Genomic DNA, 112,572 nt, shown 5'->3' with positions numbered 1-112,572 from the left:
CCATGCAATTTCGTCGAACTGATGCCGCGGTTGATGGAATAATCGCGCATACTCTGCTTCGTCACCCCGGACTGGATCCGGGGTCCATCGACGCCAGTAGAATGGATGCCGGATCAAGTCCGGCATGACGAGGGAACAAGAGCCGAATTCCGGATTTGTTCTTTATTTGTTCCCATCGTCGCGCTATCCTGCGCCGGTGGACCCCGCCAAGCCCCTGCCCCCGATCGCCGGCCGCGGCGCGCCGGCGAATCCGCGTCCGACGCGCACCGGCTCGCTCGACCGCGCCGCCGATGGCGACTGGCTCGACGCGGCCGAAGAGATAGACGGCGCGGCGCCGCCGCTGCGCACGACGGTGACGGTCGAGCATCCCAAAACGATCATCGCGCGCAACCAGTCGCCCGACATCGGCTTCGATCGTTCGATCAACCCATATCGCGGCTGCGAACATGGCTGCATCTATTGCTTCGCCCGGCCGACGCACGCCTTTCACGACCTGTCACCGGGGCTCGATTTCGAAAGCCGGCTGTTCGCCAAGCCCGATGCCGCGAAACTCTTGCGGCAGGAACTGGCGAAGCGCGGCTACAAACCCGCGCCGTTGGCGATCGGGACCAACACCGACGGCTATCAGCCGATCGAGCGCGAATGGCGCGTCACGCGCGGGATCGTCGAGGTGCTCGCCGAGACGCGACACCCGCTGCTCATCACGACCAAGTCCGACCGGCTGCTGCGCGACATCGACCTGCTCGCCGACATGGCGCGCGACAATCTGGTCGGCGTCGCGATCTCGGTCACGACGCTCGACCCGAAGGTCGCGCGCACGCTCGAGCCGCGCGCGCCGCATCCGCAGCGCCGCCTCGCCGCGATACGGAAGCTGATCGACGCGGGGGTGCCGACGCAGGTGAACATCTCCCCGATCATCCCCGCGATCACCGATCACGAGATAGAGGCGATCATGGCCGCCGCCGCCGGGGCCGGTGCAATCCGCGCGTCCTATATCCTGATGCGCCTGCCGTTCGAGGTCGCGCCGCTGTTCCGCGCCTGGCTCGACGCGCATTATCCCGACCGCGCCGCGAAGGTGATGCATATGGTGCAGGACATTCGCGGCGGGCGCGACAATGATCCGAACTTCTTCAGCCGCATGAAAGGCCACGGCATCTGGCCGCAGCTGATCCGCCAACGCGTCAAGCGCGCCGCGCGCGAACATGGCATGGACCGCAGCTTCCCGCCGCTGCGCTGCGACCTGTTCCGCCCGCCCGAACGCGATGGGCAGATAGAGCTGTTCTAAACACCGTCGCCCCCGCGAAGGCGGGGGCCGCTGGTATCGTGCTGAAACGATAGAGCGCGATCAACTTTGAGTGAAGCGCTTGCAATGGGCGCGTGTCCCCGCAAAGGCGGGGACCCATCTCCGGCCGGTTCAAGCTGGCACCAGCAGCAGATGGGCTCCCGCCTTCGCGGGAGCATACGCGTTTCAATGAAAGAGGATCATGCTCTAGCGGCCCCAGCTTTCGCTGGGGCGACGGGTGGTTCAAGCCTCCGCCAACGACTTCAGCCTGTAATCCTTGTAATCATCCCTGATCTGGCGCTTCAGAATCTTGCCCGTCGCGGTGTGCGGCAGTTCGTCGACGAAGACGATTTCGTCGGGCAGCCACCATTTCGCGACCTTGTCCTTCAGATAATCGAGGATGTCCGCCTCGCCGACATCGGCGCCGGGTTTCTTGACGATCAGCAGAATCGGCCGCTCGTCCCATTTGGGGTGATAGACCCCGACCGCTGCGGCTTCCTGAACCCCCGGCGCGCCGACCGCGGCATTTTCGAGTTCGATCGAGCTGATCCATTCGCCGCCGGACTTGATGACGTCCTTGGCGCGGTCGGTGATCTGCATGACGCCGTCGGGGTGGATCACCGACACGTCGCCGGTGTCGAACCAGTCGCCCTCATCGACCGCATCTTCACCGGCGCGGAAATAGCGGCGGATGATCCACGGCCCGCGGATCTGCAATCGCCCGCTCGTCCGGCCGTCGCGCGGCAGTTCGCTGCCCTCGTCATCGACGATGCGCAGCTCGACGCCGAAGGGCGGGCAGCCCTGGCGGCAGACCATGTCGACCTGTTCGTCGAAGCTCATATCGTCCCAGTTCCACGGGCGCTTGCCCATCGTCCCGATCGGGCTGGTTTCGGTCATGCCCCACGCATGGCCGACGTCGATGCCGGCCCGCATGAAGCGCTCAATCATCGCGCGCGGCGCCGCCGAGCCGCCGATGATCACGCGCCTGAGCTTGCCGTAACCGATCCCCGTCGCGTCCATATGCGCGAACATCGCGATCCACACCGTCGGGACGCCCGCACTGTGCGTCACCCCTTCATCGTGCATCAGGTCGCAGAGCACCTGCGCGTCGTTGGTCGCCGAAAAGACGAGCTTCGCCCCCACGGTCGCCGCGGCATAGGGCACGCCCCAGCTGTTCGCATGGAACATCGGCACGATCGGCAGCACGACGGCGCGGTTCGACAGGTCGAAGACGTCAGGCTGAATTTCGGTGATCGCGTGAATGACGTTCGAGCGATGCTCATAGAGCACGCCCTTCGGATTGCCGGTCGTCCCGCTGGTGTAGCAGAGACCGACCGGATCGTTCTCGTCGAGTTCGACCCATTCGAAGCGCCCGTCCTCGGCCTCGACCAGATCGCGGTAGGAGAGGTAGCCCTCGCGCGCCGGCGCGTCGAACAGCACGAAATGTTCGACGGTGGGGAGCTGGTCGCGCAGCCGCTCGACGATCGGCAGAAAGGCCGCGTCGAAGAAGAGCATCCGGTCCCCGGCATGGTTGATGATATAGACGAGCTGTTCGTCGAACAGGCGCGGGTTCACCGTGTGCAGCACCCCGCCCATCCCGGCTGTGCCGTACCAGCTGACGAGATGGTGGCCGTGGTTCATCGCGAGCGTCGCGATCCGGTCCCCCTTCTTCATCCCGAGCTTCGTGAGCGCGGCGGCGAAACGCCGCGCATCGGTGCCTACCTCACCCCAGGTCGATCGCGTCATGCTGCCATCGGCCCAGCGCGTCACGATCTCGCGCCCGGCATGTTCGCGCGCGGCGTGGTCGATCAGGCTGGTGACGAGCAGCGGCTGGCCCTGCATTCCCATATCGGCATCCTCTTTGTTGTTTGGCTTGTGGATAGGGTGGTCGGTGCCGCGGACGCAAGGGGCAAAGCTTTCTCCGTCGGGAACGAATTTCCCCCTTTGGCGAAGCATGCCGATTGAAACCCGGCTGGCAATGGCAGCTTCGGGGTGGATATCCGTCATGCCGTCTTTCGTCGTCGCGGCCGGGTTCCAAAGTTCAGGAAAGGTCAGCCCATTGCGTCCCCCGATCTGGACCGGGAGGATTGCCGAACGCATCGCGCGCGCCTCGCCGCGGCCGCACGCGCGAGCTGGACAGCAACCGCTTTTATCCACCGGATGAAAGAGCCGGGTGAAGGCTGGCACAGCCGGATAATGTAGGAAAGCGTTTTTTTCCGCGGCGAACAACCGGCTTGGGGTGGGAAGCGGACATTACAATCCTCCCCGCTCGCGGGGAGGTGGCAGCCCGCAGGGCTGACGGAGGGGGGTGGCGTCCTCGCGCAGGCGCTGCCTCAGGACGACAACCCCCTCCACCGCCTTCGGCGGTCCCCCTCCCCGCAAGCGGGGAGGATTTGTTATGCCCCCTCCCGCCCGAAGCCCGCCACCATGCCTCGGCTTTTGCAGGCGGTGCTGTTCAGCTTCGAACCCGGAAATCGCGCGGGGTATGGAGCGACAGCGACGGATCGATCAGCCCGGCGACCAGCCGCAGCCGGTCGACGACGTCGGGGCCAAGCGCGAAAGTGCGGCCGAGGTGGATGCGGATCGCTTCACCCGTGTCGGGATCGTCGGTGGTCAGGATCACCCGCCCGCGCGCATCGTCGCGCCGTTCGAGCAGCGCCGCCATTTCGGCGACCGCGCTTGCCTGTTCGACGCGGCACGTCAATTGCAGCGCGGCACTCGCCGCGATGTCGGCGAGCGACTGCGCGCCGCGCACCGTCACGCGCGGCGTCTCTTCGCCCTCGAGCAGATCGAGTTCGACCGACAGCAGCGCGCAGCCGCCCTCGGCCGCGAGCGCTTCCAATATCTTGCCCGCGCCTTCGTCGAAGCAGCTCGACTGGAACTGGCCGCTGCGGTCCGACAACGTGAGGTTGAGGAAGCGATTGCCGCGCTGCGACATGCGCGCGCGCGCGCTTTCGACCATCGCCGCCATCGTCATCGGGACGCGCGTGCCCGGCGTCATCTCGACATTTTCGCAGATGTCGCCATAGGTGCGTGCGCCGCGCGCCGCGAGGATGGCCTCATATTGCTCGACCGGGTGCGCGGAGAAATAAAAGCCGAATGCTTCCTTCTCACGGGTCATCCGATCGGCGAGCGTCCACGGTTCGGCCGCGGGAAGCTGGAGCACGGGTGCGAGGTCGACGTCGCCGCCGAACAATCCGCCCTGCCCGGTCGATCGCTCGTGCGCCGAACTGTTCGCGCAGGCGAGCAGCGCCTCGGCGCCGGCAAAGGCGCGCGGCCGGTCGGGCTCGATCGCGTCGAAGGCCCCCGCGGCGGCAAGTGCCTCGATCTGGCGGCGGTTGAGCAGTTTCGGGTCGATGCGGCTCGCGAAATCGTCGAGGCTCGCGAAATCGCCGCGCGCGCGCCGTTCGGCGACGAGTGCTTCCATCGCTTTCTCGCCGACGCCCTTGAGCGCGCCGAGCGCGTAGCGCACCGCGAGTCCTTCATCGGTCTGGCTCACCGCGAAATCGGCCTCGCTCTCGTTCACCGACGGCGGCGCGACCGCGATGTCGAGCCGCCGCATATCGTCGATGAAGATCGACAGCTTGTCGGTCTGGTGGCTGTCGAACGACATCGAGGCTGCGAAAAATTCATGCGGATGATGCGCCTTCAGCCACGCGGTCTGATAAGCGAGCAGCGCATAGGCCGCAGCATGGCTCTTGTTGAAGCCATAGCCCGCGAATTTGTCGATCAAGTCGAACAGCTCATTCGCTTTTTTCGCCTCGATTCCATTATGTTCGCCGCAACCCTTCACAAAGGTTTCGCGCTGCGCGTCCATCTCCGCCTGGATCTTCTTGCCCATCGCGCGACGGAGCAGGTCGGCGCCGCCGAGGCTGTAGCCCGCCAGGATCTGCGCCGCCTGCATCACCTGTTCCTGATAGACGAAAATGCCATAGGTTTCGGCGAGGATGCCTTCGAGCAGCGGGTGCGGATAGGCGATCGGCTCGCGCCCGTTCTTGCGCGCGCCGAACAGCGGAATATTGTCCATCGGCCCCGGGCGATAGAGCGCGACGAGCGCGATGATGTCGCCGAAATTGGTCGGCTTCACCGCCGACAGCGTGCGCCGCATCCCTTCGGATTCGAGCTGGAACACGCCGACCGTGTCGCCGCGCTGGAGCAGTTCGTATACGCCCGGGTCGTCCCACGCGAGCGTGTCGAGATCGACGTCGATCCCGCGCAGCGCGAGCAATCGCCGCGCTTCCTTGAGCACCGAAAGCGTCTTGAGGCCGAGGAAGTCGAATTTGACCAGCCCCGCGGTCTCGACGAACTTCATATCGAACTGCGTCACCGGCATGTCCGAGCGCGGGTCGCGATAGAGCGGGACGAGCTGGTCGAGCGGGCGGTCGCCGATCACCACGCCGGCCGCGTGGGTCGAACTGTGCCGCGGCAGGCCTTCCAATTGGCGCGCCATGTCGAACAGCCGGCGCACCCCGTCGTCCTGCTTATATTCGGTCATCAGCTCCGAAACGCCGTTCAGCGCGCGCTCGAGCGTCCAGGGATCGGTGGGATGATTGGGCACCAGCTTCGCGAGCCGGTCGACCTGGCCATAGCTCATCTGGAGCACGCGGCCGGTGTCCTTGAGCACCGCGCGCGCCTTCAGCTTTCCGAAGGTGATGATCTGCGCGACCGTATCGCGGCCGTATTTTTCCTGCACATAGCGGATTACCTCGCCGCGCCGCGTTTCGCAGAAGTCGATGTCGAAGTCGGGCATCGACACGCGCTCGGGGTTGAGGAAGCGCTCGAAAAGCAGGCCGAGCTTGAGCGGATCGAGGTCGGTGATCGTCAGCGCCCAGGCGACGACGCTGCCCGCGCCCGACCCGCGCCCCGGCCCCACCGGAATATCGTGCGCCTTCGCCCATTTGATGAAATCGGCGACGATCAGGAAATAGCCTGGAAAACCCATCTGGGTGATGACGTCGATCTCGAAATCGAGCCGTTCGACATAGGCCTGCCGCTCCTCGGCGGTCAGCCCCTCATAGAGCGCGAGCCGCGCCTCGAGCCCGGCGTGGGCGTCAGCCTTGAGCTGTGCTGCTTCGCCCTCGCGGTCGCCCGCGAGGCTCGGCAGGATCGGCTTGCGCTTCGGCGCCATGAAGGCGCAGCGCTGCGCGATCACCAGCGTGTTGCGGATCGCTTCGGGCAGGTCCGAAAAACCGTCTTCCATCGCCTCGGCGGGCTTCAGCCACGCCTCGGGATTCGAGGCGCGCCGGTCTTCGCTTTCGACATAGGCCGACTGCGCGATGCACAGCATCGCATCGTGCGCGGGGTGGAATTGCGGTTCGACGAAATTGGCGGGATTGGTCGCGACGAGCGGCAGCGCGCGCGCATAGGCCAGGTCGATCAGCGCCGCCTCGGCCGCCTTTTCGGTGGCGTCGCCGCGCCGCGAGAGTTCTATATAGAGCCGTCCGCCGAACAAGGCTTCGAGTTGCTCGACATAATCATCGGCCGCGGTCTTCTGCTCGTCGGCGAGCAGCCGCGCGAGCGCGCCCTCGCCGCCGCCGGTCAGGCAGATCAGCCCGTCGGTCCTGCCCGCAAGCGCCGACAGCGCGACATGCGGCTCCTGCTCGATCGGCCGGTCGAGGTGCGCTGCCGAGACGAGCGCGCAGAGATTATTATAGCCCGCCTCGTCCTGCGCATAGAGTGCGAGCCAGTCGATCAGCGGCGCGCCGTTGGCCAGCCGCTGCCCCGGCCGCGCGATGCTGAGGAAGGCGCCGACGATCGGCTGCACCCCGGCGGCCCTGCACGCCTCGCCAAAGGCCATGACGCCGTAGAGCCCGTTACGGTCGGCGACCGCGACCGCCGGAAACCCCCGCTCGCGCGCAGCCTTTGCAATGGCTTTGGGGTCGATCGCCCCTTCGAGCATCGTGTAGCTGGAAAAGACGCGAAGCGGAACGAAGGGGCAGTAGGCCATCGGGGGACGCTAGGCGGACGGGGCGATTCGGGGAAGGGGCAACTCTCGCCCCTTCTCTTCATACGACCGGTAAATATCTTAACTGGTTTTGAACGTCGAATAAGTAAGGTTCGACCCCATGTGACATGCGCGAAAAAGGGCTGGTCATGCAGTATTGCGATAACTGCGGAGACGAAATCGAATTTAGGTATATTGATGGCAGGTCGACACCGATACATCTTCATGGTGGTTGGTGCTCTAGCTCGAGTGACTCATCTGGCCCGAAATCCACCGTAGCGTTTCAGTCTCGCGAATCTTACACGGACCCAAATGCCCATTGTCCTGTTTGTGGCGCACTCGTTTTTTTCTACCAAAGCCCGCATGGGGGTCGTGTTTTCTTTGATAATTTAGGTTGGCCGTGGCCAAAGCATCCATGCACAGATAATCCAAAATCACAAAGCACTAAGGTAAAAACTCGGATAGCCTCCCTAAGCAAACCCTTTCTAAACAGAAGGGGAGACGCTTTAAAAATATACAAGACACTAAAAATTACTGAAGATTTTGACAATATTTTTCTCTATATTAAAGAAATATACTACCCTTATCTATCTAAAAATATAAACCTTCCGAAAAAATATCTAAATCAATCTAATATATATATCAAAGACATTAAAGAAGCCCCATCGTTCGTCTTGGCTGATGCAGGGGATAGCTATATAATTTCATTCATATCGGAGAGAAGGAAGAAAATTATAAACATAAAACTAAAACAATAATATACTAAACGCTAACCCAGCAATTCCTCGATCTCCTTGCGAAGCTGCTCAGGCTTGGTCGTTGGCGCGTGCCGCGACACAACCTTGCCGTCGCGGTCGACCAGGAATTTGGTGAAATTCCATTTGATCGCGCTACCGAGCAATCCGCTCTTTTCCTTCTTCAGATGCTTGAAGATCGGATCGGCATCGTCGCCGTTGACGTCGATCTTGGCCATCAGGGGAAAGCTGACGTCATAGGTCAGCGAACAGAAGTTCCGGATTTCCTCGGCATCGCCCGGCTCCTGCGCGCCGAACTGGTTGCACGGGAAAGCCAGGATTTCGAAGCCGCGATCCTTATAATCGCGATACAGCGCCTCAAGCCCTTCATATTGCGGCGTGAAGCCGCATTTCGACGCGGTGTTGACGATCAGCAGCACCTTGCCGCGATAGTCCGCCAGCGATTGCGCGCCGCCGCCGGACAGCTTGGCCGAAAGATCGTAGAGGGCCATGACATTTTCTCCCCAACGCAAGGCCGGCTACATCCAATCGTCATCCCGGCCTTCGCCGGGATGACAGACCTTGGGAGGCAGCCTACGCCTCGATGCGCCCTTCGTGCAAGCGCCACACGCGGTCCATCTTCGCCGCGAGCCGCTCATTGTGCGTCGCGACGAGCGCCGCCGAGCCATGATCGCGCACCAGCTTGATGAACTGCTCGAACACGCGGTCGGCGGTATGTTCGTCGAGGTTGCCGGTCGGCTCGTCGGCGAGCACCAGCAGCGGCCGGTTCGCGAGCGCGCGCGCCACCGCGACGCGCTGCTGCTCGCCGCCCGACAGCTTGCTCGGCTTGTGATGCAGCCGCTCGGCGAGACCCAGCCGGCCGAGCAGGTCGGCGGCGCGCTCCTCGGCCTCGGCCTGCTCGGCGCCACGGATCAGCTGCGGCAAGACCACATTCTCGATCGCATTAAAGTCGGGCAGCAAGTGATGGAATTGATAGACGAAACCGATTTTTTCGCGCCGCGTCTTCGTCCGCTCGCCCTGCCCCAGCCGCGTGACGTCCTCGCCGTCGATGCGGATCGTGCCTTCGAAGCCGCCTTCGAGCAGGCCGACGGCTTGCAGCATCGTCGATTTGCCCGATCCCGACGGACCGAGCAGCGCGACGATCTCGCCGCGCTTCAGCACCGCGTCGATCCCGCGCAGCACGTCGATCCGCACTCCGGCCTGGGTAAAGCTGCGCTTGAGGCCGGTGAGTTCGAGCGTCGCGTCAGTCATAGCGCAGCACCTGCACCGGATCGGTGTTCGCCGCCTTGAACGCGGGATAGAGCGTCGCGAGGAAGCTGAACACGACCGCCATCACCGCGATGCCGACGATCTCGAACGGGTCGGGCTTCGACGGCAGCTCGGCGAGGAAGCGGATCGACGGGTCCCACAACGGCTGGCCGGTGACGAATTCGGCCCCGCGCAGCACGCCCTGCCGGAAATAGAGCAGCGAAAAGCCGATGACCATGCCGACCGCGGTGCCCGCGATCCCGATCGACAGGCCGATCGCCATGAAAATGCGCAGCACCGAATCGCGCGGCGCCCCCATCGTGCGCAGGATCGCCATGTCGCGCGTCTTGGCGCGCACCAGCATGATGAGCGACGACACGATGTTGAACGCCGCGACGAGCACGATCAGCGACAGGATGACGAACATCGCGACGCGCTCGACCGACAGCGCTTCGAACAGGCTGCTGTTCATCGACCGCCAGTCCGAAATCACCGCCTGCGCCGCGACCTTTTCGCGCAGCGGCTCCAATATCGCGCCGACCTTGTCGGGGTCGGTCGTCTGCACCTCGATCATCCCGACATCGTTGCCGTAAAGCAGCAGCAATTGCGCGTCCTGCATCGGCATCACGACATAGAGCTTGTCGAAATCATAAACGCCGATTTCGAACACCGCCGATACGCGATAGGCAATCTCGCGATAGGTCGTGCCGAAGGGCGTCGCGCGGCCGGAGGGGTTGATGATGGTGATCGTCGAACCGACCTGCGCACCAAGATTTCTGGCGAGTTCGCTGCCGATCGCGACATTGCCCGACCCCGGCTGCAACGTGTCCAGGCTGCCCTGCAGCACTTTGGCGTTGAGCGTCTGATTGCTATGGATGTCGGACGTAAGCATCCCGCGCATCAAAATGCCTTCGACGCGGCCGTTGGAGGTCGCGAGCAACTGCTGCTCGATCAACGGAGTGGCCGAAGTGATGCCGGGGGTCGCTTTCGCTTGCCTGAGCACCTCCTGCCAATTCGGAAGCCGGCCGCCGAAGCCCTGCACGACGGCATGGCCGTTCAATCCTACGATCTTGTCGAACAGGTCCGACCGCACGCCGTTCATCACGCTCATCACGATGACGAGCGCGGCGACGCCCAGCGTTACCGCGATGAAGCTGAAGGCGGCGGCGACGAAGATGAACCCTTCGCCGCGCTGCGGCAGCATATAGCGTTTGAAGATGGCCCGTTCGTAAGGACGCAGAATCATCGGGTCGGTCGGTCCTTCAGAACGCGTGCATGGTGACACATGCGCCCGCTTTAGGGGTGTGATACGGCGCTGGCAATGGCGGCGGCGAAGAAGTGCCTGTTGCGAATGATTCGCAGATTATGTTGCCGATCCGCCACAGGGCGCGGCAAAAGGATCACGACGCGCGTCCCAAAGGGTGACAAAGTGCATCCTTCGCCCTAGCCCTAGGGTTCTGGTTCAACGCGGCCCAAAGGCCCGGCTCCAGGGAGTGCAGGCCATTCGCCTGGCCTGCATATAGGGGGCTGGCGACGTTCGTCACAGGCGCCCGGGTCTCGGCAACGAGGCCCGGGCGTTGTGATTCGGGGCGATCCCGCCGCTTCACGAATGTCTGGATCGGGGTGGAGAGCGGACGTCGGACAGAACCCCTCCTCTTCAGAGGAGGGGCAGCGAGACTTGCGAGCTTGCTCGCTAGTCGCAGCGGGGTGGTGCTAGACGTTTTGCGCGCTGCCGCGCGCCACCACCCCCAACCCCTCCTCTGAAGAGGAGGGGTTTATGAACGACCCCTCCCACCCGGAAGCCGCCACGCCGCTCAATCCCAAAGAAAAGGCGCGGCCCGCGAGCCGCGCCCTCCCTTGTTCCTCGAACGACCCGCTCAGCGCGAGGCGAGGCGTACCGGGCCGGCTTTGGCCGCCCACTGGATCGCCTCGTCGCCGCCCATTTCACGCACGAAACACGCCTGCCCCACGGCCTTCAGCTCGCCGCACAGGCTCAGCGCATCGGCGCGGCTCTTCAGGCCGTTGACCGTCAGGCGATAGAAGGTGCGGCCCTTGACGTCCGCGGCATAGCTCGCGCCCGGGAAGGCTGCGAGCGTGCGGTTGCGCTTCTGGATCGCGCCCCATTTTTCCTTGGCGACCGCCAGGCTGTCATAGGCGCCGAGCTGGACCGCCCAGCCCGACGGCGCCTTCGCATTGAACAGCTGCGGCGTGATCCGCGCGGCGAGTTCGGAGGCCTTGCGCGCGACCAGGGCGCTTTCATTTGCGCCCGCGACGCGCGGAGCGTGGCGGTAGTTTTCCGATTCGGCGCGGATCACCGGCGCGGGCGCCGGCAATTCGGTCACCGGCACGACCCCGCTCGCGTCGCGCCGCGGCATCGGCAGTTCGACCGTGCGGATCGCGCTGTCGCCGGCGCTTGCAAGCTGGACCGGCGGCGGCGGCGCGAAGCTTTCGACCGGCGCGGGGTCGGCGCTCGCGACCTGAACGGGCGCTTCGGCGGCGGCCATTTGCGTGTCGGCCGGAAAATTGCTGAGCGCGAGGCGCACCGGCATACCGGAATCGGCCCGAACCTCGGTGCCGATCAGGCTGGCGACGCGCATTTCGGGTCTGGGTTGCCCGGCGAGTTTCGACCATTCGGCCATGCGGCCTTCGAGCTTGTCGAGCGGCAGGTCCTGCGACGCGAGGACGCGCGCCTGCGCCCAGCGCCCCGACAGGGCGAAGGCAAGCGCGAGATTCTGGCGCGTGCGGGCGTCGGCCCCCGGCTGGCGCGCGGCGCCGGTGAGAACGTAGATCGCCGACTGCGTGTCGCCCGCGAGCGCCAGCGCGAGACCGGCGTCCGATGCCGGCACAATGTCGCTGTGGCTTTTGAGCAGCTCGACCGCCGCGGCGGGCTTGCCCTGCGCGATATTGGCGAGCGCGAGCGCGATCACCGTGTTGCTGTCGTCGGCGCCGAGTTCCATCGCCTCGCCGAGCGCGGTTGCGGCCGATGCGAAACGGCCGTCGCCCAGATAAGCCTGACCCAGCAGCGCGCGATAATGGCCATCGCGCGGGCTGGCCGAAACCGCAGCTTCGGCGTGCGCGACCGCCTTGCTGACCTTGCCCTCCTCGAGCGCCTCGCGCGCCCTGTCGGCCGATCTGGACGCGGTCTGCGGCTTGCCGAGCGTGTCCGACGGCGCCATGGCGATCTTGTTCATGCTGCAGCCCGTGGCGGCGATGCCGATCACGAAGCCCGAAACGGCGATTTTGGTCAGCAGGTTGCGATTCATCGTCAAGGTCCCCCCTTGTGACATCGGCGCTTCGTGCGGCGCCCGATCAGCCCTTTGCCGCGTGGCGCACCGGACGCGTCGCCGGCAGGCGGCTCGCCATCGCGTCGATTTCGGGCAAAGCGGCGAGATAGTCGTCGAGCAGATCGGTCAGGATATGCTGCGCCGACCGGCCGGTCACCGCGCTTGCGAGGCGCAGGCGCAAATGGCGCTCGGCGTCGAGGCGCAGCGTGAAGGCAGCCTTTTCGCGGGCGCGGACGGACCGCGGTGCCTTGGCTTTCTGCACAGGGCGCCGCTCGACTTCGCGCGCCACCGCGGCGACGCGGTCGATCAGCGATTCCTGCTGGCGAACGACTTCGGGCACCGGCGGCGCTTCGGAAACGAACGGCTCTTCCCGGGCCGCGACCGGTTCGGCCTCGGTCACGTCGTGCGCGAGTTCGGGTTCGAAGCTGTCGTCGACCGCCTGTTCGGCGGAAAGATTGTGCGCCAGCACCGACCCCGGCATCAGCGGCTTCAGGTCGACGAGGTGCGCCGGTTCCGACTGATCGGGATCGACGTCATAGCCCATGTCGTTCCAGCCGAGGTCGTCATAGCCGGCCCCCGCGAGCGGTCCGGGGCCGCTGCCGAGCGGCTGGCGGCGCATGGCGGGCCGCGCGCCGCCCTTGCGAGCCAGAAGACCGGCGCTCAGCGATGCGAGAGGTTTGGGTTCGCCCATCATCTTCCCTCCCCTTACTGGCCGGCGATGCGGCGGCCGAAGCCCCCGCCCATCGGACGAACGGCGCCGTAATTGCCCTGGGTCGGCAGCGGCGATGCGAAGACGGTGCGGCGGAAATTCTTTTCGAGCCGGTCGTTCATATAGGTCCACAATTGCCGGATTTCGTCGGCCGATCGTCCGTTCGGATCGACCTCCATCACCGTGCGCCCGTCGATCATCGACGCGGCATAATCGGTGCGATGGTGCAGGGTGACCGGCGCGACGGTGCCGTGCTGCGACAGCGCGACCGCGGCCTCGCTGGTGATCTTGGCCTTGGGCGTCGCCGCATTGACGACAAAGACGAGCGGCTTTCCGGCGCGCTCGCAGAGGTCGACGGTGGCGCCGACGGCGCGCAGGTCGTGCGGGCTCGGCCGCGTCGGAACGACGATCAGTTCGGCGACGCTGATCACGCTCTGGATCGCCATGGTGATCGCGGGGGGCGTGTCGATGACCGCGAGCTTGAAGCCTTGCTGGCGCAGGATTTCGAGGTCGGAGGCAAGCCGCGCGACCGTGGTCTGCGCGAAAGCGGGAAGATCGGTCTCACGCTCGTTCCACCAGTCGGCGAGCGATCCCTGCGGGTCGATGTCGATAAGCACGACCGGGCCAGCGCCGGCGAGTTGGGCCTGTACCGCGAGGTGGCCCGAAAGGGTCGATTTACCCGACCCGCCCTTTTGTGAAGCCAATGCCAGAACGCGCACGACTGTCCCCCTGAAAATCCAAATTCGCCGGGAGAAGTGGCACGCAGGCCGCTAAAATTGGGTTAACGATGATAAAAAGAGCGTGAACGGATTCCCCACGTCCATGGTAAACGCGCCGTTAGGACGGACTTGTCCCATAATGGACCGAAATCGACGTCACCCTCGGCTTTCGATAACAGCCTGTTAGCCATTATGCGTTCAGGGAGCCGCGGGGACTGCCGATCGCTCCCGGGTCCGGCCGGGGCGACGCCCGTCATTGGAGATAGCCATGCGTTCGTTCCGCACCGCCTCTTTCATGCTCTCCGCCGCGGCAGCGGCCGCGCTTGCCGCGCCTGCCCTTGCCGATGTGAAGGCCGGCGTCGATGCCTGGCAAAAGGGCGACTATCAGAGCGCCGTCGCCGAGTGGCGGCCGCTGGCGCTCGCCGGGGACCCCGATGCGCAGTTCAATCTCGGCCAGGCCTATAAGCTCGGCCGCGGCGTTCCCGCCGATCTGGCGCAGGCCGAAAGCTGGTATCGCCGCGCCGCGAAACAGGGTCATTTGCAGGCCGAGGACAATCTGGGCCTCGTCCTGTTCACCGCTGGCCGGCGGCAGGAGGCGATGCCCTATATCGAGGCGTCGGCGGCGCGCGGCGAACCGCGCGCGCAATATGTCCTCGGCACCGCGCATTTCAACGGCGACCTCGCCGCCGAAAACTGGCCGCTCGCCTATGCGTTGACCAAGCGCGCGAGCGATGCGGGATTGCAGATCGCATCGGCGCGGCTCGCGCAGCTCGACGGGCTCATCCCGCTCGAACAGCGCCAGCGCGGCCTCGCGATGCTCCCCGAAATGGAGAAAAGCGAGCAGCGCGCGCGCCTCGCCGCGACGGCCGCCGCGACGCCTGCAGCGCCCAAACCCGCGTCGTCGGCCATCAAGCCGGTGCCAGTAGCGCCGTCGGCCCCGCTCTCTCCCGCAGCACAGGCGGCGGCCGATGCCGCTTCCGAGGCGACCGCCGCCGCCAAGGTGGCGAGCGCGGATGCCGCAAAACCGGCCACACCGGGAACGAGCTATCCCGCGCCGCCCGCCAGCGGTCCGCTGCCCGCCAAGAGCGCTCCCGTCCAGACTCCAGTGCCGACGGCAGCGGCCCCGGCAAAAGTCGCAACGAACGCGCCCGCCAGCCCGTGGCGCGCCCAGCTCGGCGCTTTCGGCGTCGAAGCGAACGCGCGCAACCTGTGGAAACGCCTCGCCGCCAAATATCCCTCGGTCGCGAGCCGCGAGCCGCTTCTGGTCAAGAGCGCGAAGCTGACCCGGCTTCAGGCGGGTGGCTTTGCCGGCAAGGCGCAAGCCGTGGATTTCTGCGCCACGATGCAAAAGGGCGGCCAGCCCTGCCTCGTCGTCGATAAATAGGCAGGCGGCCGTCAGGGCTCTAGGCGAAATCGTTCGAGCACCTTATGGCGCGAGCCATGAGGATCGCGATCATCGACACCAGCACGACGCGCGCCGCCATCATTTCGGATGGCTTGCGCGAGGCTGGCCTCGACGATCTTGTCGTCATCGACCCTGCCGGCCCGCTGGTCGCGCAGATCGAGGCGGCGCAGCCCGAGGTGGTGCTGGTCAACCTCGAAAATCCGGGCCGCGACCTGCTCGAGGATTTCTTCGCCATGTCGCGCGCGCTCGCACGGCCGATCGCGATGTTCGTCGATCAGAGCGATGCCGAGGCGACCGGCGCGGCGATCGACGCGGGCGTGTCGGCCTATGTCGTCGATGGCTTGTCGAAGCAGCGAATCAAGCCGGTGATCGACCTCGCCGTGCGGCGCTTTCAGGCTTTTTCGCGGCTCCAGCGCGAACTCGACGAGGCGAAGAGCGCGCTCGCCGAACGCGCGACGATCGACCGCGCCAAGGCGATATTGATGAAGCGGCGCGGCATCGACGAACCCGCCGCCTATGCGCTGCTGCGCGGGCAGGCGATGCGCAGTAGCCGCCGGATCGCCGAAATCGCCGAGGCGATCCTGACCAGCGAAGCGCTGATGGGAGATGGGGCATGACCGGCGAGACTTTCCGCATCGGCTTTCTGCCGCTCGTCGATGCGGCGCTGCCGATCCTGGCGCACGAACTGGGCTTCGCGGCGCGCGAGGGCGTCGCGATCGAGTTGGTGCGCGACATGACCTGGGCGACGGTGCGCGACCGGCTGCTCTATGGTCACACCGACGCCGCGCACCTGATCGCGCCGCTCGCGATCGCGACCGCGCTCGGCCGCGACCGGCCCGCGGTATCGCTCGCGGTGCCCTTCGTGCTCGGCCTCAACGGCAATGCAGTGACTTTTTCGAGCGCGCTCGCGATCGAGGTCGGGCTCGGCGAGACACTCGGCGATCCCGCCGCGGTCGGCGCGGCGCTGAAGCGCGTCGCGGCCGCGCGCAAGGCGGCGGGCAATCCGTTGCGCTTCGGGGTCGTCCACCGCTATTCGAGCCACAATTACATGCTCCGCTACTGGCTCGCGGGGGTCGGCATCCAACCCGATGCCGATGTCGAGATCGTCGTTACCAGCCCGCCCTTCGCGGCCGACGCGCTCGCCGCGGGCGAGGTCGACGGCATTTGCGTCGGCGAGCCGTGGAATTCGATCGCGGTCGATCGCGGCGCCGGCCATATCGCGCTCGCCACCGCTCAGATCTGGCGGCGCGGCGTCGAGAAGGTCCTCGCCGTGCGCAGCGACGTCGTCGAAACGCGCCGCAGCGCGGTCGAGGCGCTGGTGCGCGCGCTGCACGCCGCGGCCGCCCGCTTCGTCGAGCCCGGAACCGCCGAGGAGAGCGCCGACATATTGGCGCGGCGCGAATATCTCGATGCCCCGCGCGAGGCGATATTGCGCGCGATCACCGACCGCATCCGCCTCGTCCCCGGCGGCGCGCCTGTCCATTATCCCGACTTCATGTTCCAGTATCGCGAGGCGGCGAATTTCCCGTGGCGCAGCCAGGCCGCGTGGCTCTATTCGCAGCTCGTGCGCTGGGATCACCTCGCCTTTTCGCCGGCCGACGCCGCGACGGCATCGGCGGTGTTCCGTCCCGACATCTATCGCGCCGCGCTCGCGGGATCGGGGGCGCCGCTGCCCGGGGCGAGCTCAAAACTCGAGGGCGGGCTCGCCGAACCGATCGGCGCGGGATCGACGCAGGGCCGGCTGATGCTCGGCAGCGATCGCTTTTTCGACCATCGCGCCTTCGATCCCGACGACATTCCAGGCTATCTCTCGGAATTGCCCTGAGTTTCCAGCCGCGCCCTTTTATGCTGCACCTGCGAAATAAATAGTTGCGCGACGCGCGCGAATCGGGCACCTTAATGTCACTCGGCGACGATGCCGGGGCAGGATAATGCGGCAGCGGCTCCAACGGAGGGGCCGGCGCGCAGGCAGGCGGGAAGCCTTTTCCCGCACTCCAACAGGCAATGAAGCCGTCAGGACGCGCCCGCACGAGGCCGCCGTCCTGGCGGCTTTTTTATTGCCCGTCACACGAAGGGACGGACGATGTCGACGATCAGGACGGGCGCGGATACGGCGCCGAAATCGGGTTTCTGGGCGAGCGGCCACTGGCCGACGCTGGTGGCCGCCTTTCTCTATTTCGATCTCGCTTTCATGGTGTGGGTCGTCCTCGGCCCGCTCGCGCCGACGATCGCGCAGGAACTGGGGCTGTCGCCCGCGCAGAAGGGGCTGATGGTCGCGGTGCCGACACTCGCTGGCGCGCTGCTGCGTGTCGTCAACGGACTGCTCGTCGACCGGATCGGCCCGAAGCGCGCCGGGGCCATCAGCCAGGCGATCGTCATCGCGGGCCTGTTCACCGCCTGGCTTTCGGGTATCGACAGCTTCGCGGGGACGCTCGCGCTCGGCGTGGTCCTGGGCTTTGCCGGGGCGAGCTTCGCGATCGCGCTGCCGCTCGCGAGCCGCTGGTATCCGCCCGAGCATCAGGGCAAGGCGATGGGGCTTGCCGGCATGGGCAATTCGGGCACGGTGCTCGCAGCGCTCTTCGCGCCGACGCTCGCCAAGCTGTTCGGCTGGACCGCGGTGCTCGGCCTCGCCTGCATCCCGCTGACGATCGTGTTCGTCCTCTATCTCTTCATGGCCAAAGATGCGCCGAACGCGCCGGCGCCGAAGCGGCTGGTCGATTATTTTCAGCCGCTCAAGAGCGCCGACGCCTGGTGGCTGATGGGCTTTTATTCGGTGACCTTCGGCGGCTTCGTCGGACTCGCCGCCTCGCTCCCCATCTATTTCACCGACCAGTTCGGCCTGACCCCGGTGGTCGCGGGCTATTGCACCGCCGCGTGCGTCTTCACCGGATCGCTCGTGCGGCCGCTCGGCGGCGCGCTCGCCGACCGGGTCGGCGGCATCCGGGCGCTGATGATCGTCTTCGTCATCGCCGCGGTCGCGCTCGCCGGGGTGCCGCAGGCGGCGGCCCTCCCCACCGCCATGGGCCTGTTCCTGATCGCGATGCTGGCGCTCGGGGTCGGCAACGGATCGGTCTTTCAGCTCGTGCCGCAGCGCTTTTCGGCCGAGATCGGGATCATGACCGGGCTCGTCGGCATGGCGGGCGGGGTCGGCGGCTTTTATCTTGCCTCGTCGCTCGGCTTCGCGAAACAGTGGACCGGCAGCTTCGCACCGGGCTTCTACATCTTCGCCGGGCTCGCGGTCGTCGCGCTCGCGGCGTTGATGTTCGTCAAGGGGCAATGGCGCGCGACCTGGGGCGCGGCCGAAGGCGTGCGGATCTGACATGGCGCGCACGCTGCTCCTCCTCGCGGCGCTGGCGCCGGCCGCCGCCCACGCGCAGGCGATCACCCTCGCCCCGCTCGGCGAAGCGCGGCTCCGCTATGAAAGCGTCGAGCAAGACGGCCTCGATGCCGCATCCGACGCGCTCACGCTCCGCGTCCGCGCCGGGGTCGAGGCGAAGGCCGGCCGCTGGTCGGCGCTGGTCGAGAGCCAGGGCAATCTGGCGATCGTCGACGATTATGACGACGGACTGCACGGCCCCGCGACGCAGCCGCTGATCGCCGATCCCGACAATATCGCCCTCACCCGCGCGCAGCTTCGCTACGCTGCGCCTGGGTTCGCAATCACCGCCGGACGGCAGCGGCTCGGCTTCGACGACGAGCGCTTCGTCGGCGGGGTCGGTTTTCGCCAGAACGGCCAGAGCTTCGACGCGCTGCGCGCCGAAATCACGCCGGTCGCGGGGGTGAAGGCCGACCTTGCCTATGTCTGGAGCGTCCGCACCATCTGGGGCATCGACGGCGCCGGGGCGCGGCAGCAGGCGGTGTCGGGGGACAATCTCTTCGCCAATATCGGCGTCGCCACCCCGGCGGGCACGCTCAGCACTTTCGCCTATCTGGTCGATCAGGACGAAGCCGCGGTGCAGGGTTTCCGGCTGTCGAGCCAGAGCTACGGCGTCCGCCTTGCGGGCGCACGGCCGCTCGGCAAGACGAAGCTGAGCTGGCAATTTTCCTACGCGCGCCAGTCGGACTGGCACCGCAATCCCAATGATTATGCCGCCAACTATTGGCTCGCCGATGCCGGCGTCGATTTCGGCGGCCCGCAGCTCGGCGCGGGCTATGAAATCCTCGGCGCGAGCGACGGCGCTGCCTTCACCAGCTTTCAGACCCCGCTCGCGACGGGTTTCAAATTCCAGGGCTGGGCCGACAAGTTCCTGACCACGCCGCCCGACGGCGTGCGCGACCTTTATGCGAGCGCGGGCTGGCGCTGGAAGGCGCTCGGCCCGTTCGACGCGGTGACGCTGCAGGCGGTGTATCACGACTTCCGCAGCGATCGTGCGAGCCGCCCCTATGGCGACGAGATCGACCTCGTCGCCAGCGCGAAGCGCGGCAAGCTCGCCGCCTCGGCACGCTACGCGCGCTACCGCGCCGACGGCTTCGCCACCGATACCGACAAAATCTGGCTGCAACTCGATTGGACGCTTTGATGGAACATAGCCCCCTCTCCCCGGACGCCGACACGCGCGAGCATCTGGTCGTGATCGGCAACGGCATGGCCGGCTGCCGCGCGGTCGAGGAACTGCTCGCGCGCGATGCGAACCGCTATCGCGTGACGATCTTCGGCGCCGAGCCGCGGGTCAATTACAACCGCATCATGCTGTCCCCCGTGCTCGCGGGCGACAAGAGCTTCGACGACATCGTGATCAACGACGCCGACTGGTATGCCGCGAACGGCATCGCACTCGTCGCCGGCGACCCGGTGGTGGCGATCGACCGCGGCGCCAAAAAGGTGACGACGCGCGGCGGCGTGACCGAAGCCTATGACCGGCTGCTGATCGCGACGGGCTCCGATCCCTTCATCATCCCCGTGCCCGGCAAGGACCTGCCCGGCGTGATCAGCTTTCGCGACATGGACGATGTCGATATGATGCTCACGGCGGCCGAAAAGGGCGGCAGCGCCGTGGTGATCGGCGGCGGGCTGCTCGGGCTCGAAGCTGCGCACGGGCTGTCCTTGCGCGGCATGAAGGTCACGGTGCTGCACCTGATGCCGACGCTGATGGAACGCCAGCTCGACGAGGCCGCGGGCTGGCTGCTCAAGCAGGCGCTCGAGGCGCGCGGCCAGACGATCCTGACCGGCGCCGACACCGAAGCGATCGTCGGTGAGGGCAAGGTCGAGGGGGTAAGGCTGAAAGACGGGACGCTGATCCCCGCCGACCTCGTCGTCATGGCGGTCGGCATCCGGCCTTCGGTGGCGCTCGCCCGCGACGCGGGGCTCGCGGTCGGGCGCGGCATCCAGGTCGACGACCATATGGTGACGAGCGACCCGAACATCCTCGCGGTCGGCGAATGCGTCGAACATGACGGGCAGGTCTACGGCCTCGTCGCGCCGCTGTGGGACATGTGCCGCAGCCTTGCCGACGGGCTCGTCGAACAGCCGTCGGGCTATCGCGGCTCGGTGACCTCGACCAAGCTCAAGGTGTCGGGGATCGACGTCTTTTCGGCGGGCGATTTTTCGGGCGGCGACGATTGCGAGGACATCGTGCTGCGCGACGCGGCGCGCGGAATCTACAAGCGCGTGGTGCTCAAGGACGACCGCATCGTCGGCGCGGTGCTTTATGGCGATACCGCCGACGGCAGCTGGTATTTCGACCTGCTCAAGAAGCAGGAGGATGTCGCGCCGCTTCGCGACGTGCTGATCTTCGGTCAGGCCTTTGCCTCCGGAGGTGGGCAAGCGGACCCTAAGGCCGCCGTTGCGGCGCTCTCGGACGATGCCGAGATCTGCGGCTGCAACGGCGTCACCAAGGGCCAGGTCGTCTCGTGCATCGCCAAGGGCGCGCACAGCCTCGATGCGGTGCGCGGCAGCTGCAAGGCGTCGGCGAGCTGCGGCAGCTGCACCGGACTCGTCGAAAGCCTGCTCGCGCTGACGCTCGGCGACGAGGTGCAGTCGGGCCCCAAGACGCTGTGCGGCTGCACCAGCTTCGGCCACGACGACGTGCGGCGCGAGATCGTCGCGCAGGACATGCGCTCGATCCCCGAGGTGATGCAGAAGCTGCACTGGACGACCCCCGACGGCTGCTCCTCGTGCCGCCCGGCGCTCAACTACTATCTGCTCTGCGCGCTGCCCGGCGAATATGAGGACGATCAGCAGAGCCGCTTCGTCAACGAACGCCTCCACGCCAACATCCAGAAGGACGGCACCTATTCGGTCGTCCCGCGCATGTGGGGCGGGCTGACCAACCCGACCGAGCTGCGCGCGATCGCCGATGTGGTCGAGAAATATAATGCGCCGATGGTCAAGGTCACCGGCGGCCAGCGGCTCGACATCTTCGGGATCAAGAAAGAGGATCTGCCCGCGGTGTGGGCCGACCTCAACGCCGCCGGCATGGTGTCGGGCCACGCCTATGGCAAGGCGCTGCGCACCGTGAAAACCTGCGTCGGGTCCGAATGGTGCCGCTTCGGCACGCAGGATTCGACCGGGCTCGGCGTCAAGATCGAGCGGATGAGCTGGGGCAGCTGGATGCCGCACAAGTTCAAGATCGCCGTGTCGGGCTGCCCGCGCAATTGCGCCGAGGCGACGATCAAGGATTTCGGCGTCGTCTGCGTCGACAGCGGCTACGAGCTGCACGTCGGCGGCAACGGCGGCATCCATGTCCGCGCGACCGACCTGCTCTGCAAGGTCGCGACCGAGCAGGAGGCGCTCGATTATTGCGCCGCCTTCATCCAGCTCTATCGCGAGGAGGCGCGCTATCTCGAACGCACCGCGCCGTGGATCGAGCGCGTCGGGCTCGACTATGTGAAGGCAAGGCTGCTCGACGACCCGGCGGGCCGCGAGGCGCTGCGCGCGCGCTTCCTCTATTCGCAGAGCTTTTCACAGGACGACCCCTGGGCGCAGCGCGCCGAGGGCGCCGCCGCCGAACATCATGCGCCGATGGCGCGCTTCACCCCGCAGGAGGAACTTGCATGACGACCGTGGCAGAATGGCTCGACATCGGCTGGGTCGACCAGATCCCCGTGCGCGGCAGCCGCACCGTGCAGGTCGCGGACGGCGACGACATCGCGGTGTTCCGCACTGCCGAGGGCAAGGTCTTCGCGCTGCTCGACCGCTGCCCGCACAAGCACGGCCGGCTGAGCCAGGGGATCGTCCATGGCGGAGCGGTCGCCTGCCCGCTGCACAATTGGCGGATCAGCCTGACCACCGGCGAAGCGCTGGGCGAGGACAAGGGCTGCACCCCCACGGTGCCAGTCAAGATCGACGGCGGCCGCGTGCTGATCTGCCGCGCGAGCGTGCTGAAGGCGGCGGCGTGAGGCCGCGGCGCTTCCATGCTTCTCCCCTCCCTGAAAGGGAGGGGCTGGGGGTGGGTAGGAGCGATAGCGAGGCTCTTTTCTTCTGCAAGAACGCGTTGATCGGGGCATCGAGCCCCGATCAACGCAACCCACCCCTAACCCCTCCCTTTCAGGGAGGGGAATGATGACCGCCATCCGCACCACCTGCGCCTATTGCGGCGTCGGCTGCGGCATCCGCGCGACGGTGACCGGCGAGCGCACGGCCCAAATCGCCGGCGATCCCGACCACCCCGCGAACCGCGGCCGCCTCTGCTCGAAGGGCACGCATCTCGGCGAAACGGTGGGGCTCGAGGGACGCCTGCTCCATCCGATGATCGGCGCCAAGCGCGCAAGCTGGGACAAGGCGCTCGACCTCGTCGCGAAGCGATTCAGGGAAACCATCGCGCGCCACGGCCCGAACAGCGTCGCCTTCTATGTCTCGGGCCAATTGCTCACCGAGGATTATTATGTCGCGAACAAGCTGATGAAAGGCTTCATCGGCAGCGCCAATATCGACACCAATTCGCGGCTCTGCATGTCGAGCGCGGTCGCGGGGCATATCCGCGGCTTTGGCGAGGATGTTGTGCCCGCGACCTATGACGACCTCGACGTCGCCGACCTGTTCGTCCTCGTCGGCAGCAACACCGCTTGGTGCCACCCGATCGTCTATCAGCGCATCCGGGCGCGCTGCGAAGCGGGCGCGAAGCTCGTCGTCATCGACCCGCGCCGCACCGAGACCGCCGAAGAGGCCGACCTTCACCTCGCGATCCGCCCGGGTAGCGACGTCGCCCTGATGAACGGCCTATTGCAGCACTGCCGCGACGCGGACGCGCTCGACGATGCGTGGCTCGCGGCGCATGTCGCGGTGCCCGCCGATTTCTGGGACCAGCTTGGAGAGGGGAGCGATCTGTGGTCGGTAGCGAAGACGTGCGACGTCGACGCCGCCGACCTCAGGCGCTTCTATGAGCTGTTCGCCGCTACGCCGCGCACCGTCACCCTGTTCAGTCAGGGGATCAACCAGTCGACCAGCGGCACCGATCAGGTGAACGCGATCCTCAACCTCCACCTCGCGACGGGCCGGATCGGCAAGCCGGGCGCCGTCCCCTTTTCGATCACCGGCCAACCCAATGCGATGGGCGGGCGCGAGGTCGGCGGGCTTGCCTCGACTCTTGCGGCGCATATGGACTTCGGCCCCGAAGCCCGCGCACGCGTTCAGCGCTTCTGGGCCGCGCCGGCGATCGCCGAAAAGCCCGGCCTCAAGGCCGTCGACCTGTTCCGCGCGGTCGGCGAAGGCCGGATCAAGGCGCTGTGGGTGATGGCGACCAACCCTGCGGTGTCGATGCCCGACGCGAACCGGGTGCGCGAGGCGCTGGCGGCCTGCCCTTTCGTCGTCGTCAGCGACGTCATCGAAAAGACCGACACCGGCGCCTTCGCGCACGTCCGCCTGCCCGCCGCGGCGTGGGGCGAGAAGGACGGGACGGTCACCAACAGCGACCGCACGATCAGCCGCCAGCGCGCGCTGTTTCCGCTGCCCGGCGAGGCGATGCCCGACTGGTGGATCGTCAAGGAGGTCGCGCGGCGGATGGGGTGGAAGAATGCCTTTGCCTATGACCGCGCCGCCGACATCTGGCGCGAGCATTGCCGCCTGTCGACCTATGACAATGACGGCGCGCGCCTTTTCGCGCTCCCCGGCGCGGCGCAGGGCGGCAATGCCGCCTATGACGATATGCAGCCCTTTCGCTGGGGCGGCGACGCGATGTTCGCCGACGGGCGCTTTCCGACCGACGACGGGCGCGCGCGGCTCGTGCCGGTCGCGCAAAAGCCCCTCCCCGCCCCGCTCGAAAAATGGCCGCTGACGCTCAACAGCGGGCGTTACCGCGACCAGTGGCACACGATGACGCGCACCGGCCTTGCGCCGAAACTCGCGCGGCATCGCGCCGAGCCGCTGGTCGAAGTGCATCCGCGCGACGGCGAGCAATGGGACCTCGCCGACGGCGGGCTCGCGCGCGTCGCGACGCCGCAGGGCGAGAGCCTCTACCGCGTCGCCTTTGCCGAAGGGCAGCGGCGCGGCGAATTGTTCGTGCCGATCCACTGGACCGACCGCACCGCGAGCGGCGGGCGCACCGGCCTCCTTCCCCGCCCGCTCGTCGATCCGCATTCGGGCCAGCCGGGCTTCAAGCGCACTCCCGCGCGCATCGAGGCGGTGAGCCCGCGCTGGCGCGGCTTCCTGCTGCTGAACCACGACCCCGCCGAGCGTCCCGGCTGCCTGTGGGCGACGCGCGTTGCGGTGCCGTCGGGCACGCTATGGGAGCTTGCGGGCGACGGCGACCTCAAAAGCCTCGAAGCGACGTTGCCCAGGGGCGAGCGGATCGAGGCCGAGGATCGCGCGCGCGGCACCCGCCGGATCGCGATCGTCGCCAGCGGCCGGCTCGCCGCCGCGCTCTTCGTCACCGAAACCGGCGAACTGCCCCCGCGCGACTGGCTGATTGCCCAGCTCGCCGCGCCCGACGTCGCGCCCACCCTGCTCGCCGGCCGCGCGCCGGGCGCGGCGGCCGACCGCGGGCCGATCGTCTGCGTCTGCTTCGATATCGGATTGAAGACGATCGCCGCCGCGATCCGCGATCAGAGCCTGACCGACGTAGCCGCGATCGGCGCGGCGATCGGCGCTGGGACGAACTGCGGCTCGTGCCGCCCCGCGCTCGCGCGCATATTGAGCGAGGAGAAAAGCCATGCCGCCTGACGATTTCGCGCCCGGCACCGTCTGGCTCGTCGGCGCCGGGCCCGGCGATCCCGACCTGCTGACGATGAAGGCCGTGCGGCTGATCGAACGAGCCGAGATCGTCTTCTACGACGCGCTCGTCGGGCCGGGCGTCCTCGCGCTCGTCCCGCCGCACGCCGAGCGGGTGAGCGTCGGCAAGCGATCGGGCCGCCATTCGAAGGATCAGCGCACGATCGACGCGCTGCTCGTCGAGGCCGCCGCGTCGGGCAAGCGCGTCGTGCGCCTCAAGGGCGGCGACCCCTCGCTCTTCGGCCGCGCCGCCGAGGAAATGACCGCGCTGCGACAGGCAGGCCACCCCGTCCATATCTGCCCCGGCATCACCGCCGCGAGCGCCGCTGCGGCCTCGGCGGGCGTGTCGCTGTCGCTGCGCGGGGTCGCGCGCGACGTGCGCTTCGTTACCGCGCACAGCCGCCGCGGCGCCGCGCTCGACCTCGACTGGGGCTCGCTTGCGAGTGCCGGAACGACGCTCGCCTTCTATATGGGCCGCGACGCGGCGGGCGCGATCGCGAAGGGGCTGATCGGCGCCGGAATGCCCGCAACAACCCCGGTGCTCATCGCGTGCAATGTCAGCTTGCCGGACGAAAAGCATCTGAGCACGCGGCTCGACCTCCTGGCGCTCGCGACGCGCGCGCTCGCCGACGATGCGCCGACGCTGATCCTGATCGGCGAAGCGCTGCGCAAGGGCGATGCTCCCGTCCAAAACGGGCTGAAAATCGCGGTCGAAAGGGAATGGCGCACCCGGAACGATTCGAACGTCCGACCCCCAGATTCGTAGTCTGGTGCTCTATCCAGCTGAGCTACGGGTGCGTGGAGAGGCGCCTTTAGGCCGCGAGGCGAAGGCGCGCAACCCCCTTTTCACCTATTTTTTCGCCAGCGCCGCCTGCGCCGCCGCCAGCCGCGCGATCGGCACGCGATAGGGCGAGGCGCTGACATAATCGAGCCCCGTTTTCTCGCAGAAATGGATGCTCGGCGCGTCGCCGCCATGCTCGCCGCAGATGCCGAGCTTGATCCCCGGACGGGTCGCGCGGCCGCGCTCCGCCGCCAGCTCGATCAGCTGGCCGACCCCCTCGACATCCAGGCTGACGAAGGGATCGGTCACGAAGATCCCCTTGTCGACATATTGGGTCAGAAAGCGCCCGGCGTCGTCGCGGCTGATACCGATCGTCGTCTGCGTCAGGTCGTTGGTGCCAAAGCTGAAGAATTCGGCGCCCTGCGCGATCTCGCCCGCCATCAGCGCGGCGCGCGGCAGCTCGATCATCGTGCCGACGAGATAGGCGATCTCGCGCCCCTTCTCGGCGAACACCGTCTTGGCGGCCTTGTCGACGAGTCCCTTCATCAGGTCGAATTCGCGGCGCGTCGCGACCAGCGGGATCATCACCTCGGGGATCGGCGCCGCGCCGGTTTCGGCGGCGACGTCGCACGCCGCCTCGAAGATCGCGCGCGCCTGCATCTCATAGATTTCGGGATAGGTGACGCCGAGGCGGCAGCCGCGATGGCCGAGCATCGGGTTGAATTCATGGAGCTCGTTCGCGCGCGCCTTCAGCGTCTCGATCCCGACCCCCGCCGCCGCCGCGACATCGGCGAAATCCTCTTCGCGCGTCGGCAGGAATTCGTGCAGCGGCGGGTCGAGCAGGCGGATGGTGACCGGCAGGCCGGCCATCACGCGGAAAATCCCGGCAAAATCGCCGCGCTGTTCGGGGAGCAGCCTGGCGAGCGCGGCGCGGCGGCCGGCCTCGCTTTCGGCAAGGATCATCTCGCGCACCGCGGTGATGCGCGCGGCGTCGAAGAACATATGCTCGGTGCGGCACAGCCCGATGCCCTCGGCGCCGAAATCGCGCGCGACCTGCGCGTCGGCGGGGGTTTCGGCATTGGTGCGCACCTTCATCCGGCGCACCTTGTCGGCCCACTCCATAAGCGTGCCGAAATCGCCGACGAGTTCGGGCTGCAAGGTCGGCACCTCGCCCGCCATCACCTCGCCCGTCGAGCCGTCGAGCGTGATGATCTCGCCTTCCTTGAGCTCGCGTCCGCCGACGCGCAGCACGCGCGCCGCGCCGTCGATCGCCAGCCCGCCCGCGCCCGAAACGCACGGGCGCCCCATGCCGCGCGCGACCACCGCCGCGTGGCTGGTCATCCCGCCGCGCGCGGTCAAAATGCCCTTCGCGGCGTGCATGCCGTGAATATCCTCGGGACTGGTTTCGACGCGGACGAGGATCACCGCCTCGCCCATGCCCGCGGCCTTTTCGGCGCTGTCGGCATCGAACATGATCTTGCCCGACGCCGCGCCGGGGCTCGCGGGGAGCCCCTTGGTCAGCACGTCGCGCGGCGCTTGCGGATCGAGCGTCGGGTGGAGCAGCTGGTCGAGCGCGCCGGGATCGACGCGGCCGACGGCCTCTTCCTCCGAAATCAGCCCCTCGGCCGCCATCTCGACCGCGATCCGCAGCGCCGCCTTCGCGGTCCGCTTGCCCGATCGCGTCTGGAGCATCCACAACTTGCCGCGTTCGACGGTGAACTCGATGTCCTGCATGTCGCGATAATGGCTCTCGAGCGTGTCGAAGACCGCGCCGAGCTCGGCGAAGGTTTCGGGCATCGCCTCTTCCATCGACAGCGGCTTCGCCCCCGCTTTTTCGCGCGCGATCTTTGTCAGATATTGCGGGGTGCGGATGCCCGCGACGACGTCCTCGCCCTGCGCGTTGACCAGCCATTCGCCGTACCACGCGCGCTCGCCGGTCGCGGGATCGCGCGTGAACGCCACCCCGGTGGCCGAGGTGTCGCCCATATTGCCGAACACCATCGCCTGGACATTGACCGCGGTGCCCCATTCGCCGGGGATGCTGTTCAGCCGGCGATAGACTTTCGCGCGGTCGCTTTCCCAGCTCGCAAAGACCGCGCCGATCGCGCCCCATAGCTGATCCTTGGGCTCCTGCGGAAAGGGCGCGCCGGTCTCGCGCGCGACGATCGCCTGATATTCGATCACCAGCGCCTGCCAGTCTTCGGCCGCCATCTCGGTATCGAGGAAGAAGCCCTTGTCTTCCTTCGCGATTTCCAGCGCTTCCTCGAACGCGGCATGGTCGAGGCCCATCACCACGTCGGCGTACATCTGGATGAAACGGCGATAGCTGTCCCACGCGAAGCGCGGATCGCCCGAGGTGGCCGCGAGCCCGGCGACGGTCGCGTCGTTGAGCCCGAGGTTGAGCACCGTGTCCATCATCCCCGGCATCGACACGCGCGCGCCCGACCGCACCGAAACGAGCAGCGGATCGGCCGCGTCGCCGAACTTGCGCCCGGTGATCCCCTCGATATGCGCGATCCCGCTCGCGACTTCCTCGGCCAGTCCGGCGGGAAAGGCCTCGCCATTCGCATAATATGCGGTGCAGACGTCGGTGGTGATCGTAAAGCCCGGCGGCACCGGCAGGCCGATCGAGGCCATTTCGGCCAGATTCGCGCCCTTGCCGCCCAGCAATTCCTTGGCGCGCTCCCTGGTGGTCGCGTCGCCGCCGAACAGATGCACCATATTCGTCTGCGTGGCCGTCGTCATGTCTTACTCCTGCTGCCCCGGGGAGGAGGGTTGGCGGGGGAATAGGTATGCAATCGCATTTGGTCGATTCAGTTTTGCTTTAGCGGGGTCAGCCTGGCCTGCCTCCATTTCGCGCCTGCCATGCGTCGAAGAGCGACTGCCCCGCCGACCCGCCGAAGGTCAACATCGGCACGTCGCGGCGGAAGCTCAGCTGATGCGCCTTGATCCACAGCGTCTTGCGCGGCTCGATCGAGGCGACCTGGTCCCAGCCGATGTGCAGCAACGGGTGGAACAGGCGGAAAAGGATCATCGGCCGCAGATAGAAACCGCGCTCGTCGATCCAGACGCTCACCGCGTTGCGATAGCTGACGCCGCCCGGAAAGCGGCCGATGACCATCGTTGCCAGCGAATGACGGCGCGCATGGTCGGGGACCGGCCGGTCCCAGGCGAAGGCCGGCAGGAACTTCGACCAGCCGGCCCACGACAGGATGCGGGCGATGAAAAGCCACATCGCGACGAAAAACAGCGGAAAGCCCAGCGCGAAAATCCAGATGAGATGAGTATTGTTCATGGCGCCATTCCCCCTTTGGATGATGGACGGACCCTAACCCTCTATCTTCGAGAAATCGGCGACGCTGTGCACCGCATCACGGAATCGCGCAAGCAGGCCGAGGCGGAAGGCGCGCGCCGCCGGATCGGGATCATTGACCATCACGCCGTCGAAAAAGGCGTCTACGGCCGAGCGCAAGCTGGCGAGCGCAGCCATGGCGTCGGTGAAGCGCTCCTCGGCGACCGCCGCGGCGGCGGCCGGCTCGGCGGCGTCGAGCGCGGCGAGGAGAGTAGCTTCCGCGGGATCCAATTCTCCCCTCCCGCTTGCGGGAGGGGTCGGGGGAGGGCCTATTTCATGGGAAGCGGCATTCGACACGCCCTCCCCTAGCCCCTCCCGCAAGCGGGAGGGGGACTCCTCACCTGCCTGCTTCAAAATATTCGCCGCACGCTTGTAACCCGCGAGCAGGTTGGCGCCGTCATCGCTCGCCATAAACGCCTGCAACGCCTTCACGCGGGCGAGGAGGCGAACGAGATCATCCTCGCCCCCGAGCGCGAACACCGCGTCGATCAGGTCGTGCCGGACACTGGCTTCGCGTTGTTGGATTTTGAGACGATCGGCGAAGAAACCGAGGAGATCGGTTGTCCCCTGCCCCGCCTTCATCACAATCTGGCGACCCTCTTCAGTTGCGCTCGGCATTGAAGTTCGCAGAGCGGCAGCCAGCGCGGCGTTTGCAGCCGACTCCCCAAAGCTCGACTTTAGCTCTGCAAACATTCCGGCGGCGATTTTGCTAAGCGGAGGCTCTGATTTCTTTAACAATTGGATTGCATGCTGAAAGAGCGGCTCGCCTAGCCGCAGACGAAGCTTTTCAGCTGTTAGTAGTTGGATGGCTCCAATCGCGGCTCGCCGAAGGGCGAACGGATCTTTCGATCCGGTGGGCTTCAATCCATAGGCAAAAAAAGCCACCAGCGTATCCAACTTATCCGCCAACGCCACAGCCACCGTCACCGGCGCGGTCGGCACGTCGTCGCCCTGCCCGACCGGCTTGTAATGATCGCGGATCGCGTCGGCGACGGCATCGGGCAACCCTTCGGCGCGGGCGTAATAGCCGCCCATCAGGCCCTGCAATTCGGGGAATTCGCCGACCATTTCGGTGACGAGATCGGCCTTGCACAGCCGTGCCGCGAGCTCGGCCTGGTCGGCGAGCGAAAGCCCCTCCCCTTCAGGGGAGGGGGTGGGGTGGGGCCTGTCGGCCTGCGCCGCGTCAGGACGAGAGGCCACACCCCCGGCTCCTCCCCTGAAGGGGCGGGGTGAATCGGCGACGATCCCCTCTTCGACCAGCCAGCGCGCGAGCTTTGCCACCCGCTCGACCTTGTCGGCGACCGTCCCCAGCTTTTCATGGAAGGTGATATTCTTCAGCTTCTCGGCGTGCTCCGCGAGCGTCTTTTTCTGGTCCTGCTCCCAGAAGAAGCGCGCGTCGGACAGGCGCGCCGCCAGCACCTTGCGGTTGCCCGCGACAATCTCCGCCCCGCCGTCGCTCGCGGCGATGTTCGCGGTGCAGACGAAGCCGTTGGCGAGCTTGCCATCGGCGCCGGTGACGACGAAATATTTCTGGTTCACCCGCGCGGTGAGCTGGATCACCTCGGGCGGCACCTCCAGAAACGCTTCGTCGAAGCGGCCGAGCAGCGGCACCGGCCATTCGGTCAGGCCCGCATTCTCGATCACCAGCCCCTCGTCGGCGACGAGGCTCAACCCCGCATCGGCCGCGGCCTTCGCGGCGCCGTCGCGGATGATCGCCGCGCGTTCGTCATGGTCGACGATGACGTGGCACGCACGCAGCTTGTCGGCATAGTCGGCGGCCGATCCGATTGTGATCTCGCCCGGACAGTGAAAGCGATGGCCGCGCGTCGCGAAGCCCGCCGCAATCCCGCCGACCTCGCAAGCGATCAGTTCCTCGCCGAACAGCGCGACAATGCCCGACAGCGGGCGGACCCAGCGCAGGCTTTCGCTGCTTTGGCTTTCGCGGCCCCAGCGCATCGACTTGGCCCAGGCAAAGCCGCGAACGATCGCGGGAATCGCCTCGGCGAGCACATCGGCGGTCGCGCGACCGGGTTTGTCGATCACCGCAAACCACACGCCGTCGCGTTCCTCGATCTGCTCCTGCGTGAGCCCGGTCTTGCGCAGGAAACCTTCGAGCGCCTGCGGCGGCGCGCCGGTACGCGGGCCTTTCAGTTCCTCGCTGACCGCCGCTGTGGCGTCGGGAAGGTCTTTGGCGATCAACGCAAGGCGGCGCGGCGTCGACCAGATGGTGAGTTCGCCCACCTCGATGCCCGCCGCGCCCAGCTGCGCGCGGAACAGCTTTTCAAGCTCGGCACGCGCGCCGGCCTGCATCCGCGCGGGGATTTCTTCGCTGCGAAGTTCGAGCAGGAAGTCGGTCATCAGAGTTCCTCCCCGCTTGCGGGGAGGGGGACCGCGCCGAAGGCGTGGTGGAGGGGGTTCTCGGCCTTCGACCGCAGCAGCGCGACTACGCCATCCATATTTTCCAGTACATCCTTCGCTGCGAAGCGGACAATTTCAAATCCTTGCGCCGACAGAAACGCGTCGCGCGCTGCGTCACGAACGGGATTCGCCCCGCGATTATGGGCCTCGCCATCGATTTCAACGATCAGCTTGGCGGCCATGCAGCAAAAGTCGGCAACATAGGGTCCAACGGGGTGCTGGCGGCGGAATTTCATGCCGAGTTTTTGCCCGTGAAGTTCTTGCCACAGCAACACCTCGGGGAGAGTCATTTCGCGGCGAAGCCTCCGCGCTGCATGGACCGGCGGGCGTCGCAGGCCTCGCGAGCCCCCTCCACCACGCTTCGCGTGGTCCCCCTCCCCGTTCCGGGGAGGATTTTGGACGGCCATCACAGCGTCCACCCCGGATAATTCGTGGCCCACCGCTCCGACTGGCTGTCGATCCACGCCTTGCAGCTGCCCTTCGCGAGATCGCGGACGCGCGCCATGTAATTGGCGCGTTCCTGCACGCTGATCACGCCGCGCGCTTGCAAGAGGTTGAAGAGGTGGCTCGCCTCGATCGCCTGGTCATAGGCGGCGAGCGGCACCCCCGCGTCGATCGCGCGCTTGCACTCTTCCTCGGCGGCCTTGAAGCCGGCGAACAGGCTGTCGGTGTCGGCGACCTCGAAATTCCATTTCGAAAATTGCCGTTCGTTTTCAAGGAACACGTCGCCATAGCTCACACCCGCTACATCACCGACGGGATCGGAGAAGCGCAGGTCGTACACATTGTCGACATTCTGTATATACATGGCGAGCCGTTCGAGCCCATAGGTCAGCTCGCCCGCGACGGGCTTGCAGTCGAAGCCTCCCATCTGCTGAAAATAAGTGAACTGCGTGACTTCCATCCCGTCGCACCACACTTCCCAACCGAGCCCCCACGCGCCGAGCGTGGGCGATTCCCAGTCATCCTCGACGAAGCGGATGTCGTGGAGCAGCGGGTCGATGCCGATCGCGGCGAGGCTGCCGAGATACTGGTCCTGCAGGTCGGCGGGCGACGGCTTCAATATCACCTGATATTGGTAATAATGCTGGAGCCGGTTCGGATTCTCGCCATAGCGGCCGTCGGTGGGGCGGCGGCTCGGCTGGACATAGGCGACGTTCCATGGCTCGGGGCCAAGGCTGCGCAAGGTCGTCGCAGGGTGAAAGGTGCCGGCCCCGACCCGCATGTCATAGGGCTGAAGGATCGCGCAGCCGCGCGCGCTCCAATAGGCGTGCAGCGTCAGGATCATGTCCTGAAAGCTCAGGGGTTTCTTTTCCGCCGCGTCGGCCACGCCTTTTCGCCCTCACTTCGCAGGTGCAACAAGTGCCGCCGCCTGTGGCGCAGCGGCGGCGCAGGGTCAAGGCTTGTGCGGCGCCGGGCAGGCCCGGAGCGCGCGATTGAAGGGCCGCGATGTAAGGTCTTGTTGACACAGTCAGCGAATCCTGACATTTAGTCAATAACAGCTGACATATCGTCAGGGTTGCATGACGGACCTATGCGTGAACAACAAGCTGAAAGTGCTGCGGGCGATGCATGGCTGGAGCCAGGCCGAGCTGGCCGACCGGCTCGACGTGTCGCGGCAGGCGGTCAACGCGATCGAGACGGGGAAATACGACCCGTCGCTGCCGCTCGCCTTCAGGCTCGCGCGGCTGTTCGACATGCCGATCGAGGAGATTTTCGACGATGGCTACAAGGGAAACGACGATGCCGGATGACGCGCGCGACCGCGGAATGGTTTCGATCATCGGCTGGGCGACCGCGATCGTCATCGCGACCGGGTTCATCATCGGCGCCTTCGCTGGCTATAGCGACGCCATCGCCATTCGGGGCGGCACGCCGCTGCCCGTGTGGCTGGGTCCGCTCGTCGCACTGGCCTTTTGCGGGGCAGCCTTCACGCTCTATGCCCGCCACCACCGCGCCACCTGGCGGCAATGGTCGGCGCGCAAACGGCGCTATGGGCTGGCTATTGCCCTGCTCGCGCTGATCGGCGGCATCGTCGGCGCCTGGTTTTCGGTTCAATTGCCACACGATCAGGGGCCTTTCGAAGCGATGCGCGCGGACGCGTTCAGCCCCGCCTTCGCGATCGGCGCGTCGATCCTCTGGGTCGTCGGACTCGCGGCAGGCATGTTTTTCTATCACCGCGCGATCGACGACCATGAACAACGCGCATGGCTGTGGGCTGGGCTCGCGGGCTGGTACGCCTTCGTCTTTCCCGCGCCCGCCTGGTGGGCGCTCCACCGCGCGGGGATCGCTCCCGAACCCGATGTGATGCTGTTGTTCCTCGTCTCGCTCGTCGTGAACAGCCTCGTCTATCTCTGGCTCAAATTTCGTTGATCGCGCCGCGCTTCGCTCCCAATGATCGAACCAACCAAGGAAAGGCTCCCCGTGATGAAAAAGATCCTCCGCACCCTCGCCGCGACCTGTGCGGTCATTCCGCTCGCCCAATGCGCGCTGTTCCCAGGCGGCAACGCCGTGATGGCAGTCGAGCCGGCGCAGGAGGTCGCGGCTCCCGCAGTTGCGGAGGGCGTCGACGCCGATCCGGCGCTGTGGGTGGTCAAGGACGAGGACACGACGATCTATCTGTTCGGCACCGTCCATGTCCTCAAACCCGGCCTCAGCTGGTTCGACGAGGCGGTGAAGGATGCGTTCGACAAGTCCGATGAGCTGATGCTCGAAATCGTCCTGCCCGAGGATCAGGCGGCGATGGCGCAGACGATGATCCCGCTGGCAATGGCGCAGGACGGCAAGACGCTGTCGTCGCGCCTCGCGCCCGACGACCGCGCCGCCTATCAGGCCGCGATGACCAAGGTCGGGGTTCCGCCGGCACAGTTCGACCAGTTCGAACCCTGGTTCGCGGCGGTGACGCTCTCGACGCTGCCGCTGATGAAGCTCGGCTTCGATCCCGAACAGGGCGCCGAGAAGCAGCTGACCGGACGCGCGAAGGCGGAAGGCAAACCGATCGAGGGGCTCGAGACGATCGAGCAGCAGCTCGGCTTTTTCGACACGCTCCCCGAATTTTCGCAGGTCGCCTTCCTCAATGCGGTGGTCAAGGACATCGACAAGATCGGCCCGACGCTCGACACGCTGGTCGATCAGTGGAGCAAGGGCGATCCCGACGGCCTCGCGCAGACGATGAACGAGAATATGGAAGCGACCCCTGATCTGGCCAAAAGGCTGCTCTTCGACCGCAATGCCGCCTGGGCGGAGCAGCTGCAGGCGCGAATGGCCGAACCCGGCACGGTGTTCGTCGCGGTCGGCGCGGGACATCTGGCGGGCGAACATAGCGTTCAGGACTATCTGAAGGAACGCGGGCTCACCGTCACGCGGGTCGACTATTGATCGAAGCAAAGGTCCGAACCGGGCGCCGGGGTCGCCGCATCGCGGCGGCCCTTTCGGCGTGCCTACTCGCCGCGTGCGGCAACCCGCAAGCAACGGTCGAGGCGCAGCCCGCGATGTGGCTCGCGGCGGACGACGACACGCAAATCTACATTCTGGGCACGATGCACGCGCTGCCCCCCGGCACCGACTGGGATCGCGGCAAGGTCGCCCGCGCGGTCGATCGGGCCGACGAACTGGTACTCGAACTCGCCCCCGACCAGCTGGCCGAAGCGGGCAAGGAATTTCAGCAGCTCGCCCCGCGTCAGGTGCCGCTCGCAATGGCCGAGCGCTTGCCGCCCGCCGCGCTTGCCGCCTATCGGGCGTTCGAGGCGGGCGGCGGCGCCTTCGACGCCGATGCGCTCGACGATTGGGCGGTGATGGTGCTGATGGGCCAGCGCGCCGCAGAGCAAGCCGCGCTGTCGCCCGCCGCGGGCGTCGAAGCGGGACTGACCGCGCGCTTTCAGGCCGCGGGAAAACCGGTCGCCGGACTCGAAACCGCGCACAGCCAGCTCATGCTGTTCGAGACGCTCGATCCGGCGACGCAGCGCGCGCTGCTCACCCGCGCCGCCGAGGATGCCGGCAGCGCGGTCGCCGACATCCGCGCGCTGACCGGCGCCTGGCGGCGCGGCGACACCGCCACGCTCGAGGCGCTGATCAACGAGGATGTCGATGCGGTCCCCGCGGCGCGCAAGGCGGTCATTACCGACCGGAACCGGGCATGGAGCCATTGGATTTTGCGGCGCATGGCCTCCCCCGGCACCGTGCTGGTCGCGGTTGGCGCGGGCCATCTGGTCGGCAAGGACGGCGTTCCCGCGCTACTGGAATCCGAAGGGCTGACCGTGACGCGCGTTCAATAAACGCGGGAACCTGCGCCGCGCAATTCCCGCCACCCATTGACGCCCCCTCCCCTTCGGCGCAGCATCGCGCGATGACGCTGACGATCATCCCGAGCGGCCAGGCGTGCGGCGCGCGCGTGACCGGGCTCGACCTCACGCGACCGCTCGCGCCCGAAACCGTTGCCGAACTGCGCGCCGCATGGCTCGATCACCATGTCCTCGCCTTCCCCGATCAAGCGATGAGCGACGACGATCTTGAGCGTTTTACACGCTATTTCGGGGACTTCGGCGACGATCCTTTCATCGCGCCGATCCCCGGCCGCCGCCACGTCATCGCGGTCCGGCGCCGCGCCGACGAGACCGCGCCGCTCTTCGCCGAAAACTGGCACAGCGACTGGAGCTTTCAGGCCCGCCCGCCCGCAGGCACCTGCCTGTTCGGGATCACCATTCCGCCGGTCGGCGGCAACACCGAATTCGCGAACCAGCACGCCGCGCTCGACGCGATGCCGGATGCCCTGCGCGCGCGCATCGAAGGCAGGCAGGCGATCCACAGCGCACGCGGCGGCTACGCGCCATCGGGCATGTACGGCGCCAAGGACAAGGGGCGCAGCATGGATATCCGCTCGGGCGACGAAGCGATGGCGACGCAGCGCCATCCGCTGATCCGCGCGCATCCCGAAACCGGCCGCGAAGGGCTGTTCGGCTGCGCGGGCTATATCATCGGTATCGAGGGAATGGACGACGCCGAAGCGCTGCCCCTGCTCTACGAATTGCTGCAATGGCAGGGCCGCGCCGAATTCCGCTACAGCCATGCGTGGGAACCGAACATGCTCGTGATGTGGGACAATCGCGCGGTGTTGCACCGTGCGACCGGCGGCTACGACGGCCACGACCGCCTGCTCCACCGCACGACGATCGCCGCGTGGGACGGATAGGGAAACTTCGCGGCGCGTCCATGCGTTCTTGTCCGCAGGAAGGAGCCCGACCATGTCCCTCAAACACGACGCGCTCGTTGTCGTCGCCGACGGCCGCAAGGCGCTGTTCCTGCGCAACCACGGCGATACTGGCCAGATCGACTTGCGCACCGCGAGTCACCGCGAGCGTGAGGACCGCATGGATCGCGAGATCAAGACCGGACCCGCGGGCCGTTCGGGGCGCCCCAGCGGAACGGGCGGCTTTCAGGATAGGATGGAGGAACCCGACTTCCACCAGCAGGAGGAAGACCGCTTCGCCCGCGACCTCGCCGAAAAGGTCAACGCAATGGCGCTGCGCGGAGATTTCGAGCAGCTCGTCATTGTCGCGCCCGCGCGCACGATGGGCGAATTGCGCCCGCTGTGGCACAAGGAAGTGGCAAGCCGCCTCGCCGGCGAGCACGTCAAGGAGATGACCGACCGCCCGGTTGCCGATATCGAGGCGCTGCTGGCGGGCGACGCCGCGCCGCCCTCGGGCGGCGGCTAGCTGACCGGCGCAACAGCTTCGCGGCTCAACGTCGCGACGACGCCCCATGCGATCAGCGCCTGTCCGGTGAAGTAGAGCGGCCAGACGAGCCAGCGCGTGATGTCGTGCGACAGCGCGCCGCCTTCGCCGGCAAAGATGAACAGGTCGCTCGCGAGGAACAGCATCGCGCCGATGCCGGTGCGATAGCGCGGAAAGCGGCTGACCCACGCGCTCGCCGCCATCGCCGCGACCACTGCGGTGTAGCCGATCGCCGCGCCGATGCCCTCGACCCCGCGCGTCAGCCCCCAAGCGATCAGCAGCGCGAGCGGCACGGTGACAAGGGCGAGCAACGCCTGCGATCCGCTGAGCCGCGCCCGCTTTTTGCCGAGGTAGAGCGCGATCGCGACCAGATGCCCCGCGGCGAAGGCCGCCGCCCCCGCCATCATCCCGGCCGCGTCGAGCAGCCAGTCGCCGAGCGCGCCGAGCGCCATCACCGCGGCGATCATCCAGCCGAAGCGCCCCCGTGCATTGGCCGCCGCCCACAGCGCGAGCAGGCCGACCCCGCTCGCCTTCCACGCCCAGATCGCCGGACCGTCCCAGCGCTGCAGGACCGCCGCGAAAAAGCTGATCCCGCCGACCAGCGCGAGCGCCCACAGCCAGCGCGCGCGATCCCAATTGCCGTTGCCGCTCATCCACCGCCCCTTTGCATCTTGCCTGCAACCGGCCTAGTGCGCGGCGGATCAAGCGCAAGTCAACGGTTAGGGTAAATGACGCACGACATCCATATCATCGGCGGCGGGCTCGCGGGGTCCGAGGCCGCATGGCAGCTCGCCGAGGCGGGCTATCGCGTGCGCCTGTCCGAAATGCGCGGCGGCGGCGACAGCACCCCGGCGCATCAGGGCGACACGCTCGCCGAGATGGTCTGCTCGAACAGCTTTCGCAGCGACGACGGCGACAGCAATGCCGTCGGCCTTCTCCACCGCGAGATGCGGACGCTCGGCTCGCTGATCATGCGCGAGGCCGACGCGACCAAGGTGCCCGCGGGCTCGGCGCTCGCGGTCGACCGCGACCTCTTCTCGGGCGGCGTCACCCGCGCGCTCACCGAGCATCCCAACGTCACCATCGTGCGCGAGCGCGTCGATACGCTGCCCGCCGAGGGCATGACGATCGTCGCCACCGGCCCCCTCACCGCCGCAAGCCTTGCAGAGAGCATCGGCGCGGCGACGGGCAAGGATTCGCTCGCCTTTTTCGACGCCATCGCGCCGATCGTCTATCGCGACAGCATCGACATGGACGTCGCGTGGATGGCGAGCCGCTGGGACAAGGTCGGGCCGATCGGCGACGGCAAGGATTATATCAACTGCCCGATGGACAAGGATCAATATCACGCCTTTGTCCAAGGCCTGATCGACGGCGAAAAGACCGACTTCAAGGACTGGGAAAAGGACACCCCCTATTTCGAGGGCTGCATGCCGATCGAGGTGATGGCCGAGCGCGGGGTCGAAACCTTGCGCTTCGGGCCGATGAAGGGCGTCGGCCTCGACAATCCGCGCACCGGCCGCTGGCCCTATGCGGTGGTGCAGCTCCGCCAGGACAATGCGCTCGGCACATTGTGGAACATGGTCGGCTTCCAGACCAAGCTGAAGCACGGCGCGCAGGTCGAGCTGTTCCGCACCATCCCCGGCCTCGAAAAGGCCGAGTTCGCACGGCTCGGCGGGCTCCACCGCAACAGCTTCATCCGCTCGCCCGAATTGCTCGACGAGCAGCTCCGCCTGAAGTCGGCGCCGCATATCCGCTTTGCGGGTCAGATCACCGGCTGCGAAGGCTATGTCGAAAGCGCCGCGATCGGCCTCGTCGCCGCGCGCTTCGCCGCCGCCGAACTCGCGGGCCGCCCCCTGCCCCCGCCGCCGCCCGAAACCGCCCTCGGCGCGCTGCTCGGCCACATCACCGGCGGCGCCGACGCCGCGAGCTATCAGCCGATGAACGTCAATTTCGGCCTCTTTCCCCCGCTCGCCGACGATGTCCGCAAGAAGGACCGCAAGCTGGGCTACACGCAGCGCGCGCGCGCGGCGCTGGCGGAGTGGATCAAGGTCGCGGAGGGCGTTGCGGCTTAGGGGTGGGCTGCCGGGGCCGGCACGCCTCGGACGGCCGTTTTGGGGCGGAGAGCGGCCCTCCCTCTCTCTTTGTCATTCCCGCGAAAGCGAGAATCCAGTGTGGAGCCAGCCGACGCACGCTCTGGATTCCCGCTTTCGCGGGAATGACAAGGTTATGAAATGCCGATCGTCGCTATCGGTCGTTTCCAGCCACTCCGCCCGAGCCCCAATTCCTCAACAGCTACACTTCGGCTTTACCGTCCGCTTCGGCGCGGTCGTTGCAAACTCGGCGCGGGTCAGGTCGCCCGACTTATCGGTGTCGGCGCCCGCAAAGCGGTCGCTCGTCGTCACCGCCCATTCCTCGAAGCTCAGCAGATTGTCGCCATTCTTGTCGAGCTTGCGAAAGGCCGCGGTGCGCGTCGACAGCATCTCGACGCGGCTGATCCGCTCGTTGCGGTCGCGGTCGTAACGGTTGAAGCGCCGCTCCTCGCGCGTCTCGGCCCTGGCCTCGGGAAGCTCGGGCGGCGCCGCGCCGCGCTTCGGCGCATTCGCCCCTGCGACCGGAATTTCGGGCAAGGCGGGCGGCGGATCGGGCATCGCGCGCACCTCGGCATCGCGGCTCAGACCCTGCCACAGGAACACGCCGCCGGTCAGCAGCAGCGCGCTTGCCACGCCGCCGATCAGAAATCGCGAAACCGCCATACAGCCCCCCTCGGGTGACGTTACATGCGTGGTGGGCTTCCGCCAAGATTCTTATCGACGGGGTTATTCAAATACACCCGTATGATTGCTATATCCGATCAATGCACAACTACCTCCCGTCCCTGAAGCAGATGCAATATCTCGTCGCGCTCCACGAACATGGTCATTTCGGCCGCGCCGCCGATGCGTGCAACGTCACCCAGTCGACCTTGTCGGCGGGCATCCGCGAGCTTGAGACATTACTCGGCCAGACGCTCGTCGAGCGCACGCGGCGGGTCGTGCGCTTCACGACGCTCGGCAATGCGATCGTCGAAAAGGCGCATCGCGTGCTGCGCGAGGCCGAGGAGCTTGCCGACATGGCCGCCGCCGCCGCCGCGCCGCTCGTCGGCGAACTGCGTATGAGCGTGATCCCGACGATCGCCCCCTTCCTCCTCCCCGACCTCTTGCCGCGGCTGCGCAAGGAGCGCCCGTCGCTCAAGCTCTTCCTGCGCGAAGAGCCGAGCGCGCAGGCGTGCGAATCGCTCCATCACGGGCAGGTCGACTGCGTGCTCCTCGCGCTTCCCTATGCGTGCGGCGACGTCGAGGCCGAAAATCTGTTCGACGACGCGCTCTTTGTCGCCTTTCCCGGCGAGCAATCCGAAGACCTCCCCGCGATGGTCAGCGCCGACCAGCTCGACCCCGCGCAGATGCTGATGCTCGAGGATGGGCATTGCCTGAAGGATCATGCGCTCGCGGCGTGCAACCGTCCCGAGCTGCGCGCCGGGGCGCGGATGATGGGCACCTCGCTCCACACGCTCGTCCAGATGGTCGACAACGGCCTCGGCATCACGATGCTGCCGCAAATGGCGATCGAGGCGGGCATCCTCGACCATACCGACATCGACACACGCCCGCTCGATTCAGACCATGACTGGCGCACGATCGCGCTCGTCTGGCGCAAGGGCAGCCCGCGCGCCGACGAATTCCGGATGCTCGCCGATATTTTCAGGAAGCATCGGGCGAAATAGCAAAGCTCGTCATTGCGAGCGAAGCGAAGCAATCCAGAACGGTTTGCGCTACTCTGGATTGCTTCGCTTCGCTCGCAATGACGGGAGGTTCAGTCCCACCGCTCCGCCCGCGCGCGGTCGCTGCCGCGTTCCTCGACCCAGGCCACGCGCCCATCCGCGAAGGTCTCGCGCTTCCACAGCATCACGTCGGTCTTCAGCCGGTCGATCAGAAATTCGCACGCCGCCAGCGCCTCAGCGCGGTGGCGGCTGCTCGCGAGGACAAGAACGATCGTGTCGCCCGGCGCCATCGCGCCGACGCGGTGGATCAGCGTCAGCGCGGCGAGGTTCCAGCGCGCCGCGGCTTCCTCGGCAAGCGCGACCAGCCCGCGCTCGGTCAGCAGCGGATGATGTTCGAGGAACAGTTCGGCAAGCCCGCCAGCGCCGCGCACGCGCCCGACGAAGCTCGCGCTCGCACCATGCCCGCCGGAGTCGTGCGCGGCATATTCGGCCGCGACGTCGATCGCCGCCGCCCCGACCGAAACGCGGATCATCCGCCCGTCACCGGCGGGAACAGCGCGACCTCGCCGGCATCGCCGATCGCCGCATCGGGGCCGACCATCGCGCCGCCCATCGCCGCGCGTATCCGCTGCGGCTCGGCAAAGGCGCGCGCGCCACGTTCGTCGCGCGCCGCGAGCCAGCGCACCAGATCGCCGACCGTCGCGACCCCCGCCGGCAGCTCGACCGTTTCCGCCGCCATCCCCATGCGCTCGCGAACCCAGGCGAAATAGACGATTTCGAGCGCCATCGGATCAATCCATATGTTTCAGGCCGACGCGCAGATAGTCCCAGCCGGTGACCAGCGTCAGCACCGCCGCGCCCCACAGCGAGGCGAGGCCGACGGTCTTGATCCACGCCATCGCGGGCAGCGCGCCTGCGAGGATCAGCGCACCGAACGCGACGAGCTGAAAGGTCGTCTTCCATTTGGCAAGCTGCGTCACCGGCATCGACACCTGCAAGGTCGCGAGGAATTCGCGCAGGCCCGACACGATGATCTCGCGCAGCAGAATGACCAGTGCGGCAATCACATGCCAGCCGTCGATGTCGCGCGTGAAGACGAGCAGCAGGATCACCGCCGCGATCATGATCTTGTCGGCGATCGGGTCGAGAAAGATGCCGAGCCGCGACACGGTGCCGCGCGCGCGCGCGACATAGCCGTCGAAATAATCGGTAATCCCCATCAGGCAGTAAAGCGCAAAGGCGACGGCATAGTCGATCGGCAGCGGCTGGTGCCCCGGGCTCTCCACCGCGCCGGGCCAAAGGAGGAAGAGCAGGATCGGCACCGCCAGGATTCGCGACAGCGTCAAAATGTTCGGAAGGCTCAGCATGACCCCTGATTCCCGCGATGCGGCATTTTTGGCCCCAAATGGGCTTTGACCCCATCTGCCCTAGCCGATAAGCCCCCCGGGCGACAACCGAATTGCCTTAGGGTCCATGGACCTTCAGCCTAGCATGGTGACCGAATGTATCTGAACCGAGTGGACCGCGGATGACCGGCTCCTTTTCGCTGCTGGGCCGCCGCCGCTTCCTGCCGCTGTTCGTCACCCAGCTTCTCGGCGCGTTCAACGACAATCTGTTCAAGAATGCGATGGTGCTGTTCGTGGTCTATGGCGTCTTCAACGACGAGGCTTCGGAAACGCTGTTCAGCGCCGTCGCGACCGCGCTCTTCATCCTGCCCTTCTTCCTGCTGTCGGCGCTCTCGGGACAGCTCGCCGACACGCGCGACAAGGCACGGATCATCCGCATCATCAAATTCTGCGAGATATTGATCATGCTCGTCGGCGGCGGCGGGCTGATTCTCGCGTGGATGGGCTGGGCCGTGCATCTGGCCGCGATCCCGCTGATGATGCTCGCGCTGTTCGCGATGGGCGTCCATTCGACCTTCTTCGGCCCGATCAAATATGCGATTCTGCCGCAGCATCTGCACCGCGACGAGGTGCTCGCGGGCACCGGGCTGGTCGAGGCGGGAACCTATATCGCGATCCTCGCGGGCACGATCCTCGCGGGCGTGATCGACGTCGAATGGGCGGCGCTCGGCGTCGTCCTCGTCGCCGCTGCGGGCTATTGGACCGGCCGGCAGGTTCCCCCCGCGCCGCCCGAGCATGAAGAAACGGGGATCGACTGGCACATCATCCGCTCGTCGATCACGCTCGTCCGCGCGACGATGCACATTCCGCGCCTCTATCTCGCAATCCTGTCGATCAGCTTCTTCTGGACGATCGGCGCGGTGCTGTTCATCCAGTTCCCGCCGCTGGTGAAGAATATCCTCCACGCCGACAAGAGCGTCGCGAGCCTGTTCCTCGCGGTCTTTTCGATCGGGATCGCGATCGGCTCGGTCGCGGTCAACCGGCTGCTCAAGGGCGAAGTGTCGGCGCGCTACAGCCCGGCGAGCGTAATCGTGATGGGGCTGTTCGTGCTCGCCTTCTATTGGGTATGCCGCGGCTGGGAGCATGACCCGACCGGCGCGATGTACGGCATCGGCGGCTTTCTGGGCCACGCCGACGTCGTCCCGCTGCTCGCGGCGCTGCTCGGCATCGCGGTCAGCGGCGGCATGTTCGTGGTCCCGCTCTATGCCTTCCTCACCACGACGGTGCCGAAGGACCAGACCGCGCGCACGGTCGCGGCGAACAATATCGTCAATTCGGGCGCGATGGTCGCGGGTTCGCTGCTCGCGCTCGGCCTCAGCATCGCCGGCATCGGCGTCGTCGACCAGCTGTTGATGAGCGCCGTGATGTGCGTGATCTCGGCCTGGCTCGCGGTCCAGCTCCACCGCGCCTGCGATTGACGCCCGCGGTCAGAGCAAAAACATCATCGTCGCGGTGAAGAAGATCGCGAAACTCTCGGCGAACAGGCGGATGTCGCTGCTGCTCGCGAACATCGGCTGCGGCTTTCGCTCTTCGGCAAGCTTGCGGCGGAGTTCGCCGGCCCAGTCGGCGGGAGCGCTCAGCCGGGCGATCGCGAGCTGGCGGGCGCCGTGCGCGCGTATCAGTCCACGAATGTCGACGCGGTCTTCGGGGTCGAGTCCATCCATGCCCCAAAGCTAGGCGCGTCTTTACGAAGTGGTAAGGTTAGAAATGCGTTAACGCGGCGCCTGTCCCGGTGCGGGACGCGAGAGGCAAGGCGGCTTAACGCGGCATCGGCCGCACCCGGACCGGGCGGCGATCGCCCGCGCCGGCCTGAAAAGGCTTGCAGCGCTGCGGCCGCATCCGCGCGCCGAGACACAGGCGCACTTCGTCGAGCCAGCCCTTGCGATCGACCGCGACCGCGATCATCGGCGCGGCGATTCCCGGATTGACCTCGGCAAAGGCGCGGCGGATCGACCCCGCGGTCTGCGGCGACGCCGCGAGCGCCTTCATGTCGGGAAAGCGCACCGCGCCGAACAATATTTCGGCGGCGCGGAAATAAGCGGCGGGATGCGGACTCATGCAGGTGCCGTGCTTCGCCCATTCGTGCTGCAACAGCTGCGCCGACGGCGTCATGCACATATGCCGGCGCAGCACCGGCGCGGGGACGATCTTCGCCGGACGGCACCACTGCGGATAGGCGGGGCCGTCGGCCTCGGGCCACAGCCCGTGCAGCACCCAGCCGAAGCGGCCATCCTCGCCCGAACATTGGAAGCGATCGCGCGCACCTTTCGGATCGCGCACGCTCGCGCAATGCTGCGGCGACCAGCTCATGCTGAGCAGATAGCCGCCGATCTTCGTCTTGCGCACGGGTTCGCCGCGCGGCGGCTTTTCGGTGCGCGGCACCGGCAGCCGCTCGGGCGCCTTGCACGCCAGCGCCTGCGCGTGGGCGGCGGTGGGCGCAAGCAGCAGCGCCAATGCGGCGAGGCTAGGCCAGCGCAAAATCGAGCCCGATGTCGGCGGCCGGCGCCGATTGCGTCAATCGTCCGACCGAAACATAGGTCACGCCCGTGGCCCCGATCGCGCCGATCGTTTCCAGCGTCACGCCGCCCGACGCTTCGACCGGCACGCGGCCCGCGACGATGGCGACCGACTTGCGCAGATCCTCCAAACCCATATTGTCGAGCAGCAGATGCGTCGCACCCGCACCGAGCGCGGGTTCGACCTGATCGACGCGGTCGACCTCGACGATGATAGTCTCGATCCCCGCCGCGACCGCGCGCCGCGCGGCTTCCTCGACCGATCCCGCGACCGCGACATGATTGTCCTTGATCATCGCCGCATCCCAAAGCCCCATGCGGTGATTGGTCGCGCCGCCCATCCGCGTCGCATATTTTTCCAGAACGCGCAGACCCGGAATCGTCTTGCGCGTGTCGAGCAGGGTCGCCGCGCCGCCCAGCGCGTCGACATAGCGGCGCGTCAGCGTCGCGATTCCCGACAGATGCTGCACCGTGTTGAGCGCCGAGCGTTCGGCGGTCAGCATCGCGCGCGCATTGCCCGACAGGCGCATCAGGTCGGTGCCTGCGGTCACCCCCTCGCCTTCCTCGACCAAAATCTCGATCGCCATCGCCGGGTCGAGCGCGCGAAAGAAACGCTCGGCGATCGGCAGCCCCGCGACGGTGATCGCGTCGCGGCTGTCCATCACCCCCTCGAACCGCGCATCGGCGGGGATCACCGCCAGCGACGTGATGTCGCCGCCGCTGCCGAGATCCTCGGCAAGCGTGGCGCGGACGAAGGCGTCGAGGTCGAGGCCGGGGAGCGTAAATTCGGTCATGGCCCCCGCGATAAAGGCTGGCCGGCGCAAATCAACTTGACGTTTACGTCAACTGTCGCTGACATGGCTGCCGAAACAAGCCCAGCCTTCGTCGTTGCGAGGAGCCGAAGGCGACGCCGCAATCCAGAGTGCGCGTAAACCGCTCTGGATTGCTTCACCCGGCTTTGCCGGGTTCGCAATGACGAGCTGGGGAAACGGGAGACGAACTATGCAATCGCCCATCTGCGCCATGCTCGGCATCGAATTTCCGCTGCTCGCCTTTTCGCACTGCCGCGACGTCGTCGTCGCGGTGTCGAAGGCGGGCGGCATGGGTGTGTTCGGCGCCGCCGCGCTGCCGCCCGAGCGGCTCGAGGAAGAGCTGGCGTGGATCGACGGCCATATCGGCGGGCGCCCCTATGGCGTCGACCTGATCGTCCCCAACAGCTTCGCGGGCAAGGGCGAGGCGCCCGCCGCGGGCGCGCCGCAGATTCCCGAAACGCACCGTGGCTTCGCCGCCGGCGTGCTCGAAAAATTCGGCGTCGATGCAGAGGGACTCGACGATGCAATGGCGGCGCGGCAGAGCTTCGGCGACAATATGCACGAGGAAGGCGCGGCGAAGCTGCTCGAAGTCGCCTTCCGCCACCCGATCAAGCTGATCGCCAACGCGCTCGGCGTCCCGCCGCCGCTGATGCTCGACCTCGGCAAGCGGCATAATGTCCCCGTCGCGGCGCTCGTCGGCACACGCGACCACGCGCTCGCGCAGGTCCGCGCCGGAGTCGACATCCTCGTCGTCGCGGGCGGCGAAGCGGGCGGTCATTGCGGCGAGGTCGCGACGATGGTGCTCGTCCCCGAAGTCGCCGCGGCGCTCGACGCGATCGGCGACACCACCCCGATCCTTGCCGCGGGCGGCATCGTCACCGGGCGCCAGATGGCGGCGGCGATGGCGATGGGCGCCCACGGCGCCTGGTGCGGATCGGTGTGGCTGACCACCGCCGAGGCCGAGACGAACCCGGTCGTCAAGGACAAGATGCTCGCCGCGAGCGCGCGCGACACGGTGCGCTCGAAAAGCCGCACCGGTAAGCCGTCGCGCCAGCTCCGCTCGCCCTGGACCGACGCGTGGGAGGCGGAGGGCGCGCCGAAACCGCTGCCGATGCCGCTGCAATCGCTGGTCAGCGAACCCGCGCTGCGCAAGGTCGACAAGCTGTCGGAGGGCGGCCACGAAGGCGCCAAGGTGCTCGCGACCTATTGGGTCGGCCAGGGCGTCGGCCTGATGAACGAAGCGATGGGCGCCGGGCAGGTCGTCCAGGCCTTCAAGGAAGACTGGATCGCCGCCTGCGAGCGGCTGAACGGATTTGTGGGGGAGTGAGCGGACAATAAAGCCCCTCCTCTGAAGAGGAGGGGGTAATCGGCCCTTTACGAAACCGTCGCCTTGACGATCTTCCCCGGGTTCGCCGGCGGCTCGCCCTTGGGCAGCGCGTCGACATTTTCCATGCCTTCGATCACTTCGCCCCAGACGGTATATTGATTGTCGAGGAAGCGCGCGTCGTCGAAGCAGATGAAGAACTGGCTGTTCGCGCTGTTCGGGTTCATCGCGCGCGCCATCGAACAAACGCCGCGCACATGCGGCTCGCTGTTGAACTCGGCCGCAAGGTCGGGAAGCTGGCTGCCGCCCATGCCGGTGCCCGTCGGGTCGCCGCCCTGCGCCATGAAGCCGTCGATCACGCGGTGAAAGACGACGCCGTCGTAAAAGCCGTCCTTGGCGAGCGTTGTGATGCGCTCGACATGCTGGGGGGCAAGGTCGGGGCGCAGGCGGATGACGACATCGCCCGTCGACAGCGACAGGGTCAGGGTCTGGTCGGACATGGGAAAGCTCCTCTGGTTGGATTTGCCGGTGCCATAGCCGCGCCGGGCGCCAAAGCCACGCATTAATTGCCCGCGCCGAGCGGCGGAGCGTTGCCAAGCCCGGGCGGCACGACTAGGGGAGAGGTGGGTTCAGCAGGCCGGTTCGCCGGCCACGACAGGGAGGTCCGCGATGGACAAACGCGAAGATTCCCTGCCCCCCGAAGAGCTTATGGTCGACGAGGATTTCGATCATGAGCGCGACGCCGCGCCCCCCGACACCGAACTCGACGAGGACGACCGGCTGAAGCCCGAATTCGTCCGCGACGTGATCGACCTTGCCGAAGCCGGCGAGCATGAGGCGGCGCGCGAACGCGTCGGCCGCCTCCACCCCGCCGACATCGCCGACCTCTTCGAACTCGTCTCGGACGAGGACCGTCCGCTCCTCGCCTCGGTGCTCGGCGACCTCCTCTCGCCCGATGTGCTCGCCGAGATGAACGATTATGTGCGCGAGCGGCTGATCGACCTGCTCGCGCCCGAACAGGTCGCCGAAATCGCCTCCGAACTCGATACCGACGACGCCGTCGCGATCATCGAGGATATGGAGGAGGACGAGCAGCAGGCGGTCCTCGACGCGCTCGATCCGGAGGACCGCGCGGCGATTCAGGACGCCCTTTCCTTCCCCGAGGAGACCGCCGGGCGCCTGATGCAGCGCGAATATGTCGCGGTGCCCGAACATGTCACCGTCGGCGACGTCATCGACCGGCTGCGCGAAGATCAGGATCTGACCCCCGATTTCTGGGAAATCTTCGTCGTCGATCCGATGCACCGCCCGATCGGCACCTGCCAGCTCAGCTGGATATTGCGCACCCCGCGCGACATCGCGATCAGCGACGTGATGCAGCGCGAACAGACGCTGATCCCGGTCGACATGGATCAGGAAGAGGTTGCGCTGCGCTTTCAGAAATATGCGCTGATCTCGGCCGCGGTGGTCGACAAGGCGGGGCGGCTCGTCGGCATGATCACGGTCGACGACATCGTCCACATCATTCAGGAAGAGGCGGGCGAGGACATCCTCCGCCTGTCGGGTGCCGGCGACGGCGACATAAACGAGCCGATCCGCGAAACCTACAGCGCGCGCGTGCGCTGGCTCGTCGCCAATCTCGGCACCGCGCTCGTCGCCTCGACGATCGTCGGGCTGTTCGGCGGCGCGATCGAGCATATGGTCGCGCTCGCCGCGCTGATGCCGATCGTCGCGGGGGTCGGCGGCAATGCGGGAACGCAGACGCTGGCGGTCACCGTGCGCGCGCTCGCGATGAACCAGCTCACCGATTCGAACAGCTGGCGCGCGGTGTGGCGCGAAATGAAGATCGCGCTGCTGAACGGCGGCACGATCGCGCTGATCGCCGGCAGCGGCACCGCGCTCTGGTTCGCCAATCCCGGACTCGGCGGGGTGATTGCCGCGGCGATGATCGTCAATATCTTCGTCGCGGGGGTCGCCGGAGTCGCGATCCCGCTCCTCCTCGACCGGCTCGATCAGGACCCCGCGGTCGCCAGTTCGATCTTCGTGACGATGACCACCGATTCGATGGGTTTCCTTGCCTTTCTGGGGCTCGCAGTGGCCAGCGGCCTCACCAGCCTCTGAAAATAAAGCTCCTGATTCCAAGCGATTCAAAAGATTCTCAAAAAAAATGCATCACTCGAATTTTTTTCGGGAACTTATCGGCGCGCAGAGGTGTTTCCCCTTCGAGCAGCGGTCATCGCCCCCCCGCAGCGCTGCTCAGCAACATTGGCCCGGCCCGCATTCCCTCCCCCCCCTCGAAGCGAGCCGGGCCATTTTGCTAAAAATTCCTGTGAGAGGTGAAAGATGACGAGTTTCCGCGTAATTCTGCTCGCCCTGATGGCAAGCTTTCTGGTTACGGCTTGCAACACCGTCAAAGGTGCCGGTCGCGACATCGAGTCGGTCGGTCAGGCGGGAAGCGACGCGATTCACTGATCGCGATACGTTCTTACCCTATACCTCTTCGCGAGGTTCGACAGGCGCTCCTCTCCGGGCGCCTGTTTTGTTTTGGGGGTCATGGTCTTTCAAAACGCGAGCGCTTTCGACTGGAGGCAGCGCTCACAGTCTTCGTCACCCCGACCTTGTTTGGCGATTATCTCTATTGCATCCATATGCCCCGTCATTGCGAGCGAAGCGAAGCAATCCAGAGCGGTTTACGCACACTCTGGATTGCTTCGCTTCGCTCGCAATGACGAAATCCGGATGCGAAGGGAATAATCGCCAAAGGAGTTCAGCATGACGGCAAGGAGAGGAGGCGTCCTCCCCCGTCCGAAATGCACCCGTATCGCAACGGATAGGATCGCCTCTGCCTGGCCGCCTATTCGGCCGCTTCGGCCACGCGCTTTTCGCGCCGCCGCGTGAACCAGATGGCGAATATCGACATTTCGTAGAGCAGGATCAGCGGCACCGCGAGCAGGAACTGGCTCAAAATGTCGGGCGGCGTCGCGACCGCGGCGATCGCGAAGGCGGCGACGATCATATAGCGGCGCGCCGAAATCAGCTGTTCGCGCGATACGAGGCCCGCGCGCTCGATCAGCATCAGCAGGATCGGCAGCAGGAAAGCGATGCCGAACGCCATGATGAACTGCATGATGAAGCTCAGGTAATTGCCGACCGAGGGCAGCGCCTCCTGCGTCACTCCGCCGACCTCGCCCTGATAGCCGAGCAGGAATTTGAGCGCGAGCGGCACGGTGATGAAATAAGCGAAACAGGCGCCGATCGCGAACAGCACCGGCGTCGCGAAGAGAAAGGGCAGCAGCGCGCGCCGCTCCTTGCGATAGAGGCCGGGCGCGACGAATTTCCACAGCTGGTTCGCAATCACCGGAAAGGCGAGCATCATCGCCGCGAACAGCGCGACCTTGATCTCGACGAAAAAGGCCTCGAACAATTGCGTATAGATGAGCTTGCCCTGCCCCGCCGCGAGCAGCGGGTGGACGAGAATGCCGAAAATCGGCCGCGCGAAATAGAGGCACACGCCAAAGCAGAGCGCGATCGCGACCAGCGACTTCAGCAGGCGCGAGCGCAGCTCGATCAGATGGTCGAGCAGCGGCATCTTGCCGCCGGCACCGTCCTCGTCCTCGGTGGTTGCTATCGTGTCGTCGGTCACGGCAGCGGCCCGTCCTTCGGCGGCACGGCGTGCGTTTCGGGCGCGGGTTCGGCAGGCGCCTCGTCGTCCCCGCTTGCCTCCGCCGGCACCTCGCCCTCGGCGGGCTTGCTGTCCTGCGGCGGGGTCGTCGCGGGGATCATCGCCGGATTGTCGGCCTCGTCGATGCGCGGAAATTCGCGCATGATCGCCTCATTCTGTTCGCGCCACTGCTTTTCGAGCTCCTCGAGCTCGGCCTCGCGCATCATCGTGTCGAGCCCGGCGCGGAAGTGGCGCGCCATGCCGCGCGCCTTGCCGACCCATTTGCCGACGAAGCGCATCGCCTTGGGCAGATCCTTGGGACCGATGACGACCAGCGCCACTACCACGACGAGCAGCAACTCGGTCGGCGCGACATCGAACATGCTTCAACCTGTGCTTGCGGACGGAACGTGGCTCAGCGGCGATCCGTCTCGGCGGTCGGGGCCGGAGTCGCGGCCGGCGGAACGTCGGGCGCGCGCTGCCCCTCGATCTGCCGCGGTGCGGGCGACGGGGGCGTCTCCTCGTCTTCCGACATGCCCTTCTTGAAGCTTTTGATACCCTTGGCGACGTCGCCCATCATGTCGGAAAAGCGTCCCTTGCCGAACAGCAGCAGGACGAGGATTCCGACGATCAGCCAGTGCCAGATGCTCAAACCACCCATCAATTATCTCCTTGCGCCGCCCATATAGGGGCAGACGATCGCGATTGCACGCGCGAGCTGGCGAAATAACTATTCTTCTTCGCCGTCCTTGACCAACTCCAGCTCGCCCATCGCCTCTTCGAAGGCGAGATCGACCGGGTCGAGCAGGCCGGCGGCCCGCAGATCCTCGATTCCCGGCAAATCCTTGCGGCTGGTAAGGCCGAAATGCTGCAAAAAAGCGTCGGTGGTCTTATAGGTCAGCGGCCGCCCCGGCACCTCGCGCCGCCCCGCGGGCGCGATCCATTCGGCCTCCATCAGCACGTCGAGCGTTCCCTTCGAGGTCTGCACCCCGCGGATCGCCTCGATCTCGGCGCGGCTCACCGGCTCGTGATAGGCGATAATCGCGAGCACCTCCGACGCCGCGCGCGACAGCTTGCGCGGATCGTCGCGCTCCCTGCGCAGCAGATGCGCCAGATCGGCAGGGGTCTGGAAATGCCAGTGCCCGCCGCGCTCGACGAGTTCGATCCCGCTCCCCGCGTGGCGCGCGGCGATCGCCTGAATGATCGCGCGGACGTCCCCCGGCGTCATCGTATCGCCGAGCCGCGCCGCGACCTGGCGTGCGTCAAGCGGTTCGTCGCTCGCGAACAGCATCGCCTCGATGGCGCGTTCGGTGTCGTCGATCGGGGTCATGCGGAAGGCGCCTTCAGATAGAGCGGTTCGAATGCACCGTCCTGTTTCAGCTCGACCCGCCCCTGCCGCGCGAGTTCGAGCGCGGCGAGGAAGCTCGACGCGATCGCCGAGCGGCGCAGCGGGCCGTCGTAATCGGACGGCAGGAAAGCGGAAAGTTCGGTCCAGTCGAGCTTCACCCCGATCAGCCGCTCGAGATGATGCAGCGCGGCGTCGAGCGTCACCACCGGACGCCGCGACACCATATGGATCACCGGCTCGGTGCGCAGCTTGACCCGCCCATAGGCCGAGAGAAGGTCGTAAAGGCTCGCGTCCCAGCGCCGCACGCGAACCTCGTGCAGACCTTCGGGCTTCGGGCGCGCGAACACGTCGCGGCCGAGGCGGTCGCGCGCGAGGAGCCGCGCCGCCGCCTCGCGCATCGCCGCGAGCCGCTGGAGCCTGAGTTGCAGCCGCAGCGCGAGCTCGTCGGGCGACGGCTCGGCCTCGGGGTCCTTGGGCAGCAACAGCGCCGATTTGAGGTAAGCGAGCCACGCCGCCATCACCAGATAATCGGCCGCGACCTCGAGCTTCAGCGCGCGCATCTCGGCAATGAAGGCCAGATATTGCTCGACGAGTGCGAGGATCGAAATCTGCCGAAGATCGACCTTCTGCCCGCGCGCGAGCGTCAGCAGCAGGTCGAGCGGCCCTTCCCAGCTTTCGAGGCTGATTTGCAGCGCTTCGTCGCGCTCTGCCGCCGCCGGGGCAATTTCGAAGTCGAGCGGCAGATCCTCGTCCATCGGCGGCTCAGGCGATCGCCAGCAGCGCGTCGCGCTGGTCGACGAGCGTCGCGAATTCGCGCGCCTCGTGCGCGCCCGCGATGCGGTCCATCGCGCCTTCGAGCCGCGCGAGCGAAATCTCGCGGATCGGGTCCAGCGCGTTGGCGATGCCGATCATATCGTCCATCTTGCCCCAGCAGTTGAGCGCGATGTCGCACCCCGCGGCCACCGCGCCCGCGGCGCGCGCCGGCACGTCGCCCGACAGCGCCTTCATGTCGAGGTCGTCGCTCAAAAGCAGCCCGTGAAAACCGATACGCTGGCGGATCACGCTGTCGATGATCACCGGCGACAGCGTCGCGGGGCGGTCGGCATCCCACGCCTCGAACACGACATGACAGGTCATCGCCATCGCTGCGTCGCGCAGCGCTGCAAAGGGCGCGAGATCGGTCTGCAAGTCGCGATCGGTCGCCGACACGACGGGCAATTGCTCGTGCGAATCGAGCATCGCGCGCCCGTGCCCCGGGATATGCTTGACGATGCCGACGACCCCGCCGTCCTGCAATCCCGAGAGGATCGCGCGGCCCAGCGCCGCGACGCGCATCGGCTCGCTGCCGAGCGCGCGGTCGCCGATCACGTCGCTCGCGCCGGGCTGGCGCACGTCGAGCAAAGGCAGGCAGTCGACCGTGATCCCGACCTCGGCGAGCATCAGCGCGAGCGCCATCGCATTGAGCCGCGCCGCCTCGATCGCGCTCGCCGGCGCACGTTCATAGAGCGCGTCGAACGCCGCGCCGCTCGGAAAAGCGGGCCATTCGGGCGCCTTCATCCGCGCGACGCGCCCGCCCTCCTGGTCGATCAGGATCGGCAGCTGCGCCCGCCCGTCGAGGCTGCGCAGCTCGTCGGTCAGGCGGCGAAGCTGCTCGCGATTTTCGATGTTGCGGCCGAACAAAATATAGCCCGCGGGGTCGCTGTCGCGAAAGAAATCGCGCTCATCGTCGGTGAGGGTCGGACCCGACAGGCCGAAAATCGCGGGTATCATCGTGCGTCAACCTCCATCGGTCGGCGCTCCCCCACGCGGCAACCAAAGGCCATAACATGCCATATCGTGGCCGCTCCACCAAATGCAACTGCGGCGAACAGACGCGAATCAGCGGACGATGACGCAATTTTCGCCGGCGACGCGCAATTTTCCGCACAAGGCCTGAGCGTTGGCCGGCGATCCCGCGAACACGCGCAACCGGTAGAGCTTGTTGCCGCCGACCTCGGTCGGTGCCACCGAACGGTTGAGTTCGGACAGATAGGCAAAGCGCTTCGACAGGCTCGCCCACGCGCTGTTTGCCGCGCTTTCGCTGCTGAACGCGCCGAGCTGGATCACGTTGCTGCCGCCGTCGTTCGCCGCGGGCGCGACCTCGGGCTTATCCGCCGGCGCCGGCTTTGGGGTCACAGCCTTGGGCGCCTCGGCCTTGGCCGCCGCGCGATCGGCGGGCGTCACCGCCGGTTCCTCGGGCATCCGGCCGGGATCGACCTCGCCGCCCGCGACGACGCCTTCGCTCGCCGCGAAGCTCGCATCGCCCTCGCCTTCGAAGACCTTGGCGGCGTCGTCCTTGGGCCGGAACTTGTAATCGCCGGCATCGGCGGCGATCAGCTCGCCGCGGCCGCGCGCGCCGCCGTTCTGGAGCCACCAGAGCCCGCCGAGCACCGCGCCGATCAGCAGCAAGCCGCCGAGCACGAGCACGAGCAGCCGCGTCGGCGACACTTCGCCATCGTCGTTATAATCGTCGGCGGCCTCGAGCCAGGGCAGGCGATCCTCATCCCCGAACCCCAGACCGCCGTTTTCATCGGCGCGCGTCCCCTCGCTCATCACAGCATCTCCTCGAGCGCCTCGACCCCCATCAGGTGCAGCCCGTTGCGGATAATCTGCCCGATTCCGTCGGCCAGATAAAGCCGCGTTGCAGTCAGTTCGGCGTCATTCGCGACGATGACCCGCGCCTCGGGGCGATCGTTGCCGAGATTCCACCAGGCGTGGAAGGCCGCGGCGACCTCGCCGAGATAGAAAGCGATGCGGTGCGGCTCGCGCGCCGACGCCGCCGCCTCGACGACGCGCGGGAATTGCGCGAGCAGCTTGACGAGTCCCAGCTCATAGGCGTCGAGCCGCGCGAGCGCCGGCGTCGCCTCGGACATTCCCGCTTCGGCGAGCTTGCGCTTCAGCGACGCGATCCGCGCATGGGCATATTGGACATAGAAAACCGGATTGTCGCGCGACGCCTCGACCACTTTCGCAAAGTCGAAATCCATCTGCGCGTCGGCCTTGCGCGTCAGCATGGTGAAGCGCACCGCATCCTTGCCGACCTCGTCGACGATGTCGGCGAGGGTGACGAAATTGCCCGCGCGCTTCGACATCTTGAACGGCTCGCCATTTTTAAGCAGCCGCACCATCTGCACCAGCTTGACGTCGAAACGGGTCTTTCCCCCGGTCAGCGCCGCGACCGCCGCCTTGATCCGCTTGACGGTGCCCGCATGGTCGGCGCCCCAGATGTCGATCAGTTCGTCGGCGTCCTGGCTCTTCTGGAAATGATAGGCGAGGTCGGCGCCGAAATAGGTCCAGCTGCCGTCCGATTTCCTGATCGGCCGGTCCTGATCGTCGCCGAACTGCGTCGAGCGGAAGAGCGGCAGCTCGACGGGCTCCCAATCCTCGGGCGTCTCGCCCTTCGGCGCCTCGAGCATCCCGTCATAGACTAGGTCGTGCGCGCGCAGCCATTTTTCCGCCGCCTCGGGCTTGCCCTCCGCCTGCAATTCGGCCTCGGAAGCGAACACCGCATGCTGGATGCCGAGCTTGCCGAGGTCGGCGCGGATCATGTCCATCATCGCCGCGACCGCGACCGTGCGGAAGGGGACGAGCCATTCGCTTTCGGGCGCGCCGACATATTTGTCGCCATATTCGGCAGCGAGCGCCTCGCCGACGGGCTTCAGATAGTCGCCGGGATAGAGCCCCTCGGGGATCGCGCCGATAGTCTCGCCGAGCGCCTCGCGATAGCGCAGATGCGCCGAGCGCGCGAGCACGTCGACCTGCGCGCCGGCATCGTTGACATAATATTCGCGCGTGACGCGGTGCCCCGCATATTCGAGCAGCGCGGCGAGCGCGTCGCCGACCACCGCACCGCGGCAATGGCCGACGTGCATCGGGCCGGTCGGATTTGCCGAGACATATTCGACGTTTACACGGCGACCCTGCCCCATGGTCGAGCGTCCGTAATCGGACCCGGCGGCGTGGATCAGTCCCAGCTCGTCGCGCCAGCTCTGGTCGGCGAGCCGCATGTTGATGAAGCCCGGCCCCGCCACCGACGCTTCGGTCACCTCGGCAAGCGCGCCCAGTTCGGCGACGAGCAGTTCGGCGAGCGCGCGCGGATTCGTCCCCGCGGGCTTGGCGAGCACCATCGCGGCATTGGTCGCGATGTCGCCGTGCGCCGGGTCGCGCGGCGGTTCGACGCTGATCGCGCCGCGATCGAGCCCCGCGGGCAGGGCGCCTCGCGCGACCAGCGCGTCGAGCGCGGCGTCGATATGGTCGGAAAAGCGGCTGAACAGGGTCACGGGATCGGTCCTATCTTGGATCAACGGGTCGGGGCGCGCCTTAAGACATCGAGCCGGAAACATAAACCGCTTCCCCGAGCGAAGACGAGGGGCTCGTTCGAGCGAAGCGAGAACCCGCACCGTCGCAGCCTCGACTTCGCTCGGCAGAGCCCCTCGTCTTCGCTCGGGGAAGCGGGCTAGTTCGAATTCCCGGCAAATCGCTCTGGCTGGCGACGCAAACCGTGCGCCCACGGCGCCGCAGGGTCGAACGGGATGCGAGGGCGGCGTCGCCCCCGCGTCTATCGTCGCACGTTATATTCGAGCTGGTCCTGCGTCAGCTGAAAGCCCACGAGCAGTTCGAAACTCGCGCGCTGCACCGCGGCCTTGACTTCGGGCAGGCTCAGCGGGTCGACCGCGGCGTCGGCGTCCCCGGGCTTGCGCTTGCGCATGATCTGTTCCTGGATGTCGGCAGGCAGCGTCGCCGCCGCGGCATCGACATAGGCCGACGCCTCGCCGTGGCCGGTGCCACGAATCTGGCCTTCGGGGAAAGTCACGCTCACCTGCCCCAGCCGCTTCGCCACCACCGCGGTGCCGCCCTGCACGACCGTCGCGAAATAGGGCAGCGTCACCGTGCGCGCCGGTCCGGCCTCGCGCCGCATCGCGACCACGTCGAAACTGGCGAGCTGGTAGATTTTCTCTCCGGTATCGTTGCACTGCGGGGTCAGGTTGGTGATCGTCGCGACGACGTCGATCGCGCTCGCATCGCGGCTCGCCGCCGGGTCGAACAGGGTGATGTCGCCGGTGTGCAGCGGCACCGCGACCGCCGGACATTTGTTGCGCGTCTGGGTGACCCCGACGCCCGCCGAAATATCGAGTTCATTGTCGCGGCTGCACGCCGAAGCCGTCGCCAGCACCGCCGCTCCGCAGAGCAGGGTCATTGTCTTACGGGGCGATGGCGAAACAGGCTTCATGATGATCGGACTTTCCTTTTGCTTCGGCGGGATGTCCCACCTCATGCGCGCCGCTTCTTATCGGTGCGATGAACGGGGCGCAACGGGGAGCTTTACCGAATACGGCCGCTTGCGCTAGGGCACCGCTTCATGAACGCTCCGCAAAAGATGGCACCGGCTCCCGGCACGGCTTCGACCGAGCTGCGCGTCCTGATCGCCGCGCCGCGCGGTTTCTGCGCCGGCGTCGATCGCGCGATCCGCATCGTCGAGCTGGCGCTCGATCGCTTCGGCGCGCCGGTTTATGTCCGCCACGAAATCGTCCACAACCGCTATGTCGTCGACGATCTGAAGGCGAAGGGCGCGATTTTCGTCGAATCGCTCGACCAGGTGCCCGACGGCGTCCCCGTGGTGTTCAGCGCCCACGGCGTCCCCAAGGCGGTCCCGGCAAAGGCCGAGGCGCGCGGGCTCGACTATATCGACGCGACCTGTCCGCTCGTCTCGAAGGTGCATCGCCAGGCCGAACGCGCGAACAACGCCGGGCGCCATATCGTCTTCATCGGCCATGCCGGTCATCCCGAGGTCGTCGGCACGCTCGGCCAGCTACCCGATGGCGCGATGACGCTCGTCGAATCGGTCGACGATGTCGCCGCGCTCGCGCCCGCCGACCCCGACAATCTGTCGTTCCTCACCCAAACGACATTGTCGGTCGACGACACGCGCGACATCGTGACGGCGCTCCAGCATCGCTTCCCCGCAATCCAGGGACCGCGCGGCGAGGATATCTGCTACGCGACATCGAACCGGCAACAGGCGGTGAAGGCGATCGCCGGCCAGTGCGACCTCGTCGTCGTGATCGGCGCGCCGAACAGTTCGAACAGCCTGCGCCTTGTCGAGGTCGCCGAACGGCTCGGCACCCCCGCGCATCTGGTGCAGCGCGGCGCCGACATCCGCGCCGAATGGCTGTCCGGCATCGCCGCGCTCGGCGTCACCGCCGGGGCGAGCGCGCCCGAAACGCTGGTGCGCGAAGTGATCGACGCGATCGCCGCCCACCGTCCGATCGCCGAGGAGGTCGTCGTGACCGCTCAGGAAAATATGGTGTTCAAGCTGCCGCGCGGCCTCGAACCGGCCGCATAGGACCCGCGCGAAATGGCCGTTTACACCCATGTCGATCCCGACGAACTCGCCGCGCTCGTCGCGCGCTACGACATCGGCACGGTCGTGTCGTGCAAGGGCATTGCCGAGGGGGTGGAGAACAGCAATTATCTGCTCGAAACCACGGGCGGGCGTTTCATCCTCACCCTCTATGAAAAGCGGGTGAAGGCGGACGACCTGCCCTTTTTCGTCGCCTTGCTCGACCATCTCGCGCGCGCGGGCTGCGCGGTGCCGGCGATGATCCACGACCGCGAAGGCGCCGCGATCCAGCGCATCGCCGGCCGCTCGGCCTGCGTCATCCAGTTTCTCCCCGGCATTTCGCTGACGCATCCGACCCCCGGTCAGTGCGCCGCGGCGGGCGGCGCGCTGGGCGCGATGCACCGCGCGCTCGCCGGCTATTCGGGCGCGCGCGACAACAGCATGGGCCATCATCACTGGCGCGCGATCGCTGCCGGCGCGGGCGACCTCGACAGCGTGCTTCCCGGTCTCCAGGCCGAGGTCGATACCGAACTCGACTGGCTCGACGCGCATTGGCCCGCCGGCCTGCCGCGCCATGTCATCCACGCCGACCTGTTCCCCGACAATGTGCTGATGCTCGGCGAGACGGTGACCGGTCTGATCGACTTCTATTTCGCCGCGACCGATTTCCGCGCCTATGACGTCGCGATCACCCACGCGTCCTGGTGCTTTTCGGACGACGGGAAGCGCTGCGATCAGGGTCGCGCGTCGGCGCTGATGCGCGGCTATCTCGGCGAGGTCGCGCTCTCGGACGCCGAAATCGCCGCGCTGCCGCTGCTCGCGCGCGGCGCCTCGCTGCGCTTTCTCCTCACCCGCGCGCACGACTGGATCCACACGCCGGCGGGCGCGCTCGTCACGCGCAAGGACCCCTCGCCCTTCCTCGAACGGCTGCGCCGCTACCGCGCCGACGACGCCGCGGCGCTGTTCGCGGCATGAACGAAGCCCGGACGGTGATCGTCGCCACCGACGGCGCGTGCAAGGGCAACCCCGGCCCCGGCGGCTGGGGCGCGGTGCTGCGCTGGGGCGACGCGGTGAAGACGCTGTCGGGCAGCGAGGCCGAGACGACGAACAACCGCATGGAACTGATGGGCGCGATCGAGGCGCTCGCGGCGCTCAAGCGCCCGTGCCGCGTCGAGCTGTCGACCGACAGCGTCTATGTCCGCGACGGCATCACCAAATGGGTCCACGGCTGGCAGAAGAATGGCTGGAAGACCGCCGCGAAGAAACCCGTCGCCAACGCCGACCTCTGGCAGCGCCTGATCGCCGAGGCGGCGCGCCACCAGATCGAATGGCTGTGGGTCAAGGGCCACGCCGGCCACGGCGACAACGAACTCGCCGACCGCCTCGCAAGCGACGCCGCGCTGGCGGCGGCGCGGGGGCGATAGGACGCAAAGGCACGCGGAAGGGCCGATATGGGGTGGGGAGCGGCCGTCACTCTCTGTTTGTCATTCCCGCGAAAGCGGGAATCCAGTGCGGGGTCAGCCGACGCACGCTCTGGATTCCCGCTTTCGCGGGAATGACAAGGTTATGAAATGCTGATCGTCGCCTATCGCCCGTTTCCGGTCGCGCTAGATCATTCGGCCTCGCGCGTATCGGCACCCGGCCCGTTGGTTTTGATCGATTCGATCGCATTTTTCGCCGACGCCTTGCTCGTATAGCCTTCGGTCCAGAAGATGGTTTCGCTGTTATATTTGAAATAGGCGACGAACTCGCCCGCCTTGTTCTTCTTGATCTCGAAATAATGCGCCATTGCAATCCTCCGCTAAGATCGGGCGCCCGGGAAGCAGGCGCTTGGTCCATGTTAAGCCGGCGCGCGCATAGCGCAACCCGTTCGCCGATCAGGCGAAGCGCTGCGGCGAATAGGGCATGGGATCGACCGCGCCGATCGCGCCGCCGGGCGCGGGCGCGCCGAGCTCTGCGGCGAGCAGCGCCGAAATCGCTGGCGAGGTCTGGATGCCGAAGCCCCCCTGCCCCGCGCACCAGACGAACGCCGGCTCGCGGCGGTCGGCGCCGAACACCGGGCGCCGGTCGGGCGCGAAGCTGCGCAGTCCCGCCCATTTGCGCTCGATCGCCGCAACCGGCCAGTCGACGGCCGATTGCAGCCGGTCGATCGCCACCGCGATGTCGATCTCGTCGGGTGCGACATCGCCCGGCGCCATCGGCGTTTCGTCATGCGGGGTCAGCCAGATGCGGCCCGCGCTCTCGCCCTTGAAATAAAAGCTGCCGCCGACGTCGAGCACCAGCGGCAGCGCCGCAGGAACCGGCGCGTCCAGCCGCACCTGCAGCATCGTGCGCCGATAAGGCTGAATGCCGACCGGCGCGATGCCGCAGGCGGCGGCGACCCGATCGGCCCACGCCCCGGCGGCGTTGACGATCGTCGTGGCTTCGACCGTCCCCTGCCCCGTCTCGACCCGCCAGCGCTCCCCCTCGCGGCGCGCGGCGCGCAGCGGCGCCTGCACCGCGAGCGCCGCCCCAGCGCGCTTCGCCGCGCGCAGATAGGCGGCGTGCAGCGCGGCGACGTCGATGTCGCTGCACGCGGGTTCATAGGCCGCCTCGCTCCATTCGGGGCGCAGTCCGGGCACCTTGTCCGCGACCGCCGCACCCGACAGGCGCGCGACCTCAACGCCCTTCGCGGCGAATTCGGCCACGAACGCATCGACCGCCCCGGCATCCGCCGCGCGCCCGATCGTCAGCGCGGTGCGCGGCGACAGAAAGGGGCGCTCGGAAAATTCCGCCGCAGGGTCGGCGAGCGCCGCAAAGGATGCGCTCGACAGCGGCTGCACCCCCGCGCCGCCATAGCTTTCGTGCCAGAAAGCCGCCGAGCGCCCGGTCGCGTGATAGCCCGGCTGCTCCTCGGCCTCGATCATCAGCACCGAACGATAGGACGCGAGCGCCGCCGCGAGGCTCGCCCCCGCGATCCCCGCGCCGACGATCAGCACATCGGTGGTCGAGGGAAAGCTGCCGGTCATGCCGCGGCGCATATCGCCTGACGGCGCGAATGCAAGCGGGGCGGCGATGGTGCTCGCGCGAACGACCGCCGAGTTCGGGCGGTAGCGGTCGTAGGGACAAGGAAGCCCCTCCCCTTCAGGGGAGGGGCAACGAAGACTTGGCAGTCCTGAGCTTGTCGAAGGGCTGCCTAGTCGTAGTGGGGTGGGGCCTATCGACCTCGCGTAAGGTTTCGAGGCCCCACCCCAACCCCTCCCCTGAAGGGGAGGGGCTTAACAGGCCGAAACGTCCGCTCCCCACCCCAAAGCCGACGCGCCGCCGCCCAACATGGTTACGCTTTGGTAAGCCATCCACCCTACAGCAAATCCTATGGAGACCAGCCCGTTCGTCCTCGGCTTGATGGCCCTGCTTGCCGCCCTGATGATCGCCGCGGCGATCAGCGACGTGCGGACGCGGACGATTTCGAACCGGCTGAATGCTGCGATCGCGCTGCTCGCAATCCCCTTCTGGATTGCGACCGGCCTCGCGGCGTGGCCCGATATCCCGCTTCAGCTCGGGGCGGCGCTCGCAGTGTTTCTGGTCTTCGTCGGCCTGTTCGCGCTCGGCGCGATGGGCGGCGGCGATGTCAAGATGATCGGCGCGGTGATGCTGTGGATCCCGCTGCCGCTGTTCATGCCGACCTTGACCGTGATGGCGGTCGCCGGCGGCATATTGTCGGCGATCATGTTGATTCACATGAAAATCCGCCCGCGCGAAACGCCGGTCGAGGTTCCTTACGGAGTCGCGATCGCGGCCGCCGGACTTTGGGCGCTTCACCAACACTATCTTAACCAGTTTCAGTTTATCGGATCGACCTGAGGGTAAGCACTGCCGTCTCTGGTGGGTGCAGGAGGGCGAAGAATCGTCATGGATACGCGAAAGATTATGCTGATCGTCGGCGCGCTGGTCATTGCGATCGGTGCGGCGTTCGGGGTCAACCAGATGATGCGCGGCGCCTCGGCTCCGCAGGCGCGCGCTGCCGCAGCACCGGAGATCACCGGTCCCATGATCCTCGTCGCGACCCGGCAGCTGCCGGTCGGCACGATCATCGGCCCGGACAGCTTCCGCTTTCAGCCCTGGCCGAAGGAGCTGGTCGAGCAGGCCTATTTCCTGAAGGAAAAGACCGATGCGAACAGCCTCGTCGGCACGGTGGTGCGCTATCCGATCACCGCGGGTCAGCCGCTGACGCAGGGTGCGCTCGTCCATCCCGACGACCGGGGCTTCCTCGCCGCGGCGCTCGGCCCGGGTATGCGCGCCGTGACCGTCAAGGTGTCGAAAGAAGAAGGCGTCGCCGGCTTCGTCTTTCCGGGCGACCGCGTCGACGTGCTGCTGTCGCAGAAGCTGAAGGTCGAGGAAGGCAGCTCCTATCCCGATTCCGAACTGTTCACCGCCGAAACGATCGTCCGCAACGTGCGCGTGCTCGCAACCGACCAGCGCTACGATGCCGAGGACGAAACCGGCAAGACGCCGGTGCGCACCTTCGGTTCGGTGACGCTCGAGGCAACCCCCGACATCGCGGAAAAGATCGCGGTCGCGCAGAGCATGGGCACGCTGTCGCTCGCACTGCGTCCGCTCGCCGAAAGCGCGGGCGAGCTCGAGGAAGCGATCGCATCGGGCGACGTCGACGTGCCCGCGAACGGCGCCGACGAAAAGAAGATGCTCGCCGCCGCCGCTGCGCGCCCGACCGCGAGCCGCGCGTCGGCAACGACGGGCGGCGACGTCTCGCGCTTCTGGGTTCCGGTGAGCGGCCGCGTCTCCGCACCGCGCCAGCCGACCAATTATGCGGCGGCGTCCGGCGCATCGGGGGCCAGCTATGTGGGGGTTCCGCAGGGGCCGGTCGTGCGCGTGAACCGCGGCGGCGCGACCACCGTGGTTCCGGTTGGGGGTAAATAAGATGAACAGCAAAGCCACACTCAAGGCCGCGGCGATCGCGCGCACCCTGGCCATCGGCCTCGTTGCAGCCACGCTCTCCGCCGCGCCGTCGCAGCCGGCATCGGCGCAGGCGACCCAGAATGCGAGCAGCAGCATCGACCTGTCGGTCGGCCGCGGCCGCCTCGTCAGCCTGCCCGCCGCGATGACCGACCTGTTCGTCGCCGACGACAAGGTCGCCGACGTCCAGGTCCGCTCAAGCCGCCAGCTCTATATCTTCGGCAAGGCGCCGGGCGAAACGAGCATCTATGCGACCGACGCCAGCGGCCGCGTCGTCTATTCGACCGTCGCGCACGTCGGCAACAACATCGAGACCATCGACCAGATGCTTTCGCTCGCGATGCCCGAGGCGAAGATCGCGGCGAACACGATGAACGGCTTCGTGCTGCTCACCGGCACGGTCCAGTCGCCCGACGACGCCGCCGAGGCCGAACGGCTGGTGCAGGCCTTTGTCGGCGACACGACCAAGGTGATGTCGCGCCTGCGCACCGCAACGCCGCTGCAGGTCAATCTGCAGGTCCGCATCGCCGAGGTGAACCGTTCGCTGCTCAAGGAAATCAGCGGCAACATCCTCACCAGCGACCGCGACGGCCCGATGGGCAACGGCTTCCTCGGCAGCGTCTTCCGCGGCCGCCCCGCGGGCAAGATCACCTATGGCCCCGACGGATCGACGACCTATGAATTCGCACAGCCCGACGGAACGAACAGCATCGGCGCGGCGGGCCATCTGTTCGGCATGGACATCATGGCCTCGCTCGACCTCGGCGAACGCTCGGGCATGGTGCTCACCCTCGCGCAGCCGAATCTGACCGCGCTCTCGGGCGAAACCGCCGACTTCCTCGCGGGCGGCGAATATCCGGTTCCGATCCCCGGCAATTTCGCCGGCACGACGATCGAATATCGCAAATATGGCGTCAGCCTGGCCTATACGCCGACGGTGCTGTCGAACGGGCGCATCAGCCTGCGCGTGCGACCCGAAGTGTCCGAGCTGACCACCGACGGCGCGATCCAGATCGACGGTTTCCAGGTGCCCGCGCTCACCGTGCGGCGCGCCGAAACCACCGTCGAGCTCGGCTCGGGCGAAAGCTTCATGATCGCCGGGCTGATGAACAACCGATCGGTCGGCGCGATCGACAAGATGCCGGGCGCGGGCGACATTCCGATCCTCGGCACCCTGTTCAAGTCGGACAGCTTCCGCCGCGGCGAAACCGAACTGGTGATCGTCGTGACGCCCTATCTCGTCAAGCCGGTCTCGGCCGACCAGATCAAGCTGCCGACCGACGCCTTCCTGGCGCCGAACGACGCCGCGCGCCTGTTCCTCGGCCAGTCGGCCGACGGCGTCACCGGCGGCGAACGACCGAAGCCGCGGCTCGAAACGACCCCCGGCGACGCCGACCGCCTGCGCGGCGGCGACGAGGTCTCGCCCGGCTTCAACCTCCAGTGATGCACGGCTTTTCGGGAGCAAAGTGATGAAATATATCGCAACTTGGACAGCCGTGGCTCTGACAACCGCCCTTGCGGGGTGCAGCACCGGCACCGCGAGCAGCAACCGCAGCCTCGAATCGGTCCACCAGCCGGTCGTGCGCAACGCCATCTACCAGTTCGATGTCGCCACCGCGAACGGCGAGCTGCCGCCGAGCGAGCAGGGCCGCCTCCAGGGCTGGCTCGACGCGATGAACGTCGCCTATGGCGACCGCATCGCGATCGACGATCCGTCGACCTATGGCAACAGCGCCGCACAGGCGACGATCCGCTCGATGGTCGAGCGCCGCGGCCTGCTCGTCAGCGAAGGCGTTCCGGTCACTACCGGCGACGTCCCCGCGGGCAGCCTGCGCGTCGTGGTCACGCGAAGCTCGGCCTATGTCCCCGGCTGCCCCGATTGGTCGAGCAAATATTCGATCAATTTCAACAATGCGACCTCGTCGAACTATGGCTGCGCGTCGAACAGCAATCTCGCCGCGATGATCGCCGACCCCAATGACCTGATCAAGGGGGCGAGCGCCGATCGCCAGGACCCGAGCACCGCGATCCGCGCGATCAAGACCTATCGCGAAAAGCCGCCGACGGGTGCCGGCGAGCTGAAGAGTCAAGAAACCAGCAGTGGAGGCGGCAAGTGAACGCTCCTTTCAAAGCAGCCGGGCTGCGTGAACCCTTCAACGCCTTCGTCTGCGACGAGGATACGCTGGAGCTGATCCGCGTCGCCGCCGGCGACATGGGCTGGCCGGTCGAAAAATGCCACAAGGGCGGGCTGCGCAATGCGGTCCAGTCGCTGTCGGTCTCGGCGAGCCCGAACATCCTGTTCGTCGACATGTCCGAATCGGGCGATCCGATCAACGACATCAACGCCCTCGCCGAAGTATGCGAACCGGGCACGGTCGTCATCGCGGCGGGCCAGGTCAACGACGTCCGCCTCTATCGCGATCTCTTGTCGAGCGGCATTCAGGACTATCTCCTGAAACCGCTGTCGCTCGATCAGGTGCGCGAATCGCTGACCATGGCGCAAGCCATGCTGTCGGCGCCGAAACACGCCGACGGCCACGACGACAAGCCGCACCATATGATGGCGGTCGTCGGGGTGCGCGGCGGCGTCGGCGCCTCGATGGTCGCGACCTCGCTCGCCTGGGCGATCAGCGACCAGGCCGGCCGCCAGACCGCATTGCTCGACCTTGACGTCCACTTCGGCACCGGCGCGCTGACGCTCGACCTCGAGCCCGGCCGCGGGCTGATCGACGCGATCGACAATCCGAGCCGCATCGACGGGCTGTTCATCGAGCGCGCGATGGTGCGCGCCTCGGACAGGCTCAGCCTGCTCTCGGCCGAAGCACCGATCCACCAGCCGGTGATGACCGACGGCTCGGCCTTCTTCCAGCTCGAGGAAGAGCTGCGCGGTGCGTTCGAGATGACGATCGTCGACATTCCGCGACAGGTGCTCATCCCCTTCCCGCACCTCGTGTCGGAAGCCGGAACGATCCTGCTCGTCACCGACGTCACGCTCGCCGCGGCGCGCGACACGATCCGCCTCCTGTCCTGGTTCAAGCAAAATGTCCCGGGCGCCCGCGTCCTGCTGGTCGCGAACAAGGTGCAGAACGCGATCGGCGAATTGTCGCGCAAGGAGTTCGAATCGTCGATCGAACGCCCGGTCGACATCGTCATTCCCTTCGACCCGAAGCTGGTGAGCCAGGCGGCAAAGCTCGGCAAATCCTATGCCGAGGTGTGCAAGGGCACCAAGGCCGGCCATGTCTGGACGCAATTGATGCGCCTCGTGCTCGACGGGGCCGACGACGCCGAAGAGGCGGCCGAGGCGAGCAAGGCCAAATCGGGCGCGTCGCTGCTCGGCAAGCTCGGCGGCCTCGGCACGCTGGTGACCAAAAAGACCGCGAAACAGGCGTAGGACCGCGCCGCGGCGCCCTGCTGCGGCCGTTCGACGCATAACCGGACGATCCGACCATGACCCTGCCCACGCTCATCATCGCAGCCTGCTTCCTGGTTTTCGTCGCGTTCGTGCTGCTTCTCGGCGGGCCGTCGGTCGGCAAGGCGAAGCTGCGCCGGCTCGCGACGGTGAAGGATCGCCACGCCGCCTCTACCGAGGCGGTGGTCGCGGCGCAGATGCGCAAGACGATCCAGTCCGGCGGCGGCCGTGCCGAATCCGGACTGACCAGCCTGATGCCGCGCCGCGAGGAACTGGAAAAGCGCCTGCGGCAGACGGGCAAGGACTGGACGATCACCCAATATATGTTCGCCTCGATGGCGGTGTTCGTCGTCGTCACCGGCGCGCTTCTCGTCCTCCGCACCCCCTTTCTGTTGTCGTCGCTCCTGGGTCTCGCCGCGATGGTCGGGCTGCCGTGGTTCGTCGTCGGGCGCCTGATCAAGAAGCGCGTCACCAAGTTCAACGCGCGCTTTCCCGACGCGATCGACCTGCTCGTCCGCGGTTTGAAATCGGGCCTGCCCGTCACCGAAACCTTCCAGGTGGTCAGCCAGGAGCTGCCGGGGCCGGTTGGCGAGGAATTCAAGGGCATCGTCGAGCGTATCCGCATCGGTAACACGATGGAGGCGGCGCTGCTCGAGACCGCCGAGACGATCGGGACGCCCGAGATCAAATTCTTCTGCATCACCATCGCGATCCAGCGCGAAACGGGCGGCAACCTCGCGGAAACGCTCGCCAACCTCTCCGACGTGCTGCGCAAGCGCGCGCAGATGAAGCTCAAGATCAAGGCGATGTCGTCCGAAGCCAAGGCGTCGGCCTATATCGTCGGGTCGCTGCCCTTTTTCGTCTTCACGATCGTCTGGATGATGAACCCCGAATATCTCGCGGGCTTCTTCCACGAAGAGCGGCTGATGATCGCCGGCGGCGGCGGGCTCATCTGGATGAGCCTCGGCGCCTTCATCATGTCGCGCATGATTTCGTTCGAGATTTAGGGCGGGGCGACCAATGAACAGCAATCTCGTCTTCGCGGCTTTCTCCGGCGCCCAGCAGGGACCGACGCTGATGGGCGTCGACATCGTCTGGGCCGCGACCATGCTCGCCGCGGTAGGCGTCTTCGCCGTCATGCTCGCCGTCTATGGCGCGATGACGGTGCGCGACCCGATGGCGAAGCGTGTCAAGGCGCTCAACGACCGGCGCGAACAATTGAAGGCCGGCATCACCGCCTCGACCGCGAAGCGCCGCGCGAAGCTCGTCCGCAAGAACGAGACCGCCGACAAGATGCGCACCTTCCTCGGCAAGCTGCAGGTGCTCCAGGAAGGCCAGATCAAGGATGTGCAGCAAAAGCTCGCACAGGCCGGCATCCGTTCGAAGGACCTCGCGGTCGCGGTGATTTTCGGCCGCCTCGTCCTGCCGATCGTCTTCGGCGGGCTTGCCGCGCTGCTCATCTATGGCATCGACATGTGGCCGACGCTGACCCCGTTCAAGCGTTCGGGGTTCACGATGGCGGCGCTGATCCTCGGCTACAAGGCGCCCGATCTGTTCGTTCAGAACAAGCGCCAGAAACGCACCGACGCGATCCGCAAAGGCCTCCCCGACGCACTCGATCTGCTCGTCATCTGCGCCGAAGCGGGGCTCACCGTCGACGCCGCCTTTGCGCGCGTCGCGAAGGAACTCGGCCGCGCCTATCCCGAACTGGGCGAGGAATTTGCGCTGACGTCGATCGAGCTCGGCTTCCTCACCGAACGCCGCCAGGCGTTCGAGAATCTCGCCTATCGCGTCAATCTCGAATCGGTGAAGGGCGTGGTCACGACCATGATCCAGACCGAAAAATACGGCACCCCGCTCGCCAGCGCGCTGCGCGTCCTGTCGGCCGAATTCCGCAACGAGCGCATGATGCGCGCCGAGGAAAAGGCCGCGCGCTTGCCCGCGATCATGACAGTGCCGCTGATCCTCTTCATCCTGCCGTGCCTGTTCATCGTCATTCTCGGCCCGGCGGCCTGCTCGCTGAGCGACGCGCTGAAGGGAGCCATGGGTGGCGGCGGCGGCTAATATTTCATAAACGGGAATTCGGGACGTTGATCCACCCCTCCTCTTCAGAGGAGGGGCAGCGAGACTTACGCGCTTGCGCGTTAGTCGCAGCGGGGTGGTGGCTTCGGCCGAACGCCAGGCCGCTACACCACCCCAAACCCCTCCTCTGAAGAGGAGGGGCTTAACCTACCCCCTCACCCCACCCGCTGCTCGATCGCGCCGAAGATGCTATGGTGGCGATCGTCGTCCATCCAGATGCGCACCGTGTCGCCGGCCTGCATGAAGGGCGTCTTCGCCTCGCCCCCCTCGATCGTTTCGACCGTGCGCACTTCGGCAAGGCAGCTGTAGCCCAGCCCGCCCTCGGCGATCGGCTTGCCGGGCCCGCCGCCCGCATCGCGGTTCGACACCGTGCCCGACCCTATGATCGTCCCCGCGATCAGATTGCGCGTCTTCGCGGCGTGCGCGATCAGCTGGCCGAAGTCGAAGGTCATGTCGACCCCCGCGTCGGCGCGGCCGAGCGGCTGGCCATTGAGGTCGACGCACAGCGTCCCGTGCAGCTTGCCGTCCTGCCACCGCTCACCAAGCGCGTCGGGGGTGACGAACACCGGCGACATCGCGCTCGCGGGTTTCGACTGGAAAAAGCCGAACCCCTTCGCCAGCTCGCCGGGGATCAGCCCGCGCAGCGACACATCGTTGGTCAGCCCGACGAGCAATATCTTGTCGCGCGCCGCGACCGGGTCGATCCCCGCCGGCACATCACCCGTCACCACGACCACCTCGGCCTCCATGTCGCAGCCCCACGCCGGATCGCCGAGCGGGATCGGGTCGCGGGGCGCGAGGAAGCTGTCGCTGCCGCCCTGATACATCAGCGGATCGTGCCAGAAGCTTTCGGGCATTTCGGCGCCGCGCGCCTGCCGCACCAGCGCGACATGGTTCACATAGGCGCTGCCGTCGGCCCATTGATAGGCGCGCGGCAGCGGCGAGGCCGCGTCATGCTCGTGAAATCGCTCCTTGGGAATTGCGTCGTGGTTGAGGTCTTCGGCCAGCGCCTTCAGCCGCGGCGCGATAATGTCCCACTCGTCGAGCGCCGCCTGCAAGGTCGGCGCGATCTGTCCCGCGTCGGCGTACCAGGCAAGATCGTCCGAGACGACGACAAGGCGGCCGTCGCGGCCGGCTTTGAGCGAGGCGAGTTTCACGGGGGAAATTCCTTTGTCTGCGATGCGGCCGATGCCCCACCGCCCAAAGGAGCGATGGTCAGCGCGGCATCTGGATCGATGCGAAGCAGGTAAAGCCGCTCTGCCCCGCCTGCAAGCGCCGGATATATTGCAGATAGGCCTGCGACTGGTTGTAGGTCGTCCCCGGCAGCGACTGGCCGTGGAACGCGCGTTTCACCTCTTCGCCGGTAAAGGGCCGCGGCGCGCCCGGATAAGCGCCCTTGGTCCCCGGCGGAACGAGCCGCCCGCGCTTGTCGATATATTGGCCCGCCGCGCCGAGGTCGGGAACCGGAATCTCGCAGTTCATTACCGACACCGCGGTCTGGGCAAAGGCCGGGCGGATCGTCAGCGCCGCCGACACACCAGCCGCGCCGAGCGCGAGCATCCGCCGCCGCGACGGCACGGGCTCGCTTGCGGGGCGTCCCTCTTCGTTCGGAAGATCGCGATTTTCCATGCCCTGCGCATAGCCAATCGGCGCGAGGGGGCCAAGCAAAAGACGAGGGCCCGCTTCGGCCGATCCCGCTTTGGCACATTCGCACGCGAACGGTTAACCCGCGCGAACGGGCTTGCACGGGCGCGCGGCGCGTGCGACGCGCAGGCACGATGTTCGACCGCCTGTCCAGCCTGGTCATCGCGCTGACGCTGCTTGGCGTCGCGGCGATCTTTGCGGCGCTGGCGGGCGGTGACGCCGCGACGATCGCTATCCTGACGCTCGCGGGTCTCGCCGCTGCGGCGATCGTCCATGCGGCAACGCCCGCCGTCGCGGCCGAATCGCCCCTCGAGCCGCCCGAGTCGCCGCTTGCCGCCCAGCCGCCGTCGCTGCTCCGCCACCCCGATTTCGCGCGCTGGGCCGATCAGGAAACCGACCCGCTGCTCGGCACCGTCGACAATATCGTCACCGTCGCCAATGATGCGGCGATCCGCCTGCTCGGCCGCCATATCGTCGGCGCCGACATCCGCACCGCGATCCGCCATCCCGCGGCGACCGAATGGCTCGCCGAGGCGAAGGACAGCGCCGAGCTCCACACGATCAACCTCGTCGACTTCCCGCGCCCCGGCCAGCGCTGGACGATGCGCATCGCCGCGCTGTCAGGCGGCGACCGGATCATCTTCCTCTCCGACCGCTCGGCGCTCGACGCCGCCGACCGGATGCGGTCGGACTTCGTCGCCAATGCCAGCCACGAACTGCGCACCCCGCTCGCCGCGATCCTCGGCTATGTCGAAACCTTGCAGGACATGAACGGCGAGGCGAACGGCGAAATCCGTCACCGCTTCCTGTCGATCATCGACCGCGAGGCACGGCGGATGCAACAGCTGGTGATCGACCTGCTCTCGATCTCGCGTGTCGAGGCCGACCGTTTTCGCCGTCCGACCGCCGAGGTCGACCTGCGCGAGATCGTGCAAACGACGATCGCGCAGCTCCGCGACAGCGAGGCAGCGCGCGCGAAGGACATCGTCGCAAAGCTCGGCGATGCGCCGCTGCCGATGCTCGGCGACGCCGCGCAGCTCGGCCAGCTCGCGCACAACATCATCTCGAACGCGATGAAATACGGCCACGCCGGCACCCCGGTGACGGTCGAACTCGCGCGCGAAGGCAAGCGCGCGCGCTTCGCCGTGACCGATCAGGGCGACGGCATCGCCCCCGACCATATCCCGCGCCTCACCGAACGCTTCTACCGCGTCGACGAAGCGCGCAGCCGCTCGGTCGGCGGCACCGGGCTCGGCCTCGCGATCGTCAAGCATATCGGCGAACGCCATCAGGGCCAGCTCGACATCGAAAGCGAACTCGGCAAGGGCACCCGCGTCTCGCTGGCGTTTCCGCTGAGCGAGGGGCATTGAGCGGCGGCGGTTTCAGGGGGTGGGAAGCGGACGTTGCGATCCGATTAAGCCCCTCCCCTTCAGCGGAGGGGCTTCCTTATCCCTACGACCGGTATCGCCCGAAAGCGGCCGTCACGCCCCGTCACGCAACCCCGTCAAGCAACGCCCCCAACATCCCCACCATCGCGTCGATCTGCTCGCGCTCGACGATCAGCGGCGGCGACAGCGCGACGATGTCGCCCGTCACGCGGATCAGCAGCCCGGCATCGAAAGCGGCGTGGAACAGCTCCATCGCCCGCGCGCCGGGCGCCCCCTCGCGCGGTTCGAGTTCGATCCCGGCGACGAGGCCGATGTTGCGAATGTCGATGACGTGCCGCGCGCCCTTCAGCCCATGCACCGCCTCTTCCCAATGGGGCGCCAGTTCGGCCGCGCGTGCGAACAGCCCCTCGCGCGCATAGAGATCGAGCGCCGCGAGCCCCGCCGCCGCGGCGAGCGGATGCCCCGAATAGGTATAGCCGTGGAACAGCTCGATCCCGCCCGGCGCCGCGTCGATCACCGCATCGTGCAGCGCGCGCCGCACCGCGACCGCGCCCATCGGCACCGCGGCATTGGTCAGCCCCTTCGCCATGGTGATGATGTCGGGCGTCACCCCCCACGCCTCGGCCGCGGTCGCCGCGCCGACGCGCCCGAAGCCGGTGATGACCTCGTCGAAGATCAGCAAGATGCCATGGCGATCGCAAATCTCGCGCAGCCGCCCCAGATAGCCGGCGGGCGGCACCAGCACCCCCGTCGATCCCGCCATCGGTTCGACGATCACCGCCGCGATCGTCTCGGCGCCGTGCAGGTCGACCAGCCGCTGCAGATCGTCGGCCAGCTCCGCTCCGTGCGCCGGAAAACCGCGCGAAAAGGCATTGCGCACAGGATCATGCGTATGCCGCAGATGGCCGGCGCCGGGCAGCCCGCTCCCGAAAGCGCGCCGATTATTGCCGATCCCGCCGACGCTGATCCCGCCGAAGCCGACGCCATGATAGCCGCGCTCGCGCCCGATCAGCCGCGTGCGCGTCCCCTCCCCCCTCGCGCGCTGCACCGCGAGCGCGATCTTGAGCGCGGTATCGACCGACTCCGATCCGCTGTTCGTGAAGAAAATCCGGTCGAGCCCCGCGGGCATCAGCGCCGCGAGCCGCTGCGCCAGCTCGAACGGCAGCGGGTGGCCGAGCTGAAAGGTCGGCGCGAAATCGAGCGTCGCCGCCGTCGTCGCGATCGCCTCGACGATCTCGGCGCGGCAATGCCCGGCGTTGCAGCACCACAGCCCCGCGGTTGCGTCGAGGATCTCGCGCCCGTCGGCGCTGCGGTAATACATACCGCGCGCCGACACGAGCTGGCGCGGTGCGGCCTTATAGGCGCGGTTCGCGGTAAAGGGCATCCAGAAGGCCGCGAGCGGGTCGTTTTCGCCTTGCATATGAGCTCCTTAAGCCCCTCCCCTTCAGGGGAGGGGTTGGGGTGGGGCCTGTCGAACCGGCGCTTCGCCAGACCGACAGGCCCCACCCCGCTGCGACTGGCCAGCAAGCTGGCAAGTCTCGCTGCCCCTCCCCTGAAGGGGAGGGGTTCAGGCATTCTAATGCCCGCCCTTCTTTCCCGGCAAGACATGCAAAATGCCCGCGATCACGCCGCCCAGCAACAGCCCGAACAGCCCCGCGCCCGCCGCGCCGATCGCCCACTCCCACGCCCCGCCGAGCGGCAGGCCACCGCCCGCCTTATGCGCGAAATCGTGCAGCGCATGGCCGAGCCCGCCGATGTGATATTCGTCGAGCCCGTGCAGGAAAATCTGCCCGCCGACCCACAGCATCGCCGCGGTGCCGATTGCCGCGAGCGCGGCAAGCAGCTTCGGCATCACCGCAACGAGCCAGCGGCCCACGGCCCGCCGCCCGCGCGACCCTTCCTTCGCCATGTGCAGCCCGATGTCATCCATCTTCACGATCAGCCCGACGACGCCATAGACCGCGACGGTGATCAGCACCGCGACGACCGCGAGCGTCGCGCCGCGCATCGCCAGATGTTCGTCCAGCACTTCGTTGAGCGCGATCACCATGATTTCGGCCGACAGGATGAAGTCGGTGCGCACCGCCCCCTTTACCATCGCCTCCTCATGGCCCTTGTCCGCGACCTCGACCGCATGTTCGGCCAGCGTCGCCTCGTCCTTGTGCAGCGACTGGATCACCTTCTCGGCGCCCTCGAAGCACAGATAGGCCCCGCCGAGCATCAACAGCGGCGTGATCGCCCACGGCGCGAGCGTCGAAAGCAGCAGCAGCGCGGGCAGGATCAGCACCAGCTTGTTGAACAGCGACCCCTTGGTGATCCGCCAGATGATCGGTAGCTCGCGGTCGGGGGTAAAGCCGGTGACATAGCGCGGCGTCACCGCCGTATCGTCGACGACGACCCCCGCCGCCTTCACCCCCGCCTTCGACGCCGCGGCGCTCACATCGTCGATGCTCGCCGCCGCGACCTTGGCGATCGTCGCGACATCGTCGAGCAGGGCAAAAAGACCGGAGGGCATAGGGACTTGGGCTTTCCGCTAAGGACCAGAATCGGGTTGCCGAATAGTTGGCCCACTTCGCCCGCGCTGTCGATGCCTTCCGACGCCGCACCATCACTCGCACCGACCGCCCGGACTTGATCGACGTTTATCCCTCTTCCAGCCGTTACTCCGTCATTGCGAGCGAAGCGAAGCAATCCAGAGTCGCGCGACCAACTCTGGATTGCTTCGCTTCGCTCGCAATGACGAATCGGGCATACGGATGCAAAAGGAACAGGCGCCGACCTGATCGGGGGGTCTAATCGGCGCTTCGTCCGCAACCGACGAAAAAAAACGCCTCACGCGAAGGCGCCCACCTCCGGGCCCCCGAAACCGCCCGCGGCCGGCACGCCCTTACCGATGCGCCCGCGCGAACGCCGCCGCCGCGCCGAACAGCCCCGGCTGCGGGTGGGTGATCAGCTTGACCGGGATCGCCGCCATGAAATTCTCGAACCGTCCCTTCGACACGAAGCGTTCGGGAAAGCCCGAGCGGACCAGATGCTCGCGGATGCGCAGCCCCAGCCCGCCGGCGATCACCACCCCGCTCGCCCCCTGCGCCAGCGCCAGGTCGCCCGCGACGCTGCCCAGTGACAGGCAGAAGCGGTCGACCGCCGCCGCGGCGAGGCTGTCCTTCTGCTCCATGCCGCGCGTCCAGATCGCCTTGTCCTCTTCCTGGACGACCGCGCGCCCTTCCATCGCGGCGAGCGTTTCGAAGATGTCGACGATGCCCGGTCCCGACACGATGCGCTCGACCGACACGCGCCGGTGGCGCTTGCGCAGCCGCGCGAGGATCGCATCCTCGATGCTGTCGAGCGGCGCGAAGTCGATATGCCCGCCCTCGGTCGCCTGGACGCGATATTCGTCGCCATCGCGCCAGACATGCGCGACGCCCAGACCGGTGCCCGGCCCGATGACGCTGATCGTGCCGGTCTCGGGCAGCGGCGCCTCGGGGCCGCACAGCGGCTCGAAATAGCGCGCGTCGGCCTGCGCCACCGCATGGCCGACCGCCTCGAAATCGTTGACGAGTACATAATCGTCGACGTTCAGCTTCTCGCGGATCAGCGCCGGGCGGATGATCCACGGATTGTTGGTGAAGCGGATGATGTCGCCGGTCGCCGGCCCCGCGACCGCCATCGCGACCTTGCGCGGCAGCGTGCCGCCCTGCCGCTGTTCGAAATCCTGCCACGCGGTCTGGAAGCTCGCATGATCCTCGGTATGCAACGTCGTCGCCTCGCCCAGCGTGACGCAGCGCCCGCTCTCGATTTCGGCGATCGCGAAGCGCGCGTGGGTTCCCCCGATATCGACGGTGACGATCGACGTGCTCATGACTCTCCCTTGCGCGCAATTTGCCGCGAGCGAGCGATTGTAACGCCCCCCGCCGCGATGCAACAGGGCATAGCTATGCGTTGGGGGGACGAAGCCTTGTTCGATCCTCCCTGTCGCGCAGCGATGGGGAGGATCGACACGTCCTACCCCAGCACCCACTGGCGCCGCGAATAGCCCTGCGCCCACAGCAGCGCGGTCAGATCATGGTGGCGGATCGCCGCGTCGGCCGCATCCGCCGCCGCCTGATGCGGGTGATAGGCGATGCCGAGCCCCGCCGCGGTGATCATCGGAATATCGTTCGCACCGTCGCCGACCGCCAGCGTCTCGGCGAGCGGCAGGCCGTGCTTCGCCGCCTCGCTTTTCAGCGCCTCAAGCTTCGCATCCTTGTCGACGACCGGCTCGGCGACCATGCCCGTCAGCTTGCCATGCTCAACGACCAGCTCGTTCGCGACCACGCGGTCGAAACCGATCGCTTCGCCCACCGGGTTCGCGAACGCCGTAAAGCCGCCCGTGACGAGCACCGACCGGGCACCATGCGCCTTCATCGTCTGAACGAGCGTGCGCGCGCCGCGGGTCAGCCGCACGCGCTCCATCCGGCATTCGGCGAGCACGCCTTCGGCCATCCCGCCGAGCAGCGCGACGCGCTCGAACAGTGCGCCGCGGAAATCGACCTCGCCGCGCATCGCCTTCTGCGTGATCGCCGCGACTTCGGCCTTGATGCCGGCATAGTCGGCGAGTTCGTCGATGCATTCGACGGTGATCATCGTCGAATCCATGTCGGCGACGATCAGCTTCTTGGTCCGGTCGCCGAGCGGCTGCACCACGATGTCGAGTTCGCCATGGTCCATCTTCGCAAGCTCGCGCCGCGCGCTGACCAGGCTGCCGTGAAAGACGATGTCGGCGGCGTCGCCCTCGTCGAGCCAGTGCGGCGCCCCCACTTCGTGCCCGGTCGCCGCGAGTCGGTCGATCGCCTCGCGTACCACCTCGCCCGTCAGCTTTCCGGCTGCTATCAGCGTCGCTACGAACATGGCGTCTCCTTCTGTCTCTTCGGGCGCGCGGCCGCGGCTCGCGCTGATCGCCGGCCCCACCGCGAGCGGCAAGTCGGCCCTCGCCGTCGCTTTGGCCCATCGGCTGGGGCGGGCGCAAGTCATCAATGCCGACGCGAGTCAGGTTTATCGCGATCTCGCCATCCTGTCGGCGCGTCCCGACGCCGCCGAAATGGAGGGCGTGCCGCACCGCCTCTTTGGCTATGTCGACGGCGCCGAGGCCTGTAATGCCGCGCGCTGGGCCGCCGACGCGCGCCGCGCGCTCGCCCGCGCGTGGGAGGATGAGGAGGTGCCGATCCTCGTCGGCGGCACCGGCCTCTACCTCCGAACCCTGCTCTTCGGCATCGCCCCGGTTCCCGGCATCGACCCGGCCGTGCGCGCCGAGGTGCGTGCGATGGACGTCGCCGACGCCCATGCGGCGCTCGCGGCGCTCGACCCCGCGGCGGCGGCGCGGCTCGCCCCCGCCGACACCGCCCGCGTCGCGCGCGCGCTCGAGGTCGTGCGGTCGACCGGCCGCACGCTCGCCGACTGGCAAGAGGCGCGCGAGGGCGGGATCGCCGGCGACGTCGACCTTGCCCCGCTGATCCTGCTGCCGCCGCGCGACTGGCTGCGCGAGCGCTGCGACACGCGGCTGATCCAGATGTTCCGGCGCGGCGCGTGCGAGGAGGTCGAAGCCCTCCTCGCACGCGCGCTCGACCCCGACCTTCCGGTGATGCGCGCGATCGGCGTGCCGCAGATCGCCGCCTTTCTGAGCGGCGACATTTCCGAGGACGAAGCGCTCGAACGCGCCCAGGCGGCGACGCGCCAATATGCAAAGCGCCAATATACGTGGTTCCGCCATCAGCCTCCCTGCGAATGGCCGCGCCACCCGGAGTCATTATCAGTCGATTCCATTGACCAATTAGCAATATTATTACACGATAAGCTGTTGACAGGATAGAATCATACACCTATTGCCCGCAACCCTGTTGCAGCGCACAAGCTGCGCCCGCCGCGCGCGTGCGCGGGAGAAGGAAGGAGACAAGTCGTGACGGAAATGAGCGGTGCCGACATGGTGGTTCAGGCGCTGGTCGACCTCGGGGTCGATACGGTGTTCGGCTATCCGGGCGGTGCGGTCCTTCCGATCTACGACGCGCTCTTCAATCATCCGACGATCAAGCATGTCCTCGTCCGCCACGAACAGGCGGCGACCCATGCGGCGGAGGGCTATGCGCGCTCGACCGGCAAGCCCGGCGTCGTGCTCGTCACCTCCGGGCCCGGCGCGACCAATGCGGTCACCGGCATCACCGATGCGCTGCTCGATTCGATCCCGATGATCGTGCTCACCGGCCAGGTGCCGACGAACCTGATCGGCACCGACGCCTTTCAGGAATGCGATACGGTCGGCATCACGCGCCACTGTACCAAGCATAATTATCTGGTGATGGACCCCGATCGGCTCGGCCCGATCCTGCACGAAGCCTTCTATATCGCGACCCACGGCCGTCCCGGCCCGGTGGTGATCGACATTCCAAAGAATGTGCAGGTCGCAACCGGCAGCTATTCGATGCCCGAGACGATCGACCACCAAAGCTATCGCCCGCAGGTCGAACCCGATCCGCAGGCGATCGACGCCGCGATCGCGCTGATCGCCGCGGCCGAACGCCCGGTCTTCTACACCGGCGGCGGCGTCATCAACGCCGGCCCCGACGCGAGCGCGGCGCTGCGCAAGCTCGTCGGCCTGACCGGCGCGCCGATCACCTCGACGCTGATGGGGCTCGGCGCCTTTCCTTCGGACGATCCGAAGTGGCTCGGGATGCTCGGGATGCACGGGACGTTCGAGGCGAATATGGCGATGAACCGCGCCGACCTGATCGTCGCGGTCGGCGCGCGCTTCGACGACCGCGTCACCGGCCGCCTCGACGCCTTCGCGCCTGAGGCGAAGAAGATCCACATCGACATCGACCGATCGTCGATCAACAAGATCGTCCCCGTCGACGTCGCGATCCTCGCCGACGCGGGCCGCGCGCTCGACGCTCTGATCGACGCCTGGGGCGCGAAGGGCCACAGGGCGCGCGACCTCGGCGAATGGTGGCGCCGCATCGACGGCTGGCGCGCGACGCGCTGCCTCGACTTCCCCGAAAAGAAGGAGCCGGGCGCCGAGATCATGCCGCAGCGCGCGATCAAGGCCTTGTTCGATGCGACGCGCGGCCGCGACCCGATCATCACCACCGAGGTCGGCCAGCATCAGATGTGGGCGGCGCAGCATTTCGGCTTTTCGGCGCCGAACCGCTGGCTCACCTCGGGCGGGCTCGGCACGATGGGCTATGGCTTCCCCGCCGCGGTCGGCGCCCAGATCGCGCACCCGGGCCGCCTCGTCGTGTGCATCGCGGGCGAAGCCTCGCTCCAGATGAACATCCAGGAAATGGCGACGGTCAGCCAATATCGCCTGCCGGTGAAGATCTTCATCCTCAACAATGAATGGATGGGGATGGTCCGCCAGTGGCAGGAGTTGACCTACGAAAGCCGCTATTCGAACAGCTATTCGGACAGCCTGCCCGATTTCGTCCAGCTCGCCGCGGCCTATGGCTGGACCGGCCTCAGGATCGACACGCTGGGTCAGCTCGAGGAGGGCATCGCGAAAATGATCGACACGCCCGGCCCGGTGATCGTCGACTGCCGCGTCGCCAAACTCGCCAACTGCTTCCCGATGATCCCGTCGGGGGCGGCGCACACCGAAATGATCCTTCAGCCGAGCGATGTCACCGGCACGATGGACGACGAAGCGAAAGCGCTGGTTTAAGCCCATGAAAATCACAACCGAAGCAGGCGAGCGCCACGTGCTCGCCGTCACCGTGGACAATGAAGCCGGCGTGCTCGCCAAGATCACCGGCCTGTTCACCGCGCGCGGCTATAATATCGAAAGCCTGACGGTGGCGGACATCACGCCCGACCATGCGCTCAGCCGCATCACCATCGTCACCAACGGCCCGCCGCCGGTGATCGACCAGATCATCGCGCAGCTCGACCGGCTCGTCCCCGTCCACAAGGTCACCGACCTCACCGACGCCGGCATGGCGCATGTCGAGCGCGAGATCGCGCTGGTGAAGGTCGCGGGCACCGGCGACAAGCGGATCGAGGCGCTGCGCATGGCCGACGTCTTCCGCGCCAAGGTCGTCGACACGACGCTGACCAGCTTCATCTTCGAAATCACCGGATCGAGCGACAAGGTCGACCGCTTCGTCGCCCTGATGCGCGAATGCGGACTGGTCGAGGTCGGCCGCACCGGCGTCGTCGCCATCGCCCGCGGGCCGGAGGCGCTTTAGTCCTTTTCGTGTTCCCCCGCGAAGGCGGGGGTCCAGTCCACGTCAAATGGGTCCCCGCCTTCGCGGGGACACGCTGTAGGGAAGAAATGACATGCAGGTTTACTACGATCGCGACACCGACCAGGATCTGATCAAGGGCAAAAAGGTCGCCATCCTCGGCTATGGCAGCCAGGGCCACGCCCATGCGCAGAATCTGCGCGACAGCGGGGTCAAGGAGGTCGCGATCGCGCTGCGCCCCGGTTCGGCGACCGCGAAAAAGGCCGAAGGCGCGGGCTTTCGCGTCCTGTCGAACAAAGAGGCGGCGGCGTGGGCCGACGTCATCATGATCGCCGCCCCCGACGAGCATCAGGCGAAAATCTATGCCGACGACCTCGCCGACAATATGAAGCCCGGCGCCGCGCTTGCTTTCGCCCACGGCCTCAACGTCCATTTCGGCCTCATCGAACCGCGCGCCGACATCGACGTCTTCATGGTCGCCCCGAAAGGCCCCGGCCATACGGTGCGCAGCGAATATCAGCGCGGCGGCGGCGTCCCCTGCCTGATCGCGGTCGACCAGGACAAGAGCGGTAATGCCAAGGCGATCGCCCTTTCCTATGCGTCTGCCGTCGGCGGCGGCCGCAGCGGCATCATCGAAACCAGCTTCAAGGAAGAGTGCGAGACCGACCTGTTCGGCGAACAGGCGGTGCTCTGCGGCGGCATCACCCACCTCATTCAGGCGGGGTTCGAAACGCTGGTCGAGGCGGGCTACGCCCCCGAAATGGCCTATTTCGAATGCCTCCACGAAACCAAGCTGATCGTCGACCTCCTCTATGAAGGCGGCATCGCGAACATGCGCTATTCGATCTCGAACACCGCCGAATATGGCGATATCAAGACCGGCCCGCGCATCATCACCGACGCGACCAAGGCCGAAATGAAGCGCGTCCTCGCCGACATCACCTCGGGCCGCTTCGTCAAGGATTTCGTCCTCGACAATCAGGCCGGCCAGCCCGAACTCAAGGCGAGCCGCAAGGCCGCCGCCGCGCACCCGATCGAACAGACCGGCGAAAAGCTGCGCGCGATGATGCCGTGGATCGCCAAGAACAAGCTGGTGGATAAGGCGGTCAACTAGGCTGCGATTCCAATTTTCGTCATCCCCGCGAAAGCGGGGATCCAGCTTCCTTCTTTGCTCCTTTCTTCGTGCCTTTGTGCCTTTGTGTGAGATTTTTTGGCCTCACACAAAGGCACGAAGGCACGAAGAAGAAAGGAAAAAGCTGGATCCCCGCTTTCGCGGGGATGACGAACAGGAGTGATGATGGCGAACGCCCCCTTCAGCGCCCACCGCGCCGACCTCGCCGCGCTCGCCGCGGACGATCGCCGCCGCGGGCTCATCGCGCGCGCGGGCCGGGATTTCGCCTCGAACGACTATCTCGCGCTCGCAAATTCCGACGCACTCCGCGGCGCACTCGCCGAGGGGATCGCGCGCGGCCTCCCCGCGGGCTCGGGCGGCTCGCGCCTGCTGCGCGGCAATCACGCCGAGCATGAAGCGCTCGAGGCGCATGCCGCGCGCCATTACGGCAGCGAGGCGGCGCTCTTCTTCCCGACCGGCTTCGCCGCCAACGCCGCGCTGTTCGCGACGCTGCCGCAGCGCGGCGACCTGATCGTCCACGACGAACTGATCCATGCGAGCGCGCACGACGGGATGAAGCTCGGCCGCGCCGGCCGCGTCGACGCGCGCCACAACGACGCGCAGAGCGTCGACGACATGATCGCGCGCTGGCGCCGCGGCGGCGGCACCGGCACGCCGTGGATCGCGGTCGAAAGCCTCTATTCGATGGACGGCGACCGCGCCCCGCTCGCCGATCTCGCCGCGGTCGCGGGCCGCCACGACGCGGTGCTGGTCGTCGACGAAGCGCACGCAACCGGCGTTTTCGGCCCCGACGGCCAGGGGCTCGCGCACGGCCTCGGCACGCGCGACAATCTCATCACCCTGCACACCTGCGGCAAGGCGCTGGGCTGCGAAGGCGCCCTGCTCTGCGGCCCGCAAATCGTTCGCGAGTTTCTGATCAACCGCGGCCGCCCCTTCATCTTTTCGACCGCGCCGTCGCCGCTGATCGCCTTCCTCGTCCGTCAGGCGCTCGAGATCGTCGCGAACGAGCCCGAACGGCAGGCGCTGCTCCACGCGCGCATCCGCCACGCCGAAACGCGCCTCGCCGCACTCGGCTTGCCGTCCAGCGGCAGCCAGATCCTTCCCGTCGTCATCGGCGACAATGCGCGCACGATGCGCGTTGCGGGCGCGATGCAGGCCGCCGGCTTCGACATTCGCGGCATCCGCCCGCCGACGGTCCCGCACGGCACCGCGCGGCTGCGCCTCGCGATCACCCTCAATGTCCAGGAAAGCGACATCGACGCGATGACCGACGCGCTCGCCGCCGCCATGGCCGCGGCATGACCACCCGCTTCATCGTCACCGGCACCGACACCGGCATCGGCAAGACCGTTTTTTCCGCCGCGCTCGCCGGCGCGCTCGGCCTTCCCTATTGGAAGCCGATCCAGTCGGGCATCGAAGACGAAAGCGACAGCGAAGCCGTCGCGCGCCTCGCCGGCGTCCCGATCCACCCCGAAGCCTGGCGCCTCGTCACCCCCGCCTCGCCGCACCTCGCCGCCGAGATCGACGGCGTGACCATCGACGCGCACGCGCTCGTCCCGCCCCCCGGCGACCTGTTGATCGAAGGCGCGGGCGGCGCGCTCGTCCCGGTGACGCGCACCCTCCTCTACGCCGACCTCTTCGCGCGCTGGCAGGTGCCGGTGATCGTCTGCGCACGCACCGCGCTCGGCACGATCAACCACAGCCTGCTGACGATCGAGGCGCTGAAAGCCCGCGCCGTGCCTATCCACGGCATCGCCTTCATCGGCGACGCGGCCGAGGACAGCGAAGCGATCATTTCGGAAATCAGCGGCGTTCGCAGGTTGGGCCGGTTGCCGATCATCGATCCGCTGACAAGCGAAACGCTGGCAGACGCATTCAAAGCGAACTTCGACCCCGCCGACTTCCTTTAATCTTCAGCATTCCCGCGAAAGCGGGAATCCAGCTTTTTCCTTCTTTGCGCCTTTGCGCCTTTGCGTGAGACTCGAAAAATCTCACGCAAAGGCGCAAAGGCGCAAAGAAAAGGTATGAAGAAAGCTGGATTCCCGCTTTCGCGGGAATGACGAGAGAGATGATGAAGCCGAAGACCCCCTCCCCCGTCTGGCACCCCTTCACCCAGCACGGCCTCGGCGAGCCGATCCCGCTGATCGACCGCGCCGAGGGGGCACGCCTCTATGACGCCGAGGGCAACAGCTGGATCGACGCGATCTCGAGCTGGTGGGTCACCACCCACGGCCATGCCAACCCGCGCATCATGGCGGCGATCCGCGACCAGACCGAACGGCTCGACCAGCTGATCTTCGCCGGCTGGACCCACGAGCCCGCCGAAAGCCTCGCCGCCGAGCTGATCCGCATCACCCCCGACCCGCTCACCCGCGTCTTTTTCTCGGACTCGGGTTCCACCAGCGTCGAGGTCGCGCTCAAGATGGCGCTCGGCTATTTTTCGAACATCGGCGAGGATCGGCACCGCATCCTCGTCCTCGAACACAGTTATCACGGCGACACGATCGGCGCGATGTCGGTCGGCGCGCGCGGCGTGTTCAACCGGCCCTATCAGCCGTTGCTGTTCGACGTCGGCACCATCCCTTTCCCTGCCGCAGGGCGCGAGCAGGACACGCTCGACGCGCTCGACGCCGCCTGCGCTGAAAAACCCGCCGCCTTCATCGTCGAACCCTTGATCCTCGGCGCGGGCGGGATGCTGATCTATCCCGCATGGGCGCTCGCCGAGATGCGCGCGATCTGCGCACGCCACGGCGTCCTCTTCATCGCCGACGAGGTGATGACCGGCTGGGGCCGCACCGGCACCCGCTTTGCCTGCGATCGCGCAGGCGTCATCCCCGACATCGTCTGCCTGTCGAAAGGCCTCACCGGCGGCGCGATGCCGCTCGCGGTGACCTTGTGCATCGAGCCGATCTTCGCCGCGCATCTGTCGACCGACCGCGCGCGGCTCTTCTATCATTCGAGTAGCTACACCGCGAACCCGATCGCCTGCGCCGCCGCGAACGCCAATCTCGCAATCTGGCGCGACGAGCCGGTGCAGGCGCGCATCGACGCGCTGACCGAAGCGCAGGGCGCGCATCTCGCGATGCTCGCCGCCGACCCGCGCACCCGGAACCCCCGCCAGCTCGGCACGATCGCCGCGTTCGACATCGTCCAGCCCGAAAGCGGCTATCTCTCCTCGCTCGCCCCGCGCCTTGCCGCATTCTACCGCGAACGCGGCGCGCTGATCCGGCCGCTCGGCAACACCGTCTATGTCATGCCCCCCTATTGCACGGGCGCCGGCGAGCTTGCGCACGTCTGGGACGCGATCGCCGCCTCGCTCGATATGGTCGCCTAGCTTTCCCTCGTCATTGCGAGCCCGGCGAACGCCGGGGGAAGCAATCCAGAGCGGTTTACGCGCACTCTGGATTGCTTCGCTTCGCTCGCAATGACGCGTTGGTGATGACAATCGCCGTTCGGCTCAGGTTCATCGGCCTTCGCTACCACCCGTTGCCGGGACGGTACGAGGACTTATATGATGACCATGAAACCCGTCCCCCTGCTCGCGCTCGTCGCGCTGGCGTTCGGCTCACCCGTATCGGCGCAGGACCAGACGACCCCCGCTCCCAGCGCCGACGGCGCCGAGCGCATCTCGATCCTCATCACCTATGGCGACGAGGAATGTCCCGAGACGACGAGCGACGAGATCGTCGTCTGCGCGCAGGAGCCCGAATCCGAACGCTACCGCGTCCCCAAGCCGCTGCGCGAGGCAGCGGAGGACCAAAAGGCCAATCGCGGCAGCGCGTGGGGCGCCGCGGTCGAGGAATATGACCAGACGGTCGCGAGCGTCGGCCGTCCCGGCGGCTGCTCGCCGGTCGGCTCCTATGGCTACACCGGCTGCATGGCCAAGGCGATGCGCGAATGGTTCGAGGAACGCCGGCTGATCGAGCAGGAAAGCGCCGACGATTGACGCGGCGCCCCCGGCTCGCATAGCCTCGCGCTCCCCAGCCAAGGAGTGTTCGTCCATGCGTAAAGCCGCCTCCCTCCTCGCCCTTCCCCTCCTCCTCGCCGTGCCCTTGCTCGCGCAAATGCCGACCGAAGCCCCCGGCGCGAAGGACGCCGCGCGCGTCACCGGCGGCACCTATCAGGCCGACCCGCACCACAGCCTCGTCGGCTGGCGGCTCAACCATCTGGGCTTCAACGATTATTTCGGCATCTTCGGCGACGTCACCGGCACGCTGACGCTCGACCCGAAGAATCCCGCCGCGGCCAAGGTCGACGTGACGATCCCGATCGCCAGCGTCACCGTCGCGAGCGCGGGGCTCAAGGACCATCTGCTCCGTGCCGGCAAGGACGGCAGCAAGCCCGACTTCTTCGGCGCCGACCCCGCGCCGGCGCGCTTCGTCTCGACCGCGGTGGTCGTCGATGAAGAAGGCGACGAGGCCAAGGTCACCGGCAACCTCACCCTCAACGGCGTGACGAAACCCGTGACGCTCGACGTCGATTTCACCGGCGCCGGCCCCGCGCCGATGAGCAATGTCGAGACCGTCGGGTTCGAAGCCGAGGCGACGATCAAACGCAGCGACTTCGGCCTCGGCTTCGGCGTCCCGCTGGTCGGCGACGAGGTCGAGCTCGAAATCACCGCCGCCTTCGAAAAGAAGTAACGCATCAATCTGTCACACGCGCCGGTTAGACTCGCGGGCGGGGCCGGAAGAAGGGTCCCGCCCATTTTCGCGAGGAGCCCCGTCTTATGAGCGAATTGGTACGCGAAATCGTCGAGGTCGCCGCCTTCCTCTCCGGCGACGACGAAAACCCCCTGCTGACCGTCGAGGCCGAGGGTCTCGCCCCCACCGGCGGCTGGAGCAACGTCCGGCTCGAACCCCATGTCTATATCACCCCGCCCGAGGACGGCGTGCAGGATTTCGACCTCGTCGGCGACCGCCCCGCGGGCGGCGCCACCGACGCCCTCACCCCTGTCGAGGCGGCGTGGGAGGGCGAAATCGAGGACTGGCTGCTCGGCGTCCGCATCCACGCCATCGACAATATGGTCGAGGACGAAGTCTTCGAACCGTGGGACGAGGACGACGACCTCGACGACGAAGATGACGACGGCGAGGACGAAACCGCGCTGCGCGACAACGAGGACGCCTGACGATCCCCTGGAGCCTGCGCCGGGCCGCGCGTCCACCCGCGGCCCGGCGACATTTTCCGGCATCCCAGTCTATAACGCGACGTCACCCTGAACTTGTTTGGCGATTATCCCCTTCGCATCCCTATTCCGGATTTCGTCATTGCGAGCGAAGCGAAGCAATCTAGAGCGGTTTACGCACACGCTGGATTGCTTCGCTTCGCTCGCAATGACGGAGCATACGGATGCAATAGGGATAATCGCCAACTTGTTTCAGCATGACGAAGGGGGGCGACGTCCCTCCCACGAAATTTTCCCACACACCCCTTGCCAAGCGCGACATTTTGCATCATGGACGCTGCCATGCACATGCGCGGCCTTCTGCTTCTGCGACTTACACGCCCTTGGGCGTGACGTTCGGCCTGCGCGACTAGCGGCGGGCCACGCGCCCAAGGGCTCCACCGACCACCGCACCGATCATTCAGACCGCAGAAGAAACCCGAACCATGCCCATGCTCCGCGACCCCTCGGCCAAATACCGGCCTTTTCCGCAAGTCCCGCTCGCAACGCGCGAGTGGCCCGGCCGCACGATCACCAGGGCGCCGATCTGGCTCTCGACCGACCTGCGCGACGGCAATCAGGCGCTGATCGACCCGATGGATGCGGAGAAAAAGACCCGCTTCTTCGACCTGCTCGTGAAATGCGGATTGAAGGAGATCGAGGTCGGCTTTCCGGCAAGCGGCGCGACCGACTTCGACTATATCCAGAATCTCGTGCGCTCGGGCCGCATCCCCGACGACGTCACGCCGCAGGTGCTGACGCAGGCGCGCGCCGACCTGATCCGCACCAGCTTCGACAGCCTCGAGGGCGCCCGCACCGCGATCGTCCACCTCTATAATGCGGTCAGTCCCGCATGGCGCCGCATCGTCTTCAACATGGAGATGGCCGACATCAAGGCGATCGCGGTCGAGGGCGCAAAGCAGCTGCGCGACAATGCCGCGCGCCTGCCCGGCACCGATTGGCGCTTCGAATACAGCCCCGAAACCTTTTCGACCGCCGAGCTCGATTTCAGCATCGAATGCTGCGCCGCGGTGATGGACATATTGCAGCCCACCGCCGACAATCCGATCATCCTCAACCTTCCCGCGACGGTCGAGGCGGCGACCCCGAACATCTACGCCGACCAGATCGAATATTTCGCCAAGCACCTCCCCAACCGCGAGGCGGCGATCATCAGCTTGCACACCCACAACGACCGCGGCACCGGCGTCGCTGCGGCCGAGCTGGGCCTGCTCGCGGGCGCCGACCGCGTCGAGGGCTGCCTGTTCGGCAATGGCGAGCGCACCGGCAACACCTGCCTCGTCACCATCGCGCTCAACATGTACACGCAGGGCGTCGATCCCGAACTCGACTTCTCGGATATCGACGAGGTGATCCGGACGGTCGAATATTGCAACCAGCTCCCCGTCCACCCGCGCCACCCCTATGGCGGCGAGCTCGTCTACACCGCCTTTTCGGGCAGCCATCAGGACGCGATCAAGAAAGGCTTCGCCGCGAGGCTGCGCCAGAATGACGAAAAATGGGAAGTCCCCTACCTCCCCATCGACCCCGCCGACCTGGGGCGCAGCTACGAAGCGGTGATCCGCGTCAACAGCCAGTCGGGCAAGGGCGGCGTCGCGTGGGTGCTCGAACAGGACAAGGGCCTCAAGCTCCCCAAAAAGATGCAGGCGAGCTTCAGCCACATCGTCCAGGCGGTCGCCGACGAAACGAGCCGCGAACTCGCCGCCGACGACATCTGGCAGGCGTTCGAGGCCACCTATCTGGCCACCGACGGCAAGCGCTTCCAGCTCGTCGACTGGACCGAAACGCACAGCGGCCCCGACCGCATCTTCGCCGGCAAGCTCACCATAGACGGCAGCGAACGCAGCGTCAGCGGCCGCGGCAACGGCCTGATGAGCAGCGTCATCGCCGCGCTGGCCGAGTCCGGCGGCCCGCTGATGGACATCGTCGACTATAGCGAGCACGCGATCGGCCAGGGCAGCAATGTGCAAGCCGCCGCCTATGTCGAATGCCGGACGGGGGACGGAAAGAGCCTCTTCGGCTGCGGCCTCGACACCGACGTCGCGACGGCAAGCGTGCGGGCGATTTTGTCCGCGGCGAACGGGGCCTAGCTGGAAGGCCGGAATAGCAAGGCCGCAACGCGGCTGGCGACAATCGCTCCGGCGATCTGCGCCGCCAGAAAGGCCGGCACGTCATGCGGCGCGATGCCCGCGAACGTGTCGGACAGGCTGCGCGCTACCGTGATGGCCGGATTGGCAAAGCTCGTTGACGAAGTGAACCAGTAAGCCGCCATTATGTAGAGCGCGACCGATGCCGCCACGGCCTGCGGCTTGTGCCGGACCGTCCCGAGGATCGTCATCACGAGTCCGAAGGTCGCAATGAATTCGCCAGCCCACTGGCCCAGGCCGGTTCTGACCTTGGCGGAAAATTGTATGGTCGGCAGGTCGAACATCAGGTGCGCGGCCCACGCGCCGGCAATCCCCAGCGCGAATTGGGCGGCGAGATAGGCGGCGGCGTCCAGCCACGGCAAATCGCGTCGCATTGCGGCAACCAGCGTCACCGCCGGATTGAAATGTGCCCCTGAAATCGGGCCGAGCATGGTAATCAGCACGAACAGAATCGCTCCGGTCGCTATCGTGTTGGCGAGCAACGCGACGCCATTGTTCCCGCCGGCCAAGGCCTGGGCCATGATACCCGACCCGATGACGCACGCGAACAGAAAGAAAGCGCCCACTCCCTCTGCCGCCACGCGCCGTCCCAGCGAAGCGGCGTCAGCCAAGCGCGGCCTCCTCGTCAGCCGTCCTGCCGATAGCGCGCAAGCTTTCCGCAACGCTCAATTCATCAAGGCTCTCCAGCGGAAGCGCAATGAGCAGGTCGATGCGCCGCTTGAGCGCCAGATAGGCTTGCCAAAATGCTTCGCGCTGCCCCTCGCCCTCGACGGCTGCGGGATCTTCGACCCCCCAATGCGCCGCCACCGGCTTGCCCGGCCAGATAGGGCAAACTTCCCCGGCGGCATTGTCGCAAACGGTGAAGATGAAATCGAGCGGAGGCGCATCGGGCGCCGCAAATTCCTCCCAGCTCTTGGAGCGATAGCCTTTGACCGGATAGTCGAGCTCGCCGAGCAGCGCCAAAGCGGCTGGATGCACCTCGCCCTTTGGAAAGCTGCCGGCCGAAAAAGCTTTGAACCGGCCCGCACCTTCGCGGTTCAGGATCGCTTCGGCCAGGATCGAACGCGCCGAATTGCCGGTGCAAAGGAACAGGACGTTGAACATTTGGGTCATGCCGCACCGATCGACTTCGGACGGACGTGCAGATGTTTCACGCACTTTCCCTTTCCTGTGCAGGGGTGCCACAAGTCGTGGCAGCGCCGCAATCGGCGGTGCCGGCACAGCAATTTTCCATAAGGTAGGCGACCAGCGCATTCATCGCCGAATAGTTCGCCCGATAGATGATCGAACGATGCTGTCGCTGCTGCAAGACCAGCCCGGCTTTGCGCAGCTGCGCAAGATGAAACGACAGCGAGCTGTTGGGAACGCCCAGTTTTTCAGCGATGACACCAGCCGTCAGGCCAGCCTCTCCCGCCTGCACGAGCAGACGGAACAGCGCGAGGCGATGCTCCTGCGCAAGAGCACTCAAGGCATCGACGGCTGCATCGGCTTTCATCGGCGAATCCTCATTTCGAAAAAAATGGAAATGACATATCGCGCTTCGAGCGTCAATTTGCAATTCCAGTGCGGCCCGCCTCCGTGCGGTTGTGCCGGACAGTCCGCTGGACAGCGTTGCATCGCTTGCAGGGGCACCGGCCCCTGGACCCAGCCCCTGCTGCGCGCCGCGCCTCGCCAGCGGGCTGTCTGGCGCAATCACGGCGACCCGCATTGGTCGAAAAGGGCTCCAATTCGTACAGGACGCTATAAAATAACTGGAAATATTGCGTCCTGTATCCAGGGAACCTGCCCTATAAATCTGGCGCCAATTGACTTTTGCCCGAAAATATTCCATATGGTCCGCGCTAACGTCGCCTGCGACGGAAAATAGATGCCTCCGTGGCGGATACTTCCCTTCACACGCTACCAGCTCCACCGGTGCTTTTGCTGGTGGAATTTTCGTTTTCGTGAAAGGAAACACCCCATGCCGACCGGCACCGTAAAATTCTTCAACACCGACAAGGGCTATGGCTTCATCTCGAATGAAGATGGCTCGGGCGACGCCTTCGTCCACATCACCGCCGTCGAGCGCGCCGGAATGGGCACGCTCAACAAGGACCAGCGGATCACCTATGACCTGGAGACCGACCAGCGCGGCAAGACGTCCGCGGTCAATCTCCAGTCGGCCTGATCCGGCTCTTTGAGGATTTGTCCAAGGAAGACATTCTCACCCTCGATGGTGTGATCGATGAAATCCTGCCCGACGCCCGTTTCGGCGTCGTGCTCGAAAATGGTCACCGCATCATCGCCTATACCGCCGGCCGGATGCGACGCTATCGCATCCGGTCGGTCGTCGGCGACGCGGTGCGCGTCGAAATGACGCCCTATGACCTGACCAAGGGCCGCGTGATCTATCGCGAACGCGGCAATGCGCCCGTGAACGGGCAGCGCAGGCGGCGATGACCGCCCGCTGATTTTGAAAACCAAGCAAAGACGAATGATAAAGATGATGATTACGACAACCGCAACCACCCCGATTTTTCCGCGCCTCGTCGCACTGTCCCTCGCGGGCAAGGCGATTGCGCCCGCGGCGCCGCGCCGCCGCTCGCCGACGCTGTCGCGGCGCGAGCTCGCCCGGCTCATCGCCGACATGATCGACTGATCGACAAAGGAGCAAGCGCGTGTCGGCGAGCAGCGACTTCTATCTGACGCAGGCTGAAAAATGCACCGCCGACGCGGCGGGCTCCGTCCTCGATCGGGTGCGCGAGCGCAATTTGCGCGCCGCCGCCGCGTGGCGCGCGATGGCCGACCGGGTCATCCGCGCCGAAACCGCCCGCGCCGAAAAGGAAAAGGGCTGACGATCCTTCCGCGCCACGGCCCGCGCGGCTCAGCGTCCCTCGGCCTGCCGCTTCTTCGCGGCCTTGACGCCCTCGGCAAAGCCTTCCTTGGTGACCTTCACCGCCAGCCCCTTGCCGGACAGGAAGAAAGCGGCGCGCGGCATGGTGATATTGCCCTCGCTCGTCGCGAGCACCGCGCCCTGCGGGTTCACGCTCGCGACCTTGCCGAGCACATCGGCGCCGTCGGCGGTGCGCACTTCGGCGCCGGGCTTCAGCGCGACCTCGACCGCCGCGGCGTCCTTTTCGGCCTGATGCAGCACCGCCAGTATCTTCGCCTTCGGTGCCTTCAGCGACGGTCCCTTCTTGCCGTCGACGAATGCGTTCTTCGGCACGACAAGGCCGTTGCCATCGATCACCACCGCAACCTTGTCGCCGGCCACCTTGGCGATCGTCCCTACCTCTTCGCCGGCATTGTCATAGACTTTGGCGCCGGGGATCAGCGCGGTGGCGGGGGCCGGGTTCTGGGCGGCGGCAACGGGAACGGCGGCCGCGGCGAGGCACAGCGAAGCGAGCAAGCCGAGCGGCTTTGGCATGGATATCTCCTGCGAAAAACGGGCGAAAAACGTCCCGCTTTCACAGTCGTCGCGCCGGCGCCAACGGCAGGGTGCCGGACCGTGCAGGGAGCGCGACGGGCCGAGGGTTGCGAGGGGGGCGTCAGCGCCCGATCGCCTTTGAACGCAGCGCTTCTAAAATCCGTGTGTCCCCGCGAAGGCGGGGACCCATCTCCGACCGGTGCAAGATCGAGCCGGCAGGTGATGGGCTCCCGCCTTCGCGGGAGCACACGCACCTACTCGGTCAAAGCGATTGCCTAACGCCCGCACCCTTTCAGCGCGACATTGAGCGCAGCGCTCGCCCCGGTCAGCGCCGCCTGCCCCTCCAGCGTGCCGTTGATGCGCAGATAGGCGGGATCGCGTCCCTGCTCGATCTGCGCGATCAGCGGCGATCCCGACAAACCCGCCTGCCAGAAAGTCGCCTCCCTGTTGCTCTGGATCATCGCGAGATTGGTCGTGCGGCCGTTGAAATTCCATGTCAGCGTCACCGGCCGCTCGGTGATCGGCTTCACCGTCAGCATCGCGAGCGCCGGGCGGCCGCTGTCGCAGAAGATGGTGATCGAGCGGATGCGCGGCGAGGCGGCGGCGTCGACATAGGCGAGCGGCGCGCGGCCCTCGGCCGGCACGACCTCCCACGGCGTTCCGGGCGCCGCGACCGCCCCCTCGGGCGGGCTCTTCGCGACCATCGCCGCAATGTCGCGCGGCAGCGGCAGGCGTGTCGTGCTGCCCGCCAGATAGATTTTCAGACTGCCGCGTTCCCACAGCCCGACCTGCACCGCGCGGCGCCGCGGGTCGATCAGCACATAGGCCTGATCCTCGCCGCCCCGATGCGGCGCGTTGCCGGAGAAATAATAGAGGCCGCCTTCGCGGTTCAGCGGCCCGCCGACCTGCAGATTGGCCTTCAGCGTGCCGAGCTTCGGCCCCATCAGGCTTCGGATCACCGCCGCGACCGGCCCGGCGTCGAACGCATCGAAGCCGCCCTGATACTGGCCCTCGAGCGAGGCGAGATTGGTCCAGTCGAGCGGCACCGCGGGCGCCGGCGGCGGCGCATCGGGAACCGCGACCTCGGTGCCCTTGCAGCGGACATAGGGTTCGGGCCGCACGAACGCGCCCTCGAACGCGTCGATGCGCTGCCCCGGCGCCACATTGGACTCGACGAGCAGCGTCCCGCGTTTCTCGTCGGAGCTCGTGGTCAGCAGAACCATCCCGTAATCGTCGGCGGTCCTGGGAAAGGGAAAGAAGGCGTTGCTGATGCCTTCATAGCTGTTGCCGAAAAAGCTCGCCGCCCATTCGAACGGCCGGCCCGCGACGGTGCGCCCGGCCGCGGTAAAGGCGAAACCATCGTCGCCGATCGCGATCCGCGGCTCGCGGCTGCAATCGCCTCCCGGGGCATAGCTGCCGTAATCGGCCTCCATCCCGGCGCCCTTCAGGCTCGTCATCGAAACCGCCAGTGCCATCGCCGGCACCAGCGCCAGCCCACAGGCTGCGCCGAAAATCCCCGCCATCCGCATCGCCGACTCCCTCACCATCGCCGACCCTGCGCCAAAATGGCACGAAATCGTGACAGGGGAAAGACCGCCTCAACGCATCGACAGAAAGGCGGTGACCGTCAGCCGCCCGTCGAGCGGATCGGCGGACAGCGCGGCATCGGGCGCGATCGCCCCGCTGTGCAGATTCCAGCTGCGATAGAGCAGCGCGCGGTTGTAGCGCGCTTCGGCGCGATGCACGACTTCGAACGCCCCGGTATCGCCGGCGACATAGGCCGGCGGCGGTTCGGGCTCGGCGGCGAGCGCGGCGAAATAGGCGGCGCGGCGCTCCTCGGTCACGCATTCGAAACCCGTCGCGCGGTGCCGGTAAAAGGCCGTCCCGTCGCCGCCGTCGGGCGACAGATAATGGACGAGCGCGATGCGGTCGGGGGTGAAGGCGTCGCAATGCGGCAGCCGCTGCGCGACGCTCAGCGCCGCGGGCGGCGTGGTGACGATCGAAAAGCTCGCGTCGATCAGGTCGACCGCGCCGCTGCCGCCGAAAACCGCGCGCACGGCCGCGGCGATGATCGGCAGCTGGCTCTCCAGATAGGAACCGGGGATCGGCCCGCGGATACCGGGATAATGATGCTTCGCAGCCTCGAACTCCGCCGCGGCGGCGACCGCGCGCAGCGCGTCGGGGCGCGGCGCGAAATCGTCGAGCATGCACAGCGGCTGCGCCTCGGCACCGATCGCTTCGACCGTCAGCGGCACGCCGCCGCCCGCCCCAGCAGGAAATCGCGCTCGCGCTCGTTCGCGGTCAGCGCCGCAGCCGCCTCGAACGCCGCCTTCGCCTCGGCCTTGCGTCCCGCGCGCAGCAGGAAGTCGCCGCGCGCCGCGGGGAGCGGGGCATAGTTTCGCAAGGCCGCCTCCCCGGCGATCGCATCGACGAGCGCCAGCCCCGCCTCTGGCCCGAACGCCATGCTGTGCGCGACCGCGCGGTTGAGCTCGACCACCGGCGACGGCATCACCTGCCCCAACCGGTCGTAAAGCGCCGCGATCCGCTTCCAGTCGGTGTCCTCCGCCCGCCGCGCCCGGGCATGGCACGCCGCGAGCGCCGCCTGCAGCGCATAGGGCCCATCGGCGCCGCCGAGCGCATCGACCCGCTCCAGCGCCTTCAATCCGCGCCGGATGAGCAGCTGATCCCAGCGCGCGCGGTTCTGCTCGGTCAGCGGCACGAAGGCGCCGTCGGCGCCGGCGCGAGCCGCGAGCCGCGACGCCTGAATTTCCATCAGCGCGAGCAGCGCCAGCACCTCGGGCTCTTCGGGCATCAGCCCCGCGAGAATGCGCCCGAGCCGCTGCGCCTCGGCGCAGAGCGGCGGGCGCACCAGATCGGGTCCGCTCGTCGCGGCATAGCCTTCGTTGAAGATCAGATAGACCACCTCGAGCACCGACGCGAGCCGCGGCGCGAGCGCCCGGCCGCGGGGCACCTCGAACGCGACCCCCGCCTTGGCGATCGCCTTCTTGGCCCGCGTGATCCGCGCCGCGATCGCCGCCTCGTTCGACAGAAAGGCACGCGCAATCTCCAGGGTCGTCAGCCCGCCGACGAGCCGCAAGGTCAGCGCCGCGCGCGCCTCGGGCGAAAGCACCGGATGGCAGGCGGCGAAGATCAGCCCGAGCAGCTCGTCGCCCAGATCGTCGTCGAGCCGCGCTTCGAGGTGTTCGATGCTCATGTCGCACGCGCCATCCGCCTCGCGGGCGATCTCGGCATGTTTGCGCTCCTGCATCGCGCTGCGCCGAAAGCCGTCGATCGCGCGGCGTTTCGCCGCCGCGGTCAGCCAGGCGCCCGGATTGGCGGGCACCCCCGCCCTGGGCCATTCGGCGAGCGCGAGCATCAGCGCGTCCTGCGCCAGTTCCTCGGCGCGGTCGACGTCGCGCGTCATCCGCGCAAGCGTCGCAATCAGCCGCGCCCGTTCGATCCGAAAGACTGCCTCGATCGCACGATGGGTTGCGTCCGCCGCCATGCGCAAGGGTTAGAAGCGCATGGCGGGGCGGGCAAGGGGTCAGCTCTTCGCGAGCTTCTCGCCGACGCCGTCATGGATCGCGGCCGCTTCGGGCGGGATGATATCGGCGAAATCCTCCATCTCATAGAGCGGGCGAATCTCGATCTCGCTCGGCCCGAACATCGGGTTGGGACAGCGCTTCACCCATTCGACGGCCTCGTCCATATCCTTGACTTCCCACAGCCAATAGCCGGCAACCAGCTCGCGCGTCTCGGCGAAGGGGCCGTCGATCACGGTCCGGCTGGGGCCGTCGAACGCAACGCGCTTGCCGAACGAAGAGGGTTTGAGGCCGTCGCCGGCGACCATCACGCCGGCATTGACCAGCTCCTCGTTGAACTTGCCCATATCGACGAACATCTGATCGAGTTCGGGCGAGGGCGTCATGCCCTGCTCGCTGTCCTCGGTCGCTTTCACGAACACCATCACACGCATCGGTCATCTCCTCATTGGCGGGCCACCAGCGGCCTCGTACCAACACGACGAACCGGCCGGCGCAAAATCGACACGCCGCTCAAAAAAAATTCGGCACCACGTTGCGCGCCCGGCGCGACCCGTCAATCGCCGGGCTGTTCGACCATGATCGTCACCGGGTCGGGATAGAAAGCGACATGGCCCGCGATCGCAGCGACCGTGTCATAGGGCGCTTCATAGGTCCATACCGCATTGCGTTCCTGCGCCCCCGGCAGCACGAGGTCGAAATAGCCCGCCTCGCCCTTATAGGGGCAATAGCTGCGGTGTGCGGACGGGGCGAGCACCGCCATGTCGACATCCTTGCGCGGTATATATTGCACCGGAGGATAGTCGGCTTCGCACAGGGTCAAGGCATCGTGGCTGTCGGCGATCACCCGGTCGCCGACCCGCACCACGACGCGGCCCGAACAGGGGACGATGTCGATCGGGTGGTCGGCGCCCGGTATCCGTTTCACGCGCTCGGTCATATGACGTCTCCTTCGCCTGCCAGATGGGGGCTGTCCGCCCGCCGCGCCAGTGGTGCGATTGGACAGCGAAGCGGCCCGCCCTATATCGAAGCGATGGAATCGACCTGGACCGGGGATCGGGTCGCAGCAAGCAGGAGAAAAAAATGACCACGCCCTTTGCGCTGCGCGGCCTCGACCATATCGTCCTGCGCGTCGTCGACCTCGACCGGATGCTCGGCTTCTACAAACAGGTGCTCGGCTGCACCGACGAACGCGCGCAACCCGAAATCGGCCTGCATCAGCTCCGCGCCGGCCGCGCGCTGATCGACCTCGTGCCCGTGGATGGAAAGCTCGGCGCGATGGGCGGCGCGCCGCCGGGACGCGAAGGCCGCAACGTCGACCATTTCGCGCTCGCCATCGAACCCTTCGACGAGCCCGCAATCCGCGCCCACCTCGCCCGCCACGACGTCGCGATCGAGCAGGCCGGCCAACGCTACGGCGCCGAGGGCGAAGGCCCGTCGATCTATATCAGCGATCCCGAAGGCAATATCGTCGAGCTAAAGGGCCCGGCGAGCGGCGGATAAGCTGCGACGTCGGCGGACCCGGCATATCGGAGGATAATGGCGGCTTGCGACCGATTGCTGCCCTATTTATCATCGTCACCCCGGACTTGATCCGGGGTCCATGACTTCGGCGCTGCTGTGGATCCCGGATCAAGTCCGGGATGACGAAAGAGAGCAGGCGAACGTCCGCTCCCCACCCCAAATCGGACATCCGCCGCAAAAAACCGCTGTCCTACATTGTTCGGCTGTGCCAGCCTTCGTCACGGCTCTTTCGACAAGTGGATAAAAGCGGTCACGGTTTACACATGCGAACGGAAGCCGGCGCGGCAGGTTCGGCGAACGCGGCCGCACAAGGCTGAACTTTGCTGAACTTTGAAACGGCGACGCGAACCCCGCCCGCGACATCCGAAGGCGGCAAGGGCAACGGGCCAACCCAAAAGCCGGCACCACGCCCACACACCATCCCCCTTGCGCCGCTTTCCGTTTACGTTAAGGTCAGCCTCAAATCTGCAACCGGAGAGTGAGTCATGGCCCTTCCCCCCGTCTTCGATCGCCTGCGCCTGCCCGTCATCGGTTCGCCGCTCTTCATCGTCTCCGGCCCCGACCTCGTCATCGCGCAATGCAAGGCGGGGATCGTCGGCAGCTTTCCGGCGCTCAACGCGCGGCCGCAGTCGCTGCTCGACGAATGGCTGCACCGGATCACCGAGGAGCTCGCGGCGTGGGACCGCGACAATCCCGACCGCCTTTCGGCGCCCTTCGCGGTCAACCAGATCGTCCACAAATCGAACGACCGGCTCGAGGCCGACATCGCGACCTGCGAGAAGTGGAAGGTGCCGATCACCATCACCTCGCTGGGCGCGCGCGAAGAGCTCAATCAGGCGGTGCATGGCTGGGGCGGCATCACGCTCCACGACGTCATCAACGACCGCTTCGCGCGCAAGGCGATCGAAAAGGGCGCCGACGGCCTGATTCCCGTCGCCGCGGGCGCGGGCGGCCACGCCGGGGTGCAATCGCCTTTCGCGCTGGTGCAGGAAATCCGCAGCTGGTTCGACGGCCCCGTCGCGCTGTCGGGCGCGATCGCGCACGGCCGCTCGATCCTCGCCGCGCAGGCGTGCGGCGCCGACCTCGCCTATATCGGCAGCGCCTTCATCGCCTGTGCCGAGGCGAATGCCGACGACGGCTACAAGAACGGCATCGTCGAAGGCCGCGCCGCCGACATCGTCTATTCGGACCTCTTCACCGGCGTTCACGGCAATTATCTGCGCGGGTCGATCGTCAACGCCGGGCTCGACCCCGACAATCTGCCGCAGGGCGACCTCAAGACGATGAATTTCGGCTCGGGCGGCAATACCAAGGCAAAGGCGTGGAAGGACATCTGGGGATCGGGCCAGGGCATCGGCTCGGTCGAAGCGGTGCGCCCCGTCGCCGATTTCGTCGACCAGCTGGCGGCGCAATATCGCGACGCATGGCGCGAGTTGCAGGATAAATATATCGGCTAGAGCCTGATGACACAAAGCCACAAAGAATATCGCTCAACCGTTCGCGCTGAGCTTGTCGAAGCACCGTCCTTTCTTTTGGCGGCCGAAAACAAGACCGGCCCTTCGACAAGCTCAGGGCGAAAGCTATTTATCTTTGTGGCTTTGTGTCTTCGTGCGAACCAAATAACGGGCCGTGACAGGAAGAAACAGCGCTGTTCGGACGGACGGCCTACGCCCCGAACAGCTTGTCGATTGCTTCGTCTAGGTACGGCCGGTCGGCGAACAGCCGCATCGGGTCGCGCCGGTTGAGCCAGAAGCCCAGCCGGTGCCGGTCGGTGAGCGCGCGCCGCGTCGCATCCTGCAGCAGCCGCAGCCGCATGATCGCCACCCGCCGCGCGGTGCGCGGATCGCCCGGCGCCTGCGCCGCGAAATGCGCGCGCACGCGTTCGACGCGCGCCGCCACCACGTCGCTGTAACCATGGTGCGGCCCGCGATGCAGCGCGTGCCCCGACTCGAGCGCGGTTCGCTCGCTCGCCGGCAGCATCAATCCGTTGAGGTCGAAGCGCTGGAGCGCGAACCCCTCGCTGCGCAGCGCCTCGAACATCGCTGCCATTTGCGCGCGCCGCAGCAGCGCGACGGGGATCAGATGGTGGCGCTGAAAACCGCGGCACACCGGCACCGCGCCCTGCCAGCGCCGCCGATGGACCGATGCCGCAGCCGCAAGCCGCAATCAGCCGCCCCGCCCGAATTCGGCGCGCACGGTCGGCGTCGCGTCCCCGCGATCGGGTGGGCGCAGGCGAACCGTCTCGCCCGGTTGCAGCCCGCGCGTTTCCTGCGCTTCGAGCAGCGGACCATTGAGCATCAGGTCCAGCGCGAGCCGCGCGACGCGCTTCACCAGATCGGCGATCGTCCACCCCGCGGGAATCGGCGCTTCGATCTCCTGCCCCGCGAACAGCATCAGGCCGCGTGTGCGCACCACCGCCTCACCCCCTTTTTCGCCGCGCCGAAAAGCGACGAGGTGGAGCACCGGCGGCATACCGCTCACCAGCATTTCGGCCATCGCGGCGCGAAACTGCGGCGCATCGGACCACAGCCGCGCCGGCGGCCAGAATACATGGCTCGCGTCGAACAGGTCGAGCAACAGCACCATCATTTGAAAACTCGCGCGCATTGCGGGCGCCTGCACCGACGTCGCTTCCTCATCGCACCAAAGCGCCCAGCATCCGCCGCCCGCGCGCCAATCGGCGGGCAGGCTGGTCGCGAGCGAACTCGTCGCGGGGTCGTGCGGATCGGCTTCCGCCAGCTCCGCCTCGCCGGCGCGCGCGATCGTCGCCGCGACGCCCCCGAAATGCAGGCGATAGCGCGGCGTGGCGTCGCCGTCGCCCACCGCGCGTTCGGGCTTCAGCCCCATGCGCCGAAATCCCGCTTCGAACGCCGCGGGCGACGCCGCGGACAGGCTTGGGCCGAGGATCAGGGCAAAGGGCTTTGACGACACCGACAGCATCCCCGGTCACAGGATCGCCCCTGCATCGCAAGAAGGCGCGGCTTGCGCAAACCCTTATTACGTCCGTTCCGGGCCGTTCCTAGGGTCAGGACCCATGAATTGCGCGCTCGAGGCGTCGAAATGGCGAAGAGATCGGGTTCGGGCGGGTGCAGCGGGTAGCATCGCTACCCGCAAGGCCGCGCGGAGGCGAGATCGAAGCCATTTCGGCGTCCCTTCGCGATTTGACCGATTTTGCCCATGGCTTCGTCGAAAAGTCTGGAAATATCGACATATTCCTGCGCCTTTCCTCCTCGCCCTGAGCAAAATCGCTTCAAACCTCGAACGTGCAATTCATGGGTCCTGACCCTAGATCGCGACCTGACTTCCCAGTTCGACCACGCGATTGGTCGGCAGGCGGAAATATTCCATCGCGCTTTCCGAATTGCGCAGCATCCACGCGAACAGCTTCTCGCGCCAGATCGGCATTCCCGGCGATTTGGCGGCGATCAGTGTCTGGCGCGACAGGAAGAAGCTCGTCTCCAGCATCTTGAACTCGCCGCCGCATCCGGTGACGCGCTTCAGCGCCTCGGGAACGTCGACCGGCTGCATGAAGCCATAGTTCAGGATCAGGCGGTGAAAGCCCTGCCCCAGGTCGTCAAGCTTGCACAAACTGTCTTCGCGCACGAAGGGCACGTCGGCGATCTTGATCGTCAACAGGATGATCCGCTCGTGCAGCACCTTGTTGTGCTTCAAATTGTGAAGCAGCGCGTGCGGCACCCCGTCGGACGAGGAGGTCATGAACACCGCCGTCCCCGGCACGCGCGTCGCGCTGTTCGCCGCCGATTTGACGAAGACCGGGATCGGCATCGCGCCGGCGGCCATTTCCTGCTGCATCAGCTTGCGCCCGCGCGACCAGGTGGTCAGCAGCGTGAAGATGGTCAGGCCGATCGCCAGCGGCACCCAGCCGCCGTCAGGCACCTTGATCAGATTCGCGCCGAAATAGGCGATGTCGACGATGAAAAAGAGCGCGAGCAGCGGCAGCGCCTTCCATGCCGGCCATTTCCACAGCACGAACAGCACGACGCACATCAAACATGTGTCGATGAACATCGCCCCCGTCACCGCGATGCCATAGGCCGCGGCGAGGTTGCTCGACGATCCGAAGAAGAGGACGAGGATGATCACCATCGTCATCAGGAACCAGTTGACCACCGGGATATAGATCTGTCCCGCCGCCGAGGCGCTCGTATGCTCGACGCGCAGGCGGGGGATGAAGCCGAGCTGGATCGCCTGCTGGGTCAGCGAAAAAGCGCCCGAGATCACCGCCTGGCTCGCGATGATCGTCGCCAGCAGCGCGAGCATGACCACGGGGATGCGCCACGCATCGGGCATCATCAGAAAGAAGGGGTCCTGAATCAGCCCGAGCCGCGTGCCCATATCGGCCTCGAGCACCATCGCGCCCTGTCCCATGTAATTGAGCATCAGCGCGGGCAGCACGAAGCACAGCCACGACAGGCCGATCGGCGCGCGCCCGAAATGCCCCATGTCGGCATAGAGCGCCTCGGCCCCCGTCACCGCGAGCACCACCGCGCCGAGCGCGATGAAGGCGGTGAAGCCGTCGAGATAGAAAAAGCGCAGCGCGTTGATCGGGTTGAGCGTGTGGACGATGATCGACGGATGATCGACGATGTGCATCACCCCGAGCACCGCGAGCATCAGGAAATAGCCGAGCATGATCGGCCCGAACAGCGCCCCGACTTTTGCCGTCCCGCGCGATTGCAGCGCGAACAGCCCGATCAGGATCGCGAGCGCGATCGGCACGATATAGGGCTGGAACCCCGGATTGACGTAGTTCAGGCCTTCGGTCGCCGACAGCACCGACATCGCCGGGGTGATCATGCTGTCGCCATAGAAGAGCGCGGTCGCGAACACGCCGAGCAGGATGATCGGCCACGTCCAGCGCGCCTCGCCCGACGAGCGGCTGATCAGCGCGAGCAGCGCCAGGCTGCCCCCCTCGCCCTTGTTGTCGGCCTTCATGATCGTCAGCACATATTTGAAGGTGACGACCAGCATCATCGACCAGAAGACCAGGCTGAGCACGCCATAGATGTGCAGCCGGTCGGGGTCGATCGAATGATGCCCGGCAAAGGTTTCGCGAAAGGCGTAGAGCGGGCTCGTCCCGATATCGCCGAAGACCACGCCGACCGCACCGACCGCAAGCTTCAGCTTGCTGTCGCCATGGTGGCCGTGGCCGTGATGGCCCGTATCGGCGGCGAGCGCGGCGCTACCCGCACCGCCCGCCGCCTGTTGCGACTCAGCAGTCATGGCGCGCCTTTAGACGAGCGAGCGGAAGAACAACAGGGGCGATCACGACCCCGCCGCATCTTCGGGCGGCAGCCCCGGCCCCATCGCCCGGCGCAGCTGCGCAAGCCGCATCTCGAGGTCGGGGCGCCACGGCGCGTCGGCGGGACTGCGCGCGAGCAGGTCGCTCCACACGCGGTCGGCGCCCTGCAAATCGCCGCTCTGCGCCATCGCGAGCCCCGCGAAAAAGGGCGGCGCCGGGTGCGCGGGATCGCGCTTCGCCGCCTCGTCAAAGGCGAGCGCGGCGGCAGGCGACATCACCCCGCCGCCATGCGCGACGAGCGCATTGCCGAACGCGACCCACAAATCGACATTGTCGGGATTGCTTTCGAGCCCCTTTTCGAGCGTCTGCGCCGCAAGCTCGGTCTTCCCCGTCCGCGCAAAGCCGTCCGACATCGCCAGCCACTTTGCCGCGGGGCCGAAACGGTCGGCCATCCCCTGCCGCGTATCGGTCAGCGCCTCGCCGAAACTTTCGGGCTCGGACCGCACCACCGGCTTGCCGGGCAGCGCCGGATTCCCCTGCAGGGCATAGCCCGCGAGCCCGAGCATGATCGCCGCCGCCGCGAGCGGCCGCGACGCCGCGGGCAGCCTGCCGAGCCAGAAGAGGCCGCCGACAGTCAGCCCCGCGGCGACCAATATCCACGCCCAGATCATGGCTCCCCGCCTCCCCCGCCGCGAAGCCGCCCGAAGGCGAGCCACAGCCCCACCGCGAGGAACAGCAGCGGCGCGAGCCACAACAGCGCGGTCGCGCCGTCGAAGGGCGGGTCGTAGCTCACCCAATTGCCATAGCGCGCGACCAGCCATTTGCGGATCGCATCGGGGCTCTCGCCCGCGGCGATCTTGGTGCGCACCTCGTGCCGCATGTCACCCGCGAGCGGCGCGTCGCTGTCGGCGATCGACTGGCCTTGACAGACCAGGCAGCGCAGCGTCTCCATCAGCGCCTTCGCCTTCGCCTCCTTCGCGGGGTCGGCGAGCTGCTGATAGGCATAGGGTGCGGGCGGCAACCGATCCTGCGCGGTTGCAGGAGCGCCGAAAGCCGCAAACAGCGTCGCCACAAAAACCAGCGTGCTCCCGCGAAGGCGGGAGCCCAAAGCGCGATGACGCTCACGCGGCTCATGGCCGCTTTGGATCCCCGCCTTCGCGGGGATACACCAATTGAATAGCGGGGCGCCCCTCACTTCATCGCCTCCAGCTTCGCCATGATCCGCGGCACATCGTCCTGCAAAATCACGCCCTGAATCTGCTCGCGGATGATCCCCTTGCCGTCGACCAGAAAGGTTTCGGGCACGCCCGACGACCCCAATGCGATCTGCACGCTGCTCTGCACGTCGGCACCGATGCGGTCGAACGGATTGCCGTTCTCGCGCAGGAAGGCCGCGACATCCTCGGGCCGGTCGCGGATCGCGATGCCGTCGATCGGCACCCCCGCGGCCTTGAGCGCCTCGAGCTGCGGCGCCTCGGCGCGGCACGGGATGCACCAGCTCGCGAAAATATTGACCAGCCGCGGCCTGCCGTCGGCGAGGTCGCTGCTCTTGAGCCCAGCGACGCCTCCGGTCGCGGGCGGCAGGTCGAACAGCGGCATCGGCTTGTCGATCCATTGCGATTCGATCAGCGTCTCGGCGGGCACCGTCAGCCGATAGACGAACGCCCCGAACAGCAGCGCCATGATTGCGAGCGGCACGAAGAGAACCCAGCGCGACCTCATGCGAAACGCTCCTCCAGCTTGCGCGCCCGCCGCGCGCGCCAGATCGCGAGCAATTGCGCACGCCCGAGCAAGGCCATCGCCGCGCCGAGCGCGATCAGCGCGCCGCCGAGCCAGATCCACCACACGAGCGGCTTCCACCACAGGCGCAGCTGATAGCGCTGCGCCCCGTCGGCGCCGGTCACCGGCTGCCCGATCACCGCATAAAGCTGCCCGCCCGGCCGCGTCAGCAGCGCCGCCTCGTTCGTCTCGGTCGGCGGCCCGCCCATCAGGCCGGGGAAGGTGCGCGCCGCGGGATGCAGCACGAAGCGGTCGCCCGCTGCCGTCGCCGCGATCAAGGTCGCCTTGACCGCGGTATAGTTCGGCCCCGCGACCGGCTCGACGCCTTGGAAGGTCACCGAAAAATCGGCGACGCGCACCGTCTCGCCCGGCGCGGCGGCGACGAGCCGTTCCTTGATGAAGGCGCTCTCGGCCGCCATGCCGGCGAGCGCGACCGCGACCCCGAAATGCGCGAGCACCATGCCCCAGACCGGCAGCGGCGTGCGGCGGAGGTTGCGCTTCCACAGCGGCGCAAGGCTCGCGACCGCGACGACTGCGGCGACCGTCATGCCGAGCAGCGGCAGGATGCCGACCTGCCCGCCGAACAGCACGAGCCCGAACAGCACCGCCGCGCCCGCGAACAGCGCCAGCGGCAGGCGCGACCAGAGCGTGCGCCCGTCGTCGCGGCGCCAGCGCAGGAGCGGCCCGGCAACCATCACGAGGCACAGGATCAGCGCGAGCGGCCCCGCGACCTTGTTGTAATAAGGCGGCCCGACCGAAATCTTCTCGCCCATCGCCTCCGCAACGATCGGATAGAGCGTGCCCAGGAGCACGAGCGCGAGGATCGTGGTCAGCAGCAGATTGTTGATGACGAGCGCGCCCTCGCGGCTCAGGAGCGCGAAGGTCTTGCCCTCGGCGACCGTTCCGGCGCGCAGCGCGAACAGCGTCAGCGCCCCGCCGATATAGATCGCCATCAGCACGAGCAGGAAGGTGCCGCGCTCGGGATCGACGGCAAAGCTGTGGACGCTGGTGAGCAGCCCCGAGCGGACGATGAAGGTGCCGACCATCGACATCGAAAAGCCGATCACCGCGAGCATCACCGTCCACGCGCGCAGCGCGTTGCGCGTCGCCGTCACCGCGACCGAATGGAGCAGCGCCGCGCCGGCGAGCCACGGCACCAGCGACACATTCTCGACCGGGTCCCAGAACCACCAGCCGCCCCAGCCGAGCTCATAATAGGCCCAATAGCTGCCCGCGGTGATGCCGAGGGTCAGGAAGATCCAGCTCCCGAGCACCCAAGGCCGCATCGCGCGCGCGAAGGCCGGCCCGACCTCGCGCGTCACCAGCGCCCCGACCGCGAAGCTGAACGCGACCGAAAGCCCGACATAGCCGACATAGAGCGTCGGCGGGTGGAACGCCAAACCGGGGTCCTGCAGCAAGGGATTGAGCCCCTGTCCGTCGGGCGGTGCGATGGGCAGCCGGTTGAACGGGTTCGACGAAAAGAGCAGGAAGGCGAAAAATCCCAGGCTCAGCGCCGCCTGCGCCGCCAATGTCGCGATCAGCGTATCTTCGCGCAGCCGCCTCTCGAACAGCGCGACGAGCGCTCCCGACAGGCCGAGGATCGTCAGCCACAACAGCATCGACCCTTCGTGATTGCCCCACGCCCCCGCGATCTTGAACAGCATCGGCTTCAGGCTGTGGCTGTTGCGCGCGACGAGTTCGACCGACATGTCCGAACGCGCGAACAGCGCGATCAGCAGCGCGAACGACGCTGCGGTCAGCACCCCCTGCGCGACGCTCGCCGGCCGCACCAGCGCCGCAAGCTCGCCCTTGCCGCTGCGCACGAACGCGATGCCCGCGACCAGTGACAGGCACGCGAGCGCCGCCGCCATCCACAGAAGCGCGAGGCCAAGCTCGGCGATCATTGCGCTATCTCGCCCGCCACGAACCCTTCGTCATTGCGAGCGCAGCGAAGCAATCCAGGAGCGGCCTTGCACCACTCTGGATTGCCTCGCTGCGCTCGCAATGACGGCAAAGGCACCCCCCTCATCCCCCCGCCGCCGCTTTCATATCCTTGGGCATATCGCCCATCTGCGGCGGCATATAGCGCTCGTCATGCTTGGCGAGGATGCGGTCGGCGACGAACACGCCATCGGCGCGCATCCGGCCGTCGGCGACCATGCCCGCCTTTTCGGCGAACAGGTCGGGGACGATGCCGGTGAACTCGACCGGCACCGACGCCTTGCCGTCGGTCGCAACGAAGCGGATCGTCACCCCGTCACCCAGCCGTTTCAGGCTGCCCGCGGCGACCATGCCGCCCAGCCGCATCGGTTCGCCGACCTTGGCATGGCCGCCCGCGACTTCCTCGGGAGTGCGGAAATAGGCCGCCTCGTCGCGCAGCGCGCTCGCGCCAAGCACCCCCGCCCCCGCCACCCCGGCGAGCGCGACGAGCGCGAGGATCAGCCTTTGATGCTTCGCTTTCATGTCCGATTCCTGCGCAGCGCATCGCTCCGCTTTTCGGCTTTGCGCATCGCCCGCCAGCTATGCCACAGCACCGCCCCGGTCGAAAGCGCGGTCAGCGCATAGGCCGCCGCGACATAGGCCCATTGGCCGCCCCCGCTGATCACCCCCGTCACCGCTTCACGCTCCCTCGTCGTCCGCGAGCCGCCGCAGCCGCGCCGCGACGCGGTTGTCGGCGATGATCCGCCGCATCCGCATCAAGACGATCGCGCCGAACAGCAACGTAAAGCCCAGCACGGTCAGCCCGAGCGGCCAGAGCAAGGACCCGTCGATGCTCGACCCGCGCAAGGTGATGCTCGGCCCCTGATGCAGGCTGTTCCACCACACGACGCTGCGGTTGATGATCGGAATGTTGATCGCGCCGACCAGCGCATAGATGGCGGCACCGCGCGACAGCGACCCGCCGCGCCCCTGCCCGTCGCCCTCCATCGTCAGCGCGAGGAAGCCCGCATAGAGGAACAGCAGGACGAGCATCGAAGTCATCCGCCCGTCCCATTCCCACCAGGTCCCCCACGTCGGCTTGCCCCAGATCGAGCCGGTGGCAAGGCACAGCGCGGTGAAGAGCATCCCCGGCACAGCGATCGCCCGCGCCGCGATCCCGGCGAGCGGGTGGCGCCAGACGAGCTGGACGAGCCCGGTGATGGCAAGCGCGCTCCACCCGCCCATGCCGAGCCACGCCGCCGGCACATGCACATAAAGAATCCGCGCCGTATCGCCCTGCTTATAATCGCCCGGCACCAGCATCAGCCCCGCCCACGCCCCCGCAAGCACGAGCGCGAGCCCCAGACCGAGCAGCCAGGGCGTCAACGGACGGGCAATGGCCAGGAAACGGGTCGGATTCGCATAGGCATGCATCGCGCGCCGGCTTTAGGCGAGCGAAAGGCGGCGGTCCAGCCCCATGGCGGGAGGGGGTGCGCGGTGGACGGAGTTGATGGGCCGCCTTATCCGGGATGACGAATGGTCGGAAAACGACCGATAGGCGACGATCGGCATTTCATAACCTTGTCATTCCCGCGAAAGCGGGAATCCAGAGCGTGCGTCGGCTGGCTCCACACTGGATTCCCGCTTTCGCGGGAATGACAAAGAGTGAGGAACGTCCGCTCCCCACCCCAAAAGCCGCCATCCGGCCTCGGCACGGTCAGACCACCGCGCCGTCGTCATTCTTGCTCGCGATCCGCTCGGCGCCTTCGGTCGCGGCGCTGGTGCGCGGGACGAAGCTGTCGGGGCCGACTTTCAGCCACACGAGGATCGGCGCCGACATATAGATCGACGAATAGGTGCCGACGAAAATGCCGAGCAGCATCGCCGCAGTGAAGCCGAAGATCACGTCCGGCCCCACCCACAGCAGCACCGCGAGCGCGATCAGCATGGTAAAGCTGGTCATCACCGTGCGCGCCAGCGTCTCGTTGATGCTGAGGTCGAGCAGCGGGATGATCTGCATCTTGCGATATTTCTTAAGATTTTCGCGAATGCGGTCGTACACGACGATCGTGTCGTTCAAGGAATAGCCGATGATCGTCAGCAGCGCCGCGACGATGTTGAGGTCGAATTGCAACTGGGTCAGCGCAAAAAAGCCGAAGGTCAGCGCGACGTCGTGGAACAGCGCGAACAGCGCGCCGACACCGAACTGCCATTCGAAGCGTATCCAGATATAGATGGAGATCGCGACCATCGCGAGCGCGAGGCTGAGCGCGCCGGTGCGAAGCAATTCGTCCGACACCTTGCCCGACACCGTCTCCACCGATCCGGTTTTCGATCCCGGAAACGCCTTGTGGATGCCATCGACGAGGCGCTTGCCCGCGCGGTCGGCGGCGGCCTTGTCGCCCTCGGGCAGCGCGGTGCGGATCGACACCGCCTTGTCCGATCCGAATTGCTGGATCGTCGCTTCGCCAAGACCGATATCGCCGACCTTTTCGCGAATTTCGTCGATCGGCGGCATCGCGCCGGTGAATTCGACGCGCACCGACTGGCCGCCGACGAAATCGACGCCCAGGTTCAGGCCGCGCACCGCGACCAGCGCGATCGAGGCGATGATCATCAGCACGCTGATCGCCATCGCGACGTTGCGCCATTTGAGGAAGTGGATGTTCGTGTCGTCGGGGACGAGTTTCAGCAGACGCATGGCTTCGGTCCCTTTCTTAGATGTTGAGCGCCGCGGGGCGCTTGGCGTGGAGCCAGCGGGCGGCGAACAGGCGCGTGACGGTGACCGCGGTGAAGACGCTGGTGACGATGCCGATCGTCAGCACCACGGCAAAGCCCTTGATCGGGCCGGAGCCGAACCAGAACATCAACGCAGCGGCGATGACGTTGGTAATATTGGCGTCGAAAATCGCGCGGCTCGCTTCCTTATAACCGATCTCGACCGCCTGGAAAACGCGCCGTCCGCGCTTCAATTCCTCGCGGATACGCTCGTTGATCAGCACATTGGCGTCGACCGCGGCGCCGATGGTGAGCACGAATCCCGCGATGCCCGGCAAGGTCAGCGTGGCGTTGAACATGCCCATGATCGCGACGATCAGCGCGATGTTGAACGCCAGCGCGGCATTGGCATAGATGCCGAAACGGCCATAGACGACGATCATGAAGACGAGCACCGCGACCGTCGCGACGATGCCCGCGATCGCGCCCTTGCGGATCGAATCGGCGCCGAGCTCGGGGGTCACAGTGCGTTCCTCGACCACCGCCATCTTCACCGGCAAGGCGCCCGAGCGCAGCGAGATCGCGAGCGCGTTCGCGCTGGCGACGGTGAAATTGCCCGAAATCTGCGCGCTGCCACCGAGGATCGGCTCGTTGATCGACGGCGCCGAAAGCACCTGCCCGTCGAGCACCATCGCAAAGCGCTTGCCGACATTCTGCGAGGTCACGCGCGCAAAGGTCGACGAGCCGCCCGAATCGAAGCGGATCGAGACCACCGGCAAGCTGGTCTGCGGGTCGAAGCTCTGCTGCGCGTCGATCAGCTGTTCGCCGCTGATCATCACCTGACGGCTCAGCACCTCGAACGCCGCGCCGCTGCCTTCGCCGGGCGCATAGGGCACGATTTCGCTGCCCACCGGCGCGCGGCCCTGCGCGGCTTCGGCGGGATCGGCATTGGCGTCGACCATGCGGAATTCGAGCCGCGCGGTCTTGCCGATCAGGTCCTTCAATTGCTGCGGGTCCTGCAGGCCCGGAACCTGGACGACGATGCGATCGTCGCCCTGGCGGATGATCGTCGGCTCGCGCGTGCCGAGCGAATTGACGCGGCGGTCGATGATGTCGCGCGCAGTGTCCATCGCGCGATCGACCGCCTGGTCGAGCCCGACCTGCGTGGGAGTCAGCACGATGCGCGTCGTATCGACCACCTCGATATTCCAGTCGCGCTGGCCGGTCAGCCCCGCGCCCTGCGTTTCGCGGAACAGCCGCTCGCGCGCTTCGTCGAGCTGCGTCTGATCGCGCACGAGGAAGCTGATCTGACCGTTCGCGTTGCGCAGCTCGCCGATCGCGATGTCGTCGCCCGCGCCGCGCTCGCCGCGCATCGCGGTGCGCACGGTCTTTTCCATGTTGGAAAGCTGGGTCTTCCTGAGGTCGGCAAGATCGGCCTCGAGCAGCAAATGGCTGCCGCCGGCAAGATCGAGGCCCAGATTGACCTTGGTCTGCGCAAAGGAGGGCAGACTCTCGAACGCCTTGTCAGGCAGAAAGCTGGGGATGGCGAAAAGAATGCCGAACAGCAGGATGATGCTGATGCCGATGGTCTTCCAGCGCGGGAAATCGAGCATGGGGTGTGAATCCGTCAGGAAGGCCGGCCCGCAGGATGGCGGGCCGCGCCGCGTCAGTCGTTGGCGGGCTTGGCGCCGGGCTGCAGGACGTCCGAAAGGGTCGACTTGACGACCTTGATCTTGACGCCTTGCGCGATTTCGACATCGACGAAATCGTCGTCGACGCGCGTGACCTTGCCGACGATGCCGCCGCCGGTAACGACCTGATCGCGCGGCTTCACCGCCGCAACCTTGGCGCGATGCTCCTTCATCCGCACCTGCTGCGGGCGGATCAGGAAGAACCAGAAAACGACGAAGATCAGAAGATAGGGCACCAGCATCAGGAAGCCGGCTGCCCCGCCCCCCGATCCGGCCGCCTGGGTCAGAAGCAATGAGGTCGACATGAATGAAAGACTTTCCGTTCGAAAGCGCCGCTCCCCTTCCCGAAAAACGGCGCGCGAAATGATGGCGCGGCGCCTATCACGCAGGGGCGCGGTGCGCAACCGATGGCTGCGGTCCGTTCCCCTCGGCAGGCCGGGCGCAAATGGGGCTTTTCGCGGCGGGTTCAAGCCACCGGTGCGCGATTGCGACGGATCGGCGTTCGCCGCGCTTGCATCGGCCGCGAAGGCGCGCTAGGGGCCTCGCCTGCCCCACGGGGCCGGTCGGGACGTAGCGCAGCCTGGTAGCGCATCACACTGGGGGTGTGGGGGTCGGAGGTTCGAATCCTCTCGTCCCGACCATTTACATCTTCGCACCATCGACATTTTTCCGCGGAAGATTGCCATGTCGCGAGCGACGCGCGCCACAAAGGCGCTCGAACAGGCGGGTATCGCCTTTACCATCCACAGCTATGACTATGATCCGGACGCCGCGCGCGTCGGGCTCCAGGCCGCCGAAGCGCTCGGCGAAGACCCCGCGCGCGTCCTCAAGACGCTGATGCTGCTCGTCGACGGCCGGCCGGCTTGCGCGATCCTCGCTTCCGACCGCGAACTGTCGATGAAGCGCGTCGCTGCCGCGCTCGGCGGCAAATCGGCGGCGATGATGCCTGTGCCGCAGGCCGAGCGCATCGCGGGCTACAAGGTCGGCGGCGTCAGCCCCTTCGGCCAGACACGCCGCCTCCCCGTCGCGTTCGACAAAGCCGCCCTCGCGCACGCGCGCGTGTACATCAATGGTGGCCAGCGCGGGCTGCAGGTCCGCCTCGATCCGCACGACGCGGTGAAACTGCTCGGCCCCGTCGTCGCGCCGATCGCGACCTGAAACAGGATCGGACCCACAAGACGCCGTTCGTCCTGAGGAGCCATTGAGCCCCGTCGAAATGGCGTCTCGAAGGACCGTAGCATCAGCGTCCTTCGAGACGGACCTTCGACAAGCTCAGCCCCTCCTCAGGACAAACGGTTCATTTCCTAACCCTTGCGCTCCGCCCGGTCGATCGCGCCGGTGTCGAGCAGCGGCGCGGCGTCGATGTCCTGCGCATCGAGGACGAAGGCGAGCTTCTCGACCGCCGCGAGAATCATCGCCTGCTCCCAGGCGGGGAGCACCGCGAAACGTTCGGCAAAGGTCATCTGCAAGAGATCGGGCGCCTCGGCGAGCGCCGCGCGGCCGGCGGGAGTCGCCGACAAGAGGAACTGGCGCTTGTCCCGGTCGCTGCGCTCGCGCGTTGCGAGTCCCTGCGCGACCAGCCGGTCGACGATCGCGGTGATCGTCG

Annotated in this window: 114 protein-coding genes, 2 tRNA genes and 1 pseudogene (2 of these 117 only partly in view); 54 read left to right on the top strand and 63 right to left on the bottom strand. The window is 66.9% G+C overall.

Features of this window, described 5'->3' with window-relative positions:
- Both moaB and CHB69_RS02050 read left to right on the top strand, forming a co-directional pair.
- A protein-coding gene (moaB, locus tag CHB69_RS02055) for a molybdenum cofactor biosynthesis protein B (protein ID WP_089214298.1) crosses the window boundary here: on the top strand, positions 1–42 show its 3' portion. The gene continues 483 nt to the left of window position 1, outside the view; the window shows 42 of its 525 coding nt (coding positions 484–525); its start codon lies beyond the left edge, outside the window; its stop codon occupies positions 40–42.
- 154 nt (positions 43–196) lie between these two features.
- Positions 197–1,285 (top strand): PA0069 family radical SAM protein, encoded by a 1,089-nt coding sequence (locus CHB69_RS02050; protein ID WP_425442391.1) that lies wholly within the window; start codon positions 197–199, stop codon positions 1,283–1,285.
- A 240-nt stretch (positions 1,286–1,525) separates the two neighbouring features.
- Here the strand turns inward: CHB69_RS02050 and CHB69_RS02045 are convergent, their stop codons facing one another.
- A complete protein-coding gene (locus CHB69_RS02045; RefSeq protein WP_089214750.1) occupies positions 1,526–3,130 on the bottom strand; it encodes a long-chain fatty acid--CoA ligase in 1,605 nt (534 codons plus the stop codon).
- Positions 3,131–3,737: 607 nt separating this feature from the next.
- A complete protein-coding gene (gene dnaE, locus CHB69_RS02040) occupies positions 3,738–7,229 on the bottom strand; it encodes a DNA polymerase III subunit alpha (RefSeq protein ID WP_089214296.1) in 3,492 nt (1,163 codons plus the stop codon).
- Between the two features lie 125 nt (positions 7,230–7,354).
- Between dnaE and CHB69_RS19580 the strand changes: the two genes are divergently transcribed.
- Entirely contained in the window at positions 7,355–7,984 is a 630-nt protein-coding gene (locus CHB69_RS19580; protein ID WP_141133898.1) for a hypothetical protein, read from the top strand.
- 11 nt (positions 7,985–7,995) lie between these two features.
- On the opposite strand, the gene CHB69_RS02035 is transcribed toward CHB69_RS19580, so the two are convergent.
- The 6 genes from CHB69_RS02035 to CHB69_RS02010 form a co-directional block, all read right to left on the bottom strand.
- Complete coding sequence (locus CHB69_RS02035; RefSeq protein WP_089214295.1) at positions 7,996–8,472, bottom strand: glutathione peroxidase; 477 nt, start codon at positions 8,470–8,472, stop codon at positions 7,996–7,998.
- Positions 8,473–8,554: 82 nt separating this feature from the next.
- Positions 8,555–9,232, bottom strand: a complete 678-nt coding sequence (locus CHB69_RS02030) for an ABC transporter ATP-binding protein (protein ID WP_089214294.1) — start codon at positions 9,230–9,232, stop codon at positions 8,555–8,557.
- On the bottom strand, positions 9,225–10,475 hold the full coding sequence (locus tag CHB69_RS02025) for a lipoprotein-releasing ABC transporter permease subunit (protein WP_089214293.1): 1,251 nt from the start codon (positions 10,473–10,475) through the stop codon (positions 9,225–9,227). The genes CHB69_RS02030 and CHB69_RS02025 overlap by 8 nt, the downstream gene beginning before the upstream one ends.
- Before the next feature lie 631 nt (positions 10,476–11,106).
- Positions 11,107–12,492 carry an SPOR domain-containing protein gene (locus tag CHB69_RS02020; protein WP_089214292.1) on the bottom strand — a complete coding sequence of 462 codons (1,386 nt, stop codon included), beginning with the start codon at positions 12,490–12,492 and terminating at the stop codon, positions 11,107–11,109.
- Between the two features lie 46 nt (positions 12,493–12,538).
- On the bottom strand, positions 12,539–13,204 hold the full coding sequence (locus tag CHB69_RS02015) for a hypothetical protein (protein WP_089214291.1): 666 nt from the start codon (positions 13,202–13,204) through the stop codon (positions 12,539–12,541).
- Between the two features lie 14 nt (positions 13,205–13,218).
- Positions 13,219–13,941 (bottom strand): ParA family protein, encoded by a 723-nt coding sequence (locus CHB69_RS02010; RefSeq protein WP_089214290.1) that lies wholly within the window; start codon positions 13,939–13,941, stop codon positions 13,219–13,221.
- 268 nt (positions 13,942–14,209) lie between these two features.
- On the opposite strand from CHB69_RS02010, the gene CHB69_RS02005 reads away from it, so the two are divergent.
- From CHB69_RS02005 to cobA, 9 genes are all read left to right on the top strand, one after another.
- Positions 14,210–15,325, top strand: coding sequence for an SPOR domain-containing protein (locus CHB69_RS02005; RefSeq protein WP_245836443.1), 1,116 nt, complete (start codon positions 14,210–14,212; stop codon positions 15,323–15,325).
- 56 nt (positions 15,326–15,381) lie between these two features.
- Positions 15,382–15,963 (top strand): ANTAR domain-containing response regulator, encoded by a 582-nt coding sequence (locus CHB69_RS02000; RefSeq protein WP_089214289.1) that lies wholly within the window; start codon positions 15,382–15,384, stop codon positions 15,961–15,963.
- On the top strand, positions 15,960–17,171 hold the full coding sequence (locus tag CHB69_RS01995; RefSeq protein WP_089214288.1) for a CmpA/NrtA family ABC transporter substrate-binding protein: 1,212 nt from the start codon (positions 15,960–15,962) through the stop codon (positions 17,169–17,171). Before CHB69_RS02000 ends, CHB69_RS01995 begins: the two co-directional genes overlap by 4 nt.
- 258 nt (positions 17,172–17,429) lie before the next feature.
- Positions 17,430–18,665 (top strand): nitrate/nitrite transporter, encoded by a 1,236-nt coding sequence (locus CHB69_RS01990; RefSeq protein WP_089214287.1) that lies wholly within the window; start codon positions 17,430–17,432, stop codon positions 18,663–18,665.
- A gap of 1 nt (position 18,666) precedes the next feature.
- Positions 18,667–19,866 carry a hypothetical protein gene (locus tag CHB69_RS01985; RefSeq protein ID WP_089214286.1) on the top strand — a complete coding sequence of 400 codons (1,200 nt, stop codon included), beginning with the start codon at positions 18,667–18,669 and terminating at the stop codon, positions 19,864–19,866.
- On the top strand, positions 19,866–22,343 hold the full coding sequence (gene nirB / locus CHB69_RS01980) for a nitrite reductase large subunit NirB (protein WP_089214285.1): 2,478 nt from the start codon (positions 19,866–19,868) through the stop codon (positions 22,341–22,343). The genes CHB69_RS01985 and nirB overlap by 1 nt, the downstream gene beginning before the upstream one ends.
- On the top strand, positions 22,340–22,684 hold the full coding sequence (gene nirD, locus CHB69_RS01975) for a nitrite reductase small subunit NirD (RefSeq protein WP_089214284.1): 345 nt from the start codon (positions 22,340–22,342) through the stop codon (positions 22,682–22,684). Before nirB ends, nirD begins: the two co-directional genes overlap by 4 nt.
- A gap of 160 nt (positions 22,685–22,844) precedes the next feature.
- On the top strand, positions 22,845–25,442 hold the full coding sequence (locus CHB69_RS01970; RefSeq protein ID WP_089214283.1) for a nitrate reductase: 2,598 nt from the start codon (positions 22,845–22,847) through the stop codon (positions 25,440–25,442).
- Positions 25,432–26,256, top strand: coding sequence for a uroporphyrinogen-III C-methyltransferase (gene cobA / locus CHB69_RS01965; protein ID WP_089214748.1), 825 nt, complete (start codon positions 25,432–25,434; stop codon positions 26,254–26,256). The genes CHB69_RS01970 and cobA overlap by 11 nt, the downstream gene beginning before the upstream one ends.
- Here cobA and CHB69_RS01960 read toward each other — a convergent pair.
- The 6 genes from CHB69_RS01960 to CHB69_RS01935 form a co-directional block, all read right to left on the bottom strand.
- Positions 26,212–26,288: transfer RNA gene (locus tag CHB69_RS01960), tRNA-Arg, on the bottom strand. The genes cobA and CHB69_RS01960 overlap by 45 nt on opposite strands.
- Before the next feature lie 52 nt (positions 26,289–26,340).
- Positions 26,341–29,016: a pyruvate, phosphate dikinase gene (gene ppdK, locus CHB69_RS01955; RefSeq protein ID WP_089214282.1), complete on the bottom strand. Its 2,676-nt coding sequence runs from the start codon at positions 29,014–29,016 to the stop codon at positions 26,341–26,343.
- An 88-nt stretch (positions 29,017–29,104) separates the two neighbouring features.
- Complete coding sequence (locus CHB69_RS01950) at positions 29,105–29,566, bottom strand: hypothetical protein (protein ID WP_089214281.1); 462 nt, start codon at positions 29,564–29,566, stop codon at positions 29,105–29,107.
- 33 nt (positions 29,567–29,599) lie between these two features.
- Positions 29,600–31,981, bottom strand: coding sequence for a glycine--tRNA ligase subunit beta (gene glyS / locus CHB69_RS01945; protein WP_089214280.1), 2,382 nt, complete (start codon positions 31,979–31,981; stop codon positions 29,600–29,602).
- Entirely contained in the window at positions 31,981–32,376 is a 396-nt protein-coding gene (locus CHB69_RS01940) for an endonuclease domain-containing protein (protein WP_281252645.1), read from the bottom strand. The genes glyS and CHB69_RS01940 overlap by 1 nt, the downstream gene beginning before the upstream one ends.
- Positions 32,377–32,447: 71 nt before the next feature.
- Positions 32,448–33,329 (bottom strand): glycine--tRNA ligase subunit alpha, encoded by an 882-nt coding sequence (locus CHB69_RS01935; RefSeq protein WP_089214747.1) that lies wholly within the window; start codon positions 33,327–33,329, stop codon positions 32,448–32,450.
- A 250-nt stretch (positions 33,330–33,579) separates the two neighbouring features.
- On the opposite strand from CHB69_RS01935, the gene CHB69_RS01930 reads away from it, so the two are divergent.
- From CHB69_RS01930 to CHB69_RS01905, 6 genes are all read left to right on the top strand, one after another.
- Positions 33,580–33,795 (top strand): helix-turn-helix transcriptional regulator, encoded by a 216-nt coding sequence (locus CHB69_RS01930; protein WP_089214746.1) that lies wholly within the window; start codon positions 33,580–33,582, stop codon positions 33,793–33,795.
- Positions 33,785–34,414, top strand: a complete 630-nt coding sequence (locus CHB69_RS01925; protein ID WP_089214278.1) for a hypothetical protein — start codon at positions 33,785–33,787, stop codon at positions 34,412–34,414. Before CHB69_RS01930 ends, CHB69_RS01925 begins: the two co-directional genes overlap by 11 nt.
- Positions 34,415–34,468: 54 nt before the next feature.
- Complete coding sequence (locus tag CHB69_RS01920) at positions 34,469–35,419, top strand: TraB/GumN family protein (protein WP_089214745.1); 951 nt, start codon at positions 34,469–34,471, stop codon at positions 35,417–35,419.
- Positions 35,416–36,315 carry a TraB/GumN family protein gene (locus CHB69_RS01915; RefSeq protein WP_245836439.1) on the top strand — a complete coding sequence of 300 codons (900 nt, stop codon included), beginning with the start codon at positions 35,416–35,418 and terminating at the stop codon, positions 36,313–36,315. Before CHB69_RS01920 ends, CHB69_RS01915 begins: the two co-directional genes overlap by 4 nt.
- Before the next feature lie 71 nt (positions 36,316–36,386).
- Entirely contained in the window at positions 36,387–37,229 is an 843-nt protein-coding gene (locus CHB69_RS01910) for a TauD/TfdA dioxygenase family protein (protein WP_089214277.1), read from the top strand.
- Between the two features lie 52 nt (positions 37,230–37,281).
- Entirely contained in the window at positions 37,282–37,752 is a 471-nt protein-coding gene (locus tag CHB69_RS01905) for a host attachment family protein (protein ID WP_089214276.1), read from the top strand.
- Here CHB69_RS01905 and CHB69_RS01900 read toward each other — a convergent pair.
- Positions 37,749–38,423 (bottom strand): lysoplasmalogenase family protein, encoded by a 675-nt coding sequence (locus tag CHB69_RS01900; RefSeq protein ID WP_089214275.1) that lies wholly within the window; start codon positions 38,421–38,423, stop codon positions 37,749–37,751. The two genes, CHB69_RS01905 and CHB69_RS01900, sit on opposite strands and share 4 nt — an antisense overlap.
- Before the next feature lie 75 nt (positions 38,424–38,498).
- On the opposite strand from CHB69_RS01900, the gene trmFO reads away from it, so the two are divergent.
- The gene (gene trmFO / locus CHB69_RS01895; protein ID WP_089214274.1) at positions 38,499–39,845 is read left to right on the top strand and encodes a methylenetetrahydrofolate--tRNA-(uracil(54)-C(5))-methyltransferase (FADH(2)-oxidizing) TrmFO; all 1,347 of its coding nucleotides are present in this window, start codon (positions 38,499–38,501) and stop codon (positions 39,843–39,845) included.
- A gap of 213 nt (positions 39,846–40,058) precedes the next feature.
- Here the strand turns inward: trmFO and CHB69_RS01890 are convergent, their stop codons facing one another.
- Positions 40,059–40,526 (bottom strand): EF-hand domain-containing protein, encoded by a 468-nt coding sequence (locus CHB69_RS01890; RefSeq protein ID WP_089214273.1) that lies wholly within the window; start codon positions 40,524–40,526, stop codon positions 40,059–40,061.
- 101 nt (positions 40,527–40,627) lie between these two features.
- Between CHB69_RS01890 and CHB69_RS01885 the strand changes: the two genes are divergently transcribed.
- A complete protein-coding gene (locus CHB69_RS01885) occupies positions 40,628–41,533 on the top strand; it encodes a hydrogen peroxide-inducible genes activator (RefSeq protein WP_089214272.1) in 906 nt (301 codons plus the stop codon).
- Positions 41,534–41,622: 89 nt separating this feature from the next.
- Here the strand turns inward: CHB69_RS01885 and CHB69_RS01880 are convergent, their stop codons facing one another.
- Genes CHB69_RS01880 through pgsA form a run of 3 tightly spaced genes read right to left on the bottom strand, consistent with a single transcriptional unit; the run spans position 41,623 to position 42,897 of the window.
- A complete protein-coding gene (locus CHB69_RS01880; RefSeq protein WP_089214271.1) occupies positions 41,623–42,063 on the bottom strand; it encodes a molybdenum cofactor biosynthesis protein MoaE in 441 nt (146 codons plus the stop codon).
- Positions 42,060–42,317 (bottom strand): molybdopterin converting factor subunit 1, encoded by a 258-nt coding sequence (gene moaD / locus CHB69_RS01875; protein WP_089214270.1) that lies wholly within the window; start codon positions 42,315–42,317, stop codon positions 42,060–42,062. Before moaD ends, CHB69_RS01880 begins: the two co-directional genes overlap by 4 nt.
- A 4-nt stretch (positions 42,318–42,321) precedes the next feature.
- On the bottom strand, positions 42,322–42,897 hold the full coding sequence (gene pgsA, locus CHB69_RS01870) for a CDP-diacylglycerol--glycerol-3-phosphate 3-phosphatidyltransferase (protein WP_089214269.1): 576 nt from the start codon (positions 42,895–42,897) through the stop codon (positions 42,322–42,324).
- 161 nt (positions 42,898–43,058) lie between these two features.
- Here pgsA and CHB69_RS01865 point away from each other — a divergent pair, with 161 nt between their 5' ends.
- Entirely contained in the window at positions 43,059–44,354 is a 1,296-nt protein-coding gene (locus CHB69_RS01865; protein WP_089214268.1) for an MFS transporter, read from the top strand.
- Positions 44,355–44,363: 9 nt separating this feature from the next.
- On the opposite strand, the gene CHB69_RS01860 is transcribed toward CHB69_RS01865, so the two are convergent.
- From CHB69_RS01860 to nadC, 3 genes are all read right to left on the bottom strand, one after another.
- Positions 44,364–44,600 (bottom strand): hypothetical protein, encoded by a 237-nt coding sequence (locus CHB69_RS01860; RefSeq protein ID WP_089214267.1) that lies wholly within the window; start codon positions 44,598–44,600, stop codon positions 44,364–44,366.
- 94 nt (positions 44,601–44,694) lie between these two features.
- Positions 44,695–45,390: a ribonuclease T2 family protein gene (locus tag CHB69_RS01855; protein ID WP_245836438.1), complete on the bottom strand. Its 696-nt coding sequence runs from the start codon at positions 45,388–45,390 to the stop codon at positions 44,695–44,697.
- Between the two features lie 10 nt (positions 45,391–45,400).
- Positions 45,401–46,246, bottom strand: a complete 846-nt coding sequence (nadC, locus tag CHB69_RS01850) for a carboxylating nicotinate-nucleotide diphosphorylase (RefSeq protein ID WP_089214265.1) — start codon at positions 46,244–46,246, stop codon at positions 45,401–45,403.
- 208 nt (positions 46,247–46,454) lie between these two features.
- On the opposite strand from nadC, the gene CHB69_RS01845 reads away from it, so the two are divergent.
- Positions 46,455–47,591 (top strand): NAD(P)H-dependent flavin oxidoreductase, encoded by a 1,137-nt coding sequence (locus CHB69_RS01845; protein ID WP_089214264.1) that lies wholly within the window; start codon positions 46,455–46,457, stop codon positions 47,589–47,591.
- A gap of 47 nt (positions 47,592–47,638) precedes the next feature.
- On the opposite strand, the gene CHB69_RS01840 is transcribed toward CHB69_RS01845, so the two are convergent.
- Entirely contained in the window at positions 47,639–48,088 is a 450-nt protein-coding gene (locus CHB69_RS01840) for a peptidylprolyl isomerase (protein WP_089214743.1), read from the bottom strand.
- 169 nt (positions 48,089–48,257) lie between these two features.
- On the opposite strand from CHB69_RS01840, the gene mgtE reads away from it, so the two are divergent.
- On the top strand, positions 48,258–49,709 hold the full coding sequence (gene mgtE / locus CHB69_RS01835) for a magnesium transporter (protein ID WP_089214263.1): 1,452 nt from the start codon (positions 48,258–48,260) through the stop codon (positions 49,707–49,709).
- Between the two features lie 222 nt (positions 49,710–49,931).
- Positions 49,932–50,060, top strand: coding sequence for an entericidin A/B family lipoprotein (locus tag CHB69_RS01830; protein WP_089214262.1), 129 nt, complete (start codon positions 49,932–49,934; stop codon positions 50,058–50,060).
- Positions 50,061–50,442: 382 nt separating this feature from the next.
- On the opposite strand, the gene tatC is transcribed toward CHB69_RS01830, so the two are convergent.
- The 9 genes from tatC to CHB69_RS01785 form a co-directional block, all read right to left on the bottom strand.
- On the bottom strand, positions 50,443–51,177 hold the full coding sequence (tatC, locus tag CHB69_RS01825) for a twin-arginine translocase subunit TatC (protein ID WP_089214742.1): 735 nt from the start codon (positions 51,175–51,177) through the stop codon (positions 50,443–50,445).
- A gap of 50 nt (positions 51,178–51,227) precedes the next feature.
- Positions 51,228–51,632 carry a Sec-independent protein translocase protein TatB gene (gene tatB / locus CHB69_RS01820; protein ID WP_089214261.1) on the bottom strand — a complete coding sequence of 135 codons (405 nt, stop codon included), beginning with the start codon at positions 51,630–51,632 and terminating at the stop codon, positions 51,228–51,230.
- Positions 51,633–51,664: 32 nt separating this feature from the next.
- Positions 51,665–51,910: a twin-arginine translocase TatA/TatE family subunit gene (locus CHB69_RS01815; RefSeq protein ID WP_089214260.1), complete on the bottom strand. Its 246-nt coding sequence runs from the start codon at positions 51,908–51,910 to the stop codon at positions 51,665–51,667.
- A 69-nt stretch (positions 51,911–51,979) separates the two neighbouring features.
- Positions 51,980–52,579, bottom strand: coding sequence for an SMC-Scp complex subunit ScpB (gene scpB, locus CHB69_RS01810; RefSeq protein WP_089214259.1), 600 nt, complete (start codon positions 52,577–52,579; stop codon positions 51,980–51,982).
- Entirely contained in the window at positions 52,576–53,352 is a 777-nt protein-coding gene (locus CHB69_RS01805; protein ID WP_089214258.1) for a segregation and condensation protein A, read from the bottom strand. Before CHB69_RS01805 ends, scpB begins: the two co-directional genes overlap by 4 nt.
- Positions 53,353–53,359: 7 nt before the next feature.
- Positions 53,360–54,367, bottom strand: a complete 1,008-nt coding sequence (nagZ, locus tag CHB69_RS01800) for a beta-N-acetylhexosaminidase (RefSeq protein WP_089214257.1) — start codon at positions 54,365–54,367, stop codon at positions 53,360–53,362.
- 108 nt (positions 54,368–54,475) lie between these two features.
- Positions 54,476–55,189, bottom strand: coding sequence for an SPOR domain-containing protein (locus tag CHB69_RS01795; RefSeq protein ID WP_089214256.1), 714 nt, complete (start codon positions 55,187–55,189; stop codon positions 54,476–54,478).
- Positions 55,189–56,916 carry an arginine--tRNA ligase gene (gene argS, locus CHB69_RS01790; RefSeq protein ID WP_089214741.1) on the bottom strand — a complete coding sequence of 576 codons (1,728 nt, stop codon included), beginning with the start codon at positions 56,914–56,916 and terminating at the stop codon, positions 55,189–55,191. Before argS ends, CHB69_RS01795 begins: the two co-directional genes overlap by 1 nt.
- Positions 56,917–57,194: 278 nt before the next feature.
- Positions 57,195–57,833 carry a hypothetical protein gene (locus CHB69_RS01785; RefSeq protein WP_089214255.1) on the bottom strand — a complete coding sequence of 213 codons (639 nt, stop codon included), beginning with the start codon at positions 57,831–57,833 and terminating at the stop codon, positions 57,195–57,197.
- 162 nt (positions 57,834–57,995) lie between these two features.
- Here CHB69_RS01785 and ispH point away from each other — a divergent pair, with 162 nt between their 5' ends.
- From ispH to rnhA, 3 genes are read left to right on the top strand one after another with little or no spacing between them, the layout of a single operon-like run.
- Entirely contained in the window at positions 57,996–58,979 is a 984-nt protein-coding gene (gene ispH, locus CHB69_RS01780; RefSeq protein WP_245836437.1) for a 4-hydroxy-3-methylbut-2-enyl diphosphate reductase, read from the top strand.
- 12 nt (positions 58,980–58,991) lie between these two features.
- Positions 58,992–59,951, top strand: a complete 960-nt coding sequence (gene thrB, locus CHB69_RS01775) for a homoserine kinase (protein ID WP_089214254.1) — start codon at positions 58,992–58,994, stop codon at positions 59,949–59,951.
- The gene (rnhA, locus tag CHB69_RS01770) at positions 59,948–60,400 is read left to right on the top strand and encodes a ribonuclease HI (RefSeq protein ID WP_089214253.1); all 453 of its coding nucleotides are present in this window, start codon (positions 59,948–59,950) and stop codon (positions 60,398–60,400) included. Before thrB ends, rnhA begins: the two co-directional genes overlap by 4 nt.
- A 188-nt stretch (positions 60,401–60,588) precedes the next feature.
- On the opposite strand, the gene CHB69_RS01765 is transcribed toward rnhA, so the two are convergent.
- Together CHB69_RS01765 and CHB69_RS01760 are read right to left on the bottom strand one after the other, a co-directional pair.
- Positions 60,589–60,765 carry a YegP family protein gene (locus tag CHB69_RS01765; protein WP_089214252.1) on the bottom strand — a complete coding sequence of 59 codons (177 nt, stop codon included), beginning with the start codon at positions 60,763–60,765 and terminating at the stop codon, positions 60,589–60,591.
- A gap of 88 nt (positions 60,766–60,853) precedes the next feature.
- Positions 60,854–61,984 (bottom strand): NAD(P)/FAD-dependent oxidoreductase, encoded by a 1,131-nt coding sequence (locus CHB69_RS01760; protein WP_089214739.1) that lies wholly within the window; start codon positions 61,982–61,984, stop codon positions 60,854–60,856.
- Positions 61,985–62,330: 346 nt separating this feature from the next.
- On the opposite strand from CHB69_RS01760, the gene CHB69_RS01755 reads away from it, so the two are divergent.
- Genes CHB69_RS01755 through CHB69_RS01725 form a run of 7 tightly spaced genes read left to right on the top strand, consistent with a single transcriptional unit; the run spans position 62,331 to position 69,402 of the window.
- Positions 62,331–62,819: an A24 family peptidase gene (locus CHB69_RS01755; protein WP_089214251.1), complete on the top strand. Its 489-nt coding sequence runs from the start codon at positions 62,331–62,333 to the stop codon at positions 62,817–62,819.
- A gap of 48 nt (positions 62,820–62,867) precedes the next feature.
- Positions 62,868–63,893 (top strand): Flp pilus assembly protein CpaB, encoded by a 1,026-nt coding sequence (gene cpaB / locus CHB69_RS01750; protein ID WP_089214250.1) that lies wholly within the window; start codon positions 62,868–62,870, stop codon positions 63,891–63,893.
- A gap of 1 nt (position 63,894) precedes the next feature.
- Complete coding sequence (locus CHB69_RS01745; RefSeq protein WP_089214249.1) at positions 63,895–65,373, top strand: type II and III secretion system protein family protein; 1,479 nt, start codon at positions 63,895–63,897, stop codon at positions 65,371–65,373.
- A gap of 52 nt (positions 65,374–65,425) precedes the next feature.
- Positions 65,426–66,046 carry a CpaD family pilus assembly protein gene (locus tag CHB69_RS01740; RefSeq protein WP_317153491.1) on the top strand — a complete coding sequence of 207 codons (621 nt, stop codon included), beginning with the start codon at positions 65,426–65,428 and terminating at the stop codon, positions 66,044–66,046.
- Positions 66,043–67,320 carry a pilus assembly protein CpaE gene (locus tag CHB69_RS01735; protein ID WP_089214247.1) on the top strand — a complete coding sequence of 426 codons (1,278 nt, stop codon included), beginning with the start codon at positions 66,043–66,045 and terminating at the stop codon, positions 67,318–67,320. The genes CHB69_RS01740 and CHB69_RS01735 overlap by 4 nt, the downstream gene beginning before the upstream one ends.
- A 56-nt stretch (positions 67,321–67,376) precedes the next feature.
- Positions 67,377–68,345 carry a type II secretion system F family protein gene (locus CHB69_RS01730; protein ID WP_089214246.1) on the top strand — a complete coding sequence of 323 codons (969 nt, stop codon included), beginning with the start codon at positions 67,377–67,379 and terminating at the stop codon, positions 68,343–68,345.
- Positions 68,346–68,358: 13 nt separating this feature from the next.
- Complete coding sequence (locus CHB69_RS01725; RefSeq protein WP_245836436.1) at positions 68,359–69,402, top strand: type II secretion system F family protein; 1,044 nt, start codon at positions 68,359–68,361, stop codon at positions 69,400–69,402.
- 173 nt (positions 69,403–69,575) lie between these two features.
- Here CHB69_RS01725 and CHB69_RS01720 read toward each other — a convergent pair whose 3' ends face one another.
- Together CHB69_RS01720 and CHB69_RS01715 are read right to left on the bottom strand one after the other, a co-directional pair.
- Complete coding sequence (locus tag CHB69_RS01720) at positions 69,576–70,577, bottom strand: fumarylacetoacetate hydrolase family protein (protein ID WP_089214245.1); 1,002 nt, start codon at positions 70,575–70,577, stop codon at positions 69,576–69,578.
- A gap of 58 nt (positions 70,578–70,635) precedes the next feature.
- A complete protein-coding gene (locus CHB69_RS01715; RefSeq protein WP_089214737.1) occupies positions 70,636–71,049 on the bottom strand; it encodes a hypothetical protein in 414 nt (137 codons plus the stop codon).
- A gap of 131 nt (positions 71,050–71,180) precedes the next feature.
- On the opposite strand from CHB69_RS01715, the gene CHB69_RS01710 reads away from it, so the two are divergent.
- A complete protein-coding gene (locus tag CHB69_RS01710) occupies positions 71,181–72,434 on the top strand; it encodes an ATP-binding protein (protein WP_245836435.1) in 1,254 nt (417 codons plus the stop codon).
- A gap of 121 nt (positions 72,435–72,555) precedes the next feature.
- Here CHB69_RS01710 and aptA read toward each other — a convergent pair whose 3' ends face one another.
- From aptA to serB, 4 genes are all read right to left on the bottom strand, one after another.
- The gene (aptA, locus tag CHB69_RS01705) at positions 72,556–73,872 is read right to left on the bottom strand and encodes an omega-aminotransferase AptA (protein WP_089214243.1); all 1,317 of its coding nucleotides are present in this window, start codon (positions 73,870–73,872) and stop codon (positions 72,556–72,558) included.
- A 156-nt stretch (positions 73,873–74,028) separates the two neighbouring features.
- On the bottom strand, positions 74,029–74,967 hold the full coding sequence (locus CHB69_RS01700) for a DUF808 domain-containing protein (protein WP_089214242.1): 939 nt from the start codon (positions 74,965–74,967) through the stop codon (positions 74,029–74,031).
- Between the two features lie 372 nt (positions 74,968–75,339).
- Entirely contained in the window at positions 75,340–76,311 is a 972-nt protein-coding gene (gene glk / locus CHB69_RS01695) for a glucokinase (protein ID WP_089214241.1), read from the bottom strand.
- A 143-nt stretch (positions 76,312–76,454) separates the two neighbouring features.
- Positions 76,455–77,339 carry a phosphoserine phosphatase SerB gene (gene serB / locus CHB69_RS01690; RefSeq protein ID WP_089214736.1) on the bottom strand — a complete coding sequence of 295 codons (885 nt, stop codon included), beginning with the start codon at positions 77,337–77,339 and terminating at the stop codon, positions 76,455–76,457.
- Here serB and miaA point away from each other — a divergent pair.
- From miaA to leuA, 11 genes are all read left to right on the top strand, one after another.
- Entirely contained in the window at positions 77,338–78,297 is a 960-nt protein-coding gene (miaA, locus tag CHB69_RS01685) for a tRNA (adenosine(37)-N6)-dimethylallyltransferase MiaA (RefSeq protein ID WP_089214240.1), read from the top strand. The genes serB and miaA overlap by 2 nt on opposite strands.
- 87 nt (positions 78,298–78,384) lie before the next feature.
- The gene (gene ilvB, locus CHB69_RS01680) at positions 78,385–80,139 is read left to right on the top strand and encodes a biosynthetic-type acetolactate synthase large subunit (protein ID WP_170935398.1); all 1,755 of its coding nucleotides are present in this window, start codon (positions 78,385–78,387) and stop codon (positions 80,137–80,139) included.
- A 4-nt stretch (positions 80,140–80,143) separates the two neighbouring features.
- Complete coding sequence (gene ilvN / locus CHB69_RS01675; protein WP_089214238.1) at positions 80,144–80,662, top strand: acetolactate synthase small subunit; 519 nt, start codon at positions 80,144–80,146, stop codon at positions 80,660–80,662.
- A gap of 91 nt (positions 80,663–80,753) precedes the next feature.
- Positions 80,754–81,773, top strand: a complete 1,020-nt coding sequence (ilvC, locus tag CHB69_RS01670) for a ketol-acid reductoisomerase (RefSeq protein WP_089214237.1) — start codon at positions 80,754–80,756, stop codon at positions 81,771–81,773.
- Positions 81,774–81,953: 180 nt separating this feature from the next.
- The gene (locus CHB69_RS01665; protein ID WP_245836434.1) at positions 81,954–83,093 is read left to right on the top strand and encodes an 8-amino-7-oxononanoate synthase; all 1,140 of its coding nucleotides are present in this window, start codon (positions 81,954–81,956) and stop codon (positions 83,091–83,093) included.
- Positions 83,090–83,701, top strand: coding sequence for a dethiobiotin synthase (gene bioD, locus CHB69_RS01660; protein WP_089214235.1), 612 nt, complete (start codon positions 83,090–83,092; stop codon positions 83,699–83,701). Before CHB69_RS01665 ends, bioD begins: the two co-directional genes overlap by 4 nt.
- Positions 83,702–83,859: 158 nt before the next feature.
- Positions 83,860–85,125, top strand: coding sequence for an adenosylmethionine--8-amino-7-oxononanoate transaminase (locus CHB69_RS01655; RefSeq protein WP_245836433.1), 1,266 nt, complete (start codon positions 83,860–83,862; stop codon positions 85,123–85,125).
- Positions 85,126–85,302: 177 nt separating this feature from the next.
- Positions 85,303–85,737: a hypothetical protein gene (locus CHB69_RS01650; protein ID WP_089214234.1), complete on the top strand. Its 435-nt coding sequence runs from the start codon at positions 85,303–85,305 to the stop codon at positions 85,735–85,737.
- Between the two features lie 55 nt (positions 85,738–85,792).
- On the top strand, positions 85,793–86,431 hold the full coding sequence (locus tag CHB69_RS01645) for a YceI family protein (protein ID WP_089214233.1): 639 nt from the start codon (positions 85,793–85,795) through the stop codon (positions 86,429–86,431).
- An 86-nt stretch (positions 86,432–86,517) separates the two neighbouring features.
- Complete coding sequence (locus CHB69_RS01640) at positions 86,518–86,919, top strand: hypothetical protein (protein WP_089214232.1); 402 nt, start codon at positions 86,518–86,520, stop codon at positions 86,917–86,919.
- A gap of 482 nt (positions 86,920–87,401) precedes the next feature.
- Positions 87,402–89,066, top strand: a complete 1,665-nt coding sequence (gene leuA / locus CHB69_RS01635; RefSeq protein WP_089214231.1) for a 2-isopropylmalate synthase — start codon at positions 87,402–87,404, stop codon at positions 89,064–89,066.
- Here leuA and CHB69_RS01630 read toward each other — a convergent pair.
- From CHB69_RS01630 to CHB69_RS01620, 3 genes are read right to left on the bottom strand one after another with little or no spacing between them, the layout of a single operon-like run.
- Complete coding sequence (locus CHB69_RS01630; RefSeq protein WP_425442390.1) at positions 89,063–89,734, bottom strand: aquaporin; 672 nt, start codon at positions 89,732–89,734, stop codon at positions 89,063–89,065. The genes leuA and CHB69_RS01630 overlap by 4 nt on opposite strands.
- On the bottom strand, positions 89,727–90,236 hold the full coding sequence (locus tag CHB69_RS01625; protein ID WP_089214230.1) for an arsenate reductase ArsC: 510 nt from the start codon (positions 90,234–90,236) through the stop codon (positions 89,727–89,729). Before CHB69_RS01625 ends, CHB69_RS01630 begins: the two co-directional genes overlap by 8 nt.
- A 37-nt stretch (positions 90,237–90,273) precedes the next feature.
- Positions 90,274–90,618, bottom strand: coding sequence for an ArsR/SmtB family transcription factor (locus CHB69_RS01620; RefSeq protein WP_089214229.1), 345 nt, complete (start codon positions 90,616–90,618; stop codon positions 90,274–90,276).
- Between the two features lie 465 nt (positions 90,619–91,083).
- Between CHB69_RS01620 and CHB69_RS01615 the strand changes: the two genes are divergently transcribed.
- The 4 genes from CHB69_RS01615 to CHB69_RS19980 are packed head-to-tail and all read left to right on the top strand — an operon-like array spanning position 91,084 to position 91,957.
- Complete coding sequence (locus CHB69_RS01615) at positions 91,084–91,290, top strand: cold-shock protein (protein WP_089214228.1); 207 nt, start codon at positions 91,084–91,086, stop codon at positions 91,288–91,290.
- 17 nt (positions 91,291–91,307) lie between these two features.
- The gene (infA, locus tag CHB69_RS01610) at positions 91,308–91,562 is read left to right on the top strand and encodes a translation initiation factor IF-1 (protein ID WP_089214227.1); all 255 of its coding nucleotides are present in this window, start codon (positions 91,308–91,310) and stop codon (positions 91,560–91,562) included.
- 43 nt (positions 91,563–91,605) lie between these two features.
- Complete coding sequence (locus tag CHB69_RS19985; protein WP_170935397.1) at positions 91,606–91,761, top strand: hypothetical protein; 156 nt, start codon at positions 91,606–91,608, stop codon at positions 91,759–91,761.
- A 19-nt stretch (positions 91,762–91,780) separates the two neighbouring features.
- Entirely contained in the window at positions 91,781–91,957 is a 177-nt protein-coding gene (locus CHB69_RS19980) for a hypothetical protein (RefSeq protein ID WP_170935396.1), read from the top strand.
- A 29-nt stretch (positions 91,958–91,986) separates the two neighbouring features.
- Here the strand turns inward: CHB69_RS19980 and CHB69_RS01605 are convergent, their stop codons facing one another.
- The 6 genes and pseudogenes from CHB69_RS01605 to CHB69_RS01580 all read right to left on the bottom strand — a co-directional run bounded on the left by CHB69_RS01605 (position 91,987) and on the right by CHB69_RS01580 (position 97,011).
- Positions 91,987–92,529 (bottom strand): hypothetical protein, encoded by a 543-nt coding sequence (locus tag CHB69_RS01605; RefSeq protein WP_089214226.1) that lies wholly within the window; start codon positions 92,527–92,529, stop codon positions 91,987–91,989.
- 275 nt (positions 92,530–92,804) lie between these two features.
- Entirely contained in the window at positions 92,805–94,076 is a 1,272-nt protein-coding gene (locus CHB69_RS01600) for a hypothetical protein (protein WP_089214225.1), read from the bottom strand.
- 51 nt (positions 94,077–94,127) lie between these two features.
- Entirely contained in the window at positions 94,128–94,784 is a 657-nt protein-coding gene (locus CHB69_RS01595; RefSeq protein WP_089214224.1) for a DUF6445 family protein, read from the bottom strand.
- On the bottom strand, positions 94,775–96,034 hold the full coding sequence (locus tag CHB69_RS01590) for an RNA polymerase sigma factor (protein ID WP_089214223.1): 1,260 nt from the start codon (positions 96,032–96,034) through the stop codon (positions 94,775–94,777). The genes CHB69_RS01595 and CHB69_RS01590 overlap by 10 nt, the downstream gene beginning before the upstream one ends.
- Before the next feature lie 111 nt (positions 96,035–96,145).
- Positions 96,146–96,505 (bottom strand): annotated as a pseudogene (locus tag CHB69_RS01585) (YciI family protein); the annotation flags it as partial.
- 122 nt (positions 96,506–96,627) lie between these two features.
- Positions 96,628–97,011 carry a DUF427 domain-containing protein gene (locus CHB69_RS01580; protein WP_089214221.1) on the bottom strand — a complete coding sequence of 128 codons (384 nt, stop codon included), beginning with the start codon at positions 97,009–97,011 and terminating at the stop codon, positions 96,628–96,630.
- Positions 97,012–97,154: 143 nt separating this feature from the next.
- On the opposite strand from CHB69_RS01580, the gene CHB69_RS01575 reads away from it, so the two are divergent.
- Positions 97,155–97,574 carry a VOC family protein gene (locus tag CHB69_RS01575; protein WP_089214220.1) on the top strand — a complete coding sequence of 140 codons (420 nt, stop codon included), beginning with the start codon at positions 97,155–97,157 and terminating at the stop codon, positions 97,572–97,574.
- A 506-nt stretch (positions 97,575–98,080) separates the two neighbouring features.
- Positions 98,081–99,052, top strand: coding sequence for an NAD(P)H-dependent flavin oxidoreductase (locus CHB69_RS01570; RefSeq protein WP_089214219.1), 972 nt, complete (start codon positions 98,081–98,083; stop codon positions 99,050–99,052).
- Between the two features lie 208 nt (positions 99,053–99,260).
- Here the strand turns inward: CHB69_RS01570 and CHB69_RS01565 are convergent, their stop codons facing one another.
- The 13 genes from CHB69_RS01565 to yajC all read right to left on the bottom strand — a co-directional run bounded on the left by CHB69_RS01565 (position 99,261) and on the right by yajC (position 111,271).
- On the bottom strand, positions 99,261–99,761 hold the full coding sequence (locus CHB69_RS01565) for an AHH domain-containing protein (RefSeq protein WP_089214218.1): 501 nt from the start codon (positions 99,759–99,761) through the stop codon (positions 99,261–99,263).
- Positions 99,762–100,526: a hypothetical protein gene (locus tag CHB69_RS01560; RefSeq protein WP_141133896.1), complete on the bottom strand. Its 765-nt coding sequence runs from the start codon at positions 100,524–100,526 to the stop codon at positions 99,762–99,764.
- A gap of 354 nt (positions 100,527–100,880) precedes the next feature.
- A complete protein-coding gene (locus tag CHB69_RS01550) occupies positions 100,881–102,839 on the bottom strand; it encodes a potassium transporter Kup (protein ID WP_089214215.1) in 1,959 nt (652 codons plus the stop codon).
- Between the two features lie 42 nt (positions 102,840–102,881).
- Positions 102,882–103,529, bottom strand: coding sequence for a tetratricopeptide repeat protein (locus CHB69_RS01545; RefSeq protein ID WP_089214214.1), 648 nt, complete (start codon positions 103,527–103,529; stop codon positions 102,882–102,884).
- The gene (locus tag CHB69_RS01540) at positions 103,526–103,939 is read right to left on the bottom strand and encodes a cytochrome c-type biogenesis protein (protein WP_089214733.1); all 414 of its coding nucleotides are present in this window, start codon (positions 103,937–103,939) and stop codon (positions 103,526–103,528) included. Before CHB69_RS01540 ends, CHB69_RS01545 begins: the two co-directional genes overlap by 4 nt.
- Positions 103,940–104,049: 110 nt before the next feature.
- Positions 104,050–104,580 (bottom strand): DsbE family thiol:disulfide interchange protein, encoded by a 531-nt coding sequence (locus CHB69_RS01535; protein WP_089214213.1) that lies wholly within the window; start codon positions 104,578–104,580, stop codon positions 104,050–104,052.
- Entirely contained in the window at positions 104,577–106,541 is a 1,965-nt protein-coding gene (locus tag CHB69_RS01530; RefSeq protein WP_089214212.1) for a heme lyase CcmF/NrfE family subunit, read from the bottom strand. The genes CHB69_RS01535 and CHB69_RS01530 overlap by 4 nt, the downstream gene beginning before the upstream one ends.
- Before the next feature lie 121 nt (positions 106,542–106,662).
- The gene (gene ccmE / locus CHB69_RS01525; protein ID WP_089214211.1) at positions 106,663–107,100 is read right to left on the bottom strand and encodes a cytochrome c maturation protein CcmE; all 438 of its coding nucleotides are present in this window, start codon (positions 107,098–107,100) and stop codon (positions 106,663–106,665) included.
- On the bottom strand, positions 107,097–107,252 hold the full coding sequence (locus CHB69_RS01520) for a heme exporter protein CcmD (protein WP_089214210.1): 156 nt from the start codon (positions 107,250–107,252) through the stop codon (positions 107,097–107,099). Before CHB69_RS01520 ends, ccmE begins: the two co-directional genes overlap by 4 nt.
- Positions 107,253–107,256: 4 nt before the next feature.
- A complete protein-coding gene (gene ccmC / locus CHB69_RS01515) occupies positions 107,257–107,991 on the bottom strand; it encodes a heme ABC transporter permease CcmC (protein ID WP_089214209.1) in 735 nt (244 codons plus the stop codon).
- Positions 107,992–108,274: 283 nt separating this feature from the next.
- A complete protein-coding gene (secF, locus tag CHB69_RS01510; protein ID WP_089214208.1) occupies positions 108,275–109,258 on the bottom strand; it encodes a protein translocase subunit SecF in 984 nt (327 codons plus the stop codon).
- A 16-nt stretch (positions 109,259–109,274) separates the two neighbouring features.
- Positions 109,275–110,888 (bottom strand): protein translocase subunit SecD, encoded by a 1,614-nt coding sequence (gene secD, locus CHB69_RS01505; protein WP_089214207.1) that lies wholly within the window; start codon positions 110,886–110,888, stop codon positions 109,275–109,277.
- 53 nt (positions 110,889–110,941) lie between these two features.
- Complete coding sequence (gene yajC / locus CHB69_RS01500) at positions 110,942–111,271, bottom strand: preprotein translocase subunit YajC (protein WP_089214206.1); 330 nt, start codon at positions 111,269–111,271, stop codon at positions 110,942–110,944.
- 259 nt (positions 111,272–111,530) lie between these two features.
- On the opposite strand from yajC, the gene CHB69_RS01495 reads away from it, so the two are divergent.
- Positions 111,531–111,607 (top strand) — tRNA-Pro (locus CHB69_RS01495).
- Between the two features lie 43 nt (positions 111,608–111,650).
- On the top strand, positions 111,651–112,124 hold the full coding sequence (ybaK, locus tag CHB69_RS01490) for a Cys-tRNA(Pro) deacylase (protein WP_089214205.1): 474 nt from the start codon (positions 111,651–111,653) through the stop codon (positions 112,122–112,124).
- 146 nt (positions 112,125–112,270) lie between these two features.
- Here the strand turns inward: ybaK and CHB69_RS01485 are convergent, their stop codons facing one another.
- Positions 112,271–112,572, bottom strand: partial view of a MarR family winged helix-turn-helix transcriptional regulator gene (locus CHB69_RS01485; RefSeq protein ID WP_089214204.1) — the 3' portion only. Its footprint extends 190 nt past the window's final position; the window shows 302 of its 492 coding nt (coding positions 191–492); the start codon falls outside the window, past its right edge — the gene reads right to left on this strand; it ends in the stop codon at positions 112,271–112,273.

This window comes from Sphingopyxis indica (genome assembly GCF_900188185.1).
GTDB lineage: Bacteria > Pseudomonadota > Alphaproteobacteria > Sphingomonadales > Sphingomonadaceae > Sphingopyxis > Sphingopyxis indica.
Note: the sequence above shows the minus strand (reverse complement) of the source record. Positions and strands in the feature narration are given on the sequence as shown.

Bases quoted from the DNA above. Each gene is read 5' to 3' on its own strand.
- ccmC (WP_089214209.1), bottom strand. From the start codon at position 107,991: ATGCATGCCTATGCGAATCCGACCCGTTTCCTGGCCATTGCCCGTCCG.
- CHB69_RS01865 (WP_089214268.1), top strand. From the start codon at position 43,059: ATGACCGGCTCCTTTTCGCTGCTGGGCCGCCGCCGCTTCCTGCCGCTG.
- CHB69_RS01970 (WP_089214283.1), top strand. From the start codon at position 22,845: ATGATGACCGCCATCCGCACCACCTGCGCCTATTGCGGCGTCGGCTGC.
- CHB69_RS01815 (WP_089214260.1), bottom strand. From the start codon at position 51,910: ATGGGTGGTTTGAGCATCTGGCACTGGCTGATCGTCGGAATCCTCGTC.
- CHB69_RS01545 (WP_089214214.1), bottom strand. From the start codon at position 103,529: ATGATCTGGGCGTGGATATTGGTCGCCGCGGGGCTGACTGTCGGCGGC.
- CHB69_RS01950 (WP_089214281.1), bottom strand. From the start codon at position 29,566: ATGAACAATACTCATCTCATCTGGATTTTCGCGCTGGGCTTTCCGCTG.
- nirD (WP_089214284.1), top strand. From the start codon at position 22,340: ATGACGACCGTGGCAGAATGGCTCGACATCGGCTGGGTCGACCAGATC.
- CHB69_RS01725 (WP_245836436.1), top strand. From the start codon at position 68,359: ATGAACAGCAATCTCGTCTTCGCGGCTTTCTCCGGCGCCCAGCAGGGA.
- CHB69_RS01990 (WP_089214287.1), top strand. From the start codon at position 17,430: ATGTCGACGATCAGGACGGGCGCGGATACGGCGCCGAAATCGGGTTTC.
- CHB69_RS01550 (WP_089214215.1), bottom strand. From the start codon at position 102,839: ATGACTGCTGAGTCGCAACAGGCGGCGGGCGGTGCGGGTAGCGCCGCG.
- CHB69_RS01605 (WP_089214226.1), bottom strand. From the start codon at position 92,529: ATGCCAAAGCCGCTCGGCTTGCTCGCTTCGCTGTGCCTCGCCGCGGCC.
- CHB69_RS01985 (WP_089214286.1), top strand. From the start codon at position 18,667: ATGGCGCGCACGCTGCTCCTCCTCGCGGCGCTGGCGCCGGCCGCCGCC.
- CHB69_RS02035 (WP_089214295.1), bottom strand. From the start codon at position 8,472: ATGGCCCTCTACGATCTTTCGGCCAAGCTGTCCGGCGGCGGCGCGCAA.
- nirB (WP_089214285.1), top strand. From the start codon at position 19,866: ATGGAACATAGCCCCCTCTCCCCGGACGCCGACACGCGCGAGCATCTG.
- secF (WP_089214208.1), bottom strand. From the start codon at position 109,258: ATGCGTCTGCTGAAACTCGTCCCCGACGACACGAACATCCACTTCCTC.
- CHB69_RS01765 (WP_089214252.1), bottom strand. From the start codon at position 60,765: ATGGCGCATTATTTCGAGATCAAGAAGAACAAGGCGGGCGAGTTCGTC.
- CHB69_RS01590 (WP_089214223.1), bottom strand. From the start codon at position 96,034: ATGGCGGCGGACGCAACCCATCGTGCGATCGAGGCAGTCTTTCGGATC.
- CHB69_RS01620 (WP_089214229.1), bottom strand. From the start codon at position 90,618: ATGAAAGCCGATGCAGCCGTCGATGCCTTGAGTGCTCTTGCGCAGGAG.
- CHB69_RS01885 (WP_089214272.1), top strand. From the start codon at position 40,628: ATGCACAACTACCTCCCGTCCCTGAAGCAGATGCAATATCTCGTCGCG.
- ispH (WP_245836437.1), top strand. From the start codon at position 57,996: ATGAACGCTCCGCAAAAGATGGCACCGGCTCCCGGCACGGCTTCGACC.
- CHB69_RS01795 (WP_089214256.1), bottom strand. From the start codon at position 55,189: ATGAGCGAGGGGACGCGCGCCGATGAAAACGGCGGTCTGGGGTTCGGG.
- CHB69_RS01600 (WP_089214225.1), bottom strand. From the start codon at position 94,076: ATGGTGAGGGAGTCGGCGATGCGGATGGCGGGGATTTTCGGCGCAGCC.
- glyS (WP_089214280.1), bottom strand. From the start codon at position 31,981: ATGACCGACTTCCTGCTCGAACTTCGCAGCGAAGAAATCCCCGCGCGG.
- CHB69_RS02030 (WP_089214294.1), bottom strand. From the start codon at position 9,232: ATGACTGACGCGACGCTCGAACTCACCGGCCTCAAGCGCAGCTTTACC.
- CHB69_RS01645 (WP_089214233.1), top strand. From the start codon at position 85,793: ATGCGTAAAGCCGCCTCCCTCCTCGCCCTTCCCCTCCTCCTCGCCGTG.
- CHB69_RS01580 (WP_089214221.1), bottom strand. From the start codon at position 97,011: ATGACCGAGCGCGTGAAACGGATACCGGGCGCCGACCACCCGATCGAC.
- pgsA (WP_089214269.1), bottom strand. From the start codon at position 42,897: ATGCTGAGCCTTCCGAACATTTTGACGCTGTCGCGAATCCTGGCGGTG.
- tatC (WP_089214742.1), bottom strand. From the start codon at position 51,177: ATGCCGCTGCTCGACCATCTGATCGAGCTGCGCTCGCGCCTGCTGAAG.
- CHB69_RS01995 (WP_089214288.1), top strand. From the start codon at position 15,960: ATGACCGGCGAGACTTTCCGCATCGGCTTTCTGCCGCTCGTCGATGCG.
- CHB69_RS01920 (WP_089214745.1), top strand. From the start codon at position 34,469: ATGAAAAAGATCCTCCGCACCCTCGCCGCGACCTGTGCGGTCATTCCG.
- cpaB (WP_089214250.1), top strand. From the start codon at position 62,868: ATGGATACGCGAAAGATTATGCTGATCGTCGGCGCGCTGGTCATTGCG.
- CHB69_RS01650 (WP_089214234.1), top strand. From the start codon at position 85,303: ATGATGACCATGAAACCCGTCCCCCTGCTCGCGCTCGTCGCGCTGGCG.
- CHB69_RS01905 (WP_089214276.1), top strand. From the start codon at position 37,282: ATGTCCCTCAAACACGACGCGCTCGTTGTCGTCGCCGACGGCCGCAAG.
- serB (WP_089214736.1), bottom strand. From the start codon at position 77,339: ATGTTCGTAGCGACGCTGATAGCAGCCGGAAAGCTGACGGGCGAGGTG.
- CHB69_RS01745 (WP_089214249.1), top strand. From the start codon at position 63,895: ATGAACAGCAAAGCCACACTCAAGGCCGCGGCGATCGCGCGCACCCTG.
- CHB69_RS01910 (WP_089214277.1), top strand. From the start codon at position 36,387: ATGACGCTGACGATCATCCCGAGCGGCCAGGCGTGCGGCGCGCGCGTG.
- nagZ (WP_089214257.1), bottom strand. From the start codon at position 54,367: ATGATACCCGCGATTTTCGGCCTGTCGGGTCCGACCCTCACCGACGAT.
- cobA (WP_089214748.1), top strand. From the start codon at position 25,432: ATGCCGCCTGACGATTTCGCGCCCGGCACCGTCTGGCTCGTCGGCGCC.
- CHB69_RS01755 (WP_089214251.1), top strand. From the start codon at position 62,331: ATGGAGACCAGCCCGTTCGTCCTCGGCTTGATGGCCCTGCTTGCCGCC.
- CHB69_RS02025 (WP_089214293.1), bottom strand. From the start codon at position 10,475: ATGATTCTGCGTCCTTACGAACGGGCCATCTTCAAACGCTATATGCTG.
- CHB69_RS01925 (WP_089214278.1), top strand. From the start codon at position 33,785: ATGCCGGATGACGCGCGCGACCGCGGAATGGTTTCGATCATCGGCTGG.
- dnaE (WP_089214296.1), bottom strand. From the start codon at position 7,229: ATGGCCTACTGCCCCTTCGTTCCGCTTCGCGTCTTTTCCAGCTACACG.
- bioD (WP_089214235.1), top strand. From the start codon at position 83,090: ATGACCACCCGCTTCATCGTCACCGGCACCGACACCGGCATCGGCAAG.
- CHB69_RS01640 (WP_089214232.1), top strand. From the start codon at position 86,518: ATGAGCGAATTGGTACGCGAAATCGTCGAGGTCGCCGCCTTCCTCTCC.
- CHB69_RS19985 (WP_170935397.1), top strand. From the start codon at position 91,606: ATGATGATTACGACAACCGCAACCACCCCGATTTTTCCGCGCCTCGTC.
- trmFO (WP_089214274.1), top strand. From the start codon at position 38,499: ATGACGCACGACATCCATATCATCGGCGGCGGGCTCGCGGGGTCCGAG.
- CHB69_RS01665 (WP_245836434.1), top strand. From the start codon at position 81,954: ATGATGGCGAACGCCCCCTTCAGCGCCCACCGCGCCGACCTCGCCGCG.
- CHB69_RS01840 (WP_089214743.1), bottom strand. From the start codon at position 48,088: ATGTCCGACCAGACCCTGACCCTGTCGCTGTCGACGGGCGATGTCGTC.
- thrB (WP_089214254.1), top strand. From the start codon at position 58,992: ATGGCCGTTTACACCCATGTCGATCCCGACGAACTCGCCGCGCTCGTC.
- CHB69_RS01890 (WP_089214273.1), bottom strand. From the start codon at position 40,526: ATGGCGGTTTCGCGATTTCTGATCGGCGGCGTGGCAAGCGCGCTGCTG.
- CHB69_RS01760 (WP_089214739.1), bottom strand. From the start codon at position 61,984: ATGACCGGCAGCTTTCCCTCGACCACCGATGTGCTGATCGTCGGCGCG.
- mgtE (WP_089214263.1), top strand. From the start codon at position 48,258: ATGGACAAACGCGAAGATTCCCTGCCCCCCGAAGAGCTTATGGTCGAC.
- glk (WP_089214241.1), bottom strand. From the start codon at position 76,311: ATGAGCACGTCGATCGTCACCGTCGATATCGGGGGAACCCACGCGCGC.
- moaD (WP_089214270.1), bottom strand. From the start codon at position 42,317: ATGGCGCTCGAAATCGTCTATTTCGCCTGGGTTCGCGAGCGCATGGGG.
- ilvC (WP_089214237.1), top strand. From the start codon at position 80,754: ATGCAGGTTTACTACGATCGCGACACCGACCAGGATCTGATCAAGGGC.
- nadC (WP_089214265.1), bottom strand. From the start codon at position 46,246: ATGACCGAATTTACGCTCCCCGGCCTCGACCTCGACGCCTTCGTCCGC.
- CHB69_RS02000 (WP_089214289.1), top strand. From the start codon at position 15,382: ATGAGGATCGCGATCATCGACACCAGCACGACGCGCGCCGCCATCATT.
- ppdK (WP_089214282.1), bottom strand. From the start codon at position 29,016: ATGACGACGGCCACGCAGACGAATATGGTGCATCTGTTCGGCGGCGAC.
- CHB69_RS01845 (WP_089214264.1), top strand. From the start codon at position 46,455: ATGCAATCGCCCATCTGCGCCATGCTCGGCATCGAATTTCCGCTGCTC.
- CHB69_RS01655 (WP_245836433.1), top strand. From the start codon at position 83,860: ATGATGAAGCCGAAGACCCCCTCCCCCGTCTGGCACCCCTTCACCCAG.
- CHB69_RS01830 (WP_089214262.1), top strand. From the start codon at position 49,932: ATGACGAGTTTCCGCGTAATTCTGCTCGCCCTGATGGCAAGCTTTCTG.
- CHB69_RS01575 (WP_089214220.1), top strand. From the start codon at position 97,155: ATGACCACGCCCTTTGCGCTGCGCGGCCTCGACCATATCGTCCTGCGC.
- CHB69_RS01615 (WP_089214228.1), top strand. From the start codon at position 91,084: ATGCCGACCGGCACCGTAAAATTCTTCAACACCGACAAGGGCTATGGC.
- CHB69_RS02015 (WP_089214291.1), bottom strand. From the start codon at position 13,204: ATGGGCGAACCCAAACCTCTCGCATCGCTGAGCGCCGGTCTTCTGGCT.
- secD (WP_089214207.1), bottom strand. From the start codon at position 110,888: ATGCTCGATTTCCCGCGCTGGAAGACCATCGGCATCAGCATCATCCTG.
- miaA (WP_089214240.1), top strand. From the start codon at position 77,338: ATGGCGTCTCCTTCTGTCTCTTCGGGCGCGCGGCCGCGGCTCGCGCTG.
- ybaK (WP_089214205.1), top strand. From the start codon at position 111,651: ATGTCGCGAGCGACGCGCGCCACAAAGGCGCTCGAACAGGCGGGTATC.
- ccmE (WP_089214211.1), bottom strand. From the start codon at position 107,100: ATGAAAGCGAAGCATCAAAGGCTGATCCTCGCGCTCGTCGCGCTCGCC.
- tatB (WP_089214261.1), bottom strand. From the start codon at position 51,632: ATGTTCGATGTCGCGCCGACCGAGTTGCTGCTCGTCGTGGTAGTGGCG.
- CHB69_RS01900 (WP_089214275.1), bottom strand. From the start codon at position 38,423: ATGAGCGGCAACGGCAATTGGGATCGCGCGCGCTGGCTGTGGGCGCTC.
- CHB69_RS01785 (WP_089214255.1), bottom strand. From the start codon at position 57,833: ATGACCCTGCTCTGCGGAGCGGCGGTGCTGGCGACGGCTTCGGCGTGC.
- CHB69_RS01700 (WP_089214242.1), bottom strand. From the start codon at position 74,967: ATGCCCTCCGGTCTTTTTGCCCTGCTCGACGATGTCGCGACGATCGCC.
- CHB69_RS01805 (WP_089214258.1), bottom strand. From the start codon at position 53,352: ATGGACGAGGATCTGCCGCTCGACTTCGAAATTGCCCCGGCGGCGGCA.
- CHB69_RS01530 (WP_089214212.1), bottom strand. From the start codon at position 106,541: ATGATCGCCGAGCTTGGCCTCGCGCTTCTGTGGATGGCGGCGGCGCTC.
- ilvN (WP_089214238.1), top strand. From the start codon at position 80,144: ATGAAAATCACAACCGAAGCAGGCGAGCGCCACGTGCTCGCCGTCACC.
- CHB69_RS01935 (WP_089214747.1), bottom strand. From the start codon at position 33,329: ATGATCCTGACGCTGCACGCCTATTGGAGCGCGCGCGGCTGCGCGATC.
- leuA (WP_089214231.1), top strand. From the start codon at position 87,402: ATGCCCATGCTCCGCGACCCCTCGGCCAAATACCGGCCTTTTCCGCAA.
- CHB69_RS01730 (WP_089214246.1), top strand. From the start codon at position 67,377: ATGACCCTGCCCACGCTCATCATCGCAGCCTGCTTCCTGGTTTTCGTC.
- yajC (WP_089214206.1), bottom strand. From the start codon at position 111,271: ATGTCGACCTCATTGCTTCTGACCCAGGCGGCCGGATCGGGGGGCGGG.
- aptA (WP_089214243.1), bottom strand. From the start codon at position 73,872: ATGCAAGGCGAAAACGACCCGCTCGCGGCCTTCTGGATGCCCTTTACC.
- CHB69_RS01535 (WP_089214213.1), bottom strand. From the start codon at position 104,580: ATGAGGTCGCGCTGGGTTCTCTTCGTGCCGCTCGCAATCATGGCGCTG.
- CHB69_RS01570 (WP_089214219.1), top strand. From the start codon at position 98,081: ATGGCCCTTCCCCCCGTCTTCGATCGCCTGCGCCTGCCCGTCATCGGT.
- CHB69_RS02045 (WP_089214750.1), bottom strand. From the start codon at position 3,130: ATGGGAATGCAGGGCCAGCCGCTGCTCGTCACCAGCCTGATCGACCAC.
- CHB69_RS02020 (WP_089214292.1), bottom strand. From the start codon at position 12,492: ATGAATCGCAACCTGCTGACCAAAATCGCCGTTTCGGGCTTCGTGATC.
- CHB69_RS01880 (WP_089214271.1), bottom strand. From the start codon at position 42,063: ATGATCCGCGTTTCGGTCGGGGCGGCGGCGATCGACGTCGCGGCCGAA.
- CHB69_RS01715 (WP_089214737.1), bottom strand. From the start codon at position 71,049: ATGGAAAATCGCGATCTTCCGAACGAAGAGGGACGCCCCGCAAGCGAG.
- scpB (WP_089214259.1), bottom strand. From the start codon at position 52,579: ATGACCCCGATCGACGACACCGAACGCGCCATCGAGGCGATGCTGTTC.
- CHB69_RS01625 (WP_089214230.1), bottom strand. From the start codon at position 90,236: ATGACCCAAATGTTCAACGTCCTGTTCCTTTGCACCGGCAATTCGGCG.
- CHB69_RS19580 (WP_141133898.1), top strand. From the start codon at position 7,355: ATGCGCGAAAAAGGGCTGGTCATGCAGTATTGCGATAACTGCGGAGAC.
- CHB69_RS02005 (WP_245836443.1), top strand. From the start codon at position 14,210: ATGCGTTCGTTCCGCACCGCCTCTTTCATGCTCTCCGCCGCGGCAGCG.
- rnhA (WP_089214253.1), top strand. From the start codon at position 59,948: ATGAACGAAGCCCGGACGGTGATCGTCGCCACCGACGGCGCGTGCAAG.
- CHB69_RS01860 (WP_089214267.1), bottom strand. From the start codon at position 44,600: ATGGATGGACTCGACCCCGAAGACCGCGTCGACATTCGTGGACTGATA.